The organism is Salinimonas chungwhensis DSM 16280, from assembly GCF_000378185.1.
In the GTDB taxonomy this organism is placed as follows: Bacteria; Pseudomonadota; Gammaproteobacteria; order Enterobacterales; family Alteromonadaceae; genus Alteromonas; species Alteromonas chungwhensis.
In genome coordinates this window covers 230,687-313,644 of the sequence record NZ_KB899378.1, presented here as the reverse complement: position 1 = coordinate 313,644, position 82,958 = coordinate 230,687, and the positions used below count along the sequence as shown (strand labels likewise).

The following is an 82,958-nucleotide window of genomic DNA, read 5'->3' as shown; positions in this document are numbered from 1 at the left end:
AAATTATTGAATTCAAGATAAAACAACCCTGTGCGAAATGCCAGATGTTAACAACATTGCTGGATAAAAGAGCGAGTTTAGAAAGATGGTGATGCAGAATGTTGGCGTTACGGTGTTAATGAAAAGCGCGTTGCTAAAGCCGCTGAAATTACCGAAAAAGCAAGCCGCAAAAACAACCTAGCTAAACAGCCTTGCTGCTGGAATGTCACGACTGAAGCCACTTTTTTATGCTGTAAGTAAATGACGCCTAACGCCCTAATTTGGCGGCACAAACGCGTGGGCTACACTGCGAAGCAGAGCCCGCGTGTTTGTGTCCCCAACATTTGATTGTTATGTTCGTTTACCTTACTGCCCACTGTTTCCAACCTGATGACGTAAAGAGTTCGTACATTGAGGGCAATTTTTTATTTTCTAGCGCAGGAGGAACTTGCCCCCATTTTGCCTTACAAAATGCTACTGCTTTTAATCTATTTCTTCGAGCCAAAAACAAACCAGGCGTTCTTGCTGATCTGCATTCTTCATTGCAGAGTTTTACAATATGACTTCTAAATTTTCGGAACTCCAAAGAGTCCCAATTTTGACGTCTACAGTTAAGTGATGAACGCTTCGTTATCATAAGCACAAAAAAATAACTCTTCCTTTGAGAACATAACAATTTAATATCACCCGAAACGGGGTAATCATTTACACCATTTTCATTCGGGCATGTATCCATAACTCATAGTATCCTCAAACAAAATTTTTTGCACCACCTACTCTCAAGTGTGAAATACCCCACAGTGGGATGAACTTTCCAAAACCCCTCTTCGGGTCAGTAGATGCATGCGACTACTGTGAATATCCTGTTTTTATTTTTATATGAAATCACAGTTTATTCGCGACGTAAGCAACTTCATGATGATGAAGCGATATGCAAAACGCACAATTCGTACTTATCTGATATGGATTGCCGACTATATTCGCTTTCATAATTACAGTCACCCAACTACGCTGGATAGCAGTCATATCGAGGCTTATCTTACCCAGCTCGCGGTCAGGCGAAATCTTTCTGCTAGCACCCAGGCTACGGCGCTAAATGCCTTGGTATTTTTATATCAGAAGTATTTAAAAATTGATGTTGCCAAAGATCTGGATTTCGTGAACAGCAGCAGACCACGTAAATTGCCGGTAGTACTAACCATTGAAGAGATGAACCGTTTGCTGGGCCTGGTGAGCGAAAGACATTTTTTGCCCGTGGCAATGCTGTACGGAAGCGGTTTGAGACTCATGGAGTGCGTACGCCTACGGGTAAAAGATATCGATTTTGACTTTAAGTGCGTACGAATTTGGAACGGAAAAGGGGGCAAGCACAGAGTTGTGACGCTGGCTGACTCGCTTATCCCGTTGTTACAAACACAATGTGAACGCGTGATTCAGATAACGCAGCAGGATTGTACGGTGCCTGACTATGCTGGTGTATGGATGCCACACCAATTGGCAAAAAAGTATCCATCTGAACGATACAGCCCACAGTGGCAGTATCTGTTTCCTGCAGCAAAGTTAAGTATCGATCCCGAATCGCAGCAGTTAAGACGTCATCATATTGATGAAAAACAGCTGCAACGCGCTGTACGAAATGCAGCCTATGATGCAAATATCGAAAAATCGGTTTCACCACACACATTACGCCATAGCTTTGCAACGCATTTACTGCAACGAGGGGCGGATATCCGTACTGTTCAGGAGCAACTGGGTCATACCGATGTCAAAACTACTCAGATTTATACGCATGTTATGCAGCGCGGGGGTAATGCAGTGGTGAGTCCTCTGGTATCGGTTACGCCGCCAAAATAAAAAAGGGCCCGCAGGCCCTTTTGATTCTTGCTAAGTCAGTTACACGCGCTCAAAAATGGTTGCGATACCCTGACCTAAACCAATACACATGGTTGCCAGACCAACAGACTTATTGTTGGATTCCATCAGATTCAGCAATGTTGTACTGATACGGGCACCTGAACAACCCAGAGGGTGGCCCAGTGCAATCGCACCGCCGTTAAGGTTCACTTTCTCGTCGTAGTTATCCAGCCAGCCTAGCTGTTTGATACACGACAATGCCTGGGCGGCAAACGCTTCGTTGAACTCAGCCAGCCCGATGTCGTCCATGCTCATGCCCGCACGTTTAAGCGCTTTTTGCGTGGCCGGTACAGGGCCGTAACCCATAATGGCGGCATCGCAGCCAGATACGCCCATGGCGCGGATTTTAGCCCGCGGCGTCAGACCCAGGGCCTTGGCTTTGTCGGCCGACATCAGCAACATGGCCGATGCACCATCTGAAATAGCCGATGATGTGCCTGCTGTAACCGATCCGTTAACCGGGTCAAACACCGGGCGTAAACCCGCCAGCGTATCAACCGTGGTATCAGGGCGGATGACTTCATCATAATCCACCATCTTCAGCACGCCGTTTTGATCGTGGCCTTCAATCGGCGCTATCTCATTCGCCCAGCGACCTTCTTCGTGCGCTTTGGCGGCGCGCTGATGTGAGCGGGCGCCAAAAGCGTCCTGCATTTCGCGGGTAATGCCATTTTGGCGACCCAGAAGTTCTGCAGTCATACCCATATTGCCTGAAGCTTTAGCAGTATGCTTAGCCAGACCCGGGTGGAAATCCAGGTTGTAGTTCATCGGCACATGACCCATGTGCTCAACACCACCAATCATGAACACATCACCGTTGCCGGTCATGATGCCCTTGGCGGCGTCATGCAAAGCCTGCATGGATGAACCGCATAGGCGGTTAACGGTTACCGCACTGGTGCTACGCGGAATATCAGTTAGCAACTGCGCGTTACGGGCAATATTAAAGCCCTGTTCTTTGGTTTGTTGTACACAACCCCAGATGATGTCTTCTATCTCAGCCGGATCAAGGTTCGGGTTGCGTTCCAGTAAGGTGGTCATCAGGTGCGCAGACAACGTCTCAGCACGCACATTTCTAAACACACCGCCCTTGGAGCGACCCATGGGGGTACGAATACAATCGATAACGACGACTTCTTTCATGTTATTCTCCTTGGGGATTAAGCGAAGTAGGATTTGCCATCAGCGGCCATTTTACGAACGCCGTCTGTGACCTGATAAATCGCACCTAGGTGCGCGTACTTGTCGGCAAGTTCAACGAACTTGTCCAGCCCCATGGTTTCTATCCAGCGGAATACACCGCCCCGGAATGGCGGAAAGCCCAACCCGTATAGCAATGCCATATCAGCTTCTGCTGCGCTACCAACGATATTTTCTTCAAGACAACGAATCGCTTCGTTGGCCATTGGAATCATCAGACGCGCGATAATTTCATCTTTGTCAAAGGACTGTTCTGATGCTGCATGCTGTTTAATCAGTGCATAGGCTTCATCGGCAGCGTCTTTGGTGGGACGGCCGCGCTTGTCGGTGCCATAATTATAAAAGCCTTTGCCATTTTTCTGGCCCAGACGCTTCTCGTTGTACATCAGCGTTACCGGGTCGTTGTCGATGGACTCCATGCGCTCTGGGAATCCTTCAGCCATCACGCCGGCTGCATGATTTGCCGTGTCCATGCCCACCACGTCAAGCAGGTACGCAGGCCCCATCGGCCAGCCAAAATCTTTTTCCATGACTTTGTCGACGTTGGTGAAGTCAGCACCATCGAGCACCAGTTTGCTGAAGCCTGCAAAGTAGGGGAAAAGCACCCGGTTGACCAAAAAGCCCGGGCAGTCGTTAACCACAATCGGTGTTTTACCCATTTTCATGGTAGCAGCAACCACCGCATTTACTGTTGCATCCGTTGTTTTTTTACCACGAATGATTTCTACCAGTGGCATTCGGTGAACCGGGTTGAAGAAGTGCATGCCGCAGAAGCGTTCAGGTTTCTTCAGGCTTTCAGCCAGCTTATCGATAGAAATGGTGGACGTATTCGAACACAGGATGGCATCATCTGAAACAGTTTCCTCTGTCTCTTTCAATACAGAAGCTTTTACTTTCGGGTTCTCTACTACCGCCTCGATAACCAGATCAGCATCTTTTAACGTGCTGTATTCAAGGGTTGGTGTAATAGCATTAAGGGTTGAGGCCATTTTGGTGGCATCAACCTTACCGCGCTGCATACCTTTACCCAGAATTTTGGCCGCCTCTTTCAGGCCCAGATCCAGTGCATCTCGGTTGATGTCTTTCATGATGACCGGCGTGCCTTTTACGGCGCTCTGGTAAGCGATACCGCCGCCCATAATGCCTGCACCCAGTACTGCAGTCAGATCGATTGACTTATCTGACGCTTTTGCGAGCTTTTTGCCTTTTCCCTTAACCTGTTGGTCGGCCAGGAAAATGCCAATCTGCGCTTTTGCTGCATCGGTTTTGGCCAGTTTCACAAAACCCTGGTTTTCAAGTTTCAGGGCACCGTCACGATCCAGCGTGGCGGCCTTTTGAACAGTTTCAACCATCAGGTGAGGGGCTGGATAATGTTTACCGGCTTTCGCCGCTACCATCGCCTGGGCTGTCGAAAAGCTCATGGTGGCTTCGTTTTTATTCAGCTGCAGCGGCGCTTTTTTCTGCGCGCGACGTGACTGCCAGTCAAGCTTCTCAGCCGCGGCATCTTTGAGCATTGATAACGCTGCATCAACCAGTGCATCCGGTGCAACCACTGCATCCACGGCGCCTTCATCCAGCGCCTGCTGACCTTTGCGATCTTTACCAGTGGTCATCCACTCCAGTGCATTGTCAGAACCAATTACGCGAGGCAGACGCACTGTACCGCCGAAGCCCGGCATCAGGCCAAGTTTAACTTCTGGCAAACCAATTGACGCTGAGGTATCCGCAACACGCATGTCACAGGCCAGCGCCATCTCACAGCCACCGCCCAGCGCAAAGCCATTAACGGCTGCGATGGTAGGAAAAGGTAAATCTTCAAAACGGTCAAATACCTGAGAGGTTTTTTCTACCCAGCTCAGCACTTCATCTTCGGGGGCATCGAAAAGTGCAGTAAATTCTGTAATATCCGCACCCACAATAAATGCGGATTTAGCGCTGCGTACCAGCACACCTTTGACATCGCTACGATCTTTTAACGCTGTGGTTGCTTCGTCCAGTTCAGTCACCGTCTGGCGATCAAACTTATTCACTGAACCCTGGGCATCAAATACCAGTTCAGCAAAACCGTCGTCGAGCAGTTTGACTGCCAGACTTTTGCCTTCATATATCATTTTATTCTCCTTCGGCGGTCGCCGGGTTGCTAATGCTTTATCAGTTGAACCCGATTATCGTTCCACTGTGACACATTAACGCGTTAGGGTGGGTTGATTTTTGACAAACAAAAAGAAAAATTCAACAAAAATTCAAACGCGCGTTTCAATTTGTTTTACAGATGGAGCCAATGTAATACAAATTCAAGTCGAATTTATGATTTACAGCTGTATAATAAATTACCAGAATAAGCGTGCAGGCAAGTCCTGGCAATGACTATAGCGAAGTTTTCAAAATCGATAGGGTCGGCCACATTAAATTCGTCGGTAATACTATTTTCTTTGTCTATACTTGTTCATACTTGCAGAATATTTGTGCAAAAGTTTGCCCTAAATCCCCTGATGTTAGATGGCTATTACAGTAGGCAGGTCAGGTAGCAGACGTTCTTTTGGGATGGCATCATGCAGTTAAGCAGTATCTTTTCTTCCATTTTTCGATTTTCTCCGGGTCTTTATTTTCTGTCACTGATCACGTTAACGGGCCATAGCGGCATCGCTTTGGCTGACGTATTACCTGATGGTGGTCAGTCCGCGCAGCGCGAGCAGTTTACGTATTTTGAAAAACAGCTGCGTACTGTGTCCTATGCCTCGCTGGATGAATTAAAGCAGCAATATGCTTCTTTAAAAGGTTATCCGTTGTACCCGTATCTGGAGCGGCAACGGCTGTATCGGCAGATGGATTTGGTCCACCGCGATGAAATTGAGCAGTTTCTTGCCCGCTATGATGGCCGACCTGTCAGCTATGGCATTCGCTCGTCCTGGTTGCGCTACCTGGCAGACAAAGGCGCGCGCGCGGCATTCCTGGCTAATTATCGCGACGGCCTGGGCGCCACTATTACCTGCCAGTACTTGCAATATCAATTAGAAGATGCCCGCAATCCCCGTTACTGGCTGAGTAAAGTTGAGCCCATTTGGTTAAGCGGCCAGTCGCAGCCTGATGAATGCGACCCGGTTTTCAGGCAGTGGCAAAAAGCCGGTATGATGACTGATGAAATGATTCTGGGGCGTATTGAGAAAGCTGCCACCTCTGGCAACCCGCGTCTGGTGCCTTATCTTAAAAGTAAGTTGCCCGGGTCGTTGCAGCATCTTGCCGATCGCTGGCTGGCGGTACGCAATAATCCCGCGCATATTTTGAATTACAGCCAGTTCAGTTTTACCCATCGCGATTATGAACAGCCTATGGTGATATACGCGCTCAAACGACTGGCCTGGCAAGACGGTGACAAGGCGGTCAAAGCGTATAACCATTATGCTGAAAAAGGTATTTTCAGCAATGAGCAGCGTAGGCAGGTTCACCGGGTAATTGCGTTAAGTAAAGCCATTGATAATGCCCCCGACGCTGGTGACTGGCTGCGCCGTGCTGATGTCGAAGGCGCCCGCGAGGATGTCAAACGCTGGCATTTAGCGTATTTGCTGCGCCACCGAAAATGGGCAGAAGTATTGCGCCTGGTCAATAACGCGCCGGCGTCCATGCGTCGTGATGACAACTTTATGTATTGGCAGGCTCGGGCGCTGGAGGCCCAAGGCTTTCACGCTCAGGCAGAGGAACTTTACAATGATTTGGCCGGCCAGCGCCATTATTACGGCTTTTTAGCTAGTGCCAAAGTTGGTCAGAAACCGGCCTTACTGCACAAGCCGGCACCCCATAATAATCAGGCAATTCAAAAAGTGGCAGCGCTGGACAGTGCCCGGCGCGCTTACGAGTTTCTGCAAATGGGGCGGCAACTTGAAGCCCGGCGAGAATGGTATTATTTGCTCACACATATCGACACCGATCAGGTCAAAGATGCGGCGCTGCTCGCCAGTGACTGGGGATGGTACGATCAGTCTATCATCAGCTTTTCCCGTAGCGGCTATCTAAATGATATCGAAAAGCGTTTTCCGCTGGCCTATGCCAACGAATTTACGTCTGTAGGTGAAACTTACAATGTGCAGCCAGCATTCGCCATGGCTATTGCCAGACGGGAAAGCTCATTTCGGGCAGATGCGGTTTCACCGGCCGGTGCTGCCGGTCTGATGCAGTTGATGCCGGGAACTGCCCGCTATCTGGCCCAGCGTAATGCAGATAACCGCCGTCAGACAAGCACTCCCACACTTAACCGCTCAGCGTTGTTTGAACCCGCCAATAACTTACAGTACGGGGTGCAGTATCTGCGCTACCTGGGAGATAAACTGGGCGATAACCCGGTGCTTATTTCGGCATCTTACAATGCCGGCTGGCGCAAAGTGCTTGAATGGTTGCCTGAGGATGTCAGCATGGAAACCGATATCTGGATTGAAAATATTCCTTATAAAGAAACCCGTCACTACGTCAAAGCGGTGATGGCATACCGCTACATTTATGAATACCAGCTGGGTGCCCCCAGCGCACTGTTCCAGCAACTGGCGGAAAGTGCGATTCCTTCGGCAGAGCGCATGCAATCCAGGCGAAACGCTATGCAGCTGGCTCCGGATTAATCATCCTGTGCCTTGCTAAAAGATCGAGTTGTTGGTTGGAAAAAGCATACCTGTTGTGCGTAGGTATTGTGTGCACAGGCTTACAGCCTGAAGCCTGTGCAGGCACGTCACTGGCAGTTATACCTGTGAGAATGTTACAGTAAAAGGCATATATCCGTTTACTGCTCCATTTCAAAGAGGTTTTATGTCAAATTTTGAGTCCACCTATAAGGCACATATTGATACGCTTCAGCAGCGCACCGCAGAGGCTCTTCAGCGGGAAGGATTAGATGGTCTGGTAATTCACTCGGGGCAGGGGAAACGACTGTTTCTGGATGACAATCATTATCCGTTTAAGGTAAACCCGCAGTTTAAAGCCTGGCTACCGGTAGTGGACAACCCTAATTGCTGGCTGGTGGTAGATGGAAAATCCAAGCCTAAACTAATATTTTATCGTCCGGTGGATTTCTGGCACAAAGTGCCGCCAGAGCCAAATGATTTCTGGACCGAACACTTCGACTTGGTAATGCTACAGCAAGCTGACGCGGTAGAAAAACACCTGCCTTACGATAAGCCTCGTTATGCCTATATCGGTGAATACATAGAAGTTGCCAAAGCGTTGGGCTTTGAGAATGTAAACCCTGATCGTGTATTGCACTACCTGCATTATCAGCGGGCTTACAAAACTGACTACGAAATGGACTGTATGCGTGAGGCCAATAAGTTGGCGGTGGCAGGACACAAGGCTGCTGCAGAAGCGTTTCGTGCAGGTAAAAGCGAGTTTGATATCAATCTGGCATACGCCCAGGCAAGCCGTCAGGGCGACAACGATGTTCCTTACAACAGTATCGTAGCGCTGAACGAACATGCCGCTATATTGCATTATATGCAATGTGATACGCAGGCGCCGTCCTATAACCGCTCATTTTTGATTGACGCAGGGGCAAACTTTCATGGTTATGCGGCCGATATTACCCGCACTTACAGCCGCGAAAACGACCGTTTTGCCGAGCTTATCGAGCGCGTAGATAAAGTTACCGTGACGCTGGGCGACGCGCTTAAACCAAATGTAGGTTATACCGATATTCATTTGCTGGCCCATGATGGTATCGCGCAGATACTGCATGATGTAGGGCTGGTGAATTTGCCACCGCAGGACATTGTGGAGCAGGGGATAACCCGCACCTTCTTTCCCCACGGCATCGGTCATTTCTTAGGTCTGCAGGTACATGATGTGGGTGGTCAGGTAAATGATGACCGTGGTACGCCCAAGCCATCACCTGATGAACATCCGTTTTTGCGCTGTACGCGGATGGTGGAGCCGCGCCAGGTATTTACTATTGAACCGGGACTGTATTTCATTGACAGCCTGCTGGCTGATCTGAAATCCACTGAAGCCTCTAAGTATATCAACTGGGATACGGTAGATTTATATCGTCCTTATGGGGGCATCCGTATCGAGGATAATATTATTGTGCACCGGGACAAGAATGAAAATATGACCCGGGATCTTGGTTTATAAGGAGCTCTGATTGTTGCCAGTGCTGGATTCCCACGTCGTCAATTTAATCGTTATTGCTACAGTCGCAGGCATGGCTATGCCAGCCGGCGCTATTCTGGCAAACATTGAGAATCTACAGCCACGATGGTTGGAAGAAGAGCTCAGGCACGGTGTTCTGGCGCTGGGCGCCGGGGCATTGATTTCAGCGGTGGCCTTGGTGCTGGTGCCTGAGGGCACCAGAGAGCTTTCAGTGCCGGTGGCCGCTATTTGCTTTCTTGCCGGGGCGCTGAGCTTTATGGCGCTGGACCGTTATCTGGCGGCCCACGAAAACCCCGCCAGCCAGCTTGCGGCAATGCTTGCTGATTTTATTCCTGAATCCGTTGCATTGGGCACTGCCGCTGCGCTTGGCGGCAATACAATGCTTATCGGGGTATTGATAACCGTCCAAAACCTGCCAGAGGGTTTCAATGCTTTTCGTGAAATTCGTCAGACCGGGTCGCACTCACCAAAATCGCTTATCGTAACCTTTGCTCTGCTGGCGCTTTTGGGACCGGTTATGGCATTAGTGGGCTTTTACTTTTTAGCCGATTTCACTACGCTGGTCGGTGGTATTATGCTCTTTGCTGCCGGCGGGATTCTTTATTCTGTGTTTCAGGATATAGCGCCGCAGATAAAAATGCAGAATTCCTGGTTGCCGCCACTGGGGGCGATTCTGGGATTTTTAATCGGCATGGTCGGATATATGATGAGCGGTCACTAGCGGGCTTAACATTGTTTGCTGTGGAATGGCACGGTTTCAGGCAGTATTAAGCGACGTAACATCAGCGGCTGTTCAGTAGACGGCAAAGCGTGGTAGCTTACCGAAAGACGGCGATAAGAAATTCTTATCGCCAGTTTCTGCTACATTGTCCCCTGCATCTGCTCTCCGATCTGTGGCAGATAATCTAAGCCGTGAACAATTTCAATACTGGAACCTTCAAAGTCATCACCTACCGGTTGCACGCGGCCTCCTAAGCAGGTGCCCAGGAACGACTCAGCGACGGCAAAAAATGACAGATTATTTTCAGGTTTCTGAAAACCGTGTCCTTCATCAGGATACAGCACATATGTGACAGGAATATCGCGGGCTTTCATTGCCTCAACAATCTGGTCGGATTCTGCCTGCTTTACCCTCGGATCGTTAGCACCCTGAGCAATCAGCAGAGGTTTGTTAATTTTATCAACATGAGAAAGCGGTGAGCGCTCCTTCATCAGTGCCATGCCGGCTTCGGTCTCGGGGTTACCGATGGCATTATAAAATACCTGGCGAAAGCTTTCCCAGTAAGGCGGAATAGATTCCATCAGGGTGACCAGGTTTGATGGGCCGACAATATCTACCCCACAGCTAAATGCGTCTGGCGTAAACGTCAGGCCAACCAGTGTGGCATAGCCACCATAGCTTCCACCCATTATGGCGACGTTATCTGCGGTGGTTATACCTTGTTCCACAGCCCAGTCTTTTGCATCCAGAATGTCATTGTGAATAGCCCCGGCCCATTCTTTGTTACCAGCGTTGACAAAAGCTTTCCCAAAGCCGGTGGAAGATCGGTAATTTACCTGTAAAACAGAATACCCACGGTTGGTCAGCCATTGGGCCTGGGCATTAAACCCATAGGTATCTCTGGCCCACGGGCCGCCGTGTACAAGCATAACCAGGGGGGAGGTTTGTTCGGGTGTACCGTCCTGATCCGGATCGGCATGACGGGGAATCGAGAGATAACTGACCAGCTCCATGCCATCCCGTGAGGGGATTACGACGCCGTGCATTTTGGACAGCGGCAGATTATCTATCTCTGGCTGTGTCACAAACAATTCATTCAAAGCGCCGGTATCGGTATTGAAAACCTTATAGACCGGTGAGCTGTCACTTTCATTGGTATATACCGTCCAGTACTGATTGTCCAATGATTGTGCCAACACCTGAGTGCCACCTGCCACCTGCTTGTTAAACGCTTTAATCAGTGGCTCGTAGTCAGGCTGAGTGGCATGATATTTGAGCTTTAAATGGTCAAGGGCATAGGCCATAGGTTCATGGGTTTGCGGATTGATAAGCACATTGGAGATATCTACTTTTTCACTGCTGGCAATGACTTTGGGGGTGGTGTCAGTGGTATCATCAATAGCGATGTGAACCAGCGCTGCCTTGTCGCGATTACGGCTATCGAGCATGTAAACCCCTTCGTTATCTGCATCAAAGCCGACAATGTAGGTGGTCAGCACATCCTGCGCAGGAATAGTCTGCCACTGTGTCCAGCCCGACGGCGTTTTTTGCATGATATTGGCTGACCCGTCCGGCAGCGTTTTCATGGCCAGACGTACGGCCAAATCATTGTCTACATAAAATTCTCCAAACCCCGGATTTTCTTGCAACAATGTGCGCTCACCATCTGCCAGTGACACCCGGTAGACGTCATGCCACTTAGGGTCACGATCATTCATTCCCACCACTACTACGCCCGGGTGCGCCTCACTCTGGCCAATCATCTGTGCCTGCACCCCGTCAAACGGCGACAGGTCGATGGCTTCGCCACTGGTCAGGTCTACGCTGTAAAGGTGCCAGTTTTCATCGCCCCCCTGATCCTGAATATACATCACATGTTCGCTATCCAGAGCCCAGAAATGCGTCGCAATACCTCGCCCGGTGTCTTCGGTGATAGGTTTGGCACTGCCAAAATCGCCGCGGTCGCCAACCCACACATTCATAACCCCATCGACAGGAGCTCTGAAACTCATTTTGGTGGCATCAGGACTCAGTCGTCCCTGATAGCGTTCCGGATTACCAAAAAGTACATCACGTGGGATCAATGGTGGGGGAGAAGTAGTTTGTGCTGAAGTTGTCGGGCTGTTCTCATTGCTGGTGCACCCTAACAGCGTACCCACCAAAGCGAGCGCAGCAATAGCCGTTGGTATTTTATTCATATTGTACCCTTATCGCATTACAGGTTTGTGATGCAGGGCCAATACGACACGAGCGAACCCCTTGTCCCTGGACTTATTGCAAAATAACTATAGCACACCAGTAGAAATTGCAAGGCGAGGGCGCGCAAACGCTGGGAAAGGGGAAGTGATTCCCCTTCAGGTACAAAAAAAAGACTTTATGCCGGGCAGGTTTGAGTTTGTCGGTTTAGCTGGTTCGTTCTACTGACATATGGGTCAGTGCAATCAGGGCTTGTTTAAACGGTGACTCGGGAACCGGATCCAGACTTTTAATCGCCATGGAAACTTCTTCATGGGCCCGCGACCGGGTATAGTCCAGTGCGCCGGTTTGCTGCATAATGCGCTGGATCCGCTCAAGATGGGGTAAGCCATTGGCATTTTCGATGGCTTCGCGAATGAGCAGACGATCATCATCGTTTTCGGCGTTCCACATGGCGTAAAGCAGAGGCAGTGTTGGTTTACCTTCAGCCAGATCATCACCGGTATTTTTACCCATTTGGTCACTATCTGATAAGTAATCAATAATATCATCGGCCAGCTGAAAGGCAGTGCCCAGATGCTTGCCATAATTCTGCATCGCGCGCTCGAGGGATTCCGGCTGGTCCGTTAAAATGGCTGAAAGTTGCGTAGCCGCCTCAAATAAGCGCGCCGTTTTGCCATAAATAACATCAAAATAGCGTTTTTCGGATGTTTCCGGATCATTGCAGTTCATCAACTGCAAAACTTCTCCCTCGGCAATCTGGTTGGTCGCTTCGGACAAAATTTCCATTACCCGCATACGATTTAAGCTCACCATCATCTGGAAAGAACGGGTATATAAAAAGTCGCCCACCAGCACGCTGGCCTGATTACCGAAAATCGCATTCGCTGTTTCACGGCCCCGACGCAGGGTAGATTCATCCACTACATCGTCATGCAATAACGTGGCGGTGTGTATAAATTCAATGATAGCCGCCAGCGTATGATGATCATTGTTCTCAATATTCATCGCCCGGGCAGCCAGCACACTCAGCAGCGGCCGCAGACGCTTGCCGCCACTGTTTACAATATAAAAACCAAGCTGGTTAATCAAAGATACGTCAGAGTCGACTTGTTGTTGTATTAACTGATTGACTGCTTTCATATCATCAGCAGTCAGCGCCCGGATTTGCTCTAAGTCCATATGCATTGGCAAAAAAGAAAGACAGGTACATGGGTTTGCAGCTGATTGTACCTGAATCGCAGGGCACTGCCACCTGATTGTCTTAAAAACCTGCCGATAATCTCAATCGTACTTTTCGATTGACCGCAACGATGAAAAATAGCCTTTAGAGAGTATTTTCGCAGTAATAGGGTTAATTTTAATTGTTGACCTCATCCGTCGTTGGGGAAAGCTGTGTGTACCAGCGATCTTCTTGGGATCCATTGGCGATCGGAGACAACAAAGGTGAGAAAATATGCTGTCTGAGCGATTTAATACTGCACAAGTTGTTGGTTTTGTGCTAAATTCGCGCGCCATAACTGCGGATTGTATGTATCTTCCGCCCCGGTGTGAAAAATAGGCAAATTTTATGCGATGCGGGGTTGTGGATGGGGGATGTTTCACGTACAATTCGCGCCCTGTTTTTTGAATTGAAGCGTCAAGTGACGCAGAGCGGAGTAGAATATGTACGCGGTTTTCCAAAGTGGCGGTAAACAACACCGTGTGGCTGAAGGCCAGACCGTTCGTCTAGAGAAGATCGAAGTCGCGCCAGGCGAGACTGTTGAATTCGATAACGTATTGATGGTTAGTAACGGTGACGACGTTAAGATCGGCACCCCTTTAGTGGCTGGTGGTAAGATTACTGCTGAAGTTGTACAACACGGTCGTGGCGAAAAGATTAAAATCGTCAAATTCCGTCGTCGTAAGCATTCCCGTCAGCAAGCGGGTCACCGTCAGTGGTTCACAGAAGTGAAAATCACTGGTATCAACGCATAAGAGGAGCACGAACACATGGCACACAAAAAAGCTGGTGGTAGTACTAAAAACGGTCGCGATTCCATAAGTAAACGCCTTGGTGTTAAACGCTTTGGTGGTGAATCTGTTCTTGCTGGTAACATCATCGTTAGACAACGCGGTACTCGTTTCCACGCAGGCGACGGCATCGGTATCGGCAAAGACCACACACTGTTTGCACTTCAAGATGGCAAGGTTCAGTTCAATGTGAAAGGACCTAAAAATCGTAAGTTTGTAAGCATCGTAGCAGAATAAGCGCACACGCTTTTTGCTGAAAGGCTTAAAAAAACCCCGCGCTAGCGGGGTTTTTTATTTTCCCTTCCCCCGTAAGCGTATCAATTCCTGCCAATATCGTGATGCAGGCTTTGCATTAGTGTAAACTTAAGGTTCGCAGACTGGCGAAGGCGTAGCATATTGCCTGTCACTGGGCAAAACTGGAAACATCCGGAGTGATAAATGAAATTTGTTGATGAAGCTGAGATTCGAGTTGAAGCTGGCGATGGTGGAAACGGCGTAGTTGGCTTTCGACGTGAAAAATATGTCCCCAGAGGCGGCCCGGATGGTGGTGATGGCGGTGATGGTGGCAATGTGTACCTGGAAGCTGATGAAAACCTCAACACACTGATTGATTATCAGTTTGAGCGCTTTCACCGTGCTGAACGGGGTAAAAACGGGCAGGGCAGCGATTGCACCGGCCGCGCGGGTGCCGACCTGACGCTCAAGGTGCCGGTGGGCACGCGGGCGACGGATACAGAAACCGGTGAAACACTGGGGGATTTAACCCGCCATGGTCAAAAGCTAAAGGTTGCTCAGGGCGGATTTCATGGTCTGGGCAACGCGCGCTTCAAAAGCAGCACCAACCGCGCCCCCCGACAAAAAACCAATGGCACGCCAGGAGAGATCCGCAATCTTCGACTGGAGCTAATGTTGCTAGCCGATGTGGGTTTGCTGGGGATGCCCAATGCAGGGAAATCCACATTCATCCGGTCGGTATCCGCTGCCAAACCTAAGGTTGCTGATTATCCGTTTACAACATTGGTACCTAATCTTGGCGTGGTACGTCAGCATGCTCAGCGTAGCTTTGTTATCGCGGATATCCCCGGGCTGATAGAAGGCGCGGCTGATGGTGCCGGTCTGGGTATACGGTTTTTAAAGCATCTTGAGCGTTGTCGGGTGTTATTACATCTGGTTGATTTAATGCCTGTTGATGGCAGCGATCCGGCCGAGAATGTGCGTACAATTATTGGTGAGCTTGAAAAATACAGTCCGAAATTGGCTGAAAAGCCTCGCTGGCTGGTTTTCAACAAAGTTGATTTGCTGCTTGATGACGAAGTTGATGAGCGGGTCGATGCAATCGTTAAAGAGCTCAACTGGGATGATCGGGTTTTTAAAATCTCTGCCTTCCAGAAACTCAACACCGATGATCTGTGCAACGAGGTAATGAAATTTATCGAAGACATGCCCGTTGAAGAAGCACCGGAAGAGAGCACCGAAGAGGTTGAGTTTAAGTGGGATACTTACCATAAGAAAACGATTACCCAGCAATCGGCCGATGACGACGAAGACGATGACGACTGGGATGAAGATGACTACGATGTGGAAGTTGAATACCCTAAGTAAGCGAGCAGTCTGATGAAAATAGCAATGATAGCAGCCATGGCCGCCGACAGGGTAATCGGGATGGATAACACCATGCCCTGGCACTTGCCGGCCGACTTACGGCATTTCAAAGCGGTTACTTTAGGTAAACCTGTGGTAATGGGTCGTAAGACGTATGAGTCTATTGGTAAAGCGTTGCCTGGCAGAACAAATATTGTAGTGTCCGGTCAGGCGGACTTTTCACCCAGTGATGCGCATAAGGTTAACGCCATCGACGACGCTGTGAGACTGGCCAGTGAACTGGCATCTGAGGCGCAGGAAGTGATGATTATCGGTGGCGGCCGCATCTACGAAGCGATGTTGGAAAAAGCCGATAAGCTATACCTTACTTTCATCGACCTGACAGTTGACGGCGATACGCAGTTTCCTGAGTACAGTCATTTAAACTGGCAGCAAACAGCGTCTGAGTCTCATGCAGCAGATGACAACAATCCCTATAACTATCAGTTCGTCACGTTAGAAAGACAATAAGCTGTTTCGATAAATACTGCGTTGACGTATCGCTTAACAGGATAACGCACCAGCGTTGTGAGCAGTTGCACCACGGCTGATTCATTGGCGGTAACCAGTTTGATGCTGAAACAGCGGATATCTGTGAGATAAAAAATAAAAAACCGCTTATAACAAATAAGCGGTTTTTTTCTGGCTGGAATATAATGCAGATGCCTGTATTATTCCCCCATGTGTTCGAACAGGTTTTCCAGAGACAGGCCCTGTAGACTCAGCATTTCTCGCAACCGGCGTAATGCTTCAACCTGAATCTGGCGAACTCGCTCGCGGGTCAGGCCAATTTCCACACCTACATCTTCCAACGTTGAAGGTTCATAACCTAACAGGCCAAAGCGCCGTGCCAGAACCTCCCGCTGTTTTGGGTTAAGCTCTTTGAGCCAGTTGACGATATTTGATTTAATATCAGAATCCTGAAGATTCTCTTCGGGGCTGTATTCGTGCTGATCGGCCAGAATGTCTAACAATGCTTTCTCATTATCTCCACCGATGGGCGTATCCACCGAAGTAATCCGTTCATTCAATCGTAACATTCTGGTGACGTCTTCTACCGGCTTATCCAGCGCTAAAGCTATTTCTTCTGCTGTAGGCTCATGGTCAAGCTTTTGTGACAACTCACGGGCTGCGCGCAAATAAATGTTGAGCTCTTTTACCACGTGAATAGGCAAACGAATGGTTCGGGTCTGATTCATAATCGCCCGTTCAATGGTTTGCCGGATCCACCAGGTAGCGTAAGTTGAAAAACGGAAGCCTCTTTCAGGATCGAATTTTTCGACCGCGCGGATCAATCCAAGGTTACCTTCCTCAATCAGATCTAACAGTGCCAGACCACGATTGTTATAACGACGGGCAATTTTAACAACAAGGCGTAAGTTGCTGACAATCATACGCTTACGTGAGGCTTCACAGCCTTTTAGCGCACGACGTGCAAAGTGCACTTCTTCTTCAGCGGTAAGTAGTGGGGAAAACCCTATTTCACCCAAATACAATTGAGTGGCATCAAGGTTTTTAGTCGTTTCTTCCGGTGCAGTGAACACATCAGTAGTGTCATCATCACTGGAATCAATAATATCTTCATCTACGACGATATCATCCATTGCATCGATATCTTCGTGAGGCGTTGGTGTCTTTGGGGCTTTTATTTTTCCCATGACGGCATCTCCTGCGTAAATTTAATTACCTCAAATGTTCTCCTTTAACTCTCTTATTATTGTTTATTGTTATTTTGATCGTTGGGGGAGGTAGCGAAGTGGATCTAAAGATTTGCCCCTGTAACGCACCTCAAAGTGTAGCTTTACAATGTTCGTGCCACTATCACCCATACTGCCAATCGTTTGCCCTGCTTTCACCCACTGCTGCTCTTTAACAGTGATTTGGTCGTTGTGCGCATAAGCACTCAACAGACTATCGGTATGCTTAACAATGATTAAGTTACCATAGCCTCTCAGGCCATTACCGGCATAGACCACCTTTCCTGCTGCCGCAGCTTTTACTGCTGCTCCTCTGGCACCAGAAATAATTATGCCTTTACGGCCGGATTCATTCTGATTAAATGTCTCCGTAACTCTTCCTGACGCAGGCCAAACCCACTCTGCAACCCGTTCAGGAAACCGTCTTCGTGCCGAATATTTGGCACTCACCGTCGGGCTTTTGACGCGCTTAACCGACTGGTTGTTAACATTATTTTTACGATCACCATACGCCTGCTTCTCTGGCTGGTCAACTCTCTTTTGCGCTTTAGGTGGCGAGGTCTGACCAGACCCTTTTTGTTTATTATACGAACTATTGTTGTTCGTTTTTGCAACAGTTTGTGGCGGTGTCAGGCGTAATTTTTGGCCCGGATATATATTGTACGGAGCCTGTAATCGGTTAAAGCGCGCAATATCCTGATAGTCCTTATTGGCGTACCAGGCTATAGCAAACAATGTATCGCCAGTTTTAACAGTATAGGTATCGCCTGAATAATGAAAATCTTTAGAAGGTGGCTGACTATTTAGTGTAACTACGGGAGCAGGGGAGTGCTTTGACGTACAACCGGAACACCACAGGATGCCCAGCAAAATGAGCAGATACCGCCAGATTCTGCTCTCCACCACACTTATCCCTTCAACAAAAAGTACGCGATAACCACAAGTGCAACCACAGCCCAGCCGAGAATTTCTATGGATTGCCTTAGCCTGGCTTCCATCGCTGCACCACCCCAGCGCATTAACGCGGCGACCAAGAAGAAGCGCGCGCCACGGCCGATCGCGGAAGCGATAATAAAGGGGATCATCGCCATCTGCATGACACCAGCACTGATGGTAAATACTTTATAAGGGATGGGCGAAAAGCCGGCCAGAAAGACTACCCAGACACCATAAGCCTGGAACCAGGTGGTTGCCTGCGCCATTTTTTCGCCATAACCGGCGGAAATAATCAGCGGCTCAATCCAGGCATCAAATGCAAAGAAACCCAGCAGATATCCGGCGATCCCCCCAAGTACACTGGCCAGTGTAGTCAGTAGGGCAAAATACCAGGCTCTGGAGGGTTGCGATAATGACATGGGGGCGAGCATGACATCGGGGGGAATAGGAAAAAACATAGACTCTGCAAAGCTAAGGCCGCCCAGATAACGGCTGGCATGCTTATGGCGAGACCATCGAATAGCCAGGTCGTAACAAGGCTGAAATATTTTCAAAGAAGATCTCCTTCGACCAGCGGCACAAAGCGCACAGACTCAACAGTTTTTGTCTGTAACTCACCTTCTGTCCGATCGATACATAAAAGTTGTTGTTGTTCGTTACCCACCGGTATGATCAGACGACCGCCGTCTTCGATTTGCAACAACAAATCGTCAGGAATGCGACTGGCTGCGGCGGTAACAATAATGGCATCGAACGGCCCTTTAGACGCCCACCCCCGCCAGCCATCGCCGTGTTTCATAGCAATGTTGTGCAGATCAAGGTGATTCATGCGTCGCTTGGCCTGAAACTGCAGGCTCTTAATACGTTCCACACTAAAAACATTATTGAATAATTGTGCCAGAATGGCGGTTTGGTAGCCCGAACCAGTACCAATTTCGAGTACTTTTTTAGGCTGATTAGCGGCTTCCAGGAGTAATTCTGTCATCCGCGCAACAATATAAGGTTGCGAGATAGTCTGGCCCTGTCCGATGGGCAGGGCAGTATTTTGATAAGCCTTGTGTTTAAGCGCATCGGGCAAAAACAAGTCGCGTGGTGTCGCCGCTATTGCATTTAGTACCTGCTGATTTCTAACACCTTCCTGGTAAAGCAGTTCAGCCAGGGTTTCCCCTTTTCTCGATGATCTCATTGCAGTATTCGTTTCCTGACGAAAAAAGCCCGTTGTAGTTATTCGTTATCCAGCCATGTTTTCATATCGCTCAGGCTGTCATGAGCGGTCATATCGACATCCAGCGGTGTCACAGAGCAGAAATTATTGGCGATGGCATGAAAGTCCGTGCCTTCTGATGCATCCTGTTCCGCACCGGCCGGGCCATACCAGAAAATTGTCCGACCGAACGGATCCTGGGTTTTAACCATACCTTCTGCACGGTGTCTGCGGCCCTGCCGGGTAACCTTAATGCCCTCAAGAGAGGCATAAGGTATGTCCGGAACATTAATATTAAGAATTTGGTTGGTATTCAATGGATGCTTTTTTAGTTTCTCAATAATATCCAACACTACCTGCGCTGCGGTCTCAAAATGATTACCCTCATGACTGGTCAGTGATACCGCAATAGCGGGTAGCCCCATATAACGGCCTTCGGTGGCAGCAGCAACGGTGCCAGAATAAATCACATCATCGCCAAGGTTAGCACCGTGGTTGATGCCAGAAACCACCAGTTCAGGTTCCTCCTGCATAAAGCTGTTGACACCCACATGGACACAATCAGACGGCGTGCCGTTTACCGAATAAAAGCCATTATCCAGTTGTTGAACCCGCAATGGCTGGTGCAACGACAATGCATTGCTGGCACCCGAACAGTTGCGATCCGGGGCTATGACGGTGACATCGTGTTTTTCACTTAACGCGTTAAACAGTACATTAATGCCTTTGGCAAACACACTGTCATCGTTACTCAAAAGAATTTTCATTATGACTCCCGGGTCGGTCTTCGTTTTATTGATGGGTAGAAACGCATTCGCGCAAAACCGATGTTGCAAAGCATCCGCTGGGCAGCGAAAAGCAAAGGGTCAATGTATCACCTTGCTGTTCCCATTCAAGATTTTCCGGCCAGATTTTTATGCTGCGGCGCTCTTGTTTCAGGCCTGCCTGAGCAAGAAAATCAGCAACCGGCGCAAATGCTGAAGCTACCCTGGTTTCAAGTTCCAGCGCTGCGGCTTTAGAAGGAGGCGTACCAGCGCCCCACATCGCTGCTGACGGGCTCAGATCTTTATCGATATAACGCTGCTGCACTGTGTTATCGTCACCATCATTAATAAAAAAGCTGTTCGAACCTTTCAATATAAGTGCATCACCGGGCAGCACAGTATCAAACACCCCCTGCGCAATGCGCTCACTAAGCTGGCTGTTAAACAGATGACTGCGTAGCGCAGACAACGCCATGGAGCGTTTGTTACGATTGCGGATCGTTTCACCTGCAATCATTTTCGTGGCCAGAGCGAGATTGCCGCCTTCCAGGCGCTCCCCGTTTTCGGTCAGTCGTACAGAGCCAAAACGCTGTTCACCAAAATAGTTAGGTAACCCATTGGTTTCAATCATGGCTAAACGTGTAGTTAACGCGGACATCTCTGTCACATTTCGCAATGTAACAGTAAAGCGATTACCTTTTAACTGGCCGGTTTTCAGTTTCTTATTATGGCGGGTTTGATTAAGAATACGTACCCCGGGTACAGCAAATCCGTCAAAATCAAAATCTGCCTGGCCCGGCGCATGCAGGCCATACCATTGACGGGTAAGGGCATATTTATCCTTGCGTCCGGCATAGGTCACTGCACGCAGGGGCAAATTAGTAAATTTGGCCAACTCTTCAGCAACAAAGGCGGTATTGGCGTTAACCTTTTCTACCAGTATAAACTGATGCTCACCCTCACCGGTTAAGGGATAGCCCAGATCCTCAATAACCACAAAGTCCTCAGGATGTTGTTTAAAGGCCGCCGCTGCTACAGGTTTTCCATAAAAATAACGCCAGTCAGAAGAAGATAACTGCATTATGCGTCTGCTCTAATCAAAAGCGTCACGGCATGGGCTGCGATGCCTTCTTTGCGACCGGTAAAACCCAGTTTCTCGGTGGTTGTTGCTTTAACGTTGATAGCATCTGTGGCGACCTGACAATCCTGCGCAATTGCTGTTCGCATGGCTTCAATATGCGGAGCCATTTTAGGGGTCTGAGCGACAATGGTCATATCAGCATTACCGATTTTATAGCCCTTTTGGGCTACCTCGCTGATTACGTGCCGAAGCAGTCGGCGGCTATCGGCGCCCGCATAAGCATCATCAGTGTCAGGAAAGTGTTTGCCGATATCGCCCAGTGCGGCGGCGCCAAGGATTGCATCGCACAGCGCATGGATTAATACATCACCATCAGAATGTGCCACCAGGCCCTGATCATGCTCTATGGTGACACCGCCCAGCACAATCGGGCCCGGGCCGCCAAATTTATGAACATCAAAACCATGACCAATTCGCATAATGCTACCTTTTATCGTTTTAAAGAGTGTTGTTAGTTAAGTAAAATGTGGCCAGCGGCAAATCTGCAGGCCGGGTGATTTTTATATTGGCCGGATTGCCCTCAACCAGTTCCACCGTATAACCCTGGGCTTCCATGGCGGATGCCTCATCGGTAATGGCAAGCTTGTTACGCAAACCATCCTCCAGTGCCTGTCGCAACAGACCAGTGTTAAACAACTGCGGGGTCAGTGCATGCCACAGATTTTCTCTGCACTCTGTGTGTTTGACCGTGATTGTGGTGGCACTGACAGCAGCGGCCCGTTTCATCGTATCGCGCACCGGGCTGGCCAGAATGCCGCCATCTACAGCTTTATTATTCATCACTGCCAGCAAGCGATCGATATCACCATGGGTCAGGCAAGGTCTGGCCGCATCGTGGACCAAAACCCAGCTATCTGCAGGCAGAGACAGCAAACCATTTAGCACTGACTGGGCGCGATCATTGCCACCGGTAACCATGGTCAGCCAGTCTGCATCGCTAACCGGCAAATTTGAAAAATAGGTATCCTCAGCGCTGATTGCGACAATGACCTGACAAACACGCGGGTGCGTTATCAGCGTGTCCAGCGTATGTTCAAGGATTGTTTTGCCGTTTATGGATAAATACTGTTTTGGCCGGTCTGCCTGCATGCGGCTGCCGATGCCGGCCGCCGGCACAACCGCGTAAATGTATGGTTGCTTCATAGTTACTGCTGTTCAGACGGTAAAATGCGATAAAACGTTTCGCCACGTTTGATAAGGCCAAGTTCGTTCCGGGCCCGCTCCTCAATTGCCTCCAGACCAATTTTTAGATCGTCAATATCTGCCTGTAAAAGGGCATTTCGCTGGGCCAGATTGGCATTTTGCAAAGACTGACGCTGCACATCTTTTTTCAGTGCCACATAATCCGGAATACTGTTTTTGCCTAGCCATAAGCGATACTGCAGCAGACCAAGCAGTACCAGCAAAACCAATGGCACCCATTTTTGTTTCAACACAGCGATTACCTGCCCAGTTACCAGCGCAATTTTATATCATGACTATGCCAAAAGGCGCTCCACTGAGCCATGAATATACTCTCATTAGTTCAGTTTACATGGGCAACGCTGCGATACCAATACTAATGGTGAAAATGCTATTAAGGATAAAAAATTCTATCTAAAAGTTAATACAGTGATTGAGCCTGAATTATGGTTAGCCCGTCGCAAGGTGAAACAAGCAGAGATAGTAAGAAAACACATCCTTTTGGATCATCCCACAGTGTCATTTTTACAAAAATAATAGCTTTGTTAACGGGACTTTCATCAGATTTTGGTAAGCAGCTTAGTCTGAGGAAGTAAAATAGTCATGTATGTATTTGCTGATGGACGGAAAAAAGTCCTGGACATACGGATCAGAAACAACCTTATGATGTATCAATTAGGTGGTAACTAAAAGTTACTCATGTGTATAAGGTTTACCCGGAATCTGCCATCCATTCCTTTTCTGTAACTGATCCTGCCAGCTAATTCTTTTATGCTAGTATCCACAAAATGGCGCCCTGAAGCTGATCTCTTACCTCACTACAAGAGTTAAAAGGGCAACAAGCGATCAAAAAGTGGACGTATTCGATTTCGCTTGCATTGTATGCAATTTATCGAAGGGTGTGCTTTGCGAACACGCTGTAATTTTAAACATTATTACTAATAAGGCGAGCAATGCTTACTAACGAAGACTTAAATACCCTATCTTCTATTCGCCAGCGCATTCGCGACCACTACCGGATTGACGAATCAGTGGCTATTGACCAAATTCTTCCAATTGCCGAAGTAAACCCTCGTGCGCGCTCACGCGCCTGGGAACGTGCCCGTAAAATGGTGCTTAAAATCCGTCGTGAGCAGCAAGGTCATGGCGGTGTGGATGCACTGTTAAACGAATATTCTTTGTCTACCGCTGAAGGTGTGGTGCTGATGTGTCTGGCTGAAGCCCTACTTCGGGTACCGGATGAAGAAACGCAGGACACACTTATCCGGGACAAATTATCCCAGGGTAAATGGACACCTCATCTTGGCAATTCTGACTCATTGTTTGTTAACGCGTCTGCCTGGGGCTTGTTACTTACCGGTAATATGGTGAACTATGCGGACAAGCGTAAGAGTGAACAATTCGGTTTGTTGAAGCGCACCATGGGTCGGCTGGGCGAGCCAGTGATTCGCCGCTCTATGAATATTGCCATGCGCGTCATGGGCCGACAGTTCGTAATGGGTGAAACCATTGAAGATGCGGTCGAGCGCGCGAAAGAAAAAGAGAAGAAGGGTTACGTTTATTCTTACGACATGCTGGGTGAAGCTGCCCGGACTATGAAAGACGCTGACCGTTTTTACGATTCCTATGCCCACGCGATTAAGGTTATTGGCAAGGCGGGAGATGGTCGCGGGCCGAAAAAATCCCCTGGTATCTCAGTTAAGTTGTCTGCATTGCATCCGCGGTTTGAATTTTTACAACGCGACCGGATCATGAAAGAGATACCGCCACAGCTTAAATCGCTGTGTCTGATGGCTAAAGAATACGATATTAAACTGACTGTAGATGCCGAAGAAGCCGATCGTCTTGATGTATCATTGGATATCATTGAAGAAGTTTTTCGTGATGAGGAACTGGAAGGCTGGACAGGTTTTGGTGTTGCCGTACAGGCGTATCAGAAGCGTGGTCTGCACGTTATCGACTGGTTGCGTAAGTTAACTGAAGACACTGGTCGCACCATGATGGTTCGCCTGGTCAAGGGTGCTTACTGGGATACTGAAATCAAAATGAGCCAACAGGCAGGTGTGGATACATTCCCGGTCTTTACCCGCAAATCCTCCACCGATGTATGCTATCACGCCTGTGCTAACCGCTTATTGGATTACCGCGATACGTTGTATCCGCAATTCGCTACGCACAACGCATATACAGCGTCAGTAATTCTGGAACTGGCCGGTGACGACAAAGAGGGTTTCGAGTTCCAGTGTCTGCACGGCATGGGAGATACCCTTTATGATCAGGTTGTTACCGAAGATAAAATTCAGTGCCGGGTTTATGCACCAGTAGGTGATCATGAAGACCTTCTGGCGTACCTGGTACGTCGACTACTGGAAAACGGGGCTAACTCTTCATTTGTTAATGCCATTGTTGATGAGTCACAGCCTGTAGAGTCGCTACTGGAAGATCCGGTTGAAAAAACCCAGCGTCTCAAGACACGTTATAACACCCAGATAAAGCCACCCCGTGAACTGTATGGTGATGAACGGCTTAACTCTCATGGTCTGGATCTTACTGATCATATTGCTGTTAATGCGCTGTCTCACGAGACTGACAAGTGGAATAAATTTTATTCCATGGAAGAAAGCGATATACCAGAGGGTGGAACGGCAGTCAGAAATCCGGCAAATCATGATGACATTGTTGGTTATCACAAATACGCCAACGAAGATGATATGAAAAAAGCGTTGGATATTACGGCTGATGGATTTGAATCCTGGGCGAAGCGCTCGGTAGAAGAGCGTGCAGATATTCTAGAGCGTACTGCTTATGCGCTGGAACGCCATATGGGCGAATTGATTGCAATTTGTATCCGCGAAGCGGGTAAAACTGCTCAGGACGGTATCGACGAGGTGCGTGAAGCGGTAGATTTTCTTCGGTATTACGCAGCCCGTGCCCGTGAGTTGGATGAAGATCAGCGCTTAGTGCCGCGTGGGGTTGTTCTGTGTATATCACCATGGAATTTCCCACTGGCTATCTTTACCGGCCAGGTAGCGGCTGCATTGGTAACCGGGAACACGGTAATAGCCAAGCCGGCCGAGCAAACCAGTATTATTGCGCGTCGCTGTATTGAGATCATGCATTCAGTCGGTTTACCCGACGATGCGCTGCAGTTACTGATTTGCCCGGGTAAAGGGGTTGGTGAAACGCTACTGCCGGATGAGCGTATCAAAGCAGTAATGTTCACTGGTTCTACTCAAACCGGTACGATGATTTCCCAGACCCTCGCATCGCGCGGTGGTGAGCAGGTTCCATTGATTGCTGAAACCGGTGGTCAGAACTGCATGATTGTAGACTCTACTGCATTGCCAGAACAGGTTGTTGATGACATTGTTCATTCAGGCTTCCAGAGCGCAGGTCAGCGCTGCTCTGCACTACGTGTGCTTTATGTGCAGGAGGACATTGCTGACAATCTGACAGATATGCTGATTGGTGCAATGAAAGAGCTGGACATTGGTAACCCCATGTATCTGAAAACTGATATTGGACCGGTTATCGATCAAAAAGCACTGGATAGCCTGCAAAAGCATGAAGAATACATGAAAGAACATGGCAAACTTCTGCATCAGTGTGAATTACCAGAAGGGTCTGAGAACGCCACTTTCTATCCGCCAACATTGTATGAAATTGAAGGTATTGATGTACTGGAGCAGGAAACATTCGGTCCGGTTATTCATATTATCCGTTTCAAGGGCAGTGAAATTGAAGGTGTGGTAGATAAGATCAATAGCACCGGTTACGGTCTGACCATGGGTATTCACTCACGCATCGAGGATCGTGCCTATGAGCTTGCGGCACTTAGTCGTGCCGGAAACGTATATATCAACCGAAACATGATTGGTGCCATTGTTGGTGTGCAACCCTTCGGTGGCCGTGGACTGTCAGGTACAGGTCCTAAAGCGGGTGGACCCAACTATCTGCCTCGCTTAATGATGGAGCGGGCAACGCCTAAACCTTCACGGGTTTCTGATATGGAGCAACTGGATGAGAAGCTTGTCAGTGATGACAACGCATCAGACCAGGCTTCAAAGATGATGGACAATGCCCTGGAAGTGCAGGAAAAATGGCGTCATACCAAGCTTAACGACCGTATATCTTCGGTTCGCCAATTGCTGGCAAAAATTGCTAAAGTTGACATTGTTGATGAGCTTGCCGATGACCTTAACCGGACGCTCGCCACTAGCCGTCAACAGCTTATTCAGATTGAAAAGCGCATGGCGAAGCCACAGGAGCTGCCAGGACCCACTGGTGAATCTAACAAGTTGTATCTTGAGCCTCGGGGCATTCTGGTATGTTTTGCGGACAAAGGCGTTACCTTTGAATACTGGACATTATCTATAGTGACCGCACTGGCAACAGGCAATGTTGTGGTATCAGTCGTATCTGATCTGTTCTACGAAGAGGCAAAAGAGTTTCAGAAGAAGTTCAATGCCACCGGCGCGCCTGAAGGCGTGTTACAGGTCGCTAAGCTAGAGCATCTGGGAGCACTGCTTCTGGATGAAGATTTAGCAGGTGTGGTTGTGGACTCTCAAACTGAGCGAACAGCACAGATTTCTGCCATGCTGGCATCCAGAGAAAGCGGACCTATCATCCCTGTTATTACATCAGAGTATCATGACAATCTGATTCAGCGGGTGGTGACAGAAAAAGCGATTAGTATTGATACAACCGCCTCAGGTGGTAACACCTCACTAATGACGCTGGAAGAAAAGGACGATTAACAGGACGTTTACTTAAAGATAGTAAAAAACCCGGTTCAGGCCGGGTTTTTTTATGTCGAACATTAAAGTATGTCTGCAAAAAGCAACACTGCAAAGCGAAGGCTATGTAACTACAACCATTCGTTTTTGCGACCGCGCTTTTTGGGTAAAAAGGTCAGAATCACGCCTAAAAGAACGCCCGCACCAGCAACCATACCACCGCGAGTAAACCACTTTACCATCTCATCTTTTTCCTGATTATCCAGCGTCGCAGTCAATTGCTTAATTTCACGTGCCTGGGTTTCAGTCTCACTTTTTAAGGCGTTCAGTTCATTTCTGGCACTGCTAAGCTGTTGCTTAAGACGACCATTTTCTGACTGTAACCCCTGCAGACTAGCCTGACTGTCTGCCAGTCGCTGGCTGATAATCGGTAGCTTTTCGGCCCGGGACATTTCATTGCTGATAAACCGGCTCTCCACCCATCCGGTGCGGTTTTCCGTATGTTCTTTTATTTTCATAAACTCAGCGTCACGATCATTTTCCAGAATCGTTACCGGCGTACCTGCCTCGACACTGCCCAAAATGCGGTAGTTCCTGCCGGCACCAGAGTGCATGAAAATGTAAAGTTCATCCTTAACATAATGCGATGAGGAAGGCTCCATATCCGGAGTATCCTGCAGGCCAAAAGCCTGAAACGAGAACGCGATCATTACAGGCGCGAGCCACATTCGAAACATATAGTATCCGTAAACGTATTGATCCAACAAAGGATGTTAGAAACTGTGAAAATTAAAGGCAAGCATCGTGCCGCTTACCCCGGACCATCGACTTGTTACTTTAACGCGCCTGCGCATCAAGGTTAAGCGGAATTTCATAAAAACAGCGACAATCCATTGCTATAACGGCCTGTGGCGGGTAAGGTGACTGACACTATCTTACTCTTCTTGCCCGCACGTTTAATGGCTGAAATCGAATTAAAATTTGTCTCTCGTCAACTGACACTTGATGACTTTCTGGAAAAGGTCGTTCCTGCTTTAAAACAGTTAGGGATGGACGTTTCGCCGCCGCAACGCATGCAGCTGCAAAACGATTATTACGACACGCAGGCGCATGATTTTCAGCAGCACAAAATTGGTTTTCGGGTGCGTGGAAATGATGGGGTATTTGAGCAAACTCTTAAAACCCGTGGTGAAGTCCGCGGTGGGTTGCACGAGCGTGCCGAGTACGATATTCCATTATCAGAAGCGACCCCCGATTTAACCCTGTTTGATAAAGAAGTGTGGCCGGAAGGGCTGGAGGCTGAGAAACTTAATGGAAAGTTAGAGCACCAGTTTTCCACCCATTTTACCCGCACTGCGCTGAACGTTATTCATAAGGGCAGCACAATTGAGATTGTGTTGGATGAAGGCGAAGCTTTCACTGGCAAAGAACGCTCTTCCATTAATGAAATTGAACTGGAAATGAAAGAAGGGGAAGTACCCCCGCTGTTTGATATCGCTGATATTATCAATAGTATCTTGCCGGTTCGGGTAAGCGATGTATCAAAAGCGGCGCAGGGCTATCAGTTGCTTAATGGCGTATCCAACAACATTACCCCGCTACCGGAGTTTTTAGCCTTACCCAGCGATGCTTCTACAGAAGCTGCATTCATGGCCGCCGCCCAGCAGGCGCTGACCCACTGGCAGACCCATGAACATCTGTTTCTGCAGACAAATTCCTCTAAGATGCTGAATGAAGTGGCTATCAGTATCCGACTGTTGTTGCAGGCGGTCTCGCTGTATTTGCCCGTGTTACAGTGCCGGCAGATGCTGGATTTGCACAAACAGTTAATGAATTATATGCCTGAATGGGCCTGGCAGGAAGATTTGCGCAGCCTTCGTCAGGTGGTCTCAAAAAAAAGCCTGTTTAATAAATGTCTGAGCCGCTATAGCTCGCTGCAAAGCTACTTGCATGGCCGTAAAGCGGGCTTAGTGCATGCTTACGATCCAGCCACACTGATGCATACTACCGAGTCTACCGCTATTAAGTTGTCGGTCATCCGTTTGCTCACTGAAAAGCCCTGGCAGAACGAGTCGACCACGTATCAGATGCCGGTTACTGAACATGCCAGGGGCTGGTTGTCCCAGAGCTGGCAGACTGTACAGCAAAGTATGTCACCGACCCAGGCTATGGCTGCGGCTAATTATCTGGCGGTGGAAGTGGTTTTACGCCAAACCTTGTGGAACGGCTTCCTGCTGGCGGATTTGTTTTCTGGTGAGCGCCATGCTTTTCGTGCGCCCTGGCTGGATATTTTAACCGGTATAGATGAGCTTAAAGCTCTGGAAATGCTAAAAACGCTAATTAGTGATACTGACCCTGAGGATAAGCGCAAAATTACCCAATGGGCCAATGAAAAAGAAGCTAACCTGCTTACTGTCATGGAGCGGACACGCAAAGTGGGTATGCAGGGCGATATTTACTGGTAACAGTGTAGAGGGCGGAAGCGAAGGAATGACAATGCCAGAAGTACATCCCTGGATTCTGTCCAGTATTATTATACTGGGTGTGTTGTGGTTACTGACCGCAGTACTTTATATAAGACGCCGGCAGTATCTGCATAAACCAGCCTGGCTTGATGCGGCATTGCTGACCTGGCCGTTATGTTTGTTTGACGAGCTTGTCGTTCAGGTATGGCAACCTTTATTAATACTGTATGGGACGACGGACTGGGTACCTGTGCTACTTATGGCGCTGTTTTATCGCGCTTTGAAACCATCATTAGTCGCTAACCCGTCTTCCAGTCGCTATCTACTGTGGTACCCGGTTATCTTGTGTATCATTATTCAGTTGCCGCTGGCGTTCTCGGGTATCGCCGAGAAGCACATGCTGATTGAGTCCACGCCCGTGGGGCATCCACTGGACTTCTGGCCCGTCTATATCAGTGCCATGATTAACGGCTTTACGGTGCTGGTACTGGGCTTACTGATGACAGAGCTGGTCCAGAAATACCATAAACACTTACCGAACCAGGTTGCGGTACCGTCACAATACCGATTACGCTGGCTGGCTGGGGCATTGGGTGCAACAGTGGGATTGGCGATGATTGGTATCTTGCTGGTTACCGCTGTGACATTTGGTTTTCTGCATATTTTAGCATGGCAGACCGGGCTGGATTTGGCGATTGCCGCCGTTATGCTAACTATCTTGTTTTTGCTGACCATACCACAACGCACCTCCCCATCAATACTGGATTATAACCGTTTTGATGCTGGCGATGCTTCGCCCGATGCCATGCGTCACGCACTGGCGAAAACCGGCCGAATACTAGCCATTCTGCCATCCTCGACACGTAACCAGCTGACCATTGGTGATGTGGCCAGGCAAGCTAAGGTAGACCCAACCACGCTGGCGCTGGCCAGCCGATTGCTTGAGCAACAGTCCTTTGCTGAATTTGTGGCCCGGGCAGATCGCAGACACGAGGAATCAGGGCAAGATGCGACCGGTAATGTCTGATTTTCAGCTGAACGCATTAATCAATAACGCCTGAGTAAATGTTTTGCGCAGGTAGAATCCCCGCGGACGAGTTTTGATACGATCACCTTCCGGTCCCAGGGCGTCTGTCAAAATGCTGCCATTGGCAGCTTTAGGACGCAGGTGCAAAGCATTGCCGTGGCGAGCGGTGATTTTTTCAACCTGACCCAACACGATCATTTCCGTCAATTCTTCCCAGTCTTTTTGCAATAGGGCTTCTTCCTGACCGCAAGGCGTCCATAAAAAGCCATTTCCCACCCGCCGCTGACTGACCGGAATTTTGCGGTCGCCTTCCAGTGGCAACCATAGCACCCGGGAAAGTTTATTTCGGACATTGCTGGTGGGCCATGTTACCCCGGGCGGATTCATAAGCGGCGCATAGCAAACATAGGTAGTCTCGCGCACCTGCCAGCGACTGTCCACTGGAAGTGTTTTTAATTCAACCCCCAGTTCAGGAAAGTCTTGTTGTGGTCGTGAACCGGCGGTTGCGCCCAGCCATAACTCCAGCAACTGGCCCTGCCAGCCTTTGTGGCGCTGAAGATTCTCAGGCACAGCGACATTGGCAAGTCCGGCCAGTTCGCCCAGGGATAAACCAGCAATTTTCTGGCAGCGAGCCAGTAACTCATTTATATCACGAGGTGCAGAAGATGGGGGCTGCAAAAGCACTCCTGGTTAACCAATGTATTGCGGTCCAGTTTACGTGGTGCAAACGGTGAATAAAAGCACTGACATTTTATGGCGAAACAGGGCCTTTGCATTAATGCTTTGAATGGGCAGCATATTATGGTCAAATGCGGTAATAGAAAAATTTAAGGTGCCCGGGAGTCTAAGTGATAGATGCCGACGGATTCCGTGCGAATGTGGGCATAGTGATTTGCAACAAAATAGGACAAGTGTTTTGGGCAAGGCGTTATGGCCAACATTCATGGCAGTTTCCACAAGGCGGAATTGATGAAGGGGAAACTGCAGAGCAAGCCATGTACAGGGAGTTACATGAAGAGGTAGGGCTGCGGCCCAAAGACGTCACCATCTTGGGAGTAACACGAAACTGGCTGCGGTATAAGCTGCCCAAACGATTGATACGCCAGGGAAGTAATCCTGTGTGTATCGGTCAGAAGCAAAAATGGTTTTTGCTACAGCTAAATTGCCCCGATGCCGATGTCGATGTGCTTAAATCCGGTCATCCGGAATTTGATGACTGGCGCTGGGTAAGTTATTGGTATCCGGTAAGAAACGTGGTGTCTTTCAAACGCGATGTTTATCGCAAAGTCATGAAAGAATTTGTTCCGGTAGCCATGCCCCCTATGGGGAGGCCAAACCAGGCCGGGTCAAATAAACGTCATCGCAAGCGCCGACGCGGATAGCCGCGACGGGCTAACAGGAGTCAGGTAAGTGGCTAGCCAGGGCAGTATGCTGACAACACTCAAACGCATTGTTCAGGAAATGAGTCAGATTCCTGCGCTTGACGAGGCGTTGTTCAATGTGGCCAGTCGCGTTAAGCAAGTCATGCAGGTTGACTCCTGCTCTATTTATCTGGCTGATTACGATAACCAGGAATTTATTTTAAAAGCCACTGATGGCCTGCATCCTGATGCCGTCGAGCAAGTCCGGATAGGTTTTTCAGAAGGCCTGATTGGTCTGGTGGGTCAGCGCGAAGAGCCGCTGAACATCGAAGACGCCCACCGTCATCCCCGTTTTAAACACTACCCTGAAGTTCACGAAGAAAATTATAAAGCCTTCTTAGGCACGCCCATTATTCATCAGCGTAAAGTGCTGGGTGTTATCACCATGCAACAAGCAAAAATGCGCTTTTTCAGTGAAGATGAGGAAGCTTTTCTGGTTACGCTGGCTGCCCAACTGGCGCTGGAGATCAGCAATGCTGAGATTCGGGGTGCGCTGAGCAGTAATGATATTCTGCCCTCGACACTGCATCAGAAAAAAGTGATGGGTATTGCCGGTTCTCCAGGGCTGGCTATTGGTCATGGATTTTCCACCGATTCCACTGTGGATCTGCGGCGTTTTGTGGTCAAACGTACCGATGATCGGTCGCAGGAGGTCCAGCGCTACCGTAAAGCGGTGGAGATAACCCGCGAGCAGGTGGACGAACTGTCAAACAGCCTGGAAGAAGGTATTCCTGATGATGTTAAAGCCATTTTTCAGCTGTATCATCATTTGCTTGATGCCAACAGTCTGGGGCGTGAAGTAGAAGCCAAAATTCAGGAGCAATGGTGCGCGGGTTCATCATTAAAAATGGTGGTGGAAGATTACGCCGCTCGGTTCGCCAATATGGACGACCCATATATGCAGGAGCGGGCCATTGATATTGTCGATTTGTCGAACCGCATATTGGTCAATATTCTTCACCAGGCACGCGGTGAGCGACCGCAGGTTACCCTGGCCGATAAGGCCAGTATTCTGGTAGCTGAAGAAGTCTCTGCCACTATGCTGGCAGAGTTTCCCCGAGAGCACCTGAAAGGAATAATTTCTATTCGTGGCTCGAATAATTCTCACGCAGCTATTTTGGCGCGAGCCATGGGGATACCAGCAGTCATGGGGTGTCAGAATGTGTCACCTACGCTGTTGGAAAATAAAGAGATTCTACTGGATGGTTATTCGGGCGAAATTATCATCGGGGCAGATAATGCAATCCGCCAGAGCTTTGTACAGTTAATTGAAGAAGAGGCATTGCTGGCCGAGCAAATTGCTTCGGAAGCAAATAAAGCCTGTGAGACAGAAGATGGCTGTCGGATGTCACTGCTCATTAATGCCGGTTTATCGGTAGAGATTGAGACCGTGGCGCGGAATCAGGGAAAAGGTATTGGCCTGTACCGCACAGAAATTCCGTTTATGCTGCGTGAAAGTTTTCCGTCAGAAAAAGAGCAAATCAAACTCTACAGTGAAGTATTGCGCTGTGTACCCGAACAACAGGTCACCATGCGGACGCTGGATGTGGGCGGCGACAAACCGTTACCGTACTTTCCCATCAATGAGGAAAACCCGTTTCTTGGGTGGCGAGGTGTAAGGCTGACGCTGGATCATCCGGAAATATTCTTAGTCCAAATCCGGGCTATGCTGAAAGCCAGTCTGGGGCTCAGTAATCTGCAAATTATGCTGCCGATGATCTCTTCGGTAAATGAAGTGCAGGAAGCCTCACGGCTGATTGAACAGGCATTTTTCGAAGTCAGTGAAGAAATTAAAGACACCGGCGAGACATTGGTGCGCCCGCGTATTGGCGTCATGCTGGAGGTTCCTTCGGTTCTTTATCTGTTGCCACAACTGGCCAGGCACGTTGATTTCTTCTCGGTGGGGAGTAACGACCTCACCCAGTATTTACTGGCGGTAGATCGAAATAACACCCGGGTAGCCGCCTTATACAATAGTTATCATCCTGCGGTATTAAGTGCATTGTATGACATAGTCCGTCAATCCGATGCGCATAAGATACCGGTTACGGTCTGTGGCGAAATAGCCGGCGAACCGGGTGGCGCAATCTTGCTGTTGGGGATGGGCTACCGCAGGCTCAGCATGAATGCCCATAATATCGGCAAAATTAACTGGGTGATCCGCAATGTTAATCTTAAAGAGAGTAAAAACCTGTTGGCATGTGCGCTGACTGCACAAACCCATCAGGAAGTATATGCGCATATCAACGATTATCTTGAGCAAAAAGGGCTGGGAGGGTTGATCCGGGCTGGTTCATAGAATCACTGCCAGGCTTCGTTGCAGGAAAATGACACGTTCTGTGTTAGTGTGATCGCAGAAAATTTCTGATCTGCGGTACCTGATTAAATACCGCTTTAGCATGGAACAGGGCATGGATCCGGTTTATATCATTGTGAGTTTTTGTCTGGCCATCGGCCTGGTAGTTGGGTTGCTGGCCGGAATGCTGGGTATCGGGGGCGGTCTCATTATTGTCCCTGCTCTGTCCTATCTGTTAGCACATTTTCTGCACCTGAATACCGATCTGGTGATGCCTATGGCAATTGCCACCTCGTTATCTACCATAATTTTTACCGGGTTTTCCTCAGCCATCGCCCATTACCGGCTGGGCAATATCAATAACAAGCTGGTGATTTATGCGGGCATGGGAATTGCTGTTGGCGCGGTATTGGGCGCGCAGTTTGCCAGTTTTATATCTGGTGAATTATTAAAAAATATTTTTGCCGTGCTGGTCATGCTAATCGCGTTACAGATGATTTTTGGCAAACGTGAAGCATCCAAACATCAGGCTGGGAATAAAATGCTTGCCGGTATTGGTGGGGTAACCGGGTTTATCAGTGCGTTAATGGGTATCGGTGGAGGCGCGTTGCTGGTGCCGGCTCTGGTGTGGTTTCAGGTAAATATACGTCAGGCTATCGGATGTGCAGCACTCAGTGGCCTTATTATCGCTATATTTGGTAGTGCCAGTTTTATAGTGGCCGGTATGAAAGAGGTTGTTTTGCCGCCCGGTGCGATAGGATACGTGTATTTACCGGCAACTTTCGGTATTGTGACAACCTCTGTTTTTACCGCCGGCATTGGTGCCCGGCTGGGCCAAAAAATGGATACTCAAGTTTTGAAAAAGGTACTGGCAGCGCTGCTGGTGCTTGTCAGTATTCGCATGATTGTAGGAATAGAATAAACCATGGCAGAAAGCAGTTATCTGGTTTTCCCCAATATCGACCCCATCATTTTTAGTCTGGGCCCGTTGCATGTTCGCTGGTACGGACTTATGTATCTGGTGGGGTTTGTAGCCGCCTACCTGTTAGCGCATAAGCGGCTCGAGAAAACCAGCTGGAGCAAAGAGCAACTGGCAGATCTCTTATTCTGGGGATTTGTAGGTGTCATCCTGGGTGGGCGCATTGGCTACGTCTTGTTTTATCAGTTTGACATGTTCGTCAGCAATCCACTCTACCTGTTTAAAATCTGGGCTGGCGGGATGTCCTTTCACGGTGGACTGCTTGGTGTATTGGCGGCTCTGGCATGGCAGGCTAAGCGAATGAATGCCCGGTTTCTGGAAGTGGGAGATTTTATCGCCCCGCTGGTCCCTATTGGTCTGGGCGCAGGTCGAATCGGCAACTTTCTTAACGCCGAGTTATGGGGGCGCACCACGGATGTTCCCTGGGCGATTATATTTCCTAATGCGGGCAATGTGCCTCGTCACCCCTCGCAATTATATGAATTTGCCCTTGAAGGGGTCGTGCTGTTTATCATACTCTGGCTATATTCAGCTAAACCCCGCCCTACGGGCGCAGTAAGTGGTTTATTTTTATTAGGCTATGGGGCCTTCCGGTTCTTTGTGGAATATTTCCGCCAGCCAGATGCTCATCTTGGGTTGTACGATATCGGTTTAAGTCAGGGCCAGCTTTTATGTATTCCAATGATCCTGTTGGGCGTATGGCTGATGGTACGGGCTTACCGCAAAGAACCCAGAGTTTCAACGACTAACCAGAAGCAATGATCCAATGAAAGAATATCTGGCGTTAATGCAGCATGTGCGCGATAACGGCGTTAAAAAAGAAGACCGTACTGGTACTGGCACGCTGAGCGTCTTCGGTTATCAGATGCGTTTTGATCTGCAAGAAGGCTTCCCGCTGGTCACCACAAAAAAATGTCATCTGCGCTCTATCATTCATGAGCTGCTATGGTTTTTAAAGGGTGACACCAACATTGCCTATCTTAAGCAAAATGGCGTGTCCATCTGGGATGGATGGGCCACCGATGAGGGTGAGCTGGGACCGGTCTACGGTGCCCAGTGGCGAAGCTGGCCAACGCCGGATGGTGGCTCTATTGATCAGATTGCGCAGGTAGTCGAGCAGATAAAGACTAATCCTGATTCACGGCGTCTGATTGTTAGTGCCTGGAATCCGGCAGTGCTTCCCGATACCACCTTGTCACCGAAGGAAAATGCTGCACAACAGCGGCAGGCATTGCCACCTTGCCACACACTCTTTCAGTTTTATGTTCTCAACGGCAAACTTTCCTGCCAGCTTTATCAGCGCAGTGGCGATATCTTTTTGGGCGTTCCGTTTAATATAGCCAGCTATGCGTTATTAACCATGATGGTCGCTCAGGTGTGTGATTTAGAGCCGGGTGACTTCATTCATACTCTGGGTGACGCACATCTTTATGTAAATCACCTGGAACAGGCTGACACCCAACTATCGCGCACACCGTATCCGCGTCCGACCATGCATATTAATCCAGCGGTGAAAGATATTTTTGGTTTTAGTTTCGAAGATTTTGCGCTGCAAGATTATCAGGCACATCCTCATATCAAAGCGCCGGTAGCGATTTAAAAGAGGCTGCGCTATGACAACACCCGTACTGATCTGCGATGATTCCGGCTTCGCCCGGCGTCAGCTCGCCCGCTCAATCCCCGACGGCTGGGATGTCGACATAAGCTTTGCCTCTAATGGTGAAGAGGCCCTCTGTTTGATTCGTGAAGGCCGTGGAGATGTCATGTTTCTGGATTTGAATATGCCGGTAATGGACGGCTATCAGACCATGCAGGCCATCCGTGAGGCTGATATGCCGTGCCTGGTTATTGTGGTGTCCGGTGATGTTCAGGCAGAAGCCCGGCAACGCATGCTTGCTCAGGGCGCGCTGGATTTTATACGCAAACCCATCGACAACAACAAGCTTACAGAATTGTTGCAGCAATACGGACTTTACAGCGGTGATGCGGATGCTTCACTGCGTCGGCAGGACGCTGCCACAATGCAGACAAAACCTGCTGATAAACTGGATATCTATCGGGAGCTGGTAAATGTTGCCATGGGCCGGGCCGGGGAGAGTCTGGCCACCCTGCTGGGCGAGTTTGTGGATTTACCCATTCCTAATGTGAATCTGATTGAAAGTAACGAACTGCATATGGCGATTGCGGAAATTAACCGCAATGAACGTGTTTCAGCCGTTTCCAAAGGCTTTGTGAGCGCAGGTATAAAAGGCGAGGCGCTGGTCATCTTTAACGACACCAATACCCGAAATATCATGGCACTACTGGGATACGAAAACGGGCAGCTCGATGAGCAGCATCTGGATCAGTTATCCCTGGAGGCACTTATGGATGTGTCTAATATTTTGACTGGCGCATGTCTCAATGCATTGTCAGCACAGTTGAATGTCAGCTTTAGCCACACCCAGCCAATCATTTTGGGCCGGGACCGCGGTCTTGAGGTGCTGTTAAATGACAATATTTCGCGCTGGAGCAAAGTGATGGCGGTGGAAATTGCTTATGCGATTAAACGCCATGACATAAGCTTTGATTTGCTGTTGCTGTTTCCGGATGATGCGATGGAGAAAATCTATACGCGGCTGGTTTATCTTGAGAAGGAAGCGGTATGATGCCAGATGACATGGCTGATCTACACTGGCAGCATGAACTGCTTAGCTCGCTGGAAGTCGGCATTGTGGTACTAAATCGCGACTTTAAAGTGGAAGTCTGGAACCAGTTTATGCAAAACCATTCCGATATCCTGCCCAGCCAAATTTGTGGTAATGCTCTGTTTGATTACTTTCCTGAGATTGATGAACACTGGCTAAGAACCAAAGCAGAACCTGTTTTTGATTTGCGGACGCCGGTGTTTCTGATTTGGGAACAGCGCCCATATCTGTTTCATTTTGGTTGTAACCGGCCCATCACGTCCGATTCAGCAAATATGTTTCAAAACGTCACTATGTTTCCGCTCACGTCGCCCAGCGGTGATGTTCAGCGCATGTGTATGATGGTGTACGATGTCACCGCACAGGCGTTAGGTAAATTACGGGTTGAGCGACTAAACGAAGACTTAAAACATATGAGCCGGGTAGATGGTCTTACCGGCCTGTACAATCGCCGTTACTGGCAGGAGCGGTTTGATACCATCTTTAAACTGGCTCGACGCAGAGAAAAGCCTGTGACCGCCATGATGCTGGATATTGACCATTTTAAAAATGTGAATGACACTTACGGCCATCAGGCTGGCGATAAAGTCATTCAGACGCTGGCAAGAATCATTCGGGACACAGTGCGGGAAACTGATCTGGCCGGACGCTATGGCGGTGAAGAGTTTGCCGTTATCCTTACCGACGCCGATAGTGACGACGCTATGCTGGTGGCTGAGCGCATCCGCGAGTATGCACAGCAAACCACGGTAAAGCATGAGGATAGCGAAATCAGTTTTACGGTCAGCCTGGGGTTGGCGCCCTTTGCAACTACATATACCCACGCTATGGCATGGCTTGAACAAGCCGATATAGCACTTTACGAAGCCAAAACCCAGGGCCGAAACCGGGCGCGCTTACAATTTGCCAGAACCGCAAATCCCGCATTCTGACCGCTTTTGCTTATCAGGCACTGGCGTTTTCCGCCCGGGAAATGTCGTGCTTAAGACTGCGTAAAAATAGCAAGCCCGGAATAACCATAAGTGCCGTGAGAATAAAGAACAGGCTCCAGTTTCCATTCATCGCATCGACAATCCAGCCACTGCCCGCTGCAAGCGTATTTTTGCCTGCCACACTCAGTGATGCCATAAGTGCATATTGAGAGGCTGAAAAGGCCCGGTTGCACATCAGGCTGATAAAGGCCACCATTGCCACCGTGCTCCACGCTGATGTGAAACCATCGACAATAATGGTCGCAGCAAATAACATCTTATTCGGGCCCACCTCGGCGATCCAGGCAAACATCAGGTTACTGCTGGCCATGGCGATACCGGCCACCATCAGACCACGATAGATCCCATAACGAATATTCATCATGCCGCCGATAATCGAAAAGACAATAGTGACCCACCAGTTAAGCAGCTTGGAATAATAGCCGATATCCGTATTGGTAAAGCCCACCTCTTTATAAAAAACGATGCTCATACGGCCTAAAAATGCTTCGCCGAGCTTGAATAAGAAGATAAACAACAAAATAGATAGCGCCAGTCTGACACCGCTGCGCTGGAAAAACTCCCGAAATGGTTCAATCAGGGTTACTCCCAACCAGGCAACCATCGCTGTGTGGCCCTGCTTGCCGCCTGCGGCTTTTTGATAGCGCAGGTATGCTTGTTTTTCTACGGCTTCCCGGTCGATATCCGGCTCTTTGGCCAGTAATGTAAAAACACTGATAACTGCCATAATCGCGGCCAGTAACAGGTATATGTCTGACCATTCCCAGCCCGGCATATCAGCAATCACGAAAGGCAGCGCCCCAAGCCCGCCATAACCCGTCCACCAGCCTGCAGTGGCCAGCGAAGACGCGGCGGATAATTTGTCTTTTTCGTTATCAGCAATGACATCAATGCGATAAGCATCAATCGCGATATCCTGGGTCGAAGAGAATATTGCGATCAGCAGCCCCAGCAAGGCCATGGTGAATAGCTCTGCGTTCACATCCAGCCTCGACATGACCAGACAGCAGGTAATTATAAAAAGCTGCATGGCCAGAATCCAGCCTCGCCTCTGGCCCAGGGCTGGTGGGCGAATTCTGTCAAGCAGAGGCGACCATAGAAAGTTGAATGCGTAGACATTAAAGATAATGCCGAACAGGCCAATGCTGGCGCGCGACAAGCCTTCGTCAGACAGCCACGCCGACATCACCGAACCAATCATGACGAACGGAAAACCGCTGGAAATTCCAAACAGGAAAATACTCAGCAGACGCCGATCGTGGTATGCGTTTACAAAACCAGGTAATGACATAAGAGAACGACGTTAAAGGATGGTTACATCTGAATTTTTTGCAGCTATTACACCAAACATAAAAACAGACAAAGAAAAAACCGCTTTACGGGCGGATGCCGACACAGTCTATAGGACAACGACCTGTGCCTTCAAGATAACGAATGCATTGCTGCAAACCAGTAATGGCATTGTCATCATACATTAGCGTCTGAGCATCCCACGAATGAATCTGGTGAAGCAGGTGCCAGAAAACCCGTTCCTGATTGCTGTAAGGCTGACCAAGATCGTAATCAACCTGGCTCCATTCTTCCAGTACATCCCAGAAGAACAATTCCAGTTCTGTATAGGCAATGAGACTACCCCAGTAACCGCGCAGGTAATAGCATAGCTGCTGAGATTTCTCGTTGATAAAGTTATTAACTTTCACTGCACCATTGCCGGTAATATCTTTATAATTTTTCAATTATAGTGCGTATTTGATTATTTACCATTGCAGATAAGTAGAACAGACAGCGCATTGAAAAGAAAGCTAAAATACGACAGTTAATCCCGTTTACCAGCCCAGATATCTCGTCCACCCGTAAATTTCTTTGCTCAGGCGGGTAACAAATGGTGACGTATGACCTTGTATACCTATTGCTCCTGCTGACGCTTCCGGTAACTGCCGCTGCCGATAATCCACTTTCAGTCCCACCCTGGCATTGTCGCTACGTTGTGCGACTGTTTTTGCAGACCAGTGGTTGGATAGTGCACCGGCAATATCCAATACCGGGATAGGAGTATCCGCAATCCATCTGGCAATCTGGCGGTTTTGCTCCGCCTCTGGCCAAAAAGGGGCCAGGACGACAAAGGCATCAGGCGTGGCGAGTTGTTCGAGGGCTGTCAGTTGCAGTATCTGCGCGGCTGTCATTCCCTGACAGATAATCAGACGGTACCCGGGCTTATCAGAAAACTGATTCAACACACTTGTGGTCAGTGACGCTAATCTGTTTCGCGAGGTTTCAGCACTCAGCCATCGGCCGGTGTTGTCACTAAATGGGTTTGACGTAATCGCCTCATCTGCCGATTCTTCTGAAGGGGGATACACGACAGGCACCACGACAACGTCCCAGCCCCAACGGCGCATTCGCTGCGCCAGGAGCTCACCGGATTGAACAGTGAGCCCCTGGTAGCCGATCTCAGCCAGCACTACAGCAATCCCTCTGCGCATGGAAATAGTCGCGGGGTAGCGCAGTGCCGTATACTCCTCTTGGCCGGCCAGGAACGATACCCGCGCATCTTCGTTGTAGCGTGCCATTAGCGCTTCGTTTAACGGGCTGGCACTCAAGCTTAAGCTAAAAAGAATAAGCAGTGGATAAACAAACAATATTCTCACGGCGGTGTCAGTCTCAAACAGGAACAACTGTCAGGGTATCGGCAGAGGCCGTATTTTCTTAACCCGAAGAACCCGCAATATAAATGCTAGTCTGTGACCTACAGCGTATTTATTATGCGATAAAAGTAAGTTTTTACAGCGCTGGCAGAACCGGTGTTTATATCTGACAATAGGCGCTAGTCGACAAGTACTGAAGCAAACAGCCTGATTCGGCTGCCAGCACAAAAAAGAGGCAATATGGATCCATCCAAAAAAGACCATCAGTTACCACCAACCAAATTAGAGCGTTCCTTTGAGCGACTGCTGTGGAGCTCCCGTTTTCTGGTTTTGCTTGCCGTGGTACCGAGCCTTCTGGGTGCCTTTGTCCTTTTTCTTATTGGTACAGCAGATATCATTGGCGTTGCCGTATCGGCGGTAAATTATTATTTTCTAAACAGCGGCGAAGATATTCACGACACAGTAGTGCCGAATATTATTATTGCGGTGGATATCTACCTCATCGCGGTGGTGTTGTTAATTTTTGGTACAGGTATTTATCGGTTATTTGTGTCACCGATTGACCATGCTGAAGTCCACGCGCCCGTTCATCCGTTCATCGTCGAGTCATTTGATCAGCTCAAAGATAAAATTGCCAGGGTGGTCCTGTTGGCCGTGATTATCGAGTTTTTCCGCGCTGTGGTTGATATTCGATTTCAAACCTCGCTGGATGCTATTTATCTGGCTGTTTCTATATTGGCACTTGCCGGCGGCTTGTATCTGATGAGCCGTGCGCATAAACACTGACGGGCTAACCGCCAACGCCCTGCGATAAAGCGCCAGTTGAGGAGAAACGTCAACACGGCGGCTGTACGCTGTCACCCGTTAGCTGTCAACATAGGCTGGCACAACGAGTGGTTCAGGCACAAAGTCGGTGAAGGGAATTGGGGTTTGGAAGTGGCACCAGGATAAAGTTTCAGGGTGGCGGATAATGAGCGTCTGGGCGTGCAGTTGTAAGCGTGACGCCTTAGCTAACGCGGTAGAGTGAGCATACAGTCGATCGCCCAAAATGGGATGTCCCAGCGCCAGCATGTGCACCCGCAGCTGATGGGAGCGACCGGTGACGGGTTTTAGCGCGACCAGACTTTCATGATCATTTCGCTCAATCACAGAATAATATGTCACAGAAGGTTTCCCACGCTCATGACAGACCATTTGTTTGGGCCGGTTAGGCCAGTCACAGATCAAGGGTAAGTCCACCATTCCGGCTGGTTGATGCATATAGCCGTCGACCCTCGCAAAATAACGTTTCTGGGTTTGTCTGGACGCAAACTGATGGGACAAGAAACGATTAGCAGCTTTGGTCAGCGCCATTATCATAATTCCCGACGTTGCCATATCCAAACGGTGCACGACGGCTGCATTGGGATAGACGCGCTGGACCCGGGTAATCAGGGAATCTTTATGTGCCGGTGCCTTACCGGGCACACTGAGCAAACCACTGGGCTTGTTAGCCACCAGAATCGACTCATCCTGATAAAGAATATCAAGATAAGGCGATAATGGGGGGGTGTAGATAAAAGGAGGATTGGCCATTAAGGATTATTAACCACAATGCGCAGGGCATCCAGTTGTACTTCGGCATCTTCAAAAGCGTCGCGCAGTGCGCTCATTTGTGCTTCGATAAAGTCAATTTCACTATCCCGAATCGCAGGGTTATCCTGCTGCAGCTCACGCAGACGCGCGATCTCACCGCTCAGCGACGTATTCATATCGGTTTTGGCTTCTTCCAGCAACGCTTCGGCCTGCGCAGTGGCCAATTCCCGCGCTTTATCAATTTGATTGTTGACTGGCTTTTTCAGTGCACCAATTAACTGCTGAGCAATCTTCTTGTTAGCGCGACGGGTCTTTTCAAAAATGATATCACTTTGCTCGCCCTGAGCATCAATACACAGTTTGATGGGGGTAGCGGGTAAAAAGCGTGAGGCCTGCAGTTCACGGGGGGCATTAACGGTCAAGGTAAATAAAGCCTCAAGCCAGTAGGCGCCTTTAGGTAGCGTGCGATCGGTAATAAAGCCAAGACTGGCTTTGCCAATGGTATCAGTCAGAATCATATCTACTGCATTATGTACCAGCGGATGATCCCAGCTTAAATAATGCACATGCTCAAGGGTGGTGGCTACTCGCCGGCGATAGGTGACTGTCATACCCTCCGGATCCAGGCCGGGCAGGCTGTTGACCATCGATTCACCTGGCCGCAAAATAAAGCAGTCGTTGCCTTTATCCTCCTGATTGACACCAATGGCGTCCAGCAGCCAATTCATGAAGTCAGGCAGCGAGTCGTTGGCATCCTGGGCGATGATTTCATCCAGCAGATCCTCAACTTTACCAACCCCGGATGCATTTAACTCCAGCAGACGGTCCCGACCGGCATCCAACTGTTGTCTGAGCTGTTGATTGATATGCCGTGTTTGCTCCACCAGGTCACTGATATTGTCATTATCCTGAGGGACCAGCAGGCATTCGGTGAGATTATCCTTAACCTGTTCATATACGCCTGTACCGGTGGGGCAGGTTTGTGTAAAAGCGCCCAGCCCCTCGTTGTACCACTTAACCAATACCGATTGTGCAGAATCCTGCAGATAAGGAACATGTATTTGAATATCTTTGGTCTGGCCAATGCGGTCGAGCCGGCCAATGCGTTGTTCCAGCAAGTCCGGGGTTAAAGGTAAGTCAAACAGCACCAGGTGATGGGCGAACTGAAAGTTACGTCCCTCTGAACCGATCTCGCTACACAGCAGAATCTGCGCCCCTTCTTCACTATCAGCAAAAAAATGGGCGGCCTTGTCGCGCTCAACTATGCTCATACCTTCATGAAACACACTGTGGCGGATACCGGTGCGCAGGCGAATAGCTTCGCCAAGCTGTTGTGCGGTGACAGCACTGGCACAAATAAGCAGTACTTTTTCCGGTTTTACCGTGGGCAAAAATTCCAGTAACCATTCCACCCGCGGGTCGAGATCTGTCCAGCTGTTGACCAGCGACGGCTGACGCTCCGGATACAGCGCCTCATCAAGATCGTCCGTCAGCTCCAGCATATCTTCGTAAAGCTCGGGTAAGGGCAGGGGATGAGCCTGTAAATGGCGCTCAGGAAAGCCGCTGATGCCGGCCCGGCGGTTACGGAACAACAACCGTCCGGTACCGTGGCGGTCGATAAGCTCATGTAACAATGCATCGCGGTTATCAAAATCATCCAGATTATCAAAGTTGCTGGCACTGTGGGGGGCCAGCGCTCTGATCCGGTCAATTTGCGCGTCACTCAAATCTTCATCGCCAATCAGCGGGGTAACTGCTTCGGCCAGCTCACTGTACTGAGATTCTTCATCCAGGAATGTCTGATAATCATGAAATTTTGCCGGATCAAGTAATCGCAGTCGCGCAAAATGACTCTCGTGTCCCAGTTGGTCAGGCGTTGCGGTAAGTAGCAGAACGCCGGGAATTGCTTCGGCCAGTGCTTCAACGCACTGATAGTCAGCCGAGGGAGCATCGGCTGACCATACCAGATGATGGGCTTCGTCGACGACCAGCAAGTCCCACCCGGCAGCCAGTGCCTGTTCGTGCCGCTTTTGATTATCCCGCAGAAAATCCAGGCTACACAAAACCAGTTGCTCCTGTTCAAACGGGTTTTCACCGCCTTCATCCATTGCTTCACAGCGACTTTCGTCAAAAATCGCAAAGGCAAGGTTGACCCGTCGCAACATTTCCACCAGCCACTGATGTACCAGCGAGTCAGGCACCACAATCAGTACCCGCTCGGCCCGGGCGGTTTTGATCTGTTGATGAAGAATCAGCGCCGCTTCTATGGTTTTGCCCAGACCGACTTCATCAGCCAACAATACGCGCGGCGCATGCCGGCCGCCCACTTGTGAAGCAATGTGTAACTGATGGGGGATTAGTTCAATGCGAGCGCCGGCCAGACCGATAATATTACTACGCTGATAGTCACTCATGTGGGTAAAGGCTTTGAGCCGCAAATCGAACCACTTGGGAATGTCATGCTGCATACTGAACAAACGCTGCTCGGGCTGATTCAGCCTGATATGATGGTCCAGCATAGTTTCAGGAAGGCGTTCGCGCTCGTCAGAGTCGGTTCGGTTACCATGGTAAATCAGAACATTTTGCGATACCTCGGTTTCGGTCACCACCAGGCTCCAGCCATCCTGGCTTTTGATGGTATCACCAATTTCGAAGGTCAGACGGGTTAGCGGCGCATCTTTTTTGGTGTACTTTCGGCTTTCACCAGTTGCCGGGTAAAAGACCTCTACAGAACGAAAGTCCTGATTGACAATGGCGCCTAAACCTAGCTCTGATTCTGTATTACTTAGCCAACGCTGGCCTACCGCGTACTCGCTTGCTGAACTCATGATATCCGACTGTCTATTCTTCAAAGGGGCAGTATTGTACTTATCCGGCCCTGCTGAATAAAGTTCACTTTCACTATGAGGTAAAGAAATTCTGCCGTCAGGCGTTTTTTTCTGGCCATGAAACAATAGTGTGAAAAAATAAATACAAAAAGTAGTGATAAAGCACAGATTCTGGATTATGGTGAAAATGAAAGTCGATGCGACACAGTGGGTCGTAATGTTCGACCCTCTCTGTGTTGTCATCGTCTGTAGCGCGCCAGTTGTTTAGGCGGGCATTTGCTTTGACTACCGGAGTAAAGGATGCCAGCAAAAAAATCCCCCGACACTAAGATCTACGTTCTCGACACAAATATACTGCTTCATGAACCTCACGCTTTTCTTTCGTTTAAAGAACATGATGTGGTTATACCCATGACTGTTCTGGAAGAGCTTGATTACATCAAAGACAGCAAAAAAGACGTGGCCCGGGATGCCCGGGTGTCAATTCGCGCCATGGAAGATCTGCTTCACGATGCGCCACCAGAAGCCATGATCGCCGGAGTAAGTATGTCAGGTATGGGAGCCGGTAAAGACGCGCCCACCGGCGCGTTATCGGTGTTTACTGACTTGTCTATGATGGAGTCTCAGCAGGTATTCACCAGCAACGAAAATGATAACCGCATTATCAACGTAGCTTTGCATCTGCAAAAAACATTTGCACCGCAACAGGTGGTATTGGTAACCAAAGATTTGAATATGCGCCTGAAAGCCAAAGGTGCCGGACTTGCCCATGTTGAGGATTATCGGACTGATCAGCTCATCAGCGATATTAAATATTTGTCCCGTGGTTATCATCGTTTTGAAGGTAACTTCTGGGAAAAGGTCACTTCAGTGGAAAGTCGCGCAGAGGGCAGAGACACCATCCACACCCTGGATCGCAGCGTCCTCCCGGAAGCTTACGTCAATGAGTTTTTGCTGGATGACTCGCAGCATTTCGCCGGGCTGGTGGAGGCGGTAGATAATGAGCAAATTGAGCTGCTGGATTTAGGTTACGAGCGCTTGATGAGCCGGCATGCCTGGGGCATTTCACCGAAAAATATTGGTCAGGCTATGGCACTGCATGCCTTGCTTGATGCACATATTGACCTGGTGATTCTTACCGGTCCTGCCGGCAGCGGTAAGACATTACTGGCGCTGGCGGCGGCGCTGGAGATGGTGGTTGAGAAAAATATGTACGATAAGATTATCGTTACCCGCAGTACACCGGATATTGCTGAGTCCATTGGTTTTTTACCCGGCACGGAAGAAGAGAAGATGCTGCCCTGGCTGGCCGCTATCACCGATTCACTGGAAGTGCTGCACAAGCATGATGAACATGCTAAAAGTTCCATGAACTACATTATGGAAAAAGCCAATATTCAGTATAAGTCGGTCAACTTCATGCGGGGCAGGAGCATTCAGAACGCCATAGTCATTCTGGATGAGTCACAAAACCTCACGGCAGCGCAGCTAAAGACGATCATTACCCGTTGTGGCGAAGGCACCAAACTGATTTGCAGTGGCAACCTGGCGCAAATCGACAGCAATTATTTGTCACCGGTTACCTCGGGACTCACGTATCTGGTGGAGAAGTTTAAAAACTTTTCTGGTAGCGCCACGTTAAACCTTGATGGGGTGGTGCGCTCACGTCTGGCGCAGTTTGCCGAAGAGCATCTATAACCCCGATTGCGCCCCCCGACTGGGGGCGCTAAATAGTTTCGATGGTGTAATGGCCGTTACCCAGTGCTCGCTCGCTATCCGCTGCCACATCCCCTAGTGGCATCTGAGCCGGACCGGTGGGTTCAAAGAGGATGTAGGTTTTATCATTGTAAATCAGAGTCTGGTCGGTTCGCTGGGGTGTCAGTGCCACCCCAAGCAATGCATGACGTGGCAACAAAATCAAAATCATCGGCGTATCGGGCAAAAATCCGCGGGCAATAGCGGCTGTCATGACGGATTTGCTGTCACAGTCACCTTTATTTTGCGTTAGCAATCCCGCAGGAGGCAAGAAACCCGCTCCGTTATTTTCGGCACGGCTTTCCAGCGTATCGTAGGGAATACTCTGAACCCAACTAAGTAAAAAGTTAAAATACGCCCGGGCATCGGATTGGCCGCCCACGCGATCATAAATAGCCTGGGACAATGGAATCAAAGGCTTTACATATTCGTGAATATATCGGATATGGTCAGGTTTAACAGCTTGCTGATTGAATACGGTGGTATAGCGGGTATAGTAATGTTCATCGAGATATTTATCGAACGCACTCTCCTGGGTTTGATGCAACTGTTGTGAGATCTGTTGATTAAGCGCGTTGCTTGGTGAACTCACTTCAATTTTAAGGCCCCGGCGCTGTTTTTTAACATTGACCCGTGCCTGTTTCGGGTCGATGTCCTGCGCGGCCTTCATTACCTCTATATACACGTAGCGCTGGACCCGTGCCGGTGAATAGTTTGGCTGAGAGCCAGGGGCCTCGGCCAACGACTGGCGGTTCAGACTAAATGCTAACGAAGCATCATTTTGACCCGGCCGCTGCCAGCGATACTCAAAACGCTGCGACGCCTCATTGTCGCTTGACGAAAAACTCAGTTGCGTGGCGCCTCCGTAACCGGAGACCATCCACAACATCAGGCCTGCTAACAGTCGACCACTTCGCATACGCTACTGCATAAAAATAAATCATGCATTCATTATGCAATGCCGGAACAAAAGGTAAAGTGAAAAAGGCGTCAGTTGAGCGCTGTGGTCGTAAACCAGTCCAGTTGCTGATGCAGGCTGACTACGCTGCCTACAATAATGAGCGTCGGGGGTTGCATGGTGGCGGTAGCCGGGTTATCACTGATATCGGCAAGCGTACCGGTAAGTACTCGCTGCTCAGGCAGCGTCGCCTGCTGCACAAGTCCTATGGGCGTATCCGGCCGCATTCCATGCTCAATAAGCTTTTTGCAGATAATAGGTAGACCGGTCAGACCCATGTAGAACACCAGGGTGCGGTGCTGGCTGGCCAGCGCTGACCAGTCAAGATCGACGGTGCCGTTTTTTAAGTGCCCCGTGGTAAATGTCACAGACTGCGCATGATCCCGGTGGGTCAGTGGAATACCCGCATAACTGGCAGCGCCACTTGCCGCAGTGATCCCCGGTACCACCTGAAACTCAACACCGTGTTCCAGCAATACCTGAATCTCTTCGCCGCCGCGGCCGAAAATAAATGGATCGCCGCCTTTGAGGCGGACTACCCGATTACCTTTTTTGGCCTCACTCACCATCAGTTCGTTGATTTGGTCCTGGGGCATAGAGTGATGAGACTTTTGCTTACCCACGTATATCTTTTCAGCATCACGCCTGACCAGTTCGAGAATAGGGGCTGACACCAGACGGTCATAAATAACCACATCGGCTTTTTGCATTAAGCGCAATGCTCTGAAGGTAAGCAAGTCAGGGTCGCCGGGTCCGGCGCCCACCAGATAAACCTGCCCGGTTATCTGGTTATCCTGTGCGGCTGCGGACAGCGCCTGTTCGAATTTGGCTTCGGCCTTGTCTGCCTGGCCTTTTTCTACAAGTTCAGCGATATCACCATCAAACACATCCTCCCAAAAATAGCGTCTGGCGGTCACGCCATTGAGGGTGTGTTTTACCTTGTCACGGAATTTTTCGGAAAACCGGCCCAGTAAACTGATATTGGCGGGTATTACGCTTTCGAGCTTTTGCCGAAGGTAGCGCAATAGTACCGGCGCTACACCGCCGCTACTCATGGCGATGGTGATGGGACTGCGGTCAATGATTGACGGCGTGATAAACTGGCACAGCGGGGTGTTATCCACCACATTAACCAACACATTATATTCCTCGCCCAGCTTGCGAATATCAGCATTAAGCGCTTCATCATCGGTGGCCACGAAAGCTATATCGGCGGTGACTAAATCTTCTTTTTCAAACCGGCGATTAAGCAGCGTTACCTGAGGGTGATCTGCATACGCGGCCACAGTGTTGCAAATATAAGGCGCTACCACCGTTACTTTTGCCTCACTTTTTAAAATAAGTTCCAGTTTACGCGCCGCAACTTCACCGGCGCCCACTATCAGACAATGAAGAGATTGCGTATCGAGAAAGACAGGAAAGTAACGCATGAATGTTTTTCGCCAGCCAGAAACAGTAAAAGCGTCATTCTGACGCTTTTACTTATTTATTAGAAACAATTAAATCGGAATTTATATTACGTTTAATTATATCCAGTGTGATATCAACGATTACCGCTTAGGACCACGACGCTTAGGCGGCGTTTCGCTCCACTCACGCATGTTCAGCTTCTGACCGGCAACCCGGGTTTTACGCAAAATATCACGGGTTTGCTCTGGCATGCCGTTAGGCAAATCTACAGTACTGAAGTTATCGTAAATTTCGATCGCACCAATATTTTTGCTTGGCAGGTTCGCTTCATTTGCAATGGCACCTACGATGTTGCCGGGTTTGGCTCCATGAACGTGACCTACTTCAATACGAAAACGCTGCATACCTGCCTCAGGCTTGCTCTTGCTCCGGGGCTTTTTGCGATCATTGCCACGATCGTTGCCACGTTCACGGGGATTTCTTTCCTGACGAGGTGCTTTGCTGTGTAAGTCTGGACGATCCGACTCTTTCAATAGCAAAGGTTCATTACCCTGAGCCAGTTTCACCAGTGCCGCCAATAACGTTTCCGGATCGGCTTCTGTTTCTTCTTTTAACGATTCGACAATCGGCATCAGTGATTCAAGGCTATCGTCAGTACACGCTTCTGCCACCGACTGCTTAAATTTAGATAAGCGTGTCTCGTTCAGTTCGCTGATAGAAGGAATAGGCATTACTTCAATCGGCTGACGCGTGGTTTTCTCAATTGCGAACAGCATGCGCTTTTCGCGGTGAGATATAAATAATATGGCATCCCCGGCACGACCAGCACGTCCGGTACGACCAATGCGGTGAACGTAGGATTCTGTGTCGTAAGGGACATCATAATTAATAACATGGCTGACCCGCTCTACGTCAAGGCCACGGGCAACCACGTCAGTGGCAACCAGAATATCGATATCCCCTTTTTTCAGTTTATCTACCGTGCGTTCGCGGGCATTCTGCGGGATGTCGCCGTTTAGGGCCTCAACATCATAACCGCGGGCAGAAAGTTTTTCTGCCAGTTCAACAGTGGCAGTTTTAGTGCGCACAAAGATAATCATACCGTCAAACGGTTCAACTTCCATGATGCGCGTCAATGCTTCCAGCTTGTGATGGCCGGCAACCTGACAATAGCGCTGACGGATAGTTGAAGCGGTGGATACTTTGGACTCGATTTTTACATGCTTTGGATTGTTCAGATAACGCTGGGTGATTTTCTTTATCGGGCCAGGCATGGTGGCAGAAAACAGCGCAGTCTGACGTTTTTCCGGTGCATTGGACAAAATCGTCTCAACATCGTCGATAAAGCCCATGCGCAACATTTCGTCGGCTTCATCAAGTACCAGATACTTAAGCTCGCCCAGATTAAGCGTCTTACGCTTGATGTGATCGATAATCCGGCCTGGTGTACCTACTACAACCTGGACACCGCGCTTAAGCTGACGAATCTGGTTGTCATAAGACTGACCACCATAAACGGGCAGCACTTTTATTTTCTGAGAAAAACTGGCATATACCTGAAATGCTTCGGCGACCTGGATGGCTAGTTCGCGGGTTGGTGCCAGAACCAGCAATTGCGGGTGCTTGGCGTCCGCATCAATATTCGCCAGCATCGGCAGTGCAAATGCGGCGGTTTTCCCTGTTCCGGTTTGTGCCTGCCCCAACAGATCGTGGCCTTCCAATAGCAACGGTATGCTTTCAGCCTGGATAGGAGAGGGTTTCTCGTAGCCGACTTTTTCAAGTGCTTGTAATATAGGTTCTGGTAAGTTGAGGTCTTTAAATGTCAAATCGACAGTAGTGGTCATTCACGATCCTGATGGGTAAGGCAGACTCAGCGACAAAATCACGCTGGTGTTATTGCAAAACCATTATTATAGGGCATACGGGTCGCAGATACCATTTAAAACCGACAGAGATGTTCAAATATTCGACGGTAAAGGCAAATCTGTGCTGGTATATTCCTCAACAGGCGATAAACTCAAACCAGTCACTTAATTAAAACGACAATGAATACAGGTGTATAGGATGAAGTTAACTACAGTGAGTAAAAAGTTCGCGCCCTTATGCGTTGCGCTTGGTGTCTCGCTTGCCTTAAGCGGTTGCGGCGAGAAATCCATGGAAGAACATCTTGAGGCTGCCCGCGGTTATTCGCAACAGCAGGATACTGAAGCGGCTATTATTGAATATAAAAATGCTATCCGAGCGAATCCTGAGGCCGCGGCGCCGCGCTTTGAGTTGGGTCGCATCTATTTAATCACTGAACAGCTGGAAGCTGCAGAAAAAGAACTGAACCGCGCCCTGGAATTAGGCTATTCAGCCTCCGAAGTGGTGCCGTTATTGTCGCGCGCGTATCAGAAAACCGGCGCGGAAAACGCACTGGTAGAGATGGATTATCAGCTTGAAGGCATGAGTCAGAGCGACAGTGCTGAGGTGGCATTTTATAAGCTGGAGGCATTGGTTCAACTAGACAAAAAAGACGATGCCAGAGCACTAATTGATGAAATTGGCGGCTTGCAGACAGACTCGGTGTATCAGTCTCTTAGTCTGGCTTACACCGATATCATAAACGAAGATTACGCTGCTGCGTTGAAAAAAACCGAAGCAGCCGCGGAAAAAGCCCCCGATAACAATGAGGTGCTGATTCAGCTAGGCAAGCTTTATGCGATGACAGGACAAACTGAAAAAGCCACAGAGGTTTACAAAAAGTATGTCGATGCTAACCCCAATGACCTGAGCAAAAAATTCGCTCTGGTTAGTTTGCTCATTGAATCCCGGCAAATAGAAGAGGCCACCCCATATGTCAGCAGTATGCTCAAGCAATATCCCAACAATGGGCTTTTAAACCAGTATCAGGGCCTTATTGAGTCAGCTAAGGAGAACTATGAAGCTGCGCTGATTCATCTGGAAAAAGCCATCCAGTCGGGTCAGGCCGGTCCAGCAGCAAGGCTTATGGCAGGCTATGCAGCATACAAGCTGGAAGATTTCGACGGCGCCAGTAAGCATTTGTCCATGATTGCTTCTAATCTGCCGGACAATCACCCGGCACTGAGAATGCTGGCGGACAGTTTATTGCGCCAGGGGGAAAACGAAGAAGCTACCACGATACTGTCCCGGGTTGACGGCGAAAGCGAAACGGATGCTGCGTTATTTTCAAAGGCGGGTTTCCAGTTGTTACGGGAAGGTAACATGGTCGATGCGCAAAAGATGATCGACAAAAGCAGTAAGCTGAGTAGTGAAGCTGAAGATCTTGCTCGCCTTGGTGTTTTACAGCTATCGGTTAACGATGTGGAAGGTCTGGTCAACTTAGAAACGGCGGCTGAACAGGCGCCGGATAATGTTGCAACACGCAAAACCTTATTGACGGCTTATGTGAACACCGGGCAAAGTGAAAAGGCCCGCGAACTGGCCAACGAATGGATGCAGGGCACCCCCGAAGCCCCTGAACCCTATATCTACCTGGCTGAGCTGGCGCTGAAAGAAAAAAATATTGAAGAAGCCGTAGCCATGATGAAAAAGGCGCAATCGCGTGCGCCGGAAAGTCGCCAGGTTGCGCTGGCTCAGGGCAAACTGAGCCTTATTCAGGAGAATTATCCGCAGGCAGAAAAAACGGCCAACCAACTGCTGAAACAGGATCCCACTGATGTAAAGGCGTTAAGTCTGTTGTATACCGCGGTAAAAAGCCAAGACGGGGATACTCAGGCGGTACAGTCTCAGATGGAAAAAACCCTGGCAGAGAATAAAAACAATGAAGGCTTACGACTGGCCCTTGCCCGTTTGCATTTTGCCGGTAATGACTTCGATGCCGCGCTGGATACCCTGGCGCCGTTCAAAGCCGATAAAAATGCACCTGACGCATTCTGGCAGCTGGAAGGTCAGGCGTTAATACGCACCGGGGCAATAAAAAAAGCTCAGGAGCATTATCAAAAATGGGTAGATCTTTACCCAACCAATAAAGCGGCTGTTCTGGGGAAACTGTTACTGGATGACGCTCAGGGTAATAATGACAAAGCATTAGCCACCATTGACAATTTTCTGGAAAAACGTCCCGATACCCAGATCAAAGTGCTGAAAGCCTATTTCCTGGCGCTGCAGAAAAACGCAGATGCTGCCCGTCAGGTGCTGGATGGATTGCCCGATAATGTTCTGAAAGTTCCGTTTGTTCGTGGAATTTCGGCTCGCATTAATTTGTTGGAAGGCAATGAAGAAGCGGCTATTGAGGATGCTAAGGTGGCATATGAAGATACGCCGAATCCGAAAAACACCCTGCTACTGGTCGCCAGCTATGAAAGCGCGGGCAAAAAAGCGCAAACGTATGATTTTCTGGCATCCCACTATCAGCAACACCCCCAGGATATTCGGGCTGCCATGCTCTACGCCGAGCGTTTAATCAGTAAAGATCGTGAACAGGCCAAAACAGTGTACAGCAAGGTACTGGAAACCCTGCCGGATAATTTTGTGGTACTCAATAATCTGGCGTATCTGCATATGGAAGATGAAGAGTTTGAAAAAGCGTTACCACTGGCCCGGCGTGCGGTTGAATTACAACCCCGTAGCGCCGATGCAGTGGACACCCTTGCGCAGATAATGCTCAAAACAGACCGCATTGAACCTGCGCTTAAATTATATGACCAGGTAGATACCGATCAGATCCGTAGTGACACGGTTTATCTTAACTATGTGGATGTGCTGATAAAAAATAATAAGAAGCAGTTGGCCGAACGGCGCCTCAACGCCAGAGAATTCAGTGGTGAGGCCCAGTCAAGGGCGCAAGCACTGAAAGCTGAACTCTGATTACTTAGCACATTATATAATTCAGGGCGCCCTTCAACCGGCGCCTTTTTTATTGAAGATAACGCTGAACAGGCGTGATTCTCAGCGAATCCCCTTTATCTGTGGTACTCGCTAGCCCCTGGATGGTGAGAAACACAATTTGATACGGCACTTATTTACAGCAGTATAATAATCGCCATAGTCTTAAATCGACGGATCATACTGAGTTTTAAGTATTGTCATGGCTTTCGCTGACCGTTCTGGCCTCAAGCAAATCTTCCACGTACCACATCTTTACAATCACCATCAGCGTTACCACAAGGGGGGCAGCTAGCAAAATTCCCATCATACCGACCATGCCGGCCAGTATCACCTGAGCGAACAATGTCAGCGCAGGTGGCAGATCCGCTATCTCAGCTTGCAATACAGGGGTAATGACATAGCTTTCAACCGCTTGTATGGCAACGTATAAAATCGTTACATAAAGCAACGCGTCTAAGCCTGTAATCATACTAACCATCGCGGCTGGTATAAACGCGATGATAGGGCCTAAATTGGGAATAAATGACAGGAATGCCGCAATAATCCCTAATATTAACGCAAGTTCAATCCCTAATGCCCACAACCCAACTGTGGTCAAAATACCCACTACTATCATGGAGGTTATTTTTGCAATCAGCCAGCCGGAAAGCGCTACGCCACATGCATCCAGAACATCACGGGCCCGCTGACGGTGAGAGGGCGGTATAAGAGTAACCGCGCCGTCTATGTATTGTTTTGGATTAACGATAAGAAACAGCCCCAGAACCAGCGCGAAAATCATACTTCCGAACCCGTTTATGGTGGTCGAGAAGAAACTGGAGACGGCGTTTAGCACGGTGCTCATTTTGGGATCGTAATTGTTTAAACTTTCAATACCGTCATCCAGTTCATCTGACCACTGCAAATGAGAGAGCTGTTCTTGCATATGGCTTACTGCCTGCGGCAGGCGTTCTCTCAGCTCAGTGGCCTGGGCCGAAATCTGTGGAGCGGTATAAACAAAAAACAAGCCGAATAACAATAAAGGGCCGATGATGGTAACGGGTAACCAGATTTTACGAGAAATATTTGTCTTGGCTGTCAGCCAGCTGGCAGAGCGCCGAAAAAGCACAGCCAGAAGAATAGCGCCGAACAGCGTAAGAAAAATTTTACCGCTGAATACAACCCACCATGCCAGCAGAAAAATCACCGCGGCGGTGCCGGCCTGAATAAATGTTCGCTTAGCCAGTCGCTTACTGTCCATTTGATTCCTTGTTGAAGCAATAAATAGTAGGGGATGTTTGCTATGCAAACATTTATCGCAAAAAAATTCCGGTAACAGGGGGGATGAAACTAGCCCCCTTCTATGACGGCTTGCATATTAATCGCTCCCGCCAGGCATAGCGCAAAAATGTGTTTGTCCATAATCTACTATAACTGTGCTAATAATACGTGGCACGCGACCGAGAGTTCATGTGTCACGACGGCTCATTTTTTGGCGAAGTAGTGACAGGCCATCTAAGAGAACAAAAAGCGCTGTGGCAGGCCCCGACAGGGCAATAAGACTGCCTCCGCGACGACCTGAAGGCAGGTTGAACGAGTTCACTGAGATTACCTGAAACCGTAAGCTACCCCAAACACCGTTTTAGGAACCGGTAAAGGTGAATAAGCTGTTGCCAAAAACGCGATGACAGACGCTTATAACCTCATTAACACTAAGGAAAGGGCGAGGGCTATAGTGACCAGTAGCAATAGTCGTTAAATCGCTATTATTTTTTCATCCGCGCCATAGCCTGAGTCAGTGCGCCCAGCGACATAGGCAACGCCATTAATTTTGATGTGCGCAAACAAGATAATAGGCATTGCAGGCTGTTTTATAGCAGTGAGCTTTAAATGCATTGCCCGTACCGCTATTCGTGGCCAGCTGGCAGTAAAAAAATAATGTTGCGCCATGAACCTCGACCATGCCTGCTTCGTCTTTCTATACAAGGGCTTCACAAAGGGGGTAATGATTCATGTGTTTATCGACACGTTTGGCTCAATACGCTTCAAAGCGAGTGAAAAAAACGACTTTTGAAAGGCGTCGCGGATGGCGTAATTCAACAATAACCGCGCTAGTGGTGTGGCCGGTTCGCCAATGAAAAAACTCAGTGAAGATCCTAATGAGGAAGCTATCAGCTTTCTGGTTTTCCAGGCCAAAGGCGGTGATAAAGACGCCATTATACGACTTTATAATATATTTTACTTACCTATGAAACGCTACGCCCTGCTTAAAACCAAAAATGTGATGATTGCAGAAGACGTAGTTCAAAATGTATGGGTTAAAATTGAGAAACGCCTGAGGCGGTTAAATAACAATTATCTGTTCAAAAGCTGGCTGTTTCGGGCTTTACATTGGGAGATTATCGATTGCGCTAAGCGCATTCATGAAAAACGCATCGAGCATAAGGATATTGCAGATGAGCAAGCTGCAGCCCGAAACCTGGAGGTCAGCAGTATTGTTTCACTGGTAACAAGTTTGCCGGAAAACGAAATGGAAGTAACTGTACTCCACTATATAAACGGCCTGTCCGTGGCAGAAACAGCGCTGACTATTTGCCTGCCAGAGGGAACCGTCAAGTCAAGGCTATCCAGAGCACGCACGCTGATGCGAGAGGCCTTATCCACTAATTCCATCAATCACGAAGGGGAATGATATGTCTAAAGACAATGACCTGCGTAGCAAGCTGGCTCAGGAAACGGCACACCTTGATAGTTTGATTAAGGGTGACGAGAGCTTTGCCGATTATCTGAAAACCGGCTTTTCGTCACCGTCGAAAAGACCGATGATGCTGGGTTATATACTGGCTTTTTTGTTTACCGCTGCATTATTGTTTTGCGGTTATCAGTTTTTTCTCGTTCATACCAGGGATCCTGTTTTCTGGGGGGTATGTCTTATTCTCAGTTTTCAGGCACAAACCACCATCAAGCTATGGATTTACATTCAAACGAACAAACAATACCAGTCGGAAGAGCTACGTCGGTTTTTAGCAGCCATCGGTAAATTTTAACCAGGCTCGCAACCCGGTTGCGCAGCTTTATGTAACAGGCGAGACAAAACCTGGCGGTTTCAGAGCAAGAACATTGCAGCTGATATCAAGCAGAACATCTTCAGCGGTGTTCCCAATCAGCAATCCGGGGATCCCGGTGCGAGCCACCGTGCCCATAACCAGAAGATCACAGCCCGATTGCTGTACCTGACGAGGAATTTGCTCTTCCGCTCGTCCCTGGATCAGCGATGTGAACACTCTTTTAAATACAGGAGGAGATATGTAAGACGCTTGCAGGTAGTGAAGCAACATATTGAGCTCTCCCTGTTTAAAACGCTTTTCGTCAGCTTCCAGGGACGCCATCGCGGTTTCCGGATCATCAGCAAACAGGCCCACAAAGCCCGCCTGAGGGGATGCGTACACATTGAGCAGAGTATAATGTGTGGTTGATGAGTCGAATAGCGCAATACTGAGCTCCAGCATACGTTTATTAAGAGGATCGTAAGCTAGTTCCGGATCGTCCCGGTCAAAATCTACTGCGATAAGAATATTTTCAGGCGGGGGTAAAGCGGGTTCCCGAAGCAATAAAACCGGTACAGGACATTTTCTGAGAAGATGCATATCGCTGCTGCCTAACATGCGACGTAACCAGCTCTCTTTAGTTGCTTCTTTTATTACCAGACTAATCTTTCGGTTTTTACAGTGACGAATTATCTCGATAAAAGGCTTTCCAAATACAACATCGACGCTAAGCTTGTCAGCCGGAATATTACACTGCGTATCGAGAGCATCAATATGATGCTGAAGGTGCGAACGGGCAGTACTGATTGCTGACTGCTCTGTCTTTGGAATATCCAGCGATGCGTAATGTTCAGCTATTTCAGGCAAGACACAAAGAATGTTCAATTCAGCTTCTTTGTTAATTGCTAAGCGAATAGTATCACTGATAAGCGAACCCGTTATATTTACTGGGTCGGTCACTACCAGCATTAGTCTGATTAATGGCTGTGGCATAGTATCTGGCCTTTTCGGCTGTAACAATTACTGATCTTTAACAAGGTCACAAATGACACTGGCTGAGATAGCGTGAGGGCTGATCACTATATCAAAGCCAGCTTCGTTAAGTCTTTTCACATCTCTTTCTGAATGCGCTATAGCAATGGTTTTACCGGTGTAACTGAGCCGCCTGAGGGTTTGTAAAAGTGCATGTCGACCATCATCAAAGGTCAGTCCGGTGTGATGCCAGGGAAAGGTACAGATAACCCATTCCGTTTTTTCAAAAGGAAGCTCACTGACCAATTCTCCATCGGTAACATCACCGTAAATTGCAGGTAATGACTGACCCACGAGTTGCTGAACTTCCGCCGGATTGACATCAATTCCCAGCACCGGGGTCCCTTTTTGTTGCCATGTGGCTAATAAGGATCGGCCGAGCCGGCCTAACCCGAAAATCATAATCTCTGGCTTAATGGTCGCCGTTGTATGGTCGATGGTTTGGTTTTCTGACACCGAGGTTCTTTCAAAAACCGTCAGATATTTTTCAAAAAAACCATACAGAGTGTGGGAGTAGGTGATCATGTAAGTGGATAACGCGATGGTGATAATACCCACCAACGTTACCAGCCCCATGACATCTTGCTGAACATGGCCGATTGTCACCCCCATGGCGATAAAGATAAGGGAAAACTCGCTGATCTGCGCCACTGTCAGCCCCGCCAGGAAGCCTGTGCGCTTGCGATACCCCATGGCGCCCATAATAGCCAGTACGATCAGCGGGTTACCGATTAATACAAACGCGGAGAACAATAAAGACGCTGCCAGGTGTGCGCCCAAATCTGATAAATGCAGCTGTGCGCCCAGGCCAATAAAAAAGAACAGCAGGAGAAAGTCTCTTAAGGGAGCAAGGCGGGTGGAAATGGCTTCCCGATACGGCGTTGAGGCCAAGGCCACCCCCGCAAGTAAACCTCCTACCTCCATACCAAGCCCGATGTACTTCCCTACCGAGGCCATCATGGTAGCCATCGCCACAGAAAAAATAAGGAGTAACTCGGGGACGTGGGCCAGCATCCTGCTCAATGGATTGGCCACAAAGCGAATGAATAAACCGATAAAAGCCAGCAACCCTACAATGGAGAGCAATGCCTGCTCCGGAGCAAGGCTGCCTTTGGCAGTAACATCAGCATTACCTACGGCGAAACTGGCCAGTACAATCATAGCCAGAACGACTACTAAATCCTGAACAATAAGAAAGCCCAGTGCAATTTTCCCGTGAAGTGTATCGATTTCATGTTTATCGGAGAGCAGCTTGACGATGATAATAGTAGATGAAAATGTCAGTGCTACACCAATGTACAGACTTGCGATTACGTCGAAACCCAGCGCCAGCCCCAGTAGAAAACCAATAAGAGATGTAAAAAAAACCTGACCCAGACCGGTTGCCAGAGAAACCGCACCGATGGATTTAATCAGTTTAAGATCTAGTTTTATGCCAACAAGAAAAAGCAGCAAGGCGATGCCAAGCTCAGAAAGAAGGTTAATTTTTTCCTGGGAATGCACCAGATCCAATGCGGTTGGGCCGGTGGCAATCCCCAACGCAACAAAACTAACTACGAGGGGCTGACGTAAAAGAATACCAACCAGCCCCAGCGTAGCAGCAAGTGCAAGCAGTATCGTAATTTCAAAAAAGCTGGACTGGGCAATAAGCTCTTTCATGATCACCTTTATGCGCGAACTGCACACTCGATAATAAGAAGTATTATCGTTTTGAGTAAAACTGCAAGGTGCACTGATTAAATTAAGGGGCGGCGGTTTTCACAACGTGAAGAAATATGTTAATGGTGCAGTGCATAAAGCCCGCAAGTAATCAGGAGATCAGAGTTCGCTATGGCACAAAAAAATATTGATAATCCGCTTACGGTTCATATGGGCAATGAAGAACTTGTCCTGCGACGCCGCTACGAAGTGGCGAGTATTTTTAATGATTTTCTGGTTGCTGTGTGGTTTTTGGCAGGCAGTGTATTATTTTTATTTCCCGATTACGAAAAAGCCGCCATATGGCTGTTTATTATTGGTAGCTTTCAATTTCTTATCAGGCCGACAATTCGCCTGGCCAGTCACCTGCATATTAAAAAACTGCCAGCAAGTCATTGGGAAAACTGATTGCGGGTCTTAGGAGGACGTAATCAGTTTTCCTTTACTCAGGCCGAAATTACCGCTGTATGCAAACCATTATTCTTGCCGGCTATTTTTACCGCCAGGTTGTTGTTTGTCTATTGCAGCTTTAAGCGCGTTAAGTTCGTCCATGACATCGCGCAGGGTAGGCTCCGGGTTTTCTTTTTGTTCTTCAATCCGGGCTTTTGCGTTTTCCTGTTCCATGACATTGACCACGATCCCGATAACCATATTAAGAAAGGCAAACGCGGTGAAAAAGATGAAGGTGATATAGTAGAACCAGCTGAACGGATACACGTCCATGGTTTCATACATAACATCCGTCCAGTCTTCAAAGGTCATGACACGAAATAGGGTCAGCAGTGAAATGGCAATATCGCCCCACAGGTCGGGATTTACATTTTCAAATAAGGTGCTGCCGATAGCGGCATAGATATAGAATATGATAAACATCAGCAACATTACGTAGGCAAGCTGCGGGAGCGCTTTGACCAGCGAGACCAGTAAGATTCGCAGCTCAGGGATAATTGAAATCATCCGTAATACGCGAAATACCCTGACCAGTCGCCCTATAATGGCCAGGTCAGTACTTTCTGCTGGAATAAGAGATACCACTACGATGAGCGTATCGAACCAGTTCCAGAAATTTTTGAAGAAATCCCGCTTACGGCGTTCACCAAGAAATCGAATAGTAATTTCTGTAAGAAAGAAGATGCTGATAAACCAATCAAGGATTAAAGTCAGCGAGGCAACCCCACGTGGCATATCATACGTCTTTGCGCCGACTAACAAAGCCGACACAATAATGACGCAAATCACAAAGGTTTCAAAAATTTTATTTGCCCGAATGGCTTCAAATTTACGTTGTAATTGAGCGGCTTGCATGTAACTTACTTCTCAGTAGATGATTTGGTGGCTAGGTGCGTTATTGCAAAAAGTGTTTAAGTGCTACACTATTATCATTATACCTGTCCGTATGGAAACGAGAATATCAATGGAACCTGATCTTGAAACGTTGCGACGCAAACTAAACCAGTTTACTCAGGAGCTTGAGCACTTCACCCCTGAGCCAAAAACGGTTGGTGAACTTAAAGTAAAAATTAAGTCCTTGTCCGGCTTGCTTGAAATGGTCAATCGAAAGGTGGCCTCTTAGCACTGCTCATGCATCATCGGACGCACCGACTAAAAAAAGTATTAAAAAAGGGGCCTCAGGCCCCTTTTTTAATTCCATTATGGGTTAATTACCTGATGTCGCCGCCTGTGGCGGTTGTAAACCCTTGTTGATCATCTTTACATCTTCACTGGTTAACGTGCCAGCGGCTTGTTTCAATGACACAACCGCCTGGATAAAGTCATACCTGGCACCGGCAAGATTACTACGGGCATTAAACAGGTTTCTGGTGCTATCCAGAACATCCACGATGGTTCGGGTGCCAACATCAAAGCCCGCCTCTGTGGCTTTCAATGCACTTTGTGCCGACACTACCGCCTGTTCCAGCGCACGTATAGTGGATATGGCTGCCATAATATCGTTGTAGGAACTGCGCACCGACTGCACCGTCTGGCGGTAGGTCTGCTCAACATCCTGACTGGCTGCAATGTACAGGTGTTTTGCCTGTTCTGTCTGGCTGCTGACGCGTAACCCCTGGAAAATCGGAATATTCAGGTTTACACCTACTCTGTAATCATCCAGATAGGGGGTTTCGAAGTCGATGCGATCGCCAGAGATATCATTCTTGGTACGGTTTGCTGAGGCCGTCAGTCCCAGTGTGGGGTAATGCCCCGCACGGGCCTGGCTTATATCTTCTTTGGCGATATCTACTGCAAGTCGGTCCACCAGCAGCAACAGATTTTTGTCTTCAGCAATTTCCAGCCATTTTTCCGGATCAGCAGGGCTGGGCATGGTGGCAGAAAACGAATCGGTATCTAACGGGTAGAGACGATCGTGATATTCACCGGTTATTACCCGTAATGCTTCAAGCGCAAGCTCGACCTGGTTCTCTGCCTGAATTTCCTGCGCTACCGTATTATCATAGTTGGCCTGTGCTTCATGAACATCGGTAATGGCCGTCAGGCCAACTTCAAAGCGTTGTTTGGTTTGTTCAAGCTGACGCTTGATAGCACGCTTTTCTGCGCCGACAAACTCCAGGTTATCCTTTGCCCTTAACACATCAAAATACGCGTTCACGGTACGCACAATCAGTTCCTGCATAGCCGCAGCAAGTTGCGCATCACTTTGCTCAGCGGATTTCTCCGCCCGGTCAAGCCCGACCCAGTTGGCATGATCGTACAGCGACATAGACAAGTCCAACCCGTACTGTAGAGTTTCAGTATCGGTGTCCAGCGTGATCAGCGTAACGTTTTCCTGATCACCGGCAAACTGAGTGTTCTCCCGCGTTGCCTGCGAATAATTCACAGCGCCTGAAATCTGCGGCAACAGGTTCGCCCGGCTGATGGGAATTGCTTCAAAAGCAGCATTCCGCTGAGCCTGTGCTCTGTTAACGACCGGATCGTTACTCAGCGCCTGCTGATAAACCTGAAATAAGTCGTCTGCCAGTGCAGAGGTGGTCACACCGAGGCTAATGACTAGCGACAGAAGTGTACGTTTCATTAATTCGCCTTCCTGTATTAATTTTGCGTCTTTCAGACTGCTCTAGGTTGTCAAGTGTATGAAAATCAAATGCAATCCGGTAGTCCAATGTCGTTACGAAGCGTATTTAACTGTAACAGAATGTGATACACAGTAATGCTTATCCCCGAAGATAAAAACCACCAGTGGGTAAATAAGCACGCCTGCACCTTGATAGCTTGGGTATATCAATGCAAAAAACCACATCTGGCACTATCTTATCTTTTTTACATGCGAAGGTGAATGTAAATGAACAATAAAATACACAGGTTTACCTCAGACGATGTTAAAGTTTCAGGTACCAGGCCTTTATACGAAGGCTTTTTTAAAACCACACAGTATGAGTTTACCCACAAATTATTTAATGGTGGCTGGAGTGGTCCTGTTAAACGCGAAGTATTTGAGCGCGGCCACGCCGTAGCAGTATTGCCTTACGATCCGCACACGAATGAGTTTGTGCTCATCGAACAATTCAGGATTGGCGCGCTGGCCACCAGCGATAAGCCCTGGCTGATTGAAATCGTAGCCGGTATTATTGACGAGGGTGAAACCTCTGAAACGGTCTGCCACAGAGAGGCTAAAGAGGAAGCAGGAATTGAATTTGACCAATTAACTAAGGCCCTGTCGTATTTATCCAGTCCAGGCGGGACCACTGAACGCATTGATATATTTGTCGCCCAAACTGATGCGACCACCGCGCACGGTGTTCATGGCCTGGATAGCGAATCAGAAGATATTTGCGTGCACAGGGTTCACGAAAGTCAGGCGCTTGAATGGCTCAAAAATGGCCATATTGACAATGCAGCAACGATTATTGCGCTACAATGGTTTTTTATGAACAAACAGGAATTACTGAAAAGTTGGCAAACACCGTGAATATATCAAATCGGCTCACCCGCAAGTATGTGCCAAACCTGCCTAGCATGCAGGCGGTATGCGAATTGAACTATGCCCAGTTTTTACGGGTGTTGCCTGAGTGTGACACTGCCGATATGACGTTCGAGTTTACGGTAAGGAATGTACTGAGCTATCGGATTACGATTACTGATGCGGCCCGCTACACTACTACATTAACGGTGGACCAGGTTAACGCGTATTCACCGGCCTACCTAAAGCCATCTATGACTGTTCGCTTGTATCATGATGCGCGGGTAGCTGAAGTTATCAGTAGCCAGAATACCGGTGCGTTTGCCGCGTCTTACGATTATCCTAATAACAAAATGCGCCAGCGTAACGAAAAGCAAATGGTTAATATCTTTTTGGCGGAATGGCTGCAATTTTGTCTGAAACACCAGCCAAGAGTCACCAGCGAAGCCTGATGCGGCTGATTCAGATTACCGACTGCCATTTGATGGCCGATACTACAAAATGTGTATACGGTGATATAAATCCTTATCAGACGCTGGCACAGTGTTTGCGGTTAAGTAACGACTTAGCACCGGATGCAATTATTTTTACCGGTGATATCAGTGGTGATAATACCGCACAGAGCTACAGACATTTCATCGCGCTATATACTAAGTATTGCAGTTCCGTTGCCACAAAAGTTATCGCCGGCAATCATGATGTAAATCCCTATTTTGCAGAGATGCTGGGTTCGCTGCTTTTACAGGCCGGTGAACCCTGGCGCCTGAAACATTGGCTGCTGCATGGGCTGGATTCAACCTTTGAGGGAGCGCGCGGTCTGGTGGGAACAGCGCAGATGGAGCAGGTTGCTCAGGCTGTTGCCGACAATCGCGATCATTTCCATCTTGCCGCCGTCCATCATCATCCGGTTGACAGTGAAAGCTGGATGGACCGTCACTGTCTTACTGATGCTGCTGCATTGCGGCAATGGTTTGCATCAAACCAGGCAATACGAGGCCTTATTCATGGCCATATACATACCGCCCGGGAGTGTTATATAGCCCAGCGTCCCATCTGGTCTTCGCCTTCAAGTTGCTGGCAATGGGCAATGACACCCGAGTTCGGCCTTGACGATGCAGCGCCTGGCGTGCGAGTGGTGGATTTGGCCCCGGACGGCACCATAACCACGTTTATCAGGAGAGTAGCATGAGTGATGTGTTGTACCTGCACGGCTTTTTAAGCTCACCACAATCCGTAAAAGCCCAGTCTACCGTGCAGTGGTTTGCCCGAAATTATCCCGCCACCACTATACATACGCCCGCCTTATCCAATTATCCGTCTAAAGTGTTCGGGCAGCTAGACAATTACATTTCTACGCATCCCCAATTACTTGAAGATGGCCTTAAAATTATCGGCAGTTCAATGGGGGGCTACCTGGCAACATATCTGGTGGAGCGTTTTGGTGGCAAAGCGGTGCTTATCAATCCGGCGGTGAAACCGTATGAATTACTCGTGGATTATCTCGGTGAACATGTTAACCCTTACACCAACGAAGTATTTCATCTTGTCAATGATGATATGGAATTATTAAAGGCCCTGGATACACAAGTGCTCAAAACACCGCAGGCATATCGTGTTATGCTTCAAACCGGCGATGAAACCCTCGATTATCGTCAGGCACAGACAAAATATGCGGGTGCCACCTTGATGATTGAAGAGGGCGGCGATCATAGTTTTATTAACTACACCAACCATCTTCCCGACATCGCAACGTTTCTTGATATCCGCTAGCGCGATGAAGGGTTAATTGCCCGGCATTGACACTCCTGCTACCATCGTGCAGATGTGGCACAGCGTGTTGTCGGCGCCGGCGAGATAAGTCGGTATCAGGAAAGAAAAAAACGATATCTATGGCTAATCAATATAATTCTGAAGCAATTGAAGTCCTCAATGGTCTGGAACCGGTTCAGCGCCGCCCGGGTATGTATACAGATACCGCGCGCCCCAATCATCTTGGTCAGGAAGTAATCGATAATAGTGTCGATGAAGCGCTGGCAGGCCATGCGTCCAATATTAAAGTAACGCTATATGAAGATCAGTCACTGGAGGTGACTGATGACGGACGAGGGATGCCGGTGGATATCCATCCGGAAGAAAAAATGCCAGGCGTTGAGCTCATCATGACCAAGCTTCATGCCGGGGGGAAGTTTTCTAATCAAAGCTATGCGTTCTCAGGCGGTCTGCATGGGGTGGGTATCTCGGTTGTCAACGCATTATCTACGAGAGTGGAAGTTACCATTCGCCGGGATGCTACGGTCTATCAGATTGTTTTTGCCAATGGTGACAAGATTGAAGATCTCAACGTGGTCGACACCTGTGGTAAGCGTAATACCGGCACACGACTGCGTTTCTGGCCAGATCCACAATATTTTGATTCGGCGAAGTTTTCCGCTTCCCGGCTGATACATAATTTACGGGCAAAAGCCGTCCTTTGCCCGGGGTTGCGTATAAAGTTTGATAACAAGGTCACAAAAGAAACCTACGAATGGTACTTCGAGGATGGCTTACAGGATTATTTGCATCAGGCCGTGCGTCAGTATGAAACCATTCCACCAGATGTGCCGTTCGTGGGGGCGTTTAGTGGTAACACTGAGGCTGCTGACTGGGCGGTCATGTGGTTGCCCGAAGGGGGGGAGTTAGTTACCGAAAGCTACGTAAACCTTATCCCTACCACACAGGGCGGTACCCACGTAAACGGACTGCGTCAGGGGTTGCTTGAATCCATGCGGGAGTTCTGCGAATTTCGTCACCTGCTACCCCGTGGAGTGAAGCTGACGCCGGATGATATCTGGGATAGATGTACGTACATTCTTTCCACAAAGATGCAGGATCCACAGTTCGCCGGACAGACCAAAGAGCGGCTATCGTCAAGACAAGCATCAGCGTTTGTCTCTGGGGTTGTCAAAGACGCGTTCAGCCTCTGGCTTAATCAGCATACCGATGTTGCCGAGGCGCTGGCGGAGATGTGTATCAGCAATGCTCAGCGCCGGATGCGACAGAACAAGAAAGTCGCCCGCAAGAAAGTGACTCAGGGACCAGCGTTGCCAGGCAAGTTAACCGACTGCTCTTCTCAGGATATTAATTATTCTGAGCTGTTTCTGGTGGAAGGTGATTCTGCCGGAGGTTCAGCCAAACAAGCCCGAGACCGCGAATTTCAGGCGATCATGCCGCTGCGGGGAAAAATTCTGAATAGCTGGGAAGTAGACTCATCGCAAGTGTTGGGTTCACAAGAGATCCATGACATTTCTGTGGCACTGGGCATTGATCCTGCCGCCGAAAATGTGGACGGCTTACGTTACGGAAAGATATGCATTCTGGCAGATGCAGATTCGGACGGGCTGCACATCGCCACCTTGTTATGTGCGCTCTTTGTCAGACATTTTAAAGTGCTGGTGGAACAGGGTCATGTGTACGTGGCAATGCCTCCGCTATTTAGAATCGACGTTGGTAAAGAGGTGTTTTATGCACTGGATGAAGCGGAAAAGCAGGGCATACTGGATCGGATAGAAGCCGAGAAAAAACGGGGTAAGGTGAACGTTCAGCGGTTCAAGGGGCTGGGCGAGATGAATCCGATTCAGCTGCGCGAAACAACCATGGACCCCAACACCCGAAGACTGGTTCAGCTAACGGTTGAAGATGGTGCTGATATGCTGGAGCTGATGGATATGTTGCTGGCTAAAAAACGCAGTGGTGACCGGCGCAGCTGGCTGGAAAGTAAAGGCAATAAAGCGGAAGTTATATAGCGGTTTAATTATTGAACGTCAGATGTGGCGTGCGTTTTTGTGAAACACCAGGCTTAAGCGAGAAACTGAGATAAATGAATATGGCAACATCGGCGTCATCTGATAACAGCAGTACAGTAGAACACCCTTTCATAGTGGGTGTGGGGTCGTCAGCCGGCGGTATCGAGGCGCTGATTAGTCTGGTTTCCAACCTGCCTAGTGATGTAAATGCCAGTCTCGTCATCGCTCAGCATCTGTCACCCAGCCACAAAAGCCAGATGTCGGATATTCTGGCCAGAGAAACTTCCTTCACTGTTAAAGACATCACAAATGATGAAAAAGTCGAAAGAAACATCATCTATGTGGGGCCACCGGGCTATCATATTGTTTATCGAAACGGGCTCCTGAAACTGGAGTCATCGCCCGAAAATGTCACACCAAAGCCTTCAGCTAATATTTTGTTTGAGTCACTGGCCGATGAGCTTGGTGATCATAGTATTGGTATTGTCTTATCAGGCACCGGCAGTGATGGCTCCAGAGGGCTGAGAAACATCAAAAGTGCTGGTGGTTTTGCAATAGTGCAAAGTCCTGAAACCGCCAAATATGACGGAATGCCCACAGCGTCGCTCAAGGCGGTGGAGGTTGACCGTGTCCTCACGCCTGAAGATATGGGTCAGGAAATTGCCTCGTTCACTAATAATATTGCGGATAACTTCTTTCCTAACTCGGAAGACGCCCGCAATAAATTAATGGCCGAAATGTATAACGTGGTTCGGGAAACCACTAAAATTGATTTTAGCTTCTATAAGCAAACCACCTTGTTGCGCCGGGTAAACCGACGGCTCATCGCTACATCAAATGATAACCTTGAGGACTATCTGAAACAGCTCAAAAAGGATCCTGACGAAGTGCAGGCGCTATCTAAAGAGTTGTTGATTTCAGTCACTAATTTTTTTCGGGATAAAGACGCTTTTTCCTCTATTCAGCGTTATATCGCCGATACTGTCGAGAATAAAAAAGCCGGTGAGAATATACGGGTATGGGTCGCCGGCTGCGCGACAGGTGAAGAAGCTTACTCTATCGCGATTCTTTTTTTAGAAGAAATCAGCCAGCAAGAAAAAGAAGTTACCTTGCAGGTGTTTGGCACCGACATTGATGAACAGGCCCTGGGTACAGCGCGTAAGGGCAAATATTCGCCTCACTCGGTGAGTAGTCTGGATTCTGAGCTGGTGGAAAAATACTTCCGCTACGAAGAGGACGCGTTTCAGCCGAAAAAAAGTCTGCGTGATGTGATTACATTTTCTCGCCAGGATATCACCCGTGATCCGCCGTTTTTGCATCTGGATATGATTTCATTTCGAAATGTGATGATTTACTTCAATACAGAGTTACAGCAACGGGTCTTATCATTATTCAGATATTCGCTGGTAGATTCTGGCATTTTGTTTTTAGGGAAGTCTGAATCTATCGGTTTAAAAGAAGAGTTCTTTGTAGCCGTCGATCGACGCAGTCGAATTTTTAAAGTCAGTGAAAATTCAAAGCGACCAGCGGTTCCCCGGATGTTAAAGGGCGGAGTGACGCCAACCCGGGCCAAAGAAAACGCCTCGACCAGTTACGAGCGGCTTTTTAACGAAACACTCGTTAGAGAATTCGGCCCCAGTATTTTAATCAATACACGTTTTTCAATTTTGCACTCCCGCGGCGATTTACAATCATTTATTAATTTCCCATCGGGTTCGCCGGATCTGAATATCTCCAAACTTGTGGTCTCAGAATTCTCGGCGGAGCTGCTTTCAGCATTTAATAAAGCGAAGCGAGATGGAGAAGTCGCAGTTAGCCGGCCGCGTCAGGTAGCCAAAAAGAATCAGGAATACTGGCGGGTAGCGGTAATTCCGCTGGAAAAAGACAATTCGGACCTTTATATCGTGAATTTTCGTCAGGCTGACGAAGCTTCTTTGGTCACTAATGATGCTGATTACGATACCGAAAACGCTGATGTGGCTGAGCTAATTGCAGCGCGCGAGCAATTGCAGACACTCACCGAAGAAATGGCTGCCTCAGCTGAAGAGATGCAGGCGCTTAATGAAGAAGTGCAGGCAGCCAATGAAGAGCTTCAGGCCAATAACGAAGAGCTTGAGGCTACTAATGAAGAGTTGCAGGCCACTAACGAAGAACTTATCAGCGTTAATGAAGAGAGCATGCGCAAATCTGCCGATCTTGCAGCAATTAACAGCGAGCTTGAAAGCGTTTATAACACCCTGGATTTCCCGCTGTTTATCTTTGATGAGGAGCTGCGGTTAAATCGCACCAATGAAGCGGCGGATCGTAAATACCATTTAAATAGCGGTACCCATAAAAAGCCGATTTCACAATTAAACTTACCGGAATATTTTATTGATATCGACAGCCGCTTAAAGTCCACCATGAAAAGTGGTGGCAAGCTGAATATCATTATCAAACCCAGTGAACGGGAGACGCTGAACCTGTTCATTACCCCGCTGCGTGATGCAAAAAACAAGGTCACAGGGGTTATCCTGGTTATTATTGATAACTCAGATTTGGTTAAAGCCCATGAAGATGTTGAGAAAAATCAGGATAAGCTGCTTTCCATTATGAATAATTCGTTGTCGGTTATTGCTCTGAAAGACAGTGCCGGGCGCTACGAATTTGTAAATGCACGATTTGAAGAAATTTTTAACCTGCGCTCCGAAGATGTGCTGGGTAGAACAGATAACCATATTTTTAACAAAGACATCGCACGCAGGCTTCGTGAAAAAGATTTAGATACCATGCGTTCTCTTTCCCCCGTGCGTACCGTTGATGAGTTTGCCAACGACGAGGGTCGCAGAGTCTTAGAAGCGGTGCGTTTCCCAATTTTCGACAGCGATGGTACCGTCAAATCAATTTGTACCCAGTCTAATGACATTACCCGGGCGCGACATGCAAACGAGCAGCTTAAGCTGGCAGGTAAACTATTTGACCGCGCCGGTGAGGCGATTCTGGTTACCGATGAGTCGAAAAATATCATCACCTCGAATGAGGCGTTTACCGAACTCATGGGCTTTAATCTGGAATATCTGATTGGCAAAACGCCCAGAGATTTGGCATCAAAAGAACATTCCGAGTCGTTTTTCGAAAGCGTAAGGGAGGCGTTGGATGAGCAAAAATACTGGCAGGGTGAGATTGAAAATATTAACAGTGACGGCAAGCCTGTCAAATTGTGGCTCACTATCAACGTGGTTACCGATGCCGACGGTAAGCTGACTAACTACGTGCTGACTTACAGCGATGTGGGCGAGATAAAAAGTGTACAGCGCAAGATTGAATTTTTGGCAACGCACGATGAGCTAACTCGATTGCCGAACCGCAGTGCGCTGATGGAACGGCTGGATTTGATGCTCAATAATGCCCGTCGTCAGCAACAGCTGTGTGCAGTGTTGTTCTTTGATCTGGATGACTTCAAAAAGATCAATGACAGCTTAGGGCATAACATTGGCGATTTGTTACTTAAGCAGGTAACGCTGCGGCTACAAAAGTGCGTGCGAGATACGGACATGCTGGCCCGAATGGGCGGCGATGAATTCGTGGCAATTTTGCAGGCAGATACGGTCGACGAAGTTGATGAGGTAGCCAAGCGTATTATTGATACTATCAATGCGCCTTTTGAAGTTAATGAACATACCCTGTTTGCCTCTTGCAGCATTGGAATTGCTGTATTTCCGGAAGACGGTGAAGATAACTTTACCTTATTGAAAAATGCCGATACGGCAATGTATCGGGCTAAAGAGCAGGGACGTAATCAACATCAGTTCTTTACCCACGAAATGAAGCAGGAAGCAGATGATCGCCTGGATGTAGAGCAGGCGTTGCGCGATGCCCTCAAAGAAGGCATGTTTCATATCGACTATCAGCCCCAGGTGGAAATCAACTCAGGCGCCATTGTGGGCGTAGAAGCATTGTTACGCTGTAGTAGTGAAGCGCTGGAAAAAACGCCAGCCAATCGCTTTATCGAAGTTGCTGAGAAAGGCCGTCTGATCGAGCAATTGGGTATTCATGCTATTGAGCTGGTGTTTTCCCAGATGCGCCAATGGCGAAAAGATAATGTCGATATCCCCAGAGTAGCCATTAATGTGTCGGTAAAACAGTTGAAGGACAACTCGTTTGTTGAGCAACTCAAAGATTTGATGGATACCTATGAGATTCAGGCCAATACCCTCAAATTCGAAATTACCGAAAGCGCATTGGCAGAGCGCCTGGATATCCTGATTGAAGAACTTAACAAACTGGTTGATCTTGGGATTATGCTAAGTGTTGATGACTTCGGCGTCGGTCACTCGTCGTTGTCACAGTTGAGGCAGTTACCTATTCAGGAAATTAAGATTGATAAGAGTTTTGTTAGCGGCATTGCGCAGAACGAAGATGACCGAGCGGTTGCGCTGGCAGTGATTCGCATGGGTAGTGCAATGGGATTACAGGTTGTCGCCGAAGGTGTGGAAACCGAAGAGCAGCTCACGGTGTTAAAAGAAGAAGCTTGCGAAATTGTTCAGGGTTTCTATCTGTATAAACCTACCGGTATCAATCAACTGACCGATTTGCTGTCATCAAATCCGGCAAAACACAGGCTGAATAAATAAGGAGCCGCTGATGGGGGTTTCAGACTTACTGGCGAATTGTGAAAAAGAAAAATTGCATTTGTCAGGACAAATTCAAAGTTTTGGTGCCTTGCTCATCATCGACACCGCCTCGTTGGCAATCACCCACGCCAGTGCCAATATCGACGCGTTTATAGGGCAAGATGCGACAAAACTACCTGGTAATAGTATTGAGGCTCTGAACTGGCTGGATGAATCCATGCTTTCATCGTTGGGTAATGTGCCTGGCCAGCGTAGCCTGAATTACCATCAACAGGTTAATGGTAAAAGCCTGCATGTCAGGCTTATACGGGCTGAAGGCGCAGTGGTTGTAGAACTGGAAAAAGACAGTCCGACAGAAAACTTACCGTCGTATTCAAAATTAGAAGCACAACTTTACCCGGACGCCCCCGGAGGCTGGCAGGAAGAGGACTATTTCATACAGTTACTTAGCACCTTGCATAGTATTTTGCCGTTTCACCGCCTGATGTTATACCGGTTTGACAGCGACTGGGTCGGAGAAGTGGTCGCCGAAAAAACACGCGGGGGAAATGGTTATATGGGGCTAAAGTTTCCTGCATCGGATATTCCCGCAATTGCCCGAAAATTGTATTTTCAGAATCCTTCAAGAATTATCCCCAGCGTTGACAGTCCTGCTTCCGATATTCTTTCACAAAATGGCGATATCCCGGATCTGACCTGGTCAGATCTTCGCAGTGTGTCCCCGGTGCATGCCGAATACCTCAAGAATATGGGCGTAGGCGCGTCGTTTTCCATACCGTTAATTATATCGGATAAGTTGTGGGGGATTGTTGCCTGCCATAATCCTGCGCCGCTGTTTCTGGATTTGCAAACCAGAAATGCGGCAGAAAAGTTAGTGCGTCACTTCTGTACTGTTTTCAATTCATTCCGCTCCCGCCAGCGGCTTTCACTGCTTACCAATATTGACAATCAGGTAGATAAAATAGTCAGCGAGCTGAATGAACGTTCCGGAGAAGACAGCTGTCAGTATATGGCTGATATCCTGCTTGAGATGCTTGGAGCATCTTCTACCGCGTTATATCTTAACGGTGCCTGGTATCAGGCGGGGCAGGCGTTGGATACTGCCTTGTTAAACCGCCTCGATCGTAAGGTACAGAACGATTTATCTGATTATATTTTTCAGACGCAAAATATTAGTGATGAATACGGTGATGAGTTTAGTGAAACCGGGATCCGTGGGGTGTTAGCAATTAAGCCCAATTTTGAGACTCATACATTGCGTTGCTATGCGTTTCGCCTGCCAGAAGCACAGTATACCGACTGGGCAGGCAACCCGGATAAATCGGTGCAGCAAACGGACTCAGCGGGTGTACTTAGCCCACGTTCATCGTTTGAAAAATGGACCCAGGTGCGGGGTGAGGCGAGCCGGGCGTGGACGAAGGAAAACCAGTTACTGGCAAAAAAAGTGCGTGCTGTTATTCTACGTCAGGCGGATAAATTCTTACTTTCTTCATAGTTCTGACAGTTGGCCGCGGGGCTTTTCACCGATTCAACAGTATTCAAGCAGGTGGTATTGCGGCCCGAGGCCTTCGCCTGGTAAAGCGCATTATCGGCCTCTTGCAGTAATCGATCCCAATCGTCACAAGCGGGTGCGGGCATTACCGCCACACCCAGGCTCACCGAACAGTAAAGCTCTCCGCCATCATGTACATAGGGTGAACTCTCTACTGCTACACGTACTCGCTCAGCGACACGCAAGGCCTGGTTTTCATCGCAATCTGGCAATAATAAAACAAACTCTTCGCCGCCCATTCGAAAGTGATATTCACAGTCGCGGGTGACTTTACGTACTTCGTGGCTGACATGAATCAACACCTCATCTCCCATGGCGTGACCGTAGTTATCATTCACCTGCTTGAAAAAATCAATATCCAGGACAATACATGCCAGTGGGTGCAGTTGCCTCTGTGTACTATCAAACAGTGCGGGCATTTTAGAAGTAAATGCCCGACGATTCAGCCACCCCGTCAGGGTATCCGTCTGAGACATCTGTTTTAAATTTTGTTCCCGGGCCCAATTGATAAGGTAGGCCATACTCATGGCCAGCGCCATAACATAAAGCATCAGAAACAACATACCGGAGTTAATGATAAAACTGTTACTGAATATCGGTATATCCAGTTTGTCCATTGCCAGCGCGATAAAGCGTGCCGCCAGTTGCAATGTAAAAACAGCAATAACAATAGTCAGCGGAAGCAAGCCCGTAGTATGTGACTTCCACTGGCGGCGGCCCAGCAAAACAGCGGCTGCACCGCACAGGGCGATAATCAGCGGGTAGACCACCAGACTGCGATTTTCCACATTTTGCTGAACAAAAGAAAAAAGGTGAGCAAAGAATGTAGCAGAGGCCACTAGTACAACCAGCTTATGGACGGAGCGATTATGCAAATAACGGCAGATGCCGCTTAAGATGAGCCCGTTACCGGCGACGAACAATGTATTGGCCAGTGCTGGTAACAGCCACTGCTCATACGATGTGAGCGATAAAATGATGCCTACGGTATTCGAACCAAAGAAACAGGATATGCCCCCCAGCCAGTCGAGAATCGATCGTTGTGATGAACTGGTCTGATACAACGCGATTAAAGTAACAATCATCATCGCGTTGATAAGGGTGGTACAAACTAAAAGGGTAAACGTATCTAACAAGACAAATCCTTTGCCAAAAACCCAGAATGCAAGCTAATTTAAATTTTATTACAGCGCAATAAGCGGCGTTACTATACATCAAAACGCTGGCTAAAGTCACCTACCAGGGCGACTTAGCTGCTTTTATAAAAAAACGACGTATAGAAACGCACCAGTCGCTCCACAGGAAAAATACATTGATCGAAAAACACGCTTTGTCTGACGATACCCGGGTCATCCTGTTTGACCATGATGGTACGCTGGTTGATTCAGAGGCTGTGCATTTCAGTCTTTGGGTAAACTTATTAAAGCAATACGATATTACGCTTACCGAGTCGTTTCACAACGCTGAAATGGTGGGCATGCCAGTGGCGCAAAATGCTATTGATGTGGTCGAACATTTCAAACTCACCGTGTCACCAGAAACGCTGGCAACACAGAAACACCAGCTCACCAGGGCCTATTTGTCCGACCAGGCTTTTCCACTTATTGACGATGCACAAGCGGCTATCACTCGTTGTTATGACGCAGGGTACAAACTGGGTGTGGTTACCGGGGGCAGTCAGCTGGCGGTATCGCAAACGTTAAGTCAGTACAACCTCAATGATTATTTTGATGTTATCGTCAGCGTAGAAGATGTTACTCACAGCAAGCCTGCCCCCGAAAGCTATGCAAAGGCGTTGAAAATGGCGGGTGTTTTGGCTGGCCAGGCAGTTGCAGTGGAAGATACGATGCATGGAATGCACTCTGCAGTGGCGGCGGGTGTTCCCTGTGTGGTGATCCCCACCGCGCAGTCTGCCGCACATCATTTTGAGACAGCCACCGCCTCTTATTCCTCTCTGAGCCAGTGGCTGGACGCCGAGCTTATCTGAAATAATAAGGTAAACGCTTAAATTACATTGAATTTGAGCGTCGGATGGCCAAAAATACGCGTTCTCATAATTAAGTAGGTTATATAGCTTGTCTGTTATTCGTGTGTTAGGTGCTATTGTCACAGGTCTGTTGGCGACAGTTGTACTTCTGGTGGTGCTGGTACTTGATACGCAGCCGTCTGTGAAGGCCAATGCGTCAGAGCAAATCGCCGATGCTGACACCGTCAAAGCGCTGCTGTCGCAGGTGCGGCAAAGTATCAACCAGCGGCAGAAGACGCATGTAATCACGGTAAGTGAGCAACAAGTTGAAAGCCTGATTGGTTTTGTACAACGCGCAGCTCCTTATATACACGGCACCACCCGTATTCGTTCTGAGTCTGGTTTTATCAGCGCCAGTGTGGCCGTTCCCGCGATAGTAACGACTGCATATCTGAATATTGAAATTGAAGTGCTGCCGGCTGACAAGCTGGCTATCTCCCATGTCCGTATTGGCAGCTTATATATCCCTGGTGCATTTGCCGTAGGCATTGTGGAATCCGCGCTCAATGTTTACACTGATAGTGATATAGGCACCCAGGCCCGTCGTCAGATAACTAACGTAGCAATGACTGACGGCCAGGTGGCAGTAACGGTTCGTCCCATGGAGCCTTTCTTACAACAGCTCAACCAAATTCGTAGCGGTTTTGAGCAGGATGAACCGGATGAGCTGACAGTAATGACTAAGGAGTATTTGCGCTATCTGGCAACGCAGGACATTGCTGCAAAGAAACAGTCACAGCCATTTAATACATACCTTAATAGGGTGATGGCCCGGGCCAGCGAAAACAGTACGCAGGAGACGGTGGTTCAACATAATAAAGCTGCTGTTTTAGCGTTAGCTATTTTTATCGGTCATCACCGTATCGCCAACCTGGTAGGGGATGTGCTGTTGGATTATGACCAGCCGCCAAAACCCGTGGGCTCAGTATTGTTGCGCGGGCGTAGTGATTTATCCAAACATTTCATTATTTCAGCGGCTCTTAAAATGCTTAGTGAGCAGGAAGTGACAGTAGCCATTGGTGAATTTAAGGAACTGATGGACAGAGGCCGGGGGGGATCTGGATATAGTTTTGTCGACCTTACCGCTGACCTGGCAGGGGTGGAAATGGCCAAAGTTCTGGCCAACCCGGATACCGCGGCCAGCGCGCAGCAAACACTGGCCACAGCTGCTGATGAAAGTCTTTATATGCCCGCCATAAAAGGCGTTGTGGAGGGCCTTTCGAAACGAGAATTTAATCGCCGTTACGAAAAGGTGGACAGTGAGGCATACCTTGAAGAAGTCAGGCAGATCCGGGCCCGACTGGCCCAGATGCCGTTTTATGGTGAAGCAGCTGGTAGCGACTGACTACTTTAATGATTGTTGGAACTTAGTTACCGTCTCCAGGGCCAGCTGCAGTTTTGCAACCAGCGCTGGCAGAGCCTGCCTGGCACTTTCTTCATCCATATCTTTGAGCTGTTGCCAGTCTTCAGTAATTTCCTGGACATAGGGCGTAAAGCGTTTCGAATGACTTCTGAAACCACTGTCCTGACTAAAAATGGCAGCAAACTTGCCCTGCTGCGCTTGTTGTAACTGGTCAAGCTTATTGTCAGCATCCACTGCTTTACGGTAAAGCGTTTGAATTGTTTCCTGGAGTTGTGCGTGAACCGTTTGCATGATGGCCCTTTGGAGTTAGGTTAAAGAATAGACGACACTGGCCGATAGCCATGTGAAGCCGGCAATTTTGCCTGCTTTTTAATGTTGCGACAAGCAACATAAGGACGGTGGTATGAGTATACAAGGGGCAAGCGCCTCATTAACAACGGGGGCGGCGCTTGAAATTGCGTCGTTAAAAATGGCTAAAAACCAGCAGCAACAGGAAGGTCAGGCGTCGCTTAAGCTGCTCGAGTCAGCCGCCGCTGTCTCGCCTGCACCTGTCTCGGCTAATCCGTCTCTGGGCGCCACGGTAAATACCTACGCTTAACCGACTGGCTGCAGATGCAAATCCACAGGCGTTTTACCGGGTTGCCCGCCAATCTCCCGAGCGAGGGTAGGGACCAGGTAGCCCGGTAAACGCTTTATCATCTGTCGGACAATGTCTCTTGCCTGGGTTTCGCTGACATCAAAATGCGCTGCACCCTGAACCTTATCCAACATAAACAGATAATAAGGCAGTATGCCAGCCTCAAATAATGCTTCACTGAGCGCCACCTGCGTGTCCGCGCTATCATTTATCCCCTTTAATAAGACTCCCTGATTCAATAATGTCACTCCCGCCTTTCGCAGCACGTGCAGACGCTCTGCTAATGCCGGACTAATTTCATTGGCATGATTAATATGAAGCACCAGTACCATGTTTAAACGGGTGCTGGTAAGCCAGCTGACGAGGGCATCATCAATCCGCTGTGGCATTACGACCGGTAAACGGGAATGGATACGCAAACGTGTGATTTGCGGCAGCGCTGCTACCTGCTCAGTAAGCCAGTGTAAAAAGTCGTCTTTAGCCATGAGCGGGTCGCCGCCTGAATAGATAACCTCATTTACCTCTGGATGCTGCCGGATGTACGCTAACGCATCCTCCCACTGACGCCGGTTCACCGCGTTATCGCCATAAGGAAAATGGCGCCGAAAACAATACCGGCAATTGACTGCACAGCCACCACGGACAATAAACAATACCCGACTTTGATATTTATGCAGCAACCCCTTGGCGGCAGTGTCATGTTCTTCCAGCGGATCATCACTGAAGCCCGGTGTGTGGATGAATTCACTGTCCAGCGGCATGACCTGCTGTAAGAGTGGATCCTGCCAGTTACCTTTTTCCATCAAAGAAGCAAAATGGCGAGGTACGCGAAGGGGAAATAGTCGCCTGGCATCGCCGTGATGGCCGAGCTTATCGACTTCAAGATTCAGGTATTCAAGCAGCTTTAACGGATCGGTGAAGCTCATCGCTAACTCTTTTTGCCAGTTATGCTCTACAGTCACCGCTTTTTTAGGTATTATTTGCGCCACTTGCATTTTTACACCTTATGTTTTGACAGGGGATTTATGGCTAATTACAGCACCAACGAATTCAAAGGTGGCCTGAAAATTATGTTGGACGGCGAGCCTTGTAACATTTTAGAAAACGAGTACGTAAAGCCCGGTAAAGGCCAGGCGTTTAACCGAGTAAAACTTCGTAAGCTGATTTCTAATAAAGTACTGGAAAAAACGTTTCGCTCGGGCGAAACCGTTGAAAGCGCCGACGTTCTGGACACCGAACTGGCGTACTTGTACACCGATGGCGAATTCTATCACTTTATGAATAATGATACATTCGAACAAATCGCCGCTGACGAAAAAGCGGTGGGGGATAATCTTAAATGGTTAGTCGAAAACGATATGTGCACCATTACTCTGTGGAATGGCACGCCGATTACTGTTACCCCGCCTAATTTTGTAGAGCTGGAAATCACTGAAACAGATCCGGGTCTTAAAGGTGACACTGCCGGTACAGGTGGTAAGCCAGCGACACTGAGCACCGGCGCGGTGGTTCGGGTTCCTTTGTTTGTTCAAACGGGTGAGGTGATCAAGGTCGATACCCGTTCTGGTGAGTATGTCTCTCGCGTTCAAAAATAGTAGTATCCAGGCGGCGGTCCGTAATGCGTGATCGCCTTTATCCTGGGGTTTAGCCAATGACATCACCCATACCGTGGCAGCCTACCGCCACACAACATGCCCGCCAGGCCAGAGCGCAACTGCTGCGCGCCATTCGCGAGTTTTTCTATCAGCGTAATGTACTGGAAGTAGACACGCCCATACTCAGTCATGGGTCGGTTACCGATGTTCATTTACAGGCATTTCAGACTTGTTTTGCGCACAGCGACACCGGCAAGTCTCAGCAGCTATATTTACAAACCTCACCTGAATATGCCATGAAACGCCTGTTATGCGCACAAAGCGGGCCCATTTACCAAATAGGGAAAGCTTTCAGGCATGAAAGTGCCGGGCGCTGGCACAATCCAGAATTCACCATGCTCGAATGGTACCGTCCGGGTTTTACTCACCATATGCTGATGGACGAAGTAGATGCTTTGCTACAACAAACGCTTGGTACGTCGGTTGGACAGCGAATCACTTATCAGCAAGCTATGCAAAGCCATGGGGGAATTGATCCGCTCGCGGCGGACCGTCAGTCACTGATCAACACTTTGCAAACCCATAAAATTGATATTGATAATCCGGAAACCCTGAATAACGATGACATTTTGCAGCTTCTTTTCTCAGTTGCAGTAGAGCCACTACTCGGTAAGGAGCGACCCTGCTTTGTGTATGGATTTCCGGCAAGTCAGGCAGCTTTGGCCAGAGTCAGCCAGCACGATCCGCGCACAGCCGATAGATTCGAGGTTTATTTCCGGGGGGCGGAGCTGGCTAACGGCTTTTTTGAGCTTGCTGATGCCCGTGAACAACGCCAGCGATTTGAGCGTGATAACGAGATCCGCCGGCAAATGGGTTATCCCGAGATTCCGGTTGATGCGCTCTTTTTGAGCGCACTGGAACACGGGCTGCCTGATTGTGCGGGGGTGGCGCTCGGCATCGACAGATTGCTGATGCTCAAGACGGGGGCTACTCATATTGCTCAGGTTTTAAACTTTCCCGTTGGCAACGCCTGAACTTACCTTCTTTTGCTATTCTGCATAGCCGCTACTGCTCACTCTTTTTTTCCAAACATCGTATTTTCAGTTATCCAACTGTCTGACAGGTTGCATTTATTCGCGCTCATCAGCCATTGACTTTGTCAGTTAAAGCAGCAAAAATGTTATAACATAACATTAGTCACTATAATTAATTAAAGGTCGTTCGATGTTCACACGTTCACTGCTTGCAGCAACTATACTGTCCGCGTTCTCCGGCGCCGCCCTGGCCAACAATGTTACCGGCCAGGTGATGGATGACAAGGGAAACCCTGTTGCGGGGGCTGAAGTTTCGGTTGAAGGTTCCCGTAAAACCGTACTTACCGATGAGCAGGGCCGCTATACCCTCTATAATGTGCCGGTAGAAGATGTACATATTCATGTATCCTCACAGAACTATCTTCATGGTGATAAAGATCTGGGTCCTATCTCCGGAAACCCGGAAGTCAATTTTACGCTTTTACCTGCCTCTGTGGAAAATATAGTGGTAACGGCCTCGGCCATGCAAACCTCGGTACTTGAGTCTGTCACGCCAGTTACTGTATTAAATAAAGATGAACTCAGTCGCAAGCAGGCGCCTACGCTGGGCGCAACACTGAATAATACGCCAGGGGTCCACAGTACTTATTTCGGACCGGTTTCCAGCAGTCCTGTTATTCGGGGGAACGACGGGCCCAGAGTTAAAATCGTGCAAAACGGCCTTGATGTATCCGATGTATCGCGCATTGGTCCGGATCACAATGTAGCTACCAGCACGTCCAGTGCAACGCAGGTAGAAATCCTGCGTGGACCGGCCACACTGCAGTACGGCAGTGGCGCCATCGGTGGTGTGGTCAATGTTGTCGACAGGCGTATTCCATCACGCAAGCCAGTTGGGCTAGAAGGTGAAGCCGAGGTTCGTTATTCCACGGTGGATAATGGTCGTTATGGCAAGGTAGATGTCACTGGTGCAAGCGGAGATATTGCTTATCATGCAGATGGCTTTAAAAGAAACACGGACAATGTGGATATTCCCGGCTATGCTTCGGTCAATCCAGATGGCGACGAACCACGCGGAGTGCTGGAAAATAGCCAGATGGATACCACTAACTTTACCGGCGGTCTCAGCTATATTCAGGACGAAGGGTTCATTGGTTTTGCGGTAGAAAAGCTGGACAACCAATACGGTGTCCCCGGTCATCATCATCATGAGGCCCATGATGATGAACATGATGATCACGCAGGCGATCATGAAGAAGAGCATGCAGACCATGATGAAATGGATGAACATACCGACAGCGATGAAGCGGGTACCCGGATAGATGTGGATATGACGCGCTACCAG

70 protein-coding genes (1 of these 70 cut by a window edge) are annotated in these 82,958 nt (G+C 48.6%); 38 read left to right on the top strand and 32 right to left on the bottom strand.

All coding sequences use genetic code 11. The features are described from left to right. The first annotated feature begins 858 nt into the window (after positions 1-858). A complete protein-coding gene (locus tag F458_RS0108260; RefSeq protein WP_026294584.1) occupies positions 859-1,833 on the top strand; it encodes an integron integrase in 975 nt (324 codons plus the stop codon). Between the two features lie 39 nt (positions 1,834-1,872). On the opposite strand, the gene fadA is transcribed toward F458_RS0108260, so the two are convergent. Together fadA and fadB are read right to left on the bottom strand one after the other, a co-directional pair. Next, complete coding sequence (fadA, locus tag F458_RS0108255; protein WP_018982935.1) at positions 1,873-3,036, bottom strand: acetyl-CoA C-acyltransferase FadA; 1,164 nt, start codon at positions 3,034-3,036, stop codon at positions 1,873-1,875. Positions 3,037-3,053: 17 nt separating this feature from the next. After that, a complete protein-coding gene (gene fadB, locus F458_RS0108250; protein WP_018982934.1) occupies positions 3,054-5,204 on the bottom strand; it encodes a fatty acid oxidation complex subunit alpha FadB in 2,151 nt (716 codons plus the stop codon). 441 nt (positions 5,205-5,645) lie between these two features. Between fadB and F458_RS0108245 the strand changes: the two genes are divergently transcribed. The 3 genes from F458_RS0108245 to F458_RS0108235 all read left to right on the top strand — a co-directional run bounded on the left by F458_RS0108245 (position 5,646) and on the right by F458_RS0108235 (position 9,940). Then, positions 5,646-7,700, top strand: a complete 2,055-nt coding sequence (locus tag F458_RS0108245; RefSeq protein WP_018982933.1) for a transglycosylase SLT domain-containing protein — start codon at positions 5,646-5,648, stop codon at positions 7,698-7,700. Positions 7,701-7,884: 184 nt separating this feature from the next. After that, complete coding sequence (pepQ, locus tag F458_RS0108240; protein ID WP_018982932.1) at positions 7,885-9,201, top strand: Xaa-Pro dipeptidase; 1,317 nt, start codon at positions 7,885-7,887, stop codon at positions 9,199-9,201. 19 nt (positions 9,202-9,220) lie between these two features. Further along, entirely contained in the window at positions 9,221-9,940 is a 720-nt protein-coding gene (locus F458_RS0108235; RefSeq protein ID WP_040610221.1) for a ZIP family metal transporter, read from the top strand. A 140-nt stretch (positions 9,941-10,080) separates the two neighbouring features. On the opposite strand, the gene F458_RS0108230 is transcribed toward F458_RS0108235, so the two are convergent. Next, positions 10,081-12,138, bottom strand: coding sequence for a S9 family peptidase (locus tag F458_RS0108230; protein ID WP_018982930.1), 2,058 nt, complete (start codon positions 12,136-12,138; stop codon positions 10,081-10,083). Between the two features lie 205 nt (positions 12,139-12,343). Next, complete coding sequence (gene ispB / locus F458_RS0108225) at positions 12,344-13,318, bottom strand: octaprenyl diphosphate synthase (protein WP_026294583.1); 975 nt, start codon at positions 13,316-13,318, stop codon at positions 12,344-12,346. A gap of 483 nt (positions 13,319-13,801) precedes the next feature. On the opposite strand from ispB, the gene rplU reads away from it, so the two are divergent. The 4 genes from rplU (at position 13,802) to folA (ending at position 16,261) form a co-directional block, all read left to right on the top strand. Continuing rightward, the gene (rplU, locus tag F458_RS0108220; RefSeq protein ID WP_018982928.1) at positions 13,802-14,113 is read left to right on the top strand and encodes a 50S ribosomal protein L21; all 312 of its coding nucleotides are present in this window, start codon (positions 13,802-13,804) and stop codon (positions 14,111-14,113) included. 15 nt (positions 14,114-14,128) lie between these two features. Beyond that, positions 14,129-14,386 carry a 50S ribosomal protein L27 gene (gene rpmA / locus F458_RS0108215; RefSeq protein ID WP_018982927.1) on the top strand — a complete coding sequence of 86 codons (258 nt, stop codon included), beginning with the start codon at positions 14,129-14,131 and terminating at the stop codon, positions 14,384-14,386. A 201-nt stretch (positions 14,387-14,587) separates the two neighbouring features. Continuing rightward, on the top strand, positions 14,588-15,751 hold the full coding sequence (gene cgtA / locus F458_RS0108210) for an Obg family GTPase CgtA (RefSeq protein ID WP_018982926.1): 1,164 nt from the start codon (positions 14,588-14,590) through the stop codon (positions 15,749-15,751). Positions 15,752-15,763: 12 nt separating this feature from the next. After that, a complete protein-coding gene (folA, locus tag F458_RS0108205) occupies positions 15,764-16,261 on the top strand; it encodes a type 3 dihydrofolate reductase (RefSeq protein ID WP_018982925.1) in 498 nt (165 codons plus the stop codon). Positions 16,262-16,461: 200 nt separating this feature from the next. Here folA and rpoS read toward each other — a convergent pair whose 3' ends face one another. From rpoS to ftsB, 9 genes are all read right to left on the bottom strand, one after another. Continuing rightward, complete coding sequence (gene rpoS, locus F458_RS0108200; RefSeq protein ID WP_018982924.1) at positions 16,462-17,448, bottom strand: RNA polymerase sigma factor RpoS; 987 nt, start codon at positions 17,446-17,448, stop codon at positions 16,462-16,464. A gap of 69 nt (positions 17,449-17,517) precedes the next feature. Then, on the bottom strand, positions 17,518-18,393 hold the full coding sequence (locus F458_RS0108195; RefSeq protein ID WP_018982923.1) for a peptidoglycan DD-metalloendopeptidase family protein: 876 nt from the start codon (positions 18,391-18,393) through the stop codon (positions 17,518-17,520). Positions 18,394-18,395: 2 nt separating this feature from the next. Continuing rightward, positions 18,396-18,977: a YqaA family protein gene (locus F458_RS0108190; RefSeq protein ID WP_018982922.1), complete on the bottom strand. Its 582-nt coding sequence runs from the start codon at positions 18,975-18,977 to the stop codon at positions 18,396-18,398. After that, positions 18,974-19,609, bottom strand: coding sequence for a protein-L-isoaspartate(D-aspartate) O-methyltransferase (locus F458_RS0108185; protein ID WP_018982921.1), 636 nt, complete (start codon positions 19,607-19,609; stop codon positions 18,974-18,976). The genes F458_RS0108190 and F458_RS0108185 overlap by 4 nt, the downstream gene beginning before the upstream one ends. A 38-nt stretch (positions 19,610-19,647) precedes the next feature. Next, entirely contained in the window at positions 19,648-20,394 is a 747-nt protein-coding gene (gene surE, locus F458_RS0108180; RefSeq protein ID WP_018982920.1) for a 5'/3'-nucleotidase SurE, read from the bottom strand. A 25-nt stretch (positions 20,395-20,419) separates the two neighbouring features. Continuing rightward, entirely contained in the window at positions 20,420-21,472 is a 1,053-nt protein-coding gene (gene truD / locus F458_RS0108175) for a tRNA pseudouridine(13) synthase TruD (RefSeq protein ID WP_018982919.1), read from the bottom strand. Beyond that, complete coding sequence (gene ispF / locus F458_RS0108170) at positions 21,472-21,951, bottom strand: 2-C-methyl-D-erythritol 2,4-cyclodiphosphate synthase (RefSeq protein ID WP_018982918.1); 480 nt, start codon at positions 21,949-21,951, stop codon at positions 21,472-21,474. The genes truD and ispF overlap by 1 nt, the downstream gene beginning before the upstream one ends. A 19-nt stretch (positions 21,952-21,970) precedes the next feature. Further along, positions 21,971-22,675: a 2-C-methyl-D-erythritol 4-phosphate cytidylyltransferase gene (gene ispD, locus F458_RS0108165; protein ID WP_018982917.1), complete on the bottom strand. Its 705-nt coding sequence runs from the start codon at positions 22,673-22,675 to the stop codon at positions 21,971-21,973. 2 nt (positions 22,676-22,677) lie between these two features. After that, positions 22,678-22,968 (bottom strand): cell division protein FtsB, encoded by a 291-nt coding sequence (gene ftsB, locus F458_RS0108160; RefSeq protein WP_018982916.1) that lies wholly within the window; start codon positions 22,966-22,968, stop codon positions 22,678-22,680. 699 nt (positions 22,969-23,667) lie between these two features. Here ftsB and putA point away from each other — a divergent pair. Next, entirely contained in the window at positions 23,668-27,471 is a 3,804-nt protein-coding gene (putA, locus tag F458_RS0108155) for a bifunctional proline dehydrogenase/L-glutamate gamma-semialdehyde dehydrogenase PutA (protein ID WP_018982915.1), read from the top strand. Positions 27,472-27,581: 110 nt separating this feature from the next. On the opposite strand, the gene F458_RS0108150 is transcribed toward putA, so the two are convergent. After that, complete coding sequence (locus tag F458_RS0108150; RefSeq protein ID WP_018982914.1) at positions 27,582-28,187, bottom strand: TIGR04211 family SH3 domain-containing protein; 606 nt, start codon at positions 28,185-28,187, stop codon at positions 27,582-27,584. A 222-nt stretch (positions 28,188-28,409) separates the two neighbouring features. On the opposite strand from F458_RS0108150, the gene F458_RS0108145 reads away from it, so the two are divergent. Both F458_RS0108145 and F458_RS0108140 read left to right on the top strand, forming a co-directional pair. Then, positions 28,410-29,915, top strand: a complete 1,506-nt coding sequence (locus tag F458_RS0108145) for a CYTH domain-containing protein (RefSeq protein WP_018982913.1) — start codon at positions 28,410-28,412, stop codon at positions 29,913-29,915. 31 nt (positions 29,916-29,946) lie between these two features. After that, entirely contained in the window at positions 29,947-30,942 is a 996-nt protein-coding gene (locus F458_RS0108140; RefSeq protein WP_018982912.1) for a hypothetical protein, read from the top strand. A 3-nt stretch (positions 30,943-30,945) separates the two neighbouring features. Here the strand turns inward: F458_RS0108140 and mutH are convergent, their stop codons facing one another. Then, positions 30,946-31,620 carry a DNA mismatch repair endonuclease MutH gene (mutH, locus tag F458_RS0108135; RefSeq protein ID WP_018982911.1) on the bottom strand — a complete coding sequence of 225 codons (675 nt, stop codon included), beginning with the start codon at positions 31,618-31,620 and terminating at the stop codon, positions 30,946-30,948. Positions 31,621-31,790: 170 nt separating this feature from the next. Between mutH and rppH the strand changes: the two genes are divergently transcribed. The 7 genes from rppH (at position 31,791) to F458_RS0108100 (ending at position 39,257) form a co-directional block, all read left to right on the top strand. Beyond that, a complete protein-coding gene (gene rppH / locus F458_RS0108130; protein ID WP_018982910.1) occupies positions 31,791-32,324 on the top strand; it encodes an RNA pyrophosphohydrolase in 534 nt (177 codons plus the stop codon). A gap of 46 nt (positions 32,325-32,370) precedes the next feature. Beyond that, positions 32,371-34,662 carry a phosphoenolpyruvate--protein phosphotransferase gene (gene ptsP / locus F458_RS0108125; RefSeq protein ID WP_026294580.1) on the top strand — a complete coding sequence of 764 codons (2,292 nt, stop codon included), beginning with the start codon at positions 32,371-32,373 and terminating at the stop codon, positions 34,660-34,662. Positions 34,663-34,774: 112 nt separating this feature from the next. Continuing rightward, positions 34,775-35,581, top strand: a complete 807-nt coding sequence (locus F458_RS0108120) for a sulfite exporter TauE/SafE family protein (protein ID WP_018982908.1) — start codon at positions 34,775-34,777, stop codon at positions 35,579-35,581. Between the two features lie 3 nt (positions 35,582-35,584). Continuing rightward, complete coding sequence (gene lgt, locus F458_RS0108115) at positions 35,585-36,400, top strand: prolipoprotein diacylglyceryl transferase (protein ID WP_018982907.1); 816 nt, start codon at positions 35,585-35,587, stop codon at positions 36,398-36,400. 4 nt (positions 36,401-36,404) lie between these two features. Further along, positions 36,405-37,238: a thymidylate synthase gene (locus tag F458_RS0108110; RefSeq protein WP_018982906.1), complete on the top strand. Its 834-nt coding sequence runs from the start codon at positions 36,405-36,407 to the stop codon at positions 37,236-37,238. Positions 37,239-37,251: 13 nt separating this feature from the next. Next, entirely contained in the window at positions 37,252-38,286 is a 1,035-nt protein-coding gene (locus F458_RS0108105) for a response regulator (RefSeq protein ID WP_018982905.1), read from the top strand. Then, positions 38,283-39,257 carry a sensor domain-containing diguanylate cyclase gene (locus F458_RS0108100; protein WP_018982904.1) on the top strand — a complete coding sequence of 325 codons (975 nt, stop codon included), beginning with the start codon at positions 38,283-38,285 and terminating at the stop codon, positions 39,255-39,257. The genes F458_RS0108105 and F458_RS0108100 overlap by 4 nt, the downstream gene beginning before the upstream one ends. 13 nt (positions 39,258-39,270) lie before the next feature. Here F458_RS0108100 and F458_RS0108095 read toward each other — a convergent pair whose 3' ends face one another. From F458_RS0108095 to F458_RS20100, 3 genes are all read right to left on the bottom strand, one after another. Next, entirely contained in the window at positions 39,271-40,608 is a 1,338-nt protein-coding gene (locus tag F458_RS0108095) for an AmpG family muropeptide MFS transporter (RefSeq protein WP_018982903.1), read from the bottom strand. A gap of 85 nt (positions 40,609-40,693) precedes the next feature. After that, positions 40,694-41,053, bottom strand: coding sequence for a hypothetical protein (locus F458_RS0108090; RefSeq protein WP_018982902.1), 360 nt, complete (start codon positions 41,051-41,053; stop codon positions 40,694-40,696). Between the two features lie 90 nt (positions 41,054-41,143). Beyond that, on the bottom strand, positions 41,144-41,887 hold the full coding sequence (locus F458_RS20100; protein ID WP_156824199.1) for a DUF3530 family protein: 744 nt from the start codon (positions 41,885-41,887) through the stop codon (positions 41,144-41,146). Between the two features lie 315 nt (positions 41,888-42,202). Between F458_RS20100 and F458_RS0108080 the strand changes: the two genes are divergently transcribed. After that, entirely contained in the window at positions 42,203-42,748 is a 546-nt protein-coding gene (locus F458_RS0108080) for a YqhA family protein (protein WP_018982900.1), read from the top strand. 78 nt (positions 42,749-42,826) lie between these two features. Here F458_RS0108080 and rluA read toward each other — a convergent pair whose 3' ends face one another. Together rluA and rapA are read right to left on the bottom strand one after the other, a co-directional pair. Beyond that, entirely contained in the window at positions 42,827-43,537 is a 711-nt protein-coding gene (rluA, locus tag F458_RS0108075; RefSeq protein WP_018982899.1) for a bifunctional tRNA pseudouridine(32) synthase/23S rRNA pseudouridine(746) synthase RluA, read from the bottom strand. Next, complete coding sequence (gene rapA / locus F458_RS0108070; protein ID WP_026294578.1) at positions 43,537-46,365, bottom strand: RNA polymerase-associated protein RapA; 2,829 nt, start codon at positions 46,363-46,365, stop codon at positions 43,537-43,539. Before rapA ends, rluA begins: the two co-directional genes overlap by 1 nt. A gap of 300 nt (positions 46,366-46,665) precedes the next feature. On the opposite strand from rapA, the gene F458_RS0108065 reads away from it, so the two are divergent. Beyond that, a complete protein-coding gene (locus tag F458_RS0108065) occupies positions 46,666-48,063 on the top strand; it encodes a PhoH family protein (RefSeq protein ID WP_018982897.1) in 1,398 nt (465 codons plus the stop codon). Positions 48,064-48,091: 28 nt separating this feature from the next. On the opposite strand, the gene F458_RS0108060 is transcribed toward F458_RS0108065, so the two are convergent. From F458_RS0108060 to F458_RS0108050, 3 genes are all read right to left on the bottom strand, one after another. Continuing rightward, positions 48,092-49,039 carry a hypothetical protein gene (locus F458_RS0108060; RefSeq protein ID WP_018982896.1) on the bottom strand — a complete coding sequence of 316 codons (948 nt, stop codon included), beginning with the start codon at positions 49,037-49,039 and terminating at the stop codon, positions 48,092-48,094. Between the two features lie 71 nt (positions 49,040-49,110). Next, complete coding sequence (gene cysG, locus F458_RS0108055; protein WP_018982895.1) at positions 49,111-50,508, bottom strand: siroheme synthase CysG; 1,398 nt, start codon at positions 50,506-50,508, stop codon at positions 49,111-49,113. Between the two features lie 120 nt (positions 50,509-50,628). Beyond that, positions 50,629-52,332, bottom strand: a complete 1,704-nt coding sequence (locus F458_RS0108050) for a DEAD/DEAH box helicase (protein WP_018982894.1) — start codon at positions 52,330-52,332, stop codon at positions 50,629-50,631. A gap of 220 nt (positions 52,333-52,552) precedes the next feature. Between F458_RS0108050 and prsT the strand changes: the two genes are divergently transcribed. Then, positions 52,553-55,318, top strand: coding sequence for an XrtA/PEP-CTERM system TPR-repeat protein PrsT (gene prsT / locus F458_RS0108045; RefSeq protein WP_018982893.1), 2,766 nt, complete (start codon positions 52,553-52,555; stop codon positions 55,316-55,318). A gap of 208 nt (positions 55,319-55,526) precedes the next feature. Here prsT and F458_RS19270 read toward each other — a convergent pair whose 3' ends face one another. Next, positions 55,527-56,579 (bottom strand): AI-2E family transporter, encoded by a 1,053-nt coding sequence (locus F458_RS19270; protein WP_018982892.1) that lies wholly within the window; start codon positions 56,577-56,579, stop codon positions 55,527-55,529. A gap of 494 nt (positions 56,580-57,073) precedes the next feature. Beyond that, positions 57,074-57,268, bottom strand: a complete 195-nt coding sequence (locus tag F458_RS0108035) for a hypothetical protein (RefSeq protein ID WP_018982891.1) — start codon at positions 57,266-57,268, stop codon at positions 57,074-57,076. A 184-nt stretch (positions 57,269-57,452) separates the two neighbouring features. Here F458_RS0108035 and F458_RS20095 point away from each other — a divergent pair, with 184 nt between their 5' ends. Together F458_RS20095 and F458_RS20090 are read left to right on the top strand one after the other, a co-directional pair. Next, positions 57,453-58,010 (top strand): RNA polymerase sigma factor, encoded by a 558-nt coding sequence (locus F458_RS20095; protein ID WP_018982889.1) that lies wholly within the window; start codon positions 57,453-57,455, stop codon positions 58,008-58,010. A 1-nt stretch (position 58,011) separates the two neighbouring features. Beyond that, positions 58,012-58,365 (top strand): DUF6768 family protein, encoded by a 354-nt coding sequence (locus tag F458_RS20090; RefSeq protein ID WP_018982888.1) that lies wholly within the window; start codon positions 58,012-58,014, stop codon positions 58,363-58,365. Positions 58,366-58,392: 27 nt separating this feature from the next. Here the strand turns inward: F458_RS20090 and F458_RS0108015 are convergent, their stop codons facing one another. Continuing rightward, the gene (locus F458_RS0108015; protein ID WP_018982887.1) at positions 58,393-59,358 is read right to left on the bottom strand and encodes a universal stress protein; all 966 of its coding nucleotides are present in this window, start codon (positions 59,356-59,358) and stop codon (positions 58,393-58,395) included. A gap of 27 nt (positions 59,359-59,385) precedes the next feature. After that, positions 59,386-61,056 carry a cation:proton antiporter gene (locus F458_RS0108010; protein WP_018982886.1) on the bottom strand — a complete coding sequence of 557 codons (1,671 nt, stop codon included), beginning with the start codon at positions 61,054-61,056 and terminating at the stop codon, positions 59,386-59,388. A gap of 171 nt (positions 61,057-61,227) precedes the next feature. Between F458_RS0108010 and F458_RS0108005 the strand changes: the two genes are divergently transcribed. After that, positions 61,228-61,503, top strand: coding sequence for a YrhK family protein (locus tag F458_RS0108005; RefSeq protein ID WP_018982885.1), 276 nt, complete (start codon positions 61,228-61,230; stop codon positions 61,501-61,503). 69 nt (positions 61,504-61,572) lie between these two features. Here the strand turns inward: F458_RS0108005 and F458_RS0108000 are convergent, their stop codons facing one another. After that, positions 61,573-62,400, bottom strand: coding sequence for an ion transporter (locus tag F458_RS0108000; protein WP_018982884.1), 828 nt, complete (start codon positions 62,398-62,400; stop codon positions 61,573-61,575). 109 nt (positions 62,401-62,509) lie between these two features. On the opposite strand from F458_RS0108000, the gene F458_RS20665 reads away from it, so the two are divergent. Next, positions 62,510-62,668: a hypothetical protein gene (locus tag F458_RS20665; RefSeq protein WP_018982883.1), complete on the top strand. Its 159-nt coding sequence runs from the start codon at positions 62,510-62,512 to the stop codon at positions 62,666-62,668. Positions 62,669-62,752: 84 nt separating this feature from the next. Here the strand turns inward: F458_RS20665 and tolC are convergent, their stop codons facing one another. Continuing rightward, on the bottom strand, positions 62,753-64,126 hold the full coding sequence (gene tolC, locus F458_RS0107990) for an outer membrane channel protein TolC (RefSeq protein WP_018982882.1): 1,374 nt from the start codon (positions 64,124-64,126) through the stop codon (positions 62,753-62,755). Positions 64,127-64,393: 267 nt separating this feature from the next. Between tolC and nudF the strand changes: the two genes are divergently transcribed. The 7 genes from nudF to F458_RS0107955 all read left to right on the top strand — a co-directional run bounded on the left by nudF (position 64,394) and on the right by F458_RS0107955 (position 74,901). Continuing rightward, on the top strand, positions 64,394-65,020 hold the full coding sequence (nudF, locus tag F458_RS0107985; RefSeq protein ID WP_018982881.1) for an ADP-ribose diphosphatase: 627 nt from the start codon (positions 64,394-64,396) through the stop codon (positions 65,018-65,020). 47 nt (positions 65,021-65,067) lie between these two features. Then, positions 65,068-65,463 carry a DUF1249 domain-containing protein gene (locus tag F458_RS0107980; protein WP_051085007.1) on the top strand — a complete coding sequence of 132 codons (396 nt, stop codon included), beginning with the start codon at positions 65,068-65,070 and terminating at the stop codon, positions 65,461-65,463. Beyond that, positions 65,424-66,200, top strand: coding sequence for a metallophosphoesterase family protein (locus F458_RS0107975; protein ID WP_169334831.1), 777 nt, complete (start codon positions 65,424-65,426; stop codon positions 66,198-66,200). Before F458_RS0107980 ends, F458_RS0107975 begins: the two co-directional genes overlap by 40 nt. Next, positions 66,197-66,781, top strand: a complete 585-nt coding sequence (locus F458_RS0107970; protein WP_018982878.1) for a YqiA/YcfP family alpha/beta fold hydrolase — start codon at positions 66,197-66,199, stop codon at positions 66,779-66,781. Before F458_RS0107975 ends, F458_RS0107970 begins: the two co-directional genes overlap by 4 nt. A gap of 119 nt (positions 66,782-66,900) precedes the next feature. Then, the gene (gene parE, locus F458_RS0107965) at positions 66,901-68,793 is read left to right on the top strand and encodes a DNA topoisomerase IV subunit B (RefSeq protein WP_018982877.1); all 1,893 of its coding nucleotides are present in this window, start codon (positions 66,901-66,903) and stop codon (positions 68,791-68,793) included. Positions 68,794-68,867: 74 nt separating this feature from the next. Continuing rightward, positions 68,868-73,406, top strand: a complete 4,539-nt coding sequence (locus tag F458_RS0107960) for an EAL domain-containing protein (RefSeq protein WP_018982876.1) — start codon at positions 68,868-68,870, stop codon at positions 73,404-73,406. Between the two features lie 10 nt (positions 73,407-73,416). Beyond that, positions 73,417-74,901, top strand: a complete 1,485-nt coding sequence (locus F458_RS0107955) for a GAF domain-containing protein (protein ID WP_018982875.1) — start codon at positions 73,417-73,419, stop codon at positions 74,899-74,901. Here F458_RS0107955 and F458_RS20085 read toward each other — a convergent pair. Next, complete coding sequence (locus F458_RS20085; RefSeq protein WP_018982874.1) at positions 74,871-76,094, bottom strand: GGDEF domain-containing protein; 1,224 nt, start codon at positions 76,092-76,094, stop codon at positions 74,871-74,873. The two genes, F458_RS0107955 and F458_RS20085, sit on opposite strands and share 31 nt — an antisense overlap. A gap of 176 nt (positions 76,095-76,270) precedes the next feature. On the opposite strand from F458_RS20085, the gene F458_RS0107945 reads away from it, so the two are divergent. After that, entirely contained in the window at positions 76,271-76,945 is a 675-nt protein-coding gene (locus tag F458_RS0107945; RefSeq protein WP_018982873.1) for an HAD family hydrolase, read from the top strand. A gap of 88 nt (positions 76,946-77,033) precedes the next feature. Continuing rightward, complete coding sequence (locus F458_RS0107940; protein WP_018982872.1) at positions 77,034-78,329, top strand: hypothetical protein; 1,296 nt, start codon at positions 77,034-77,036, stop codon at positions 78,327-78,329. Here F458_RS0107940 and priC read toward each other — a convergent pair whose 3' ends face one another. After that, the gene (gene priC, locus F458_RS0107935) at positions 78,330-78,638 is read right to left on the bottom strand and encodes a primosomal replication protein PriC (protein ID WP_018982871.1); all 309 of its coding nucleotides are present in this window, start codon (positions 78,636-78,638) and stop codon (positions 78,330-78,332) included. 112 nt (positions 78,639-78,750) lie between these two features. Between priC and F458_RS0107930 the strand changes: the two genes are divergently transcribed. Next, positions 78,751-78,945 carry a hypothetical protein gene (locus F458_RS0107930; protein WP_018982870.1) on the top strand — a complete coding sequence of 65 codons (195 nt, stop codon included), beginning with the start codon at positions 78,751-78,753 and terminating at the stop codon, positions 78,943-78,945. Here F458_RS0107930 and epmB read toward each other — a convergent pair. Beyond that, on the bottom strand, positions 78,942-79,973 hold the full coding sequence (gene epmB / locus F458_RS0107925) for an EF-P beta-lysylation protein EpmB (protein WP_026294573.1): 1,032 nt from the start codon (positions 79,971-79,973) through the stop codon (positions 78,942-78,944). The two genes, F458_RS0107930 and epmB, sit on opposite strands and share 4 nt — an antisense overlap. Before the next feature lie 36 nt (positions 79,974-80,009). Here epmB and efp point away from each other — a divergent pair, with 36 nt between their 5' ends. The 3 genes from efp to F458_RS0107910 all read left to right on the top strand — a co-directional run. After that, positions 80,010-80,579, top strand: a complete 570-nt coding sequence (gene efp, locus F458_RS0107920) for an elongation factor P (RefSeq protein WP_018982868.1) — start codon at positions 80,010-80,012, stop codon at positions 80,577-80,579. A 56-nt stretch (positions 80,580-80,635) separates the two neighbouring features. After that, positions 80,636-81,613 carry an elongation factor P--(R)-beta-lysine ligase gene (epmA, locus tag F458_RS0107915; RefSeq protein ID WP_018982867.1) on the top strand — a complete coding sequence of 326 codons (978 nt, stop codon included), beginning with the start codon at positions 80,636-80,638 and terminating at the stop codon, positions 81,611-81,613. Positions 81,614-81,803: 190 nt separating this feature from the next. Further along, positions 81,804-82,958 carry the start of a TonB-dependent receptor gene (locus F458_RS0107910; RefSeq protein WP_018982866.1) on the top strand. Its footprint extends 1,368 nt past the window's final position, so 1,155 of the gene's 2,523 nt are visible here — the first part of the coding sequence; the start codon lies at positions 81,804-81,806; its stop codon lies beyond the right edge, outside the window.

What these genes read in the sequence shown, in the direction of transcription:
- F458_RS0108260 (WP_026294584.1), top strand. Translation starts at nt 859, where the DNA reads ATGAAATCACAGTTTATTCGCGACGTAAGCAACTTCATGATGATGAAG.
- fadA (WP_018982935.1), bottom strand. Translation starts at nt 3,036, where the DNA reads ATGAAAGAAGTCGTCGTTATCGATTGTATTCGTACCCCCATGGGTCGC.
- fadB (WP_018982934.1), bottom strand. Translation starts at nt 5,204, where the DNA reads ATGATATATGAAGGCAAAAGTCTGGCAGTCAAACTGCTCGACGACGGT.
- F458_RS0108245 (WP_018982933.1), top strand. Translation starts at nt 5,646, where the DNA reads ATGCAGTTAAGCAGTATCTTTTCTTCCATTTTTCGATTTTCTCCGGGT.
- pepQ (WP_018982932.1), top strand. Translation starts at nt 7,885, where the DNA reads ATGTCAAATTTTGAGTCCACCTATAAGGCACATATTGATACGCTTCAG.
- F458_RS0108230 (WP_018982930.1), bottom strand. Translation starts at nt 12,138, where the DNA reads ATGAATAAAATACCAACGGCTATTGCTGCGCTCGCTTTGGTGGGTACG.
- ispB (WP_026294583.1), bottom strand. Translation starts at nt 13,318, where the DNA reads ATGGACTTAGAGCAAATCCGGGCGCTGACTGCTGATGATATGAAAGCA.
- rplU (WP_018982928.1), top strand. Translation starts at nt 13,802, where the DNA reads ATGTACGCGGTTTTCCAAAGTGGCGGTAAACAACACCGTGTGGCTGAA.
- rpmA (WP_018982927.1), top strand. Translation starts at nt 14,129, where the DNA reads ATGGCACACAAAAAAGCTGGTGGTAGTACTAAAAACGGTCGCGATTCC.
- cgtA (WP_018982926.1), top strand. Translation starts at nt 14,588, where the DNA reads ATGAAATTTGTTGATGAAGCTGAGATTCGAGTTGAAGCTGGCGATGGT.
- folA (WP_018982925.1), top strand. Translation starts at nt 15,764, where the DNA reads ATGAAAATAGCAATGATAGCAGCCATGGCCGCCGACAGGGTAATCGGG.
- rpoS (WP_018982924.1), bottom strand. Translation starts at nt 17,448, where the DNA reads ATGGGAAAAATAAAAGCCCCAAAGACACCAACGCCTCACGAAGATATC.
- F458_RS0108185 (WP_018982921.1), bottom strand. Translation starts at nt 19,609, where the DNA reads ATGAGATCATCGAGAAAAGGGGAAACCCTGGCTGAACTGCTTTACCAG.
- surE (WP_018982920.1), bottom strand. Translation starts at nt 20,394, where the DNA reads ATGAAAATTCTTTTGAGTAACGATGACAGTGTGTTTGCCAAAGGCATT.
- truD (WP_018982919.1), bottom strand. Translation starts at nt 21,472, where the DNA reads ATGCAGTTATCTTCTTCTGACTGGCGTTATTTTTATGGAAAACCTGTA.
- ispF (WP_018982918.1), bottom strand. Translation starts at nt 21,951, where the DNA reads ATGCGAATTGGTCATGGTTTTGATGTTCATAAATTTGGCGGCCCGGGC.
- ispD (WP_018982917.1), bottom strand. Translation starts at nt 22,675, where the DNA reads ATGAAGCAACCATACATTTACGCGGTTGTGCCGGCGGCCGGCATCGGC.
- putA (WP_018982915.1), top strand. Translation starts at nt 23,668, where the DNA reads ATGCTTACTAACGAAGACTTAAATACCCTATCTTCTATTCGCCAGCGC.
- F458_RS0108150 (WP_018982914.1), bottom strand. Translation starts at nt 28,187, where the DNA reads ATGTTTCGAATGTGGCTCGCGCCTGTAATGATCGCGTTCTCGTTTCAG.
- F458_RS0108145 (WP_018982913.1), top strand. Translation starts at nt 28,410, where the DNA reads ATGGCTGAAATCGAATTAAAATTTGTCTCTCGTCAACTGACACTTGAT.
- F458_RS0108140 (WP_018982912.1), top strand. Translation starts at nt 29,947, where the DNA reads ATGCCAGAAGTACATCCCTGGATTCTGTCCAGTATTATTATACTGGGT.
- ptsP (WP_026294580.1), top strand. Translation starts at nt 32,371, where the DNA reads ATGCTGACAACACTCAAACGCATTGTTCAGGAAATGAGTCAGATTCCT.
- F458_RS0108120 (WP_018982908.1), top strand. Translation starts at nt 34,775, where the DNA reads ATGGATCCGGTTTATATCATTGTGAGTTTTTGTCTGGCCATCGGCCTG.
- lgt (WP_018982907.1), top strand. Translation starts at nt 35,585, where the DNA reads ATGGCAGAAAGCAGTTATCTGGTTTTCCCCAATATCGACCCCATCATT.
- F458_RS0108110 (WP_018982906.1), top strand. Translation starts at nt 36,405, where the DNA reads ATGAAAGAATATCTGGCGTTAATGCAGCATGTGCGCGATAACGGCGTT.
- F458_RS0108105 (WP_018982905.1), top strand. Translation starts at nt 37,252, where the DNA reads ATGACAACACCCGTACTGATCTGCGATGATTCCGGCTTCGCCCGGCGT.
- F458_RS0108100 (WP_018982904.1), top strand. Translation starts at nt 38,283, where the DNA reads ATGATGCCAGATGACATGGCTGATCTACACTGGCAGCATGAACTGCTT.
- F458_RS0108095 (WP_018982903.1), bottom strand. Translation starts at nt 40,608, where the DNA reads ATGTCATTACCTGGTTTTGTAAACGCATACCACGATCGGCGTCTGCTG.
- F458_RS20100 (WP_156824199.1), bottom strand. Translation starts at nt 41,887, where the DNA reads ATGGCACGCTACAACGAAGATGCGCGGGTATCGTTCCTGGCCGGCCAA.
- F458_RS0108080 (WP_018982900.1), top strand. Translation starts at nt 42,203, where the DNA reads ATGGATCCATCCAAAAAAGACCATCAGTTACCACCAACCAAATTAGAG.
- rluA (WP_018982899.1), bottom strand. Translation starts at nt 43,537, where the DNA reads ATGGCCAATCCTCCTTTTATCTACACCCCCCCATTATCGCCTTATCTT.
- rapA (WP_026294578.1), bottom strand. Translation starts at nt 46,365, where the DNA reads ATGAGTTCAGCAAGCGAGTACGCGGTAGGCCAGCGTTGGCTAAGTAAT.
- F458_RS0108065 (WP_018982897.1), top strand. Translation starts at nt 46,666, where the DNA reads ATGCCAGCAAAAAAATCCCCCGACACTAAGATCTACGTTCTCGACACA.
- F458_RS0108060 (WP_018982896.1), bottom strand. Translation starts at nt 49,039, where the DNA reads ATGCGAAGTGGTCGACTGTTAGCAGGCCTGATGTTGTGGATGGTCTCC.
- cysG (WP_018982895.1), bottom strand. Translation starts at nt 50,508, where the DNA reads ATGCGTTACTTTCCTGTCTTTCTCGATACGCAATCTCTTCATTGTCTG.
- F458_RS0108050 (WP_018982894.1), bottom strand. Translation starts at nt 52,332, where the DNA reads ATGACCACTACTGTCGATTTGACATTTAAAGACCTCAACTTACCAGAA.
- prsT (WP_018982893.1), top strand. Translation starts at nt 52,553, where the DNA reads ATGAAGTTAACTACAGTGAGTAAAAAGTTCGCGCCCTTATGCGTTGCG.
- F458_RS19270 (WP_018982892.1), bottom strand. Translation starts at nt 56,579, where the DNA reads ATGGACAGTAAGCGACTGGCTAAGCGAACATTTATTCAGGCCGGCACC.
- F458_RS0108035 (WP_018982891.1), bottom strand. Translation starts at nt 57,268, where the DNA reads ATGGCGCAACATTATTTTTTTACTGCCAGCTGGCCACGAATAGCGGTA.
- F458_RS20095 (WP_018982889.1), top strand. Translation starts at nt 57,453, where the DNA reads ATGAAAAAACTCAGTGAAGATCCTAATGAGGAAGCTATCAGCTTTCTG.
- F458_RS20090 (WP_018982888.1), top strand. Translation starts at nt 58,012, where the DNA reads ATGTCTAAAGACAATGACCTGCGTAGCAAGCTGGCTCAGGAAACGGCA.
- F458_RS0108015 (WP_018982887.1), bottom strand. Translation starts at nt 59,358, where the DNA reads ATGCCACAGCCATTAATCAGACTAATGCTGGTAGTGACCGACCCAGTA.
- F458_RS0108010 (WP_018982886.1), bottom strand. Translation starts at nt 61,056, where the DNA reads ATGAAAGAGCTTATTGCCCAGTCCAGCTTTTTTGAAATTACGATACTG.
- F458_RS0108005 (WP_018982885.1), top strand. Translation starts at nt 61,228, where the DNA reads ATGGCACAAAAAAATATTGATAATCCGCTTACGGTTCATATGGGCAAT.
- F458_RS0108000 (WP_018982884.1), bottom strand. Translation starts at nt 62,400, where the DNA reads ATGCAAGCCGCTCAATTACAACGTAAATTTGAAGCCATTCGGGCAAAT.
- F458_RS20665 (WP_018982883.1), top strand. Translation starts at nt 62,510, where the DNA reads ATGGAACCTGATCTTGAAACGTTGCGACGCAAACTAAACCAGTTTACT.
- tolC (WP_018982882.1), bottom strand. Translation starts at nt 64,126, where the DNA reads ATGAAACGTACACTTCTGTCGCTAGTCATTAGCCTCGGTGTGACCACC.
- nudF (WP_018982881.1), top strand. Translation starts at nt 64,394, where the DNA reads ATGAACAATAAAATACACAGGTTTACCTCAGACGATGTTAAAGTTTCA.
- F458_RS0107980 (WP_051085007.1), top strand. Translation starts at nt 65,068, where the DNA reads ATGCAGGCGGTATGCGAATTGAACTATGCCCAGTTTTTACGGGTGTTG.
- F458_RS0107970 (WP_018982878.1), top strand. Translation starts at nt 66,197, where the DNA reads ATGAGTGATGTGTTGTACCTGCACGGCTTTTTAAGCTCACCACAATCC.
- parE (WP_018982877.1), top strand. Translation starts at nt 66,901, where the DNA reads ATGGCTAATCAATATAATTCTGAAGCAATTGAAGTCCTCAATGGTCTG.
- F458_RS0107960 (WP_018982876.1), top strand. Translation starts at nt 68,868, where the DNA reads ATGAATATGGCAACATCGGCGTCATCTGATAACAGCAGTACAGTAGAA.
- F458_RS0107955 (WP_018982875.1), top strand. Translation starts at nt 73,417, where the DNA reads ATGGGGGTTTCAGACTTACTGGCGAATTGTGAAAAAGAAAAATTGCAT.
- priC (WP_018982871.1), bottom strand. Translation starts at nt 78,638, where the DNA reads ATGCAAACGGTTCACGCACAACTCCAGGAAACAATTCAAACGCTTTAC.
- F458_RS0107930 (WP_018982870.1), top strand. Translation starts at nt 78,751, where the DNA reads ATGAGTATACAAGGGGCAAGCGCCTCATTAACAACGGGGGCGGCGCTT.
- efp (WP_018982868.1), top strand. Translation starts at nt 80,010, where the DNA reads ATGGCTAATTACAGCACCAACGAATTCAAAGGTGGCCTGAAAATTATG.
- epmA (WP_018982867.1), top strand. Translation starts at nt 80,636, where the DNA reads ATGACATCACCCATACCGTGGCAGCCTACCGCCACACAACATGCCCGC.